This is a genomic window from Enterococcus sp. FSL R5-0957, assembly GCF_038008005.1.
GTDB lineage: Bacteria > Bacillota > Bacilli > Lactobacillales > Enterococcaceae > Enterococcus_B > Enterococcus_B faecium.
The window spans coordinates 1066717-1182059 of sequence record NZ_JBBOYG010000001.1 but is presented as its reverse complement, the minus strand read 5'-3'; the positions used below and the strand labels follow the sequence as shown (position 1 = coordinate 1182059).

Sequence of the window (115343 nt, the reverse complement as noted above, 5' to 3'; positions counted from 1 at the left end):
AACTACCACTCCAATTATAAGTCTTTTTCCCATTATTTTTTACAGTTATATGGTATGCTTTTTAATGGCTTCAAATATAAAAGAGTTTAAAGCGTAACACACTTATGGGGGAGTGGTTTTTGGGGAACGCTTTAAACTCTTCTTTATTATTATCTCACAATATAACCCAAATGTCTTTCCATTTAAAAATCAAAGTAAAACTTTTCAAATATACAGAAGTATAACTATGTGAAACATCCTTTCATTAATCCATAAAAGGATACATAAAAAAGCCACTCATTTGAGTGGCAATGAAGAAAAGCTTTAGCTTGTATAATACTCTTCAAAAAATTCTAACACAGAACGATTCAAATGGCTACATTAATGTACCCTGTAGGACTCGAGCCTACGACCGGACGGTTATGAGCCGTCTGCTCTAACCAACTGAGCTAAGGGTACGGAAAGCCACCACAACTCCTGCAAACAAAAAGAATGGACATAGACTAGATAATAATGGGTTTCATTCTTCATGTTGTGATGGCATATTTATTATTACACATTTAATAGCAAAAAACTAGATTGTACTTATTCTTTGTAAAATATATTATTTTATGCTATTATTTCCAAGTCATAAAAAGAAAAAAGCTTCAGATACTTATCTTTTTGGGGAAAGACTCTAGGGTGAGGGAGTATCTGAAGCTTTTTTCTATGTTTATTATCTCACATAGTTATTTTTTAGTCTATTATTTGCTTAATTTTTTATATTATAATAATTTTATTTGCTCCTTAATTAGTAACGAACTACTCTAAATTGCTAGCAATAATTACGGTATCTAGCTTAAAATAAAAAAACACCTCAAATGAGGTGTTTAAAGTTCAACATTATTTTACAATATTTACTGCTTGAGGGCCACGTTGACCTTCTTCAATATCATAAGTAACTGCTTGGCCTTCATCTAAAGACTTGAAGCCTTCTCCCTGGATCGCTGAGAAATGTGCAAATACGTCATTTCCATCTTCTCCAGTGATAAATCCAAAACCTTTGTCTGAGTTAAACCATTTTACTGTACCGTTATTCATATATATTTCCTCCTAATACGTATATAATACGTGTTTTGTTGCAATTAATATTACTTTGTAAAAGGAGTTTTTATAGTGTGAATATATCGCTCAGATTACGTTTCAAATTAGATTACTTATTTACTATAACATGGATGTAATGCTAACACAAGGATAAATATTCAATATGCGGTTTAATACAAAGAAGTAGGGTTAACATTTAAAAGAGTTAATAGCAGAACAAAAAAAGTTGTCAATATATAAAGCGAACCTATTTAGCTCATCGCAGCACTGCTCGTGGTTTTATTAGAAACAAGGCTACTCTTGAGGATTTGGAAGAATTAAAGAAGCTAATTGAAGATAGAGAAAAACTTGTGATTAATTTGGGAAATAATATCAAGAAAAATAAAACGCGAATTGTAAAATTAAGTTAGAAAAATAAAAAGGCATTTATGGTACACTCAAATTGTATTTCCGACGAAAGAAAACAAAGGAGTGTAACCATAAATGACCTACAAACATCTTACCATAGACGAACTGACAATGATAGAATCATATTATCTTCAACATAATAAGCCGGTTGAAATCGCTAACCGAATGGGACGTGCTATACAAACTATTTATAATGTAGTCAATAAGTTCAAGCAAGGTAAGACTGCTCTTGATTATTGGCACCAGTATAAAGAAAATAAGAAAAAATGTGGTAGAAAAGTCATTCAATTACCTGCTCATGAAGTAGATTACATTAAAGAGAAAGTCACTCTTGGTTGGACGCCTGACGTCATTATCGGGCGAAAAGAAAGACCTGTTTCATGCGGTATGAGAACACTTTATCGTTTATTTTCTAAAGGAATATTTGATATTGACACACTACCGATGAAAGGTAAAAGAAAACCCAATGGCCATCAGGAAAAACGGGGAAAACAACAGTATCAGCGCTCAATCCATGATCGACCTGATAATTATCCTGATTTCAATTCTGAGTTTGGTCACCTTGAAGGTGATACGATCGTTGGCATTCATCATAAAAGTGCCGTCATTACTTTAGTTGAAAGATTATCTAAAGTCATTATCACGATTAAACCCAACGGCCGTAAGGCATTAGATATTGAAACTGCCCTTAATCAATGGTTTTCTCGCTTCCCTAAAAACTTCTTTAAATCTATTACGTTTGACTGTGGAAAAGAATTTTCTAACTGGAAAGCCATTAGTAACCAACATGATATTGATATATATTTTGCGGACCCTGGAACACCTTCTCAACGCCCATTAAACGAGAATTCTAACGGGATTCTGCGTCGTAATGGACTGCCGAAATCAATGGATTTTAGAGAAGTGAATCAGACATTTATTTCCAGTGTCAGCAATCAACGTAATCATATTCCAAGAAAATCATTGAATTACAGAACACCAATCGAAATATTTTTGAGCTATGTACAAGAAGCATTTTATTCTAGCTTAATTTGACAAATCATAGAATATAAAAAGATCAGCCTTCGGGCTTTTCTTTTTAAACACAAAAGAACGTAAGTTCGTACACTTCTATTAAAAATACGGATTTTACATCTATTCCCTCTCTATATGTACCAAAAAAATTTAATTATCGTACTAATGACATAGCACTATGAAAGGACTGATTTTATGCGTGGCGGTGTGAGAAAACGCGGGAAACGTTGGTATTATTATTTTGAAGACATCAATGATGATGGCTCAAGAAAAAAAGTGGAAAAAGTTGGTGGAGATACTAGAGCAGATGCAGAAGCTACTTTACTAAAAATTTTATCAGATATTGACGAAACAGGACAATATTTTTTAGGTACAGATACTCGTGTAAAACAATACCTTGATTTTTGGATGGAGGAATACGTTAAATTAAATTTAAAATACAATACCTATGAAAATTATCGATTTACCATCAAAAATCATATAAATGGTTATTTAGGAAAGAAAAAACTTACGGATCTCTCCCCTGCTCTTTTACAAAATTTCATCAATGCTGAATTTAAAAAGGGTTACTCGAAGAAAACAATGACTATTACTCACTCCGTCCTTAAGAATGCGCTGAATATGGCGGTTTATCTTTGGGGATTAATCAAGCAAAATCCTATGCTGTATGTAAAAATACCAAAATATGAAGCACGACCGACGACTAAAAAAGATTTAAAGATCATTTCTCTTGAGGACTTTGACCACATGCTAGAAATCACTCCTGAAGGCCATCCTTTCTATATTCCTTTGAATATTGGATTTTATACGGGAATGCGCGTTGGCGAAGTTTGTGGTCTGACGTGGGATAATGTCGATTTTTCAAATGGAACAATTACTGTAGAGAAACAAATGGTAAAGAATGATGGCGCATGGGTATATGGTACACCAAAGACAAGCAGTTCCAATCGAACGATTTTTATTGGACAAACCTTGCTAGCAATTCTGAAAAAACATAAGAAACAACAATTAGAAAATCGAATGAAGTATGGAAAGCTCTACATTGATTCAAATGCAGTATGTACGAAGGAAGACGGTGAGCTAGTTACGCCAAGTGTGGTGAAATGGAACACAAGAAGGATATCGAATGCACTCTCCCTCTCTTTTAACTTCCATTCTCTCAGACATACTCATGCTACACTTCTTCTCGAAAATGGCGCAAAAATGAAAGAAATCTCTGAACGATTGGGCCACAGCAGAATTTCAATTACGATGGATACTTACTCGCATGTAACAGATAAGATGAGAAATGAAACGGTCGATATCATGGAAAATCTTAGAAAGAATTCTTGATTTTTGCCACCGAAAAAAACCACCGGTGGCAAACCGGTGGCAAATCCATGTAAACATGGTTTATTTTTTACACTGTTTTCAAACAAACCCTTGCTATTTCTTCGGTTCGTCCTCGTCCATTTTCAGAACAGCCATGAAGGCTTCTTGCGGAACTTCGACTGAGCCGATTTGTTTCATCCGCTTCTTCCCTTCTTTTTGTTTCTCTAAGAGTTTACGTTTACGAGAAACATCTCCACCATAACATTTAGCCAAGACGTTTTTACGCAAGGCTTTGATGTCTGAACGGGCAACGATTTTTTGTCCAATAGCTGCTTGGATTGGCACCTCAAATTGTTGGCGTGGGATTAGTTTTTTCAGTTTTTCAACGATTGCTTTTCCACGTTCATAGGCAAAGTCTCGGTGAACGATAAAGCTTAATGCATCGACTTTTTCTCCATTCAGCAAGATATCCATCTTCACTAACTTGCTTTTTTGATAACCAGACATTTCATAATCCAATGAGGCATAGCCTTTCGTGCTTGATTTCAATTTGTCGAAAAAGTCAAAGACAATTTCAGAAAGCGGAATATTATAGACGACATTTACTCGGTAATCATCTAAATAATCCATCGTAATGAATTCTCCCCGTTTTCGTTGAGAAAGTTCCATTACTGCACCGACAAAATCATTTGGGACCATGATCTGTGCTTTGACGAATGGTTCTTCTACATCCTGGATCGTTACAGGTTCAGGAAAATCTGCCGGGTTATCTACTGTAGCAGTCGTACCATCCGTTTTATTAACATGGTAAATAACGGATGGTGCAGTCGTGATCAATTCTAGATTGAATTCCCGTTCCAAGCGTTCTTGGACGACATCCATATGAAGAAGTCCGAGGAATCCACAGCGGAACCCAAAACCTAATGCTTGAGAGGTTTCTGGTTCGAATTGTAAAGCAGCATCATTCAATTGCAGTTTTTCTAAAGCTTCCCGCAAATCGTTGTAACGAGAAGTATCAATTGGATAAAGACCACAATAAACCATCGGATTCATTTTTCGGTAACCTGGTAAAGCTTCAGCGGCAGGATTGTCTGCTAACGTTACTGTATCCCCTACTCGTGTATCTTGGACAGTTTTGATACTTGCTGTGATATAACCGACATCACCGACCATCAAAAAGTCTCTAGCAACTGCTTTTGGCGAGAAGACCCCGACCTCTGTAACATCAAATGTTTTTCCATTACTCATCAGTTTGATTTTGTCTCCGGGTTTGACCATACCGTCCGTGATTCGGACATTTAGAACAACACCGCGGTAACTATCATAAATAGAGTCAAAGATCAAAGCTTTTAGCGGTGCATCTAAGTCTCCACTTGGTGCAGGAACATATTCCACGATCTGCTCGAGAATATCTTCAATCCCAATCCCTGATTTGGCACTAGCTAATACAGCTTCACTAGCATCAATTCCGATTACGTCTTCGATTTCTTGACGGACACGTTCGGGATCTGCTGCGGGTAGGTCGATTTTATTGATGACTGGCAGGATCTCCAAATCATTGTCTAAGGCTAAATAAACATTGGCCAATGTTTGGGCTTCGATTCCTTGTGCTGCATCGACCACTAAAACGGCACCCTCACAGGCAGCAAGGCTTCGAGAGACTTCATAGGTGAAGTCGACGTGCCCTGGGGTGTCAATCAAGTGAAAGATATATGTTTCTCCATTTTTCGCTGTGTAATTGAGTTCTACAGCATTTAATTTAATCGTGATTCCACGTTCACGTTCCAAATCCATCGAGTCTAACAGCTGATCTTGCATTTCGCGAGACGTCACAGTGTGCGTCATTTCTAAAATACGATCGGCCAATGTAGATTTCCCATGGTCGATATGAGCGATGATCGAAAAATTACGAATCTGCTCTTGGCGTTCTTTCATTTTCTTTATATCCATAGCGTCTCCTCTTTTCATATAATCAGCACTTTCCATTATACCAACGAAAAGCAGTAATTTAAAGAGTTTTTAATTAGTCAGCTATAGAAGTTTTTTTTGTAGAATTTTGCTATACTGTTATCAAGCTAATAAATGGAGATGAAAAAATGGATCAAAAAGATTTTAGAGAAAATCTTGAATTAAAACCGGTCACTCAAGAACATATCGATCAATTCAATGAATTGCTTTCCTATGTGTTCCAAGTGACTGAAGCAGATATCGAGGAAAGCGGGTTTGAGAATAAACGAGCTTTTATCCGTTCCAAAAAACCGATTTTGGAAGTATCGAAAGTGTTCGGATGGTTCCACGAAAATAAACTGATCTCTCAAATCGCTATCTATCCTTGTGAAGTCAATATTCACGGTGCACGTTATAAAATGGGTGGTGTGACTGGAGTTGGAACTTATCCAGAATATGCTAACCATGGATTGATGCAAGATCTAATTATCGTTGCATTGGATAATATGCGCAAGAATAAGCAATGGATCTCTTATTTGTATCCTTACAGTATCCCCTACTATCGGCGTAAAGGATGGGAAATCATGTCTGATAAACTTTCCTTTAAAATCAGAGATACACAGCTACCTAAACAAATCCCAGTAAGTGGTATGGTTGAGCGATTACCAGTTGATAATCCAGACGTATTTTCCGTTTATGACAAATTTGCCCAACAAAACCATGGTGCTTTATTCCGCAGTGATTTTCATTGGGAAGAGTATTGGCGTTTCGAAAATGAAGATGAGCGCACAGCCGCTGTCTACTACGATAGCAACCATGAACCAAGAGGTGTTCTATTCTACTGGGTAGCTGAAGAAATATTTCACGTAAAAGAAATGTTCTATCTTGATCAAGAAGCTCGAAATGGCTTATGGAACTTTATTTCCGCACATTTTTCCATGATCTACTGGGTACATGGAGATATTTATAAAAATGAGCCTTTAGCATTTTTGATTGAAGATAGTCAGATCAAAGAGCAGATCGAACCATATTTTATGGCTCGGATCGTTGATGTAAAAGAATTCCTTCAACGGTTTCCGTTTGTTGGAACAGCTGATGCTTTTCATTTCATCATTGAAGATCCTGTCGCTCCTTGGAATAATGGCGTCTTTGCTTTAACATGGGATGAACAGGGAAAAGTCCGTGTCTTGAATGAACCTATAGGAAACCCTGTTCGATTGAATATCCAAACATTGACTTGCTTGATGATGAATTATCGACGTGCTTCTTATTTGGCAAGAATCGAACGGTTAGAAACAGATGAAGAAACACTGAAGTCACTAGAGCGTATCATTCCAAACATGGAAGCTTACTTTAGCGATTATTTTTGATAAGAAGGATGATGTTTAGATGAAAATTTATTTTGCCGCACCAATGTTTGCTAAAAGTGATTTGTTATATAACCAACAGTTAGTTAAAGAAATCAGAGAGCTCTCTTCTGAGCTTTCGATCTATCTTCCTCAAGAAAATGAAGCAATCAATGACAAAACTGCTTATGCAGACAGTCGAATGATTGCTCTTGCTGACACAGAAAAAGTGTTGGCTAGTGATTTAATGATTGCTTTACTAGATGGGCTGACGATCGATGCCGGGGTAGCATCGGAAATCGGTGTGGCTTATGCGAAAGGCATCCCAGTGATCGGCTTATATACTGATACTCGACAGCAAGGCGGAACCCACCCGAAAAAAATCGCTGCACTACAAGAAACAGCTGAAAATCAATTTCACTACCTGAACTTATATACAATAGGTCTGATCAAATTGAACGGAAAAGTGGTTTCTTCAGAAACTGAGTTGCTTTCAGAAGTAAAAAGATTTTTAGATGGAGGGACTTTCAGTGATTAAAGAAATCAAAAAGGTGCAAATAGCTTTACTTGCTTTTGGCATATTCGTTGTCTGCTATAATTTTTATGAATTTATCACACAAAAATATTCGACTTCTCAAGGAATCACATTTATCGTGGAATCTTTATTAGGGATTGCATTGATTTTCATGCCACAAGTCATTTTGAAAGTTTTCAAACTTAAAATACCAGCAGCAATCGTTTTGTTTTACTGGTTTTTCTTGTTCATCTCTGTCTTTTTAGGCACAGGGATGCATTTGATCAGTATCATCTCTTTTTGGGACAAAATTTTACACGCTGTGAGTCCAATGGTCCTGACAGCTCTTGGCTATGGATTGATTGGTTACTTGATGAAAGATGCTGAGATATCAAAAACCAGTCCTTGGTTGTTCCTCTTATTCGGCTTTGCGTTTGCTGGACTTTGCGGCGTGTTTTGGGAGTTCTGGGAATTCTTATGTGACCAATTCTTAGGCATGAATCTTCAACGCTTTGCTGCTTCTGACGGCACACTGTTTGTCGGACGAGCAGCATTGATGGATACGATGGGCGACTTGCTGACAAATACGATAGGTGCTGCCTTGATGGGATTGTTTGCTTGGTCTCAAAGTAATAAAGATGAGCGTTATTTTGAAAGTTATAAATTAGAAAAAGTAAAAAATATTTAATAAAAGAGATTGTGGCAGAAGCGGGCAGCTTCAAGGAATTTCGACTTATTTTTCGAAGAAGCTACTTCTGGAATTTATTCGGAAAAGGGGGGTGTGACACTAGTTGTGTCACACCCCCTTTTTCTTTCATAGTCTCAATTTGAAGATTAGACGATTTCTTCTAGTTCTTCTGTTTTGAAATGAAGTTGTCCATCAAGTAAAGTAATCGTTACTTTTGATTTAGGCATAACATGCCCTGCAACGATTTCTTTAGCTAGTGGTGTTTCTACTTCCTTAGTGATAAATCGTTTCAGTGGTCTTGCACCATATGCTGGTTCATAAGCATTTTCAGCGATCCACGTTTTGGCTTCATCACTGATCGTCAACAGGATTTCTTGATGTTCCAGACGTTGTGCCAATTGTGCCACCATTTTGTCAACGATACCTTTCACGTTGTCTAGGCTCAATGGTGTAAATAAAATCGTGTCGTCGATTCGGTTCAAGAATTCTGGTTTGAAGTTTCCACGTAATAGCGTGTTGACTTGTTCAGCCACTGCTTCTGGAATCGTTCCATCAGCAGTCACGCCTTCCAGCAGTAACTGTGAACCGATATTGCTGGTCATGATCAGAACCGTATTTTTGAAATCTACTACTCGCCCTTTTGAATCAGTCAAGCGTCCGTCATCTAGGACTTGTAACAAGATATTGAAGACATCGGGATGCGCTTTTTCGATTTCATCCAACAAGACGATTGTATAAGGATTTCGTCTGACAGCTTCCGTTAATTGACCACCTTCTTCGTAACCTACATAGCCTGGAGGAGCTCCGACTAGACGAGACACAGCATGTTTTTCCATATATTCACTCATATCGATCCGTACCATATGATCTTCTGAGTCAAACAAGTTCTCAGCTAACGCTTTCGCTAATTCGGTTTTTCCGACACCAGTTGGTCCTAGGAAAAGGAAAGAACCTAGAGGACGATTTGGGTCTTGCAATCCAGCACGTGAACGAATCACCGCGTCACTGACCGCATCAACTGCTTCATCTTGACCAATCACTCGTTTATGAAGTGTTTCATTCAATTTAATCAGTTTTTCTCGTTCACCTTCTACAAGTTTCGTTACGGGGATACCCGTTAATCTGCCAACGACTTGAGCAATCTCATTTTCGGTAACGGACTCTTGAACCATCTTAATCTCGCTGTCTTTTGCTTTAGCTTCTAATTCCTTCAATTCTTTTTCTAATTGAGGTATCGTACCATGACGCAATACAGCAGCGCGTTCTAAATCATAGTTATTTTCTGCATCTTCTAATTCGTGTTTTGCTTTATCGATTTCAGCACGTTTTGCTGAAACAGAATTGACTTCTTCTTTTTCTGTTTCCCACTGCATCTTCATCGCATTTGCTTCTTCACGAAGTTCAGCTAATTCTTCTTGCAAATTTTTCAAGCGTTTTTTACTTGCATCATCTGATTCTTTTTTCAGTGCAGCTTCTTCGATTTCCAACTGCATCAAACGTCTAGTAACTTGATCTAATTCCGTTGGCATAGAGTTCATTTCTACCCGAATCGTTGCACTGGCTTCATCGATCAAATCGATTGCTTTGTCCGGTAAGAACCGATCAGTAATATAACGGTCAGATAAAGTAGCTGCTGCTACTAATGCGTTGTCATGGATGTTAACACCATGGTGGATCTCAAAACGTTCTTTTAATCCACGCAGAATACTGATCGTATCTTCCACTGTTGGTTCTTTGACTAATACCTTTTGAAAGCGACGTTCCAACGCTTTGTCTTTTTCCATATATTGACGGTACTCATCTAAAGTTGTGGCACCGATCAAATGTAATTCACCGCGAGCAAGCATTGGTTTCAACAGATTTCCGGCATCCATACTTCCTTCTGTTTTTCCTGCCCCTACGATATTGTGGATTTCATCGATGAACAAGAGGATACGTCCATCACTTTTTTTGACTTCTTTCAAGACTGCTTTTAGTCTTTCTTCAAATTCACCACGGAATTTTGCTCCAGCGATCAATGCACCCATATCTAATGAAAAAATCGTTTTATCTTTTAAATTTTCAGGCACATCTTTGCGTACGATACGTTGAGCAAGCCCTTCAACGATTGCCGTTTTCCCTACACCGGGTTCTCCTATCAGAACAGGATTATTTTTTGTTTTTCGTGAAAGAATACGGATGACATCACGGATTTCTTCATCACGACCGATGATTGGATCCATTTTTCCGCTTTTGACTTGCTGTACTAAATCAACGCCGTATTTTTCTAATGCTTTGTATTGTTCTTCTTGGTTTGGTGAGGTCACTCTTTCTCCTCCTCTCATCTCTTCGATGTTTTTACGTAATTCTTTTTCAGATAATCCGTTTTTATTCAAATAAACAGTTAACGGATAATTTTTTAATTTCATCAACGCTAAAATAACGACTTCCGTTGAAAGAAACTCGTCGCCGAAGCTTTCACGTATTTGGTCTGCTTCATTCAATAATCGAAAGAAATTCTGGCTGAGGTTTTGTCCATATTGGACGTTTCCACCAGAAACAACTGGATACTCATCCAGTAGACGATCAATTTCATGTTCAAAAGATTCGACATCCAATCCGGCATCCGTATAGAAATTTCGACCAAAATGATTAGGTTGTAAAAAGATTTTCCATACATGGGCAATGTCGATATCTTGGTGTTTTCGAGTGACCGCAATCTGTTGAGCTTCAGCAATCGCTTCTTGAAGCGTCGTAGTCATTTTCTCAATATTCATACAGGTATACCCTCCTAATTAAAGGTAAGATCACTTATTTCTTTGATCTTTACAAAAACTATTATATCGCTTTAGTCAATTTTGGTCAAAATATACACATATTTTTTTGACTTTTTTTCTCGTCTTATATAAATCTTAAAAAAACAAAATTGATTGTATGTATATAAAAAAGGGCCAAACAAACGTAAAATTATCTTATCCATTATATCTATTTGGCAAGCGTTCTTTTTCAATAAAAGAATAACATTTCAGCTGTTTGGATCTTTTTTCATTGATTATTTATGTTAAATATTTGCTTTTCATAACTATTTTTTTACCACTGTGTTTCTTCCATACGATCTTCTAATTCTCGAATTGCGTGAGACAATTCGTCTATTTCTTCTTTTATTTCGTCAAGTGTCATCCCACTCGCACTATATCCTTTATAGTAGGCAGTCATATAGTCTGTGTCTTCTAGTCTCTGCAGCCGATTTCTGAGATTTCCTAAAAGTTCAAGATCAAATTCATCATATAGTTCGTTCGTGTTCATTTCTGTCCCTCCTTGTTAGGCTAATGCATTCGGACTTGGAAGCTGAGGCCCTTTTCCTTCTCGAGCTAATGCCCAATCGTCATTGTCCCACATTTCCGTTTGTCGGCGTCCGTGAAAATAATCCCATCTTGAGTCGATTTCCATCTCAATGAGCTTTCCTTTGGCTCCTAGTGTGACCCAGTTGTAGCTTCCATTTCGATGAGCAAATTTGATCCATTGAACAGGAAATGTTTGTTCAACGCTGTTTTCGTCCATAAAGCTACGTTTTTGCTGTTCTATGCGCATAAATGTCAACCCTTTCGCATAAGTTGGAACGAGCTTATGAAATATCTTTTCAGCTAAAGATTTGGCCTGTTCGATTGATAACAATTTTCCTTCGGGTGTTTCGGACAGATTCTTAAAACTGACTAAATGATTATCTTCCATGACTTCAATGATTCTTGGTCCATTATAAAGATAGATTCCTTGGTTTTGATAACGGATGATGATGACTTTCTTTTTGTTTCTTTGTTCTATTAATTCATTGACTAATTCATAATTAGTGGGAATTTCTTCTAGTCCCTTTAGTACGTTTGATGTGTTTTTCATGAGGATCGCCCTTCTATTCTTCTTGTGCCAATTTTCCTAACAGATACTCAAATGTTCCTTGCTCATCAGCTGTCAATTTTGATAGAAATTTCTTCTGAGCATTTTCTACAGATTCTACTACTTGAGCGTGAAGTTCTTGTCCTTTTTTTGTTAATTCTAAAAGAAAACTTCTTCGATCTTGTGTACTTTTTTCTTTTGTCACTAACCCCATCTTCGTCAACTTCTGTATTGTTCTGGTGACATTGCTTCCATCCAATCCGGTCAATTTGATTAATTCTTCTTGTTTCAATTGGTGATAATCATGGATTTTCACAATAAAGTAATAATTCGTTGAATTTAATTTGAGCGGAGCTAGTGCTTGGTCTAATTCTTTTTGATAAGTTCGGGTCAATTTGGCTAACCACTTCAAATTGCTTTCGCCTTTGTTTTCCATTCTTCTCCTCCTTTTAGTTGACAAACTATTCTCGCAAGGCATATAATTGCGTGCGCAAGCATATTCTAAAACAAATAATTGAACTTGTCAATTTGTAGGATGCTCAAAAAGATTTTTAGGAGGAAAAAAGATGAGTCAAACAAAAAAAAGATGGATATTAATAGCAATCTATCTTGCTACATTTATGACTGCAGTCGAAACCACGATCGTCATCACAGCTGCTAATGCTATTGCTAATAGTTTTGGTCGTGAAATTCCGATTGCCTTACTGTTTTCTAGTTACTTATTTTCCAGTGCATTGTCAACACCTGTATTCAGCCGTCTGGCGGATCAGTATGGAAAGAAACCGATTTTTATAATTGGATTGCTCTTGTTTATGACAGGTACTTTTCTTTGCGGTATTTCCCAATCATTTTTTATTCTGGTATTTTTTAGGATGGTTCAAGGAATAGGTGCGGGAGGAATCGTGCCCATTACTTTCTCTCTGATTGGTAATTTATTTGATTATGAATCTCGTGGAAGAATAATGGGATTGAATAATTCAGCATGGGGGATTGCTTCGTTAGCTGCTCCTCTTTTAGGTGGGCTATTGGTCGAAAATTTTAGTTGGCACTGGGTGTTTTTTATAAACATTCCTGTTGGCTTAATAACGATTTTGATCTTACTTTTATTCTATGATGAAGAAAAACGTCCGTCTGTCTCTTTTTCTTATCAAGAACTGGGACAATATCTCTTTCTGATTACAGTTTTATTTCTTTTACTAGTTGGTATCCAGATAATACCAGATCATTTTATACTTGGTGGTGGCGTCTTCCTTTTTGGCATCCTTGTTTCTTTCATTTTGCTTTCCTATGAAAACAAAGTAAAGGAACCAGTCTTACCTGTCGAAACATTGAGATCATCTGACTTTCTTTTGTTCAACCTCGTTACTTTTCTCATGAATGGAGCAATGATGGGGTTTCAGGTATATCTTCCGTTATGGATGCAGACGCAACTTTCTTTATCACCTAGCCCTGGTGGTTTAGCGCTTTTACCTTCCTCTATCTTTTTTATTACTGGATCGATGATTGCTGTGCCATTAGGAAAACATTTTGGAACGAAACGTTTATTAACCTTTTGTATGGGGGTGAATGGTTTAGTTTTTCTTATTTTAGGATTTCTACCGCAAATGACTCCTTATTTCGTTTTCCTTATCTTAGCCTCTTTTTCAGGATTTGGTACTGGCACAACGGTTACTACAAGTGTCTTGTCTGCACAAGCTTTAGCTACAGAAAAAAATATCAGTACGGTATCTGGTTTCATCACCCTTTGCAGAAATCTAGGTCAAAGCTTCATGATCACTTTTTTTGGTATCGTATTCCAATTGTTTGGTAAAAGTACTTTTTCAATTGATGGTTATCAGGGAGTATTTTTTTCTGCTTTGTTTGTTGTTCTATTAAGCAACTTAATGGTTCTTTTAAAAAAAGACAGTCAAGAATAAATTCATTGGTAGAGTTGCTTCAAGAAAAAATGTTTTACATGTTCAAGTGACATAGCTTCCTAATGTTTTTCTTTTATTAAAAAAGGGTAGATCTTATAAAAGACCTACCCTTGATTTTCTTTATTCTCTTTTTTTACTTCTATTATTTCTTCTTTGATTACTCTTCGCCGTTCAGCAATCACATACACAAATCCATAGAGAAATGGCAAGATAAAGGAACTGAAACGATACAGTAAAAGCGAAGAAACTGCGTCAACTGTTCCAACAACTGGTCTGAATAATAACAAATAGACAAATTCAAAGGAACCAATACCAGCAGGCGTAGGAATAACCCCTGAAAGCACTACTGCAAAGCTGATAAACGAAATGGTCAGTAGAAAATCTATTTTAGGATGGTTTTCAATCAGAATCAAATAGGGAAGTACATACCAAAATACAAGTTTTAACATATTCCATAGATAAATCCGCAATAGCGCAGTCCTGTCTTGGATAATGGTTTGGACCGTTTCCCTTAAAGAGTAGATCTGCTGATTGCATGTATCCACCCATTTTCGCAAACGCTCACTCTTAAATAACTTATTCGATAAGCTGACAAAAAATATTTGGACATTCAAGCTGACGGACATCGCCAATAAAAAGGCAACAATCACGATCGTCAAAAGGATACCAGCGATGATAAACCAGATCATTGACGGACCATTAGAATAAAAAAGCGAGAATTGGATGACCAAGCCAGCTAATGCATAAGTGATCACTGCCAGTTTGTACATAATCATATGGAGTGCTGTCACCCCTGCTCCCTGGGATAGCTTCATTCCTTTTTTGTTATAAAAATAAATCTCCGAGATCAGCGTTCCTGTACCAAATGAAACGATTCGGTAAAACGCAATATAGCTAGAGGTCAAGAACCCATCTTTCGTTGTAAAATTCGGCGCGAAAGGTTCAGCAATTTCTTTGATTGAGCGCCCTTCAGCGATTTGGTAAACTGTCCCTAATATAACAGCGGCTGCCAAGACAACAACACTGGTAGACAGCAATTCGGCAAAGATATCTGCAAATGATTGATTGATTAAATAATAAATAATGGCAAAAATCACAATCAGCAAAAGCAGATTCAGAATGATTTTAGTTTTCGTTCCTTTAGACGACATCTCCTGCTCCTTAATGGAAAAAATAAATGAGAATCAAATCAACAAGTACACCTGCAGCGAATCCTATAGTAAACTTCTTTTTCCGCGTTTTATGATGGAAAACTTTTCGAGAGATCAATCCTCCCAAACCACCGCCTAACAGGCTGACAAATATCAAATTATTCTCAGGAACACGCCAGCCGCTAGTTCTAGCCTGATGTTTATCATACCCCATCAGACAAAATAAGTAAAAATTCACAATGAAAAGGTAAAACCACAAAGGATTGTGTAACAATACGTCCATTACTCTTCTTCCAACTTTCTGTTAACTACTATTTCTAAGCTTTTTCTTCTTTCTTTGGTGAATAAACTGTTAATCCTTTTGATACAACAGATAATTCAACTGGAAGATCATCTGTCGTGTCTCCATCCGTTCGAGTGCCCACAGATTTTTCCTGCGCTTGGATTTTCATGCGTTTGGCTGTGAAATAAGTAATGCCGGGGATCGTATAGAATTTGCCTCTCATGATTCTAGGCAAATAAAAAATAAATCGGAAAATATCTAAGGAAGGTACGATCGTTACATGGAATTTTCCATCATCCGGGGTCGCTGAGTCGTCAAAATTTGTAAAACCGCCCACGGAGTTAGACATCGTGACTGTCAACAGTTGGGATTTTCCTTTCCAATGCTCCTCGTCTGTTTCTAAATCCAAATGATACTTTTTCTTCTTCAGCAATAACTTAAAAAACTTCTTGATAAAAATCCACGAGCCATAACGCTGTTTTTCTTCTTGACTGATCCAAACTGCTGTATCTGCTAAGATTCCGATTGTCAGTGTAGAGATAATGACTTCATCATTGACTTGACCATAGTCTATTTTCCGTACATTGCCTTCCAGGATCACGTCAGCAGCTTCTTCTTTTTTGAGGGGAATCTCAAGAACACGTGCAAGGTTGTTGACAGTTCCACCTGGAAGTAATCCGACATGGTATTGAGATAATGTTTTTTGGAACGCTTGGACGATATGATGAATCGTGCCGTCTCCACCTATAATTACTAAAGTATCAGCTTCTATGGCTTCTGCTTTCTTGACTAATTCCGCATCATCAATCGATGGGCCAGTTTCAGCTAGTTCTACATATAATTCTGGCAGCTTTTCCATTCTTTACCTCCTATTTACTCTTCAAAAAAGAGGGCGGGACAACCAATTCCATTGTCCTGCCCTTTAGCCTTAGACAGATGACATTCCATCATTGGGACGAACGCCTTGTCATAAGCTGTTCTTTTTCGATTTTAACTCTTTGTGTTCAATTCTGCAATTTTTACAATCACGTCTGTTGCTTTTTCCATTACTTGTAAAGAAACAAATTCGAATCGTCCGTGCATATTTTCTCCTCCGGCAAATAGATTTGGCGTCGGAATACCCATGTAAGAGATTTTTGAACCATCTGTTCCTCCACGAACTGGTTCGATCACTGGAGAGATACCAAGCTCGATCATTGCTTGTTTCGCTAATTCCACGATGCTCATATCTTTTTCAATGATTTCTTTCATGTTGTAATATTGATCATACATATCTACTTTGATTCGTTCTTGATCAAATCGCTGATTCAACTCTTCTTGGATATGTGTGATTTGTGCTTTGCGTGCTTCGAATTTTTCACGATCATGATCGCGAATGATATAACTCATAGAAGCTTCTTCAGGATTCCCATCCAATGCCATCAAATGGAAGAAACCTTCGTATCCTTCCGTTTTTTCTGGAACTTCATCGGCTGGAAGCTGATTATGAAAATCGATTGCTAACTGTAGAGCATTGATCATTGTATCTTTTGCCGTCCCTGGATGTACATTTTTCCCTTGGATCGTAATATTTGCTTGAGCAGCACTAAACGTTTCATACTGCAACTCACCTAAAGGACCACCATCGACTGTATAAGCAAAATCTACATCGAATTGCTCAACATCGAATTTATCAGCTCCGACACCGATTTCTTCATCAGGACCAAAAGCCACTTTGATGGTACCGTGAGGGATAGAAGGATTATTGATCAAGATCTCCATTGCAGTCATGATTTCCGCAATCCCTGATTTGTCATCTGCTCCCAGTAATGTACTGCCATCTGTTGTGATCAATGTGTGGCCTTCATAATTTTTCAAATTTGGAAAATCTTTTGTATTCAATGTATAGCGTTCTTCCGCATCTAGTACGATCGTAGACTCGCCATCATAGTTTTCAATGATTTGTGGATTGACTCCTACTGCATTAAAATCTGCTGTATCCATGTGGGAAATAAATCCAATGGAACGCACTTCATGATCAACATTGCTTGGTAATGTTCCCATAACGAATCCGTTATCTTCATTATAGAAAACATCAGCTAAGCCTAACTCTTCTAATTCTTTTTTCAATTCTTGCGCAAAAGCAACTTGTGTCTGAGTCGATGGAGTCGTTTTGCTTGTTGCATCGGAGCGTGTTTCTGTTTTGACATATCGTAAAAAACGTGGCAAAAGATTTTCGTACATAGTATTCTCTCCTTTTAATTAAATTGAAATGGGTTTGTATTTGTTTCAGAAACGAAAAAGTTAATATCCCAATTTTCTTCTTGTTTCCAAGATTCAAATTTCTCGATAAATCGTTGCTTGCATAACGATTCAATATAATGACCGGGATCAATTGCGATCAACCCAGCGCTTTGCATATCATGAGCCGTATGATAATAGATATCTCCCGTGATATAGACATCTGCTCTTTGGGCGATTGCTTGCGGATAAAATTTTTCACCGCTTCCACCGCAAATCGCAATGCGCTTCACAGAGGATTTTGCATTTTTTGGCTGGACTATTCTAAGTCCATCTAGTTGGAACGCTTCTTTTACTTGTTCTACAAATGCCTCTATAGAAATTTCTTGCGGCAATTCACCTACTCGTCCTAACCCAAACATTTCGACTGGTTCATCTATAGCGAAAAGATCATAAGCAGGTTCCTCATAAGGATGAGCTGACCGCATGGCTTGAATCACTTGTTTTTCGATAGTTTCCGGCAAAATAACCTCAACTTTTGCCTCTTGAACTTGTTCTGTCTTCCCTACTTTCCCAATCGCTGGTTGTGCACCAGCTTCCGGAGTAAATCGACCGTGTCCAATCGAGGTAAAACTTGTACCGGTATAATCACCTTGTGTACCAGCACCAGCTGCAGCTAATACTTCACGCATTTTCTGTGCATGATCCACAGGTACATAAACGGCCAGTTTTTTATAATGAATCTCATGAGTCTTTACTAAATAACTCTCCACTTCAATACCGAGAAGTTCACAAAACCAGTCATTCAGTCCATCCCAAATAATATCCATGTTCGTGTGTGCTGCATAGACGGCAATATCATGTTTCAACAAATCTGCATACATTTTTTCTTGTGGCTGATCAGTAACCAGCCGTTTTACAGGACGAAAAATTGGAGGATGTTTAGCAATCAGCAAATCGATTTTTTTCTTGATTGCTTCTTCGACCACTTCTGGACGAACGTCTAATGTCATCATTACTCGTTGGATTGGCTTATCCAATGTTCCGATATGCAGTCCGACTGGGTCTCCTTCTTCAGCTAGCCACTGAGGACAATAGCTTTCAAACTTTTGGATGAAGGTGCGTCCGCTGATTGTCATGTCTTTAAAACCTCCTCAATCATTTCGATTTCCTGCTCGATTTGTTTTTGACGTGCCTCTTGATTAGCTGCTTGTTTGAGCTGTTCACGGATAGCTTTTCTTTGTTGAAGCTCTCTTGACCATTTTGATTTGAAGATCTCACTTTTCTCTTCAAGCAGAAATGGCCCGAACATCAGCTCCATTTCATTGTAAGTAACTGGTTTTTGTTCTTTTTCGGCTACAATGATTTCATATATTTTTTTATTTTCTTCAAGTATTTTTTCTGATTGGATTTTATACTGATTTTCTTGCAGCCAAGATCGTAATGTACGCTCTCCGATGTTTGGCTGAAGGATCAAACGTTCTTGTCCGCTTAAGCGTTGATTCAACTTGCCAGCTTCTAGGATATCTCGGATCAGTGAACCTCCCATACCCGCAATCGTGACAGCTGTAATACCATCTTGTGGCTGGATAGCATCTAGACCATTTGCAAGGCGTACGGTGATACGGTCTTCTAATCCATCTTTTTTGACTTGCTTACGTGCTGATTCATAAGGACCTTGAACGACTTCGCCAGCAACTGCATATTCGATTTTTCCTCTTAATATCAATTCAACGGGTAAGTAAGCGTGATCTGATCCAATGTCTGCTAAACGAGCGGATTCAGGGACAAAGTCACCCACTGCGGCTAAGCGCTGAGATAAATCTAAATGGTTCATAGCTTCACTCCTTCTAGATAATTATAGCATTTTCCAAATAAAATAAGGAGACTAGGAATAAAAAAATTCCCATATCTCCTTAAAAAATATACCTTTTCGTTCTATAAAACAACATTTTCTTATTTTTGAAAAAATGTTGTTGGTTATTTGTTCAATGAAACATCAATAATCGAATCTCCAGGAACTTGCGGTGGGATAGACATCGTCATGATCGGCATCTCAACTAATGTAAATTGGACTTTGTCACCGATTTTTAATTCATTTATGTCCACGCTTATTTTTTCAGCAGTAGCATTTAAGATCACTCCGTCATTGCTGAATGACGTTCCCATATTCGCTGGATCTTCTTTGGCCATGACATCGACGAGTTTCAACTGAAGCGTTTCTTCTTCTGCTTCTACTTGAGTGATACTTTCAATCGTTCCGACAAATATGCTTTGTCCCTCCGTTTTCGTACTGCTTGTTTTTACTGTTTGACCCGCATCAATCGAATCAACAGAACCTGCGTTGCTATCTGCGCTACCGCAGCCTGCTAAAAGAAAAAATAGACCAACTACAGATATACTAGAAAAAATAGCCCTCATAAAAAATCCTCCGTTTAAGTTTCTGCATTACTTGTTGCGGTGATTGTCTCCGGTCATTTCTGTCCATATAATGATTCGCTGACCTGCTTTTACTACTAGGTCAAATGTCAGTTGGACTTGTCAACTGTTCAACCATTGCGTCGGTTGCGACCAGTCATTTCGATTTCTTTTGTCAAATAACGTATGCGTTCCATTATCCGTTTCGCTTTTAGCGGCTCTTCATCTCCACGTTGAGTGACGGACAAATGCTGTTCCAATTCATCCATTGTAAAATTCGATGAGAAGAAGGTTGGTAACTGTTCCTGCATCCGATATTGAAGGATAACACCGAATACTTCGTCTCGTATCCAACTACTCATCGCATCTGCACCAATATCATCGATCATCAAAATAGGTGAACGTTTCACTGCATCTAACTTTTCTGCCACTTGATCTTTTCCGATTGCCTGTTTCATCTCAACGGCAAATGTCGGAAAATGGACTAGCGTCGTGGTGAATCCAGCAATCGCTAATTCTCTCGCTGTTGCTCCTAATAAATATGTTTTTCCAATACCAAAACTTCCTACTAGATACAGTCCTTTATGATACCCTTTTGGATCAGCAGTATATTTCTCTACAAAATCTAGGGCTTCTAAGCTCGCATATCCTCGTCCATCTGTACGTTCAAAGTTTTCAAAAGAAGCCGATTGAATATCTTTTGGCATATCCATTGCTTTTACTCGGCTTCTGATTTCTTCTTGTCTTTGCCGTGCTAACAATGCTTCCGTTGGTACATAAGTGACATCCACATAATGAAAATTCAACGTCAGCTTCGGCTCATAGCCGGGAGCGATCATCGTTGGATCGTTTTTTTGATATTTACGCTTTTCTTGCACGAATTCATACAATTTAGCGTAACTTTTTTCAATATCCGCTTGTGTCAATTCTTCTTGGTGTGCGCTTAGAAAAGCTTGAACATCCGCATCATTTAAGACTTCAGCGATCATTTCAGCATACTTTTCTTGATAATTGCGTTTGCTGATGATCCTCTTCAATTCTTTGCCTACGTCTTCCATTAGATGTCACCCTCCTTTTTTGCCAGGTATTCTTTAAAACGGCGGTCAATCTCTGCTTTTTTCTCGCTGCTGATCTGTTTTTCATCTTTTGGCTGGTTGACCCAATCAGGAAGCTTTTCCCGTCGAACATTTCGCTTGCCAGTTTGATAATTTGTTTGCTTCTTTTGTTTTGATTGTTTTGCTTGATTACTTATTTGCCGAATGTGCTGGATCGCTTCTTCTGCTGTGGCGATTTTCTTTTGTGCCCATTCATTTGCCACTGTATTTACATAACTGGCATTTAAGCTAGCATTATTCTTGACCACTAGTACATAATTCAGCAAAACATTGATCACGCTACTGGAAAGACCTGATTGAGAAACAAGATCTTGCAGTAACCAGTTTTCTTGTTTAGAAACATATCCGCCTTTTTCTGACTTGATTGCTTCCAGATATTTCATCGGTGGAATGCTCTGTGCTTCTTTTATCAGCTGAAGCGCTGCGTTTGTGAAATGTTCGTTTGACGAGGGTTCATTACTGTTTTCAGAAACCGCAACTGTTTCTTTTGTTTGCTTCACCGGACGTCTCTGCATTGCCAAAATGGCTTTTTGCAGTTCTTTTTCAGATACTTTTTGTTCACTAAAGTCATAAGATTGACTGATCAGTTCGCCAAGTGTCAATTCATCGAAACCGTAAAGCTGATGATACATGTCGACTTGTTTGATGATTGGATCATCAAGACTTGCAATATGTTTTTTTGCCAGCCAATCATTCAAAAACTGCCAATCGAATGTCGAATCTGCTTCAAGTAATGCTACTGATTCAGATTCTTCAAAAGATTTATTCAGTGATTCGATGTTTTCTTGATTAGCAGCGTACACTGCTTCATTGAAGCGATAAACATCTAAAAATTTTTTTGTGATTTTTTGATATCCCTCTGCTGTATGCCTTTTAGGTTCAAACAATTTGGTAAGCTTCTGGAATCGTCGTTCACCAACTTTTTCCAGAAGAAGAAAAGCCAGAACAGAGTCTTTGAAAAATGCTTTAGGAATGAGTGGTTCTAACAGCTCATAAATAAAACGAGGTCCCAGATCACTATCTTCTTTAAAATAAACATCCAGTAAGCCGATTCCTTCTAGCTTTTTTCTTGCATCATAAAATTGCGGGATACCACAGCCTAGACTACTAAGCAGATCTGCATGCATCCCTTCAGGACCTTTGCCACATTCTTGAGAGATTTCTGATAACAGGGTGAAATAGATACTCAAGGCTTCTCCGCCGATTAGTGGCTGATAAAGATACAGCAAGGCGTTCTTGCTGTCTTCTCTCAGCGGAGCCGCTTTTCTTCCTTGGTAAATATTTTTTGGTTGAAGCTCTTTCCAAGCATTTTCCAAGGAAATGCCTCCTTTTTGTTTCTTAATTGTTTTCTTTATTGTTTTCTTTATTGTTCTCTTTATTATTGTCTTTTGCTTTATCCACGATATCTTGCAATTCTTTTAAGAAAACAGACATATCTTTGAACTGGCGATAAACACTTGCAAAACGAATATAAGCGATTTCGTCTAAATCAACTAAATCTTCCATCACATATTCACCAATTAGATTCGTCGATACTTCGTTTTCTCCGAGACTGCGTACGCGGTTTTCGACATGGTTGACGATTTGTTCCATTTGTTCCATAGCTACAGGTCTTTTTTCTGCTGAACGGATGAGTCCTCTTAAAATTTTATCGCGATTGAACTCTTCGCGTTCCCCGTTTTTCTTGATTACTAATAACGGAGCAGCTTCAATTCGTTCAAATGTAGTGAATCGGAACGAACAATTCTCACATTCGCGACGGCGACGGATCGCACGTCCATCATCTGCTTGACGGCTGTCGATTACTCGTGAATTATTATGTTGACATCTGGGACATCTCATTTTGTCTCACCTCTTGCATCGCATTTTTATATAAAGGGTGTGTCTTTCTTTACAACTAGTTGTATTATAACACGAAACAAATCACAAACGCGACTGTCCTACCCAAAAAACACGGATATAAGAACAATTTTTTCTACTTTCATGCGTAATTGTGTCCCCTGTCCTTACCAAATTTCAATTTTCCAATACTGATCACCTTGATTACTGAGAAATAACTTACACAAAAGCTGATTTAGTCATCTAGCACAAAAAACTTGAAGCAGATGAACACCTTCTCATCTGCTTCAAGTCACATCTCGATTTTTTACTATTTTATAACTTCTCTTCGATTCCTGTATAGTGTTTCATTCGCTGTTCCTCGATTTTTTGCTCATCGGGAATGTGGTCACTTTCTGGGAGCGGTGTTTTACTACGATCAGGTGTCGGATTTTTTCGTTCTTGAGTCAAATCTTGCCGCTTCGCTTCTTCTTCTGCCTGCTGGTCTTCTATTTCATCGATTCTTGCTTGGTACTGCTTTTCTTTTTCTTCTGCTGTTTCTGATTGCGTACGACCTTCATCGATTAGATTTTCTTTATTGAGTATCTCGCCGATTTTTTCTTTTGCGTTACCTACGACTTTATCCTTTTGATTTTTTAATGATCCCATCGCTATCCCTCACTTTCTATACTCAGGATAGCAAAATTGACACAGATACTCAAAGAAAGCGATTAGCAAAAAGCCAATTTTCGATTTGTCCCACAAGTTTTTCTTTTGTTCCATTGTTGTCGAACAAAATATCCGCACGCTGCTTTTTTTCTTCGATTGGAAGCTGACTACTAATTCTCTGCTGCGTTTGTTTTAGCGTCAGTTGATTACGTTTCATCAAACGCTGAAGCTGAGTTTCTGGCGTAGTATAAACGACAGCTACTGCATCCATATAGTGGTCATAATGACCTTCGTAGAGCAATGGGATATCTACAATTACTAAAGGATGATTGGAACTTAGAGAGGCGATTTGATCTTTTATCGCTTTTCGGATAAACGGATCTAATAGCTGATCAAGTTTTTGCCGTTTTTCCTTTGATGGAAAAACAATCATCCCAAGTTTCCCTCGATCTAGCTGCCCATCAGACTGCAATACCTCTTGGCCAAACACTGATACAATTTTCCTCAGAGCAAGTGTTCCAGGCTCAACAGTTTCTCTGGCAATCACATCGCCATCGATCAAAGGAAATCCATGAGACTGAAAGACTTTGGCTGCCGTACTTTTACCGGTAGCTATTCCACCCGTCAAACCTAAAACAAATCCTACTTTGCGATTTTTAGCCTTTGACAATTCGGACAATAGTGCGTCCCCCTTTGTGCCACTTTTGTTTTCACGATCGGCGTCCCACAACGTATACATGGTTTGCCAGTTTGCTGATAGACATGCAGTGCTACTTGAAATCCGCCTGATTCTCCTAATGCATTCAAATAACTGCGAATCGTGGTACCTCCGGCTTCTATTGCACGATCCAAAACATCAATGACCGATAGACGTAATTGTTCTACCTCTTTGGGGCGCAGTGTGTTCGCCGGTTGTTCTGGATGGATCTTCGCTTCCCATAATGCTTCATCTACATAAATATTACCTAGACCAGTCACTAGACGTTGGTCTAGCAGCAATGGCTTGATTGCTTTGTGGGACTTTTTCAGTCCATTTGCAAAATCTGCTAATAAGAAGCTATCTGGCAAAGGCTCAGGTCCCAATTTCATGATTCCTCGGTAAGTTGCACTTGCTCCTTTTTCGACGATTGTCATACGACCAAATTTTCGTACATCGTTGTAGCGAAGTTGGCTTCCATCCTCAAAAAAGAAAAGTACATGCGTATGTTTATCGATTGGTGTATTTTCTTTCGTAAATTGATATTTTCCTTCCATTCGCAAGTGTGAGATCAGTTCATAATGATCGAGATGAAAAATTAAAAACTTCCCTCTACGTCCAATGGATTGGATGGTTTCGCCAACAAGAGAAGCCTCAAAGATGGGTGTCTCTGGTTGCTCGATGATCTTGGGCCACAAGACCTGAACTTTTTGAATCGTTTTTCCTACTACTAACCGTTCCAATCCTTTACGAACGGTTTCTACTTCTGGTAATTCTGGCATTTTTTCTTTTCACCTTCATTATATTGCTCTGTCTTAAACAATGTTTATTTTGCTTCGTACCACGTTTTTCCCCAACTGCTGTCAGTGATCAGTGGTACATGAAGAGAAACAGCTTGTTCCATAACTTCCTTCACCAATTTATCTAATGATTCAAGTTCTTTTTCCGGTACCTCGAAGACAAGTTCATCGTGAACTTGTAACAGCATCGTAGCTTGAAGACCTGCTTCTTTTAATCGTTTATCCAATTCGATCATCGCGATTTTCAAAATATCAGCAGCACTTCCTTGGATTGGTGTATTGATAGCTGTTCGTTCCGCAAAAGAACGGATATTGTAATTTCTTGAATTGATGTCTGGCAGATATCGACGGCGGTGATACAGCGTTTCGACGTAGCCTTGGTCTTTTGCTTCGCGTACGATTCTTTCCATATATTCTTTGACACCTGGGTATTTTTCAAAGTACGTATCGATGTATTGCTGTGCTGCTTTTCGGCTGATTCCTAGATTTTGTGAAAGTCCGTAATCAGAGATGCCATACACGATACCAAAATTCACAGCTTTTGCCTGCCTACGCATATTTGGTGTGACATCCTCTGCCTTTTCGATTCCAAATACACGCATCGCTGTGCTGGCATGGATATCTTGACCTTCTAGGAAGGCAGCTTTCAAATGTTCATCATTTGAGATATGCGCAAGTACGCGTAACTCGATTTGTGAATAGTCAGAAGAATAAATCAGCCAGTCTTTTTCTCTAGGAACAAATGCCTGACGTATCTTTCTCCCTTCATCTAATCGAATCGGGATGTTCTGCAAATTAGGATCAACAGAGCTTAATCGTCCTGTTTGGGTCAATGTCTGGACATAACGGGTATGCACTTTCCCATCTGATTGGATCACTTTCAGCAGTCCCTCGACATAGGTAGATTGAATTTTTGCAATTTGACGATAGGTGAGGATATCCTCTACGATTGGTGCTTGTTCACGAAGCTGTTCCAGTACATCTACAGCTGTGGAATATCCAGTTTTTGTTTTTTTGATAACGGGTAATCCCATTTTTTCAAATAAGATCACTCCTAATTGCTTTGGTGAATTCAAATTGAATTCTTCGCCGGCTTCTTCGTAGATTTTTTGTTCGATCTCTCTTAAGCGAGCAGAGAACTCGCCCTTCATTTCTTGTAAGCGAGTCGCATCTACTTTGATCCCGCTTATTTCCATCTCTGCCAAAATGATAGACAATGGCAGTTCCATTTTCCGGAAAAGATCTTCTTGGTTTTTATCTGCCAGTTCTTGGCTCAATTTTGGTGTCAACGCATTGATTGCAGCTACTTTTCGCGCTAAATGAGCAAAAAAGAGTTCCTCTTCTTCTGGTAAACCTTTTTTCGCCCCTTTGCCGTATACAGCTTCATCTGATTGGATATCGTTGTATCCGTGATGAGCAGCTATTCCTTCGATATCTGTGCTTTTTTCATTCGTATCGAGAAGGTATGCACCTAGCAAGACATCAAAATCGATTCCTTTCGTTTTTCCAGTATAGCGGTTTAAAGCAACATAAGTTCGTTTCGCATCATATACTTTTTTCAGCCGAGTCGGATCAGTGATCCAAGAATGGAACGCTCGGTTTTCGAATACAGATAGATCGTTCGTGACATAAATTTTCTTTTCTGTCCCCCACGCTACTCCGACGATTTCCTCTGTATGATAATTGTCGCCCATCATTTCCACGTACAACGCCATATCCGTAGTAAACATTTCCTCTTTGAATTCATGAACGACTTCAAACAAAATATCATCCATTTTTACTTCTTCTTCTACGATATTCAATTTAGAAAGGAACTGATTGAAATCCATTTCTTTATAAAACGGAACGAGTTTATCGAGATTTTTCCCTTCATACTTCAATGAGTCGATAGAGACATCCACAGGCGCTGAAGTATTGATGGTCGCCAATTTTTTCGATAAGAAAGCCTGCTCTTTGTCATTTATTAGATTTTCTTTCATTTTGCTTTGCTTCATTTCATCGATATGTTCATAAATTCCTTCGACTGAGCCATATTGTTTCAATAGCTTGATAGCTGTTTTTTCACCGATTTTAGTCACACCGGGGATATTGTCAGAGGCATCTCCGGCTAGTCCCTTCATGTCAATAATCTGTTTTGGCGTCAACCCATCATATTTTTCCGCTACATGTTCTGGTGTATAGCTTTCGATATCGCTGACACCTTTTACAGTGATATCCACTTTTACTTCTTTACTAGCTAATTGAGTCAAATCCCGATCACCTGAAAGCACGACGACATCAAATTGATCTTTGTCTACTTTTTCTGCCAAAGTACCGATAATATCATCTGCTTCATAATTGGGCAATTCGTAATACTGTACCCCTAGTCCTGTCAACAAATCACGTATATATGGCATTTGTTCTTTGAATTCGCCAGGTGTTTTGGATCTTCCACCTTTGTACTCCGCATACATTTCTGTCCGAAAAGTCGTTTTTCCTGCATCGAACGCAACCAGAACATGAGTCGGTTGCTCTTTTTGCATAACATTTTCAAACATCGTATTGAATGCATAGATTGCATTTGTATGAAGACCGTTTCTATTTTTGAAACGTTCAAGAGAATTGTGAAGCGCAAAGAATGCGCGAAAAGCCACACTGTTCCCATCAACGAGTAATAATTTATTTTTTGTCATCTTCTTAACTCCTTACTGTAAAGTTCTTATTCATTCTAACAAAGAATCCTGCGGAATGCGAAAAGAAAAAGCGGGACCATACCAAATAATTCGGTATAGCCCCCACTGATGAATTTTTTTCTTTTTTAGTTGTTCCGTCCAAAGATTCTCAGAAACGCCAAGAACAAGTTGATAAAGTCCAAATACAGCTTCAATGCCATGAATACAGCAATTCCACTATGTGCTGTTCCGTTTGTCTGGACATAGATATTACGGATGCTTTGGTTATCATAAGCTGTGATCCCTGCAAAGATGACGACTAACAGTAGGGAGATGAACAGCTCAACTGCGCTACTTCTCAAAATGAAGATGTTCAAGACTAGTGCAATGATCACTCCGATTAAAGCTGCCTGTCCTGCTCTTCCAACCCCGCTAAGATCTCTTTTTGTTGTTACTCCGACAACAGACATCCCCATGAACATCAAAGTAGCTGTCAAGAAAGCTTGCGTTACTGTTCCAATATCGTAGTATGCAAGAGTAACCGCTAATGTTATGCCATTCAAAAGAGAGTAGGCAATAAATCCACCGATTGCCAAGCTCGGATTCTTTTGTGCTTTTACGCCTAGAACCATTACTAAAATCAGTTCAACGATCCACAGACCCACAAAGCCTAGTGGAAAATTATTGATAAAAGTTGCTAATTGCAAAGGAAATACCCAAAGAGCCAAGTAAGAAGTGACTGCACTAAGGGCAAGTCCCATACCTAAAAATCCATAAACTTTTGCATAAAAACGATTGATACCTGACATTGATGTACTTGGATTATTCATTCAATTCACCTTCACTTTCGATTGCTATTTCCAATTCAGGAACTTGTGGCGGTTGGACCATAACGACAGCATCCAACACACGATCTTTGTTCGTATTCTCCGCTTCTACAGAAATCGTCACCACATCCTTCATCTTATCTACTTTTATGACCTCAAACTGAAAAGTCAGTGTTTCATAATGGAAAACCGGTTCAATAAAATTGACAGAAAAATTGACAACATGTGATCCTGGTCCAGGAAGATGCTTTGAAATTGCACTTGTGATGATCCCCATCAGCATCACTGATGGAACGATTGGCTGTTGATATTCTGTTTTTTGTGCAAAGTCATGTTGGATATACAAAGGATTTGCATCATTCGTCAACCCCAAATACAGCAAAAGCTGGTTATCTTCAATAGATTCTGTTAAGGATAACGAGTCGCCTTCCTCGATTTCATTTATTGTTTTTCCTAGTTTTCTCGGCTTACCTATGTTCAAGATAGAAACCCTCCAGTTTATTTTTAATCATACATTATTGTACCAAAAGTAGCGTAAAAGGCAAGTTCTGCTCCCTTGATTTAACAGATTCCTATAGTTTACAGAGGTCGTCAAAAAGCTGCCCTGCATCAAGTAATAAGAACAGCCAAGAAAAACAGCTTCTCATGTTTTTGATTTGACTGGACTTATTACCGCAGATGCAAGATTTTGAACACCGTTTATCTGAGGTCGTGAAAAAGCTGTCCTGCATCAAGTAATAAGAACAGCCAAGAAAAACAGCTTCTCATGTTTTTGATTTGACTGGACTTATTACCGCAGATGCAAGATTTTGAACGCCGTTTATCATAAGTTGCAAAAAAGGGAGCTTGGCAAGATTTTTGCCACTCCCCCTCTTTCTATTTTTATAAGGACACTGCAGTAATTGTATTACAGTACATTTTTCGTCGTGCTGCTTAAAAGTTTTTCATACGCTTGTTCAAATTTTTGAACATCTCCAGCACCCATGAAGATTACTACTGCATCATGATAATCTAACAATGGAGATACATTATTTTCTTTGATGACTTCTCCACCTTTTTTGATTTTCGCTCCAAGGTCTTCGATCTTAACGTTTCCTTGTTCTTCCCGAGCCGAACCAAAAATATCGCATAAGTAAACTTTATCAGCTAAATCAAGTGCTTCTGCAAATTCATCCATCAATGCAATCGTACGCGTAAACGTATGGGGTTGGAAAACTGCAATTATTTCTTTATCTGGATATTTTTGGCGTGCGCCATCGATCGTTGCTTTGATCTCTGCAGGGTGATGCGCATAATCATCGACTACGGTCATGTCTGCTACGATCTTTTCACTGAATCGACGTTTTACTCCTGGGAAAGTCAGCATTTCTTCTGCCACTTCTTTCAGATCCAGTTTTTCGAAATAAGCTACTGCAATAACACCTAAAGCATTTAAGATATTGTGTTTACCGAATGCTGGTACAGTGAAGTGCCCAACAAATTCATCCCCATGATAGACATCAAAAGCAGAACCAGAAGTTGTGCGTTCGATCTTTCGTGCTTGGATATCATCGTTTTCTGTGACACCATAATAATAAATCGGCACATCTGCTTTTAATTTGCGTAAATAAGCATCGTCACCATACGCAAAAATAGCTTTTTTCACTTGTCCAGCCATTGTTTGGAAAGCTGTAAATACATCGTCGATACTTGTATAATAATCCGGATGATCAAAATCGATATTGGTCATGATTGCATAGTCTGGTGAATAGGCAAGGAAATGACGGCGATATTCACAGGCCTCAAATGAAAAGAATTCCGCTTGCGGATCACCATGTCCTGTTCCATCTCCAATTAGATAACTTGTTGGACGGACACCACTCAATACATGAGAGAGCAGTCCAGTCGTACTTGTTTTTCCGTGAGAGCCTGTTACAGCGATACTCGTATAGTTTTGGATAAAATGACCAATAAAGTCGTGATAGCGAATCACTTCCAAACCTAATTCTTTTGCTCGCTGGATTTCTTCATGTGAATCAGGAAATGCATTTCCTGCAATGATCGTCATCCCTGGTTTTACATTATCTGCGTTAAATGGCAGAATCGTGATATTTGCTTTTTCTAAATCTCTTTGTGTAAAGAAATATTTTTCAATGTCTGATCCTTGGACATTTAGACCTTGTTCATGTAAAACAAGAGCCAAGGAGCTCATTCCTGAACCTTTGATACCAACAAAATGATACAATTTATTTTGATTTTCCATTTGAATCCTCTTCTCTTATCTAGCGTCCATTCTTTTAGCTATTACATTCAACACGCTCCTCATTATCTTATAAACGATTGAAAATTTCAACCAAATTTATTTGGAAAGGAGGATTCGCTTGCTAAAATGGTCAAGTACGGGAAAAATCCGTTTTTATTGACTCTTTAATTCTGGTGTAAGAAGACCAAACTTCCTCTGATATATCAATGTGAGGAATAAAATCTTTTCCTTTCGGACCATAGCCGTTCTCATCGTCATGGAGTCGTTCCATTTCTCCTAATACTAGCGCATGGAAATATTCCTTAGGCCATTGATGATTCAGTTCTTTTGCTGTAAAGATGATCTCTTCAGAAAAGTGAAGGATTTCCGGCACAAATGGCACAGCATTCGCGAAAATAGTTTGTTCATTTTGCCATACTTTCTCAAAAGTTGCTCGAGTCCTGCGTTGCAGTGTCGGATCATTCATCAATAAGATTTTTTCTGGTACAGCTCCTAAGGAATGAAGAATCTCCAGTGAAAAAGTGGCGTTCTCTCCAGAATTTGTAGACTTCGATTCTATCAGAAAAGCCTTATCGGGCAAATCATAGACTTCTTTTAGATACTGACGACAGATTTCACTTTCACTCATGTCATCTTCAAAATGAAATCCTTGCTTTTCAAAATTCTCATAAAGGATTCTAGTCGCATGCCCCACCCCTCCGACCAAAAACAATTGATCTACTTGGCCATTTAAATACATTTGTGCTGCTTTATCAGCTAAGATAGGAAGACAGTTTCCAGCTAAAATAAGTGTAGGTGCCGTCAGTTCCTCAAAATTTCCCTCTTCAGGTGCGGCTAAAAAATTTAATAGCTGATTCCAGTCTTTTAGATTCCTCTGCTCACTTTTTTCCAAAGGCCTTCCATCCTTTCATCTGATTTTTTGTGCTTCATTAAAGTCTTCTCTTTTTGTCTCAATCCATTTGATTTCCCCATGACATCTTCCACAACGATATTTGCGTACATCGATTCTTCTCTTGCGGCAGATCGTGGCAGAACAATCTTGGCATCGATAATACTCCATCTTTATCTGTTTCTTCGTCAAGGCTGGTGCATAGCGCAACCCTCCTGTTTTTTTCAAAAGATACTTGAAATCCATATCTTTATGCTGATACCCTCTTCCAGCTAGATGAAGATGATAATGGCAAAGTTCATGCTTGATGATTCCTGCAATCGTCTCTTCGTCTGACTCTTCAAATAGCTTCGCATTAAAATCTAAATGATGATCATTTAAATGATAGCGCCCGCCAGTTGTACGTAAGCGTGGATTGAACATTGCTTGGTGCTTGAAAGGAAGCTGGAAGCTTTTTAATGATATCTCTTCTACTAACTGCTGCAGTTCTTCTTGTGTCAATTTTTGTTACTCCTCATTGTTACTCTTCATAAGGGGAAAGCATCGTCAAACTGATTCTGCCTTTTTTCGTATCGACTTGTTCTATCCAAACTGTTACGATATCTCCTACTGACACGACATCTGTAGGATGCTTGACGAATTTTTTGCTGAGTTTCGATATATGGACAAGTCCGTCTTGCTTCACACCGATATCAACAAATGCGCCGAAGTCAATGACATTACGGACCGTTCCAGTCAATTCCATCCCTGGTTTCAAGTCTTCCATACTCAATACATCTGTACGTAATAAGGGCGCTGGCATCTCATCACGCATATCTCGTCCAGGTTGTGTCAGCCCAGCTAAAATATCGGTTAACGTTTCTTCTCCGACTGATAGGCTTTCAGCCAGTTTCTCTACGGATAATCGTGTCAATTTTTCTACTGCTTCTTCTGTACCAAGCTCTTTTTCTGAAAGTTGGACTGAAGTTAATATTTCTTTTGCAATAGAATAACTTTCGGGATGGATACCTGTGTTGTCCAAAATGTTTTTCCCACCAGGGACTCGCAAGAATCCGATTGCTTGTTCATATGCTTTTGGTCCTAAGCGTGGCACTTTTTTCAATTGAGTTCGTGCGGTGAATTCTCCGTTTTCTTCACGATAAATGACAATGTTTTGGGCAGTTGTTTTATTCAATCCTGATATATGCTGCAAGAGCTGCGGGCTTGCTGTATTCACATCCACACCTACTTGGTTAACCGCTGTTTCCACAACAAAATCCAATTGTTCAGCCAAACGTTTTTGAGAAACGTCATGTTGGTACTGGCCTACTCCGACAGCTTTAGGATCGATTTTGACTAATTCAGCTAAAGGATCTTGCAAGCGACGGGCAATAGAAACAGCACTTCTTTCTTCAACTTGTAGATGCGGAAATTCTTTTCGTGCAATTTCGCTAGCGGAGTAAACAGAAGCGCCTGCTTCGTTGACGATAGCGTAATAGGTTTTATGGTCGGCGGATTTCAACTGCTCAGCCACAAAAAGTTCAGATTCCCGACTGGCTGTACCATTTCCGATAGCTACCATATCTACTTGATATTTATTAATTAATTGGATAAAAGCTGGTCCAGCAGCTTCTCTTTTTGCTTGCGCTGCAGGTTTATGAGGATAAATAACTTCGATTGCTAAAACTTTCCCTGTCGCATCTACGACTGCTAGTTTACATCCAGTACGATAGGCCGGATCAAATCCCAGGACAACTTTACCTTTTAGTGGCGGTTGCAACAAAAGATTACGGAGGTTTTCGCCGAAAATAGCGATTGCTTGCTCATCTGCCTTTTCAGTCAATTCATTGCGCAGTTCTCGCTCGATTGCTGGCTGAATAAAGCGTTTATAACTATCCTGATAGGCTTCTCTGACGAATGAAGAAGAAGGAGAGGCAGGATTTTTGACTATTTGGCGATCCAAGTAAGCTAAAATTGCTGCTTCATCTACTTGAAGGAATACTTTCAGAATATCTTCTTTTTCTCCACGATTAGTAGCTAATATTCGATGAGAAACCATTTTATGGACGGGTTCTGCAAAGTCATAATACATTTCATATACGCCTTTTTCATCTGCTTGCTCATCCTTGACATTGCTGACATACATACCTTTGTTATACGTATAAGACCGAATCCAAGTCCGAAATTTTGCATTATCGCTGACTTGTTCAGCAATAATCTCATGAGCACCGTGCAACGCTTCTTCGGCAGAAGAGACTTCTTTTTCTTTGTCAATATATTTTTCTGCTTCAGATTGCACCTCTCCATCTGTAAGCTGCATCAGCCACTTCGCGAGTGGTTCAAGTCCTTTTTCTTTAGCAATCGTTGCTTTTGTCCGTCGTTTTTGTTTGTATGGACGATACAAATCTTCCACTTGTTGCATTTTCACGGCTTGGGTGATTTCTGCTTCTAACTCGGGAGTCAGTTTCCCTTGTTCATCGATTAGCCGAATCACTTCAGTTTTACGTTTTTCTAAGTTTTCAAGATATGCATACCGCTCTTCGATTTCACGAATCTGGACTTCATCAAGACTTCCAGTCATTTCTTTTCGGTAACGCGCGATAAAAGGAACAGTGTTTCCTTCATTTAACAAATTAAGTACAGTAGTCAACTGCTTAGGACGATAGTTTGAAAGCTCTTTTTGTACAAGCTGAATGATCGTCTGGTTCAAATTTTCCGTCATTAAAACGCCTCTTTTCTGCTAAAAATTGCTTCTTTATTCTATCATACTTTTTATCCTGGGTTAAACTACTGAAAGAAACAATATTCTCTATACAAATAAAAAGAGCCGCAACAAAGTCACAGCTCCTTCATTCTTTCCATTAGTCAGATTCCATGCCAAGGTCCTTCGTTGTTCTGATATTCAATATCTTGAAGAATACCTTCCTTGTCAAAAACAACCCCATGCAATGACCCTCCGAATACAGCCCCACCGTCCATTCCGATTTTATGATCCTGAATCCAGAGGTCTGTTGTCTGCATATCTCCATGGAGCATTGGTGTAATCGTATGTCCAAATATAATTGTCTTACCTGTATTGTTTTTCCCTTCATGAAATGGTTCCCTTATCCAAATAAAGTCTCTTAGACTTGTCTTACGCCAGTCTTTCTTTGTCAAATCCACACCGGCATGGACAAAAAGATAATTTTCCCATTCATAATACAAGGGGCGCTGGACTAAAAATTTAATCAGTTCTGAATATCTCGATTGGATCATCATCGAGATTTCAGTTGGGGAGTATTCCTCCGATGCCCCTGGGTGAAGCAGGCTTTCAAACGTTTCTTTTCCACCATTTCTCATATAAGGCGCATACCAGTCCTCCGGTGATTGCAGAAATTGCAAAAAATATTCTTCATGGTTTCCCCGGAGGTAAATGGCTCCTGTTTCTTCGACTAATTGCTTTCCTAATAAAAAACATTCTTTTGTACGAGGACCTCGATCATTGAGATCCCCTAATAAAACAAGCTGATGGATCTTTGGATCATAATAGTGAATAAGTTTTTCAAAAAGCTCATATTTGCCATGGACATCCCCAATAGCATAAAGTAATGATTTCATATAGATCACCATCCTCAACGCTAGTATAGCGCATATTGGAAATGGTCGACAATCAAAACTATTGTTTTCTATTTACTTAAAGCTGTAAACCGCAGTTCTGCTTCTTCTGGAGAGATTCCATGGTCTTGAACATAGCGATTGCGCGGATGTTTCGCACACTCTATGCTACATGCTCCTAAATGTTTTCCTTCATTTTCAATGGAAGCAAGAATCTGACGATTGCACTCAGGATTGCTACAATTGATATATCGTTCACATGGTGTTCCGTCAAACCAGTCGCGACCGACGATTTGTTTATCTACTTGGTTGATATCGACAGCGATCCGTTCATCAAACACATACATCTTGCCGTCCCATAATTCTCCTTGGACTTCAGGATCCTTACCATAAGTAGCAATACCGCCATGCAGCTGTCCGACATCTTTGAATCCTTCACGGACAAGCCAACCAGAAAACTTCTCGCAACGAATGCCACCAGTACAGTAGGTCACTACCCGTTTTTCCATAAATTCTTCTTTGTGCTCGCGGATCCAGTCTGGAAGCTCTCGAAAACTGCGTATATCTGGGCGTACAGCCCCTCGAAAATGTCCCAAGTCATATTCATAATCATTCCGTGCATCAATCACCACTGTCTGTTCATCTAAAATAGCTTCTTTAAATTCTTGCGGTGAAAGATAAGCACCTGTCACTTGGTTTGGATCAATGTCCTCTTCTAGCTTTAAACTTACAAGCTCTGGACGGTATCTTACAAACATCTTCTTAAAGGCATGTCCTTCGCTTGGATCGATCTTGAACATCGTATCAGCAAATCGAGGATCAGCTTTCATTGCTTCCATATAGGCAGTTGTGTTTTCAACGGTTCCAGACACAGTACCATTTATTCCTTCTTCAGCTACTAGAATACGACCTTTAAGATCCAAAGATTTGCAAAAGGCTAAATGATTTTTGGCAAATTCCTCTGGTTCTTCGATTTTTGTATAATTGTAATAAAGCAGTACTTGATAATCCATGTATTTCTTCCTTCCTTCTTTTCGTTCCTAAACAGTATAAAGAAGGCGTTCGCATTTGACGATTTATTTGCTTGTGTATAATTACGCATGGAAAGTTTTTTATTTACATAATATTATTATTTGAATTAAAAAGACTTCGCTTTCCTGTTCCGCACAGAAAAACAAAGTCTTCATTTCTATTATTTACCTGTAACCGCAAAGTAGTTGCCATCGGGATCAGCAAAGTTAAAGACATATTCTTCTCCAAGCTGTACCATATCACCTAATGTGACTGATTGCGTCTGCATTTTTTTATATAGTCCAAAGATATCTTTACTGTAAAACATCAAAGATGGGGCACTAGTAGCTGTGCCAGGTGAATGGGACTCAACAAATGCTCGATCATATAACAGAAATGAGGTTTGACTATCTTCAACTCCTACTTCAATTATAAGCGTCCCATCCATTTCTTGACGATCTTTTTCTGCAAAGCCAACTGCTCTCCAAAACGTTGCATTTTTTTCTACATCGTCCACATAAAGCATGATTTTTATTTCATTCGTAAACATCTGTTTCCTCCTAAACGATCTGTTCTAACATTCTCAACTTTGTCAGTTTACCATAGGAAAATGGGAAAATCTACGAAAGCTCTCAACAGAATCGTCCTACTTAAATACGCTTTTCTTTAATAATAAATAAGTTGGTTGTTTTTGTTATTTACGCTTGCACTTTTCGGAATAAATAATGTGTATTTATATGGAATAAATAAAAAAAAGAGGTCGTGACTAAAAACAAGTCACAACCTCTTGTTACTTAGTATTCTCATCTAAGTTACTTTTCTTATCATTTGACATCCAAAGATTTCTTCATTTCCAAATCGGCCTTTATTTGAGGATAAATATTATCTAGATGATAAAACATCATTGTTACTATCGAACAGATAATCAAGAGCATTGGTACATAAAGATACATCGCTTGAATGGCAAAAATTGCCTTTCCGGATTGTCTGATTTCTCCAGGTTGATACATTCCCCAAGCAAGTAAGGCACCCGCTACACCACCAGAAATTGCCTGTGCAACTTTCCCTAAAAAGCCATTAATTGCAGAAAGCGAACCAGAAACATTCACACCTGTCTTCCAAACACCAAAATCAACTGGATCTGCTTGCATCGAAAAATAAATACTTTCTTTTACTCCGTAACCAATGGCTGAAATAAAGGTACCAACAAGTATCAGTGTTATATTCTTAGCAGCAAACATGATAACTATCAATCCTAATAACTGGATACTTGCGGATAAAAGATATAAATTTCTTTTGCTTAATAGTTTAGCAAGTATAGGAACAAAAAAGTTTGCAAACATAGGAACAATTGACATAATCGTCGCTACGGTAATAGAAAGTGTCTTGCTTCCAATCACTACAGAAAAATAATAAACTGGTGCACTTGATTGAATAAAAAAACTGGTCCACATAAACAGGATATTGACTGCAAAGATCATCCAAGGTTTATTTTGCTTCAAAGACGTAAAGACCCTTTTGAATGAAGGATTTTTTGTTCCATGGACAGGCAATTCTCGAACAGCGGAGAATGTAAAAAAGAATAGTAGACAGCTGATTACGCCAAACATTCCCATGACAATCTTGAAGCCTAATTGTTCATTTCCCTTACCAAAAACAGCAACAAGTGTCAAAACAGATGAACTAACAATCGTTGCACCTAGGAAAGCAAAAAATTTTCGAGAAGTTGATAGTGCCGTTCTTTCTTCTGTATCATTTGTCAAACTTGGCAAAATCGATGCCATTGGTACATTTACTAATGTATATGCAAAAGACAAACCAAGATATGTGACATATGCATACACTAATTTTCCTGAATTAGAAAAATCAGGCACATTGAAACACAAAAAAGCAAAAAGTGCAAAAGGAACTGCTCCAAAAAGAAAATACGGTCGTGATTTTCCCCAGCGTGTATTCGTGTGATCGATCAAGTAGCCAACCAATAAATCTGTCACACCATCTACAAAACGTGTCACTACAAACATCAGGCTGATTGCTGCAGCGTTCAAATTCATGATATCCGTATAAAAATATAAGAGATAGAGCGAAATTACTTGCCAGATAAGATTACATGCGAAGTCAGATACCCCATAACCAATCCGTTGTCGCCATTTTGTCAACCACTTTCTTTTTAATAGACTCATTTGTGTTGTTTCCATAATAAGCCTCCTTTACTATATCTGCCAACAGAGATAACCGCTTTCATTTTTTCTTAAATCACGGATCAATTCATTAACAAGTAAGAACTGATCCATGTATTTTTCCTAATTAACTAACTATTTACCTATCAGATATTTCCCTATTAAATAGGCTGGTGTACAACTCCATGCATGACAATAACTATTTAAAATTGGGCTACCATATGGAGAAAAGGTTAAATCTTCTGGTTTAAAAGCTTCCCAAAATGTATCTGCACCTAATTCAATCATCTTTCCCCAATATTCTTTCATCAATTTTATAGCCTCTTCTTGACAATCGGCTATAAATAAAGCTTCCACCACATGATGATACATATAAGGTGTCGCAATTCCTTGAATTGGAAAATGATATTTAATCGTTTCTAGCATGATTTCCTTATTTGTTTGCTTGTCAAATACTTCGGCTAACACCATCCAAACTTGACTGGCAACATTTATTTCATTGTTTTTTTCAATGACAAACTGTTTTTTCTCATGATTAAATAGAGTTTGGTTTGAAAAGTTTATCATTTTTTCTAGTATTTCTTGATAGTACATTTCATTCGCTTCATTCGATAGTTTCGCGAGTTTTAAAAATCGTTTCAATGTATAGATCATGATTGCTTGTCCAGCAGTTGCTTTATCAAAATCATTCGACCAATCGACAAAGACAGGAAAATCTTCAGTCAGTACCAAACGCCCCTCAATATCAACTTGTTTTAGTGCTAAATCAATTGCCTTTTTAGCAACAAGATAAAGATCTGCTAAGACATTCTTATCTTTGGTATGCGCAACATAATCATATAAGGAAGTAACAAAAAAGAGGCTATAATCAAACAAAAACGTATCATCTGGTGTTAACTTAGGTTCTGTAAAAACATTAGCAGGTATTTTCCCTTCATTTGTCCGCATTCCGCCAAAAAGATACAAGCATCGTTTGACTAAAGACAAATCATTAAAAGTATAGTAATTAGCTAGTGCTTGAAGACGTAGATCGCCTAACCATAATCTTCGATCTCGTTTAGGACCATCTTCAAAGACGGTCTGCATGCAATCTAAAAGTGTTTTTACAGAAACATCGTAGATTGCCTTTAAAGTATTGTCTTCGATCGTCATCGTAGGTACTTGTGCCATTGAAACAGAACTTTTTGCTATAAATTTTGGACTACTAAAACTTGCTTGCCATTTAGGAGAGGTATCGATAACTGTTAGTTCTACATAACGACAGCTGTAGCGCCTAGGTAATTGCAGTGTAGTAGGTAACGTATCAAGATGAAGATATTCTTCTTGAATCCAGGAACGTGACAACCAGGCTTCGTAGTCCTCTGAACGGGCATATAATTCAGAAGGTACTTCTGCAAATTTCAAGCGTAAATACAAAGGTGCATCCATCGGTGAACCAACAGAATCGATATCAATACTAAATTGACCGACATAATGATCCCCTAAATCCAAGATGATGGACTCACCTCTTCCCAGTGAATACTGAGCTAATGTGCAGATGTCCTTTTGACTATCTTGAAGTTTAAACTCATTGGTACGTTGTTGTGCAGGAATTTTTTCAACAATTCGAATTGGTTGAATTTCTGTTTCAATTAGTTTTGGAATATTTTCTTCTGCTTTTTTCAATAATTTCTGATCATAATCCCAAACTACATCGTTATTTATTTGAAAAGTAAATGCCATATTTATTCTCCTCACTTGGTCAATTTTTCAAGCAGTGACATTAGTGTCTTGAAGATCTTCTGTCCCTCGTGTCTCAGATGTTCCATATTTCTTTTGTAACCGCATCATGACAATACCAGCAATTGTTGCTACTAAAACGATCCCAGCAAAGCCAATCATCGAAGATTGAATATGATCTGGCATTACTAAGTAAGGCGTAACAAATGCGAAAAGTCCACAACATAATCGTGAAAAACCATTGATAAATCCTTGCAATGATGCTCTTGTTTCTGCGGGAAATGATTCTTGTGTCCATACTTTATAAATGGCTTCCCCAGCTAAAGGATTACCAAAATTATAAAAAGCAATCGTCGTTGCCAAAGCAATAAAACCTGCGCCCCCACCGATTAAAACCATTCCGAGCATAGCTGCAAATTGAACGAAAGCACCTACAAAAAAAGCTTTATTTCGATATTTCCCACCAGAAATAGAAGTAAAAACAATCGTTGTACCTAAAGCAACAACATTCAAAATGATTCCTAATCCAGTTGCTTGTGTTTGACTAGCTCCAGCATTCGTTAAAGCATACGTTTGGAACTGCCCCCACGTATTTGCTAATAGATTCCAACATACATAAAAAGTAATGATAGCTAAAAAGAATCCTAAATATTTTCGCTTATTTTCTCCAAAAAGAACCGTTTTGAATGAGACTTCATGGTCATGTTCTGTCATTACCTTATTGGCAGCTTGGCGGATATACCCTTCTTCATGGAAAGTTTTGAACTTAGTAGAAAATGTGCGCCATAGCCATGTGATAACGGCAAATCCAAACAAAATAGCAAACACGAGCCGTGCACCTAATACACCTTGAACACCTGAAAGTAGGAAAGAACAAATGTACGAAATAAAAACACCAATCTGCCAAAAAATCTGTGTCGAAGAAACTAATTGCGCAGACGTTGTTTCATCTGGGGCATCATGAGAAACTACCGTTAAACTAATGGGCAAATCAGCACCAGAAGAAATACCCATGATGATTAATCCTGCGAGTAACATCAAAAAACTCGTTGAAAAAATACAAATTGCTGCACCAATACCATAAAAAAGGTTAAGCCAATTAAATGATCGAATCAGACCGAAACCTCTAGTAATATTTCCGGCAAACATGGAACCAAAAGCTATCGCAAAAGTTAAACTTCCTGAAAGAATCCCTACTTGCCCCGTTGTTAACTCTAACCCCTTTTGCCAAACTGGAATCGTTGCTGACAATCCAACGATACAACCTGATCCTAGCATTGATCCGATTCCTGCAGCGGTTGCTAAAGGAGAATACTTTTTGACGACTGAATTGTTTTTTTTATTCAAACTCAAACACTCCATTTCTGTTTTATCAGCTGATCAGCTTACAAGGCAATTGTAAGCGCACTACAACATTTCAGCCATGGTCTAAATACAGCTTTTTTTATCCAAACTACAGAAAAAGACTTTCCTTTTTCAGGAAAATCTTTTTGGAGTCAATGATGCATTAGATGATCTCTCATTTGTTTTGGTGTTCTATCTGTAAACCTGGCAAATAATTTATAGAGGGAAGGTAGCGAGTGAAAGCCAATATCATAGGCAATTTCTTCTATGCTTTTATCCGTTTCTTTCATCAATTCTAGTACTGTATGATATTTCGCAATATTGATCAACTCTTGAAATGTTCGTCCCGTCTCTTTCTTCAATTTATTTCCCATATAATTTGCATTATACCCAAATTCTTTAGCCAATGCTTTTAAGCTAAGATGCCTAAAGTTGGTTTCAATATACCTGATGATTTGGATAATCTCTTCATCTTTTTCTTGATAGTTATCCAAGCTTTCTTCTTCAATCACTCGAGTTAATTCAATAAGCAAAACTGACAACAACAAGTTTGCCTCTCGCATATAATAGCGTTTTTTATAAACATATTCCCAAACTAGTTTATGGAGGATCAGTTGAACTTCTTCATTTTTTCCACAATGAAAATGAAGAAATACGTCGTGTTTCCCTGATTTATTTGATGCGTTCATCAAAAATTCGTTCACTAATCCTGTCGATTTAACCATATTGATAATAATATCGGTCGTAATTGACTCATCTTTCAGTAAGATATTAATCAATAAATCATTTTCAGTTAATGGATCGATACGTTGGACAATGTCTTTATCCAATAAGATGATTTCTCCTTCTTTCAATTCTATCTTTGTTTCATTGACATACTGTGTACAGGTACCAGAAAGCATATAGTTAAATTCAACAAACTCATGTGTATGGTTAGGCATCGCTGAATAGCGATGATGTTTACTAATATAAATATTTCCTTCTTTAAAAAAATTATAGCCAGGCATTTTAGGCACATCAATTTCTCCAAATGGTAAATTTTGATCATTTACATTGTAGCCTTTTATGCGTTGAATTTTTTCAATTTCATTTTCTTGAAGAAAGATTTGTTTTAATTCTTCATACTTCATTTGTTTTCCTCCAACTAAAGTAAAATAAGTAGTGAGTAAGACCAAATAATCTTTTTATTAGTTTTAGGATAGCATAAAAAGTGAATTCTCTACATGAATTATTTATACGCCTACCATGATCTTCTGAGCTATTTATCTGATAAAATAAAAGCTAGTATAGAGAGTTTGATTCTTCACTGATAAGCTTAAAAGGATAGGTAAGTACGCAATTAAGTTTAAATGGTTGAACAAAACTATTAGATTAGGCCGAAAATCATGTAACTTATAGTCTCAACATACGTAAATAAGAAGGACGATTTTGTTCGAACTTTCTTTCACTCCTCACTATACTCCAAAAATAATCAAAACCACCCGTATGAACGGGTGGTTTGTTCTGCGACTGAAAGCCTCTTTTACCGGCCTAAGCCTGAAAGGCTTACCGAATCGGTTCCCTCTTGCTCCACATTTACTCGCTGCTTCTCAAAGAAGCCCTTAGTGTTTCTTCCGGTTTTTTCTCCAGTAAACGGATCAACTTCTTCAAACAATGTAAGCTGATTTGCTACGTGGTCTTCTCTTAATTGATTACGAATATATTCTGCAATTTTTTTCTTGTTTCGTCCTACTGTGTCCACATAATATCCTCTACACCAAAACTTTCTATTTCCATAACGATATTTGAGTTCTGCATGTCTATCAAAAATCATTAGACTACTTTTTCCTTTTAGGTAACCTAAAAATTGAGAGACACTTATTTTTGGTGGGATACTGACTAACATGTGTATATGATCTGGACAAGCATTTGCTTCTAAAATCTCAACGCCCTTTCTTTCGCATAATTCGCGTATAATCTCTCCAATACTTGCTTTGTATTTGCCATAAATGATTTGGTGACGAAATTCCGGAGCGAATACTATATGATACTTACATTTCCAAACAGTGTGTGATAAATTTTCTGTAGCCTTTTTCATAAAAAGGTACCTCCTAAACTTTTTGATGTGGTGGTCGGGAAACCTCATCTTATCAGTTTAGGTGGCTTTTTTTATACCTCGCTAGAAGCTTTCCGGAACCACCTGCATAGCAGGTGGTTTTCAAAACACACAAAAAAATATAGGGCAAAATCATCTATCGATGATTTTGCCCTATAATCTTAGTATATTTCCTAATATGTTTTAACTATGACTATGCATTCACATCGATCACTTTAGAATCATCATTGATGACATCGCGATCTAAATCTTTGATGCGTGCACTTGTCACGATACCAGCTACCATGCTACCGCTGACGTTTACTGCTGTACGTGCCATATCGATCAATGGTTCGACAGAGATAACTAACCCAACGATTGCTACTGGCAAGTTCATTGCCCCTAAAACGATCAGTGAAGCAAATGTTGCACCCCCACCGACTCCAGCTACACCAAAAGAACTGATTGTTACAATTGCCACAAGCATCAAAATAAATTCCAAACTAAAGACATTCACTCCAGCTGCTGGTGCGACGATCGTTGCCAACATAGCTGGATAAACGCCAGCACAGCCGTTTTGTCCAATAGACAAACCAAAACTTGCCGAGAAATTAGCTGTTGCATCATCTACTCCTAAAGCTTTTGTCTGAGTCTCGATATTCAATGGCAAAGCTCCAGCACTTGAACGTGAAGTAAACGCAAAGCTCAATACCGGAAAGGCTTTTTTGAAATAGTTGATTGGATTAACTTTTGCACCAATCAAAATCACTGAGTGGACAATCAAAACAGCAAGCAATGCTACGTAAGAAGCAACGACAAATTTACCTAAATTGACGATAGCTGCAAAATCACTTGTTGCCAAAACGTTTGTCATCAAAGCAAATACTCCATAAGGTGTCAAACGCAAAACAAGCGTCACGATCCGCATAATGATTTTATACAGACTGTCGATTAAATCTGAAAAGAATGCTGCTTCTTTTGGCGCTTTTCTTTTCACGCCTAGATAAGCGATTCCGACAAATGCCGCGAAAATAACGACTCCAATCGTACTTGTTGCACGACTACCTGCTAAATCAGCAAAGACGTTTTTAGGGATAAAGGATAAAATCTGCTGTGGAATCGATAAGTTTTCAACTGTTTCCTGACGTGTTGCCAGTTCAGAGATTCGTGCTGTTTCTGCAGCTCCTTGTGTGAATTTAGCTCCTTGGAGTCCGAACAGCATTGTTGAACCAATTCCGATCAATGCTGCAATAGCTGTTGTTCCAAGTAAAGAAGTCAATACAGTCGCACTAATTTTCCCTAGCTTTTCAGAAACTTTCATTTTTGTGAATGCACCAATGATCGAAATAAACACTAAAGGCATAACTAGCATTTGCAAGAATGATACATATCCTTGACCTACAATCCCGATCCATTCCATGGATTGAGTAACGACTTTGTCGTCTACACCAAAGATCAATTGAAGCAGACCGCCAAAAACGATACCAACTCCTAATGCTGTAAAGACGCGTGTTGAAAATTTTGTATGGCGCTTTTGCATACGATAGAACACATATAATAATGCCGCAAAAACTAGAACCACTAAAACTGTGATGAGTGTTGTCATTTTTCTCCTCCTCATATTATTAATGACAAGTCCATCGAAGGAAGTAAAGGTTCCCGAGAATGATTCTTCAACCATCCTCCTGAAAAAATTTTTTTCAGTGACTTTTATATTTTAGACGATTTTTATCGAAATGACATTCTTTTTGCTTACAATTAGTAATAAAAAAACATACCTATGATAGCTTTAATCTATCGCAGGTATGTTTTTACTGTCTATTCTTGTTTTTCTGATTGAAAATTCAATTTTACCCCAGGCTGATCTAAGGCGATCTCTGTCACCTCATAAGACATTCGGCGTACGATATCGAATAACGGTGCTACTAGCTCGTCCACTTCTTCTTGTGTGACATCATTTTGACCTTCAATTTTCCGATTGAGGATATGATTGATCTGACTCACACTTCCAGATAAAACATATGTATCAAACACTAAACGGAACTCTAAGCGTGCTCCTACGATGCTATGTTCTTTCGGATAGTTTTCGATCGTTTCTTTTAAAGGCGAGAAGCCCACTTTCAAATCTGTTTCTACTTCTTGGTTCGGCAATCTCATATCATAATGAAATGCTTCTACAACTTCTTTTTGTCTTCTGATTTCCATATAATTTTATCACTCCTTTATGAAAATTATAACATATCTCCTTTGAAAGGGGATACTACTTTTTAATGATGCTCTGCAAGGTAAGGATTTCATTCAGATTTCCTACCACATAATCTGCCGGGATCTCACCCAGAAAATGATCGATGTCGTAAAGACAAGTAGCGACTCCTGCATTTTTCCCTGCTTCGATATCTAAACGACGATCGCCGATCATCATCGTGTCTGTTCTTTCTAAATGAAAAGTATCGATCAAATAATTTAAAGATGCTGGATCAGGTTTACGAGGAAAGTCCTGATCGATCCCTACTACTTCCTCAATCAGATGTGCCAATCGATGTTCTTTTAACAGGCCCCATGTTGATTCTGTCAAACGGTGGGTCAGGATGAAATGACGACCGCCGTTGTCTTTTAGCATTTCCAGTACTTGTTTCGTTTCTGGAAATGGACGGGAAACTTCCGTACTTTCTTTTTCATATCGGTGAAATAATTCATTAAACTCTCTGGCATTCAAGTTTGATTCATTGATCAAATAACTAGTAGAATACTTTTTCATTTTGAAGTAGATTTCTTTTTTGTCCATACTGATACCAAAATCTTTTAGTGCTTGCCATGCACCATCTACCATTGCGGGATACGTATCAAACAATGTACCATCAAAGTCCCATATATAATTTTTCATGTTCCTTTTGTTCCATTCCTTTGCTTCTTTTTTCTATCTCTCACTTTTAGATAAAGGTGTTCTTTAAAGTATTTTTTTGTCCAGAATTGTCAAATCATCTGCTAATGTATACTGGATTGGTTGTGCATTTGGGATATCGATCGTATCCATTTGATCTTCAGGAACATCTTCTAAATATTTTGTCAGTGCTCGGATGCTATTACCATGACCCACAACTAGTAAATCTTGCCGATCTTTTAGTTTTGGTGCTAGATGATCTTGCCATAAGGGAATGATCCGATTCACTGTCATTTTCAGACTTTCTCCGTATGGGATCAAATGCGGATCCAAGTGATCATATCTGCGGTCAAATCTATTTTCTGCGGTTAACGGCGGAACTTCCGTATATCCTCTGCGCCATGTTTTTACTTGATCTTTTCCGTATATTTCTTTCATCTTATCTTTGTTTTTACCCACAAGATCCCCATAATGCCGTTCATTTAGACGCCATGTTTTTATTATAGGAAGCCATAACTGACCCATTTCTTCTAGTGCGACTTGTCCGGTAAGAATCGCACGTTTTAAAACAGAGGTATAAACGGCATCGAATTGAAGTCCGGCTTCAAGCATTTTTTGACCGGCTACTGCTGCTTGTTCTTTTCCTTTTTCTGTTAAGGCGACATCTAGCCATCCTGTCCAGTAATTTTCAAAATTTGCTTCGCTTTCGCCATGACGCAATAATACTAATTTCATTCTTTTCTCCCTTAAACATTCGTTTCGAATTTTATACCACATGTTTTGCATGTCACGCGTATTCGTCCTTTTCCTTTAGGTGCACGCTGCTTTTGATGACAATTCGGGCACTCAAAAAAAGTATAACTTTTTCGATCCATTTTAGCTTGCTTTTTGTTTGTTATCTGATGATATTTTTCTTTGACTCTATCAAGATATTTCAAATAACGTTGATTCTCATTTAGTCTGGGGTAGATTTTTTTTGATAGGAAACGAAATATCATCCATCCGAAAAAGACGATGAACAACAATTGTCCGATTCTATAGGGCAACCAACGACTTAGCAAACTAAAGACAAGCGCAGCGATCAATAGACCGCGATTCAACTGATCGAATTTCGCATATCTTCCCTGCATAAGTTTGTGATAGTTCTGCTGAAATCGTATTAGCCTTTCTAACCATGTTTGCATCATATTATCTCCTCCATCATCTAATATTTATTATGACAAAAAAATCCAAAAAGAAAAAGCCTTAATTGGCCTTTTCCATTGCAACTTGATGAAGGACATTCCGATTTCTGGTAAAGTCAATCACAATCACTTTCTTTTTATCTTCTCTGTTGACTACTCGAAATGTGTCCGTCAATGGAAGAAACAGCTTCTTAGATGGTAGCTGTTGCATACGTATAAAACGATGGATCATCGTAATCAATTGAGGAAATTGAATAGACGTGTGAAGCAGACCTGGATATTTTTTCAACAGCTGTGTCGTTTTGATCAGATTCCGTTTTTTACTGATCACTTTTAAAAAGCTTTTTAGAATCTTTTGCTGACGTCTAAAAATAGAAAAAGAATTTTCGTCATCTATTTGATAACGCATTTGTTTTTGCAGTTCTGCTGCAGTCAGATGGATCTTCCCATCGTTTGTATCGATCATTAAACCTTCTGGAAACAGTTCAACCACTGCTCGATCCCAAGATTCAAGAGAAAGCTCGATATAATCTTTTACTGGTAATTCCAATTCTACCTTAAAAAAGTGCAAAACAGCCGACAGCCCTTCTGCTTGATAGATTTCTCCTAATGTTAGCCCCTCTAGATGGAACTCTGGTGAAAAATGCAGCAATGTTTTATTTTCCTGCAATTGAACATATAGAAATGTAGATCGCTCAATCAGAGTATCTTTTAAAACAACTAAAAAATTCATTTTTCTCCCCCTTTTTTCATCATTTTTAAAATAGCATATTTTGAAAAGAAAGTCTGATGCTTAGAGTAGAATTTCATAAAAATTTACTATTTCATAAGTATTCACGAGAAAAATACAAACAAAAAAGCGGAAATAACGCTCATCCGCCTTCTTGTTTATGTTTATTTCCTCTTCAAACGCTTGTCTATAATTCAGACTTTTCTCTATCGTTATTTTCATCTAAAAGTTCTTGCATTCCGATAATTTCTCGATATTGATGAATCTTAGTGATACCAATGACTTTGTCTACATCAATACTAAAACAAATACCATTACCTGGAATATCGATGTTGATGCCTTGACCAATCGCATCCATTACTTTATTCGTCAAACTATCGGGTACTAATGTCAACACAATATCTTTTTCTGGCGAAATGTCCAAACCTAAAAATTTCCCTGAATCATGTACACCAGAACCTCTTCCATGTAAGATCGTTCCGCCTGCTGCACCTGCTTCTTTTGAAAAGTCGATAACATCTTCGCCCATTCCTCCGTCAACGATCGTCACAATCATGTGAAGATTCAATGCTACAAGATCTTTCATTTGCTTTCCCCCAATTTTTGCAACGCCGATTGTAAAATTAAGCTAGACAACTAAAAAAGCCATTTGTGCTACACTCAAAATAGTTCTGACCAAAGAATTATAAGGAGTGAGTACAAATGACCTATACCCATCTTACAACGGATGAACTTGTAATGATAGAGTCTTATTTCAAAATAAATCAATCTGTTGCGAAAACTGCGCATTGCTTGAATCGTTCAAGACAAACGATCCATAAAGTATACCTATTCTTCAAGCAAGGAAAATCAGCCTTAGAATACTATCAACAGTATAAGAAAAACAAATCAAACTGTGGTAGACGCCCGCTTGTTTTACCCGAGGAACAATCAGAATATATTCAAAGAAAGGTTGTTCAAGGATGGACACCCGATGTGATTGTTGGTCGTGCAGCGTTTCCTATTCGTTGTTCTGCTCGTACCATTTATCGTATGTTCAAAAAGGGGCTATTTAATCCTTCTGACTTACCGATGAAAGGCAAGCGTAAACCGAATGGACATCAAGAAAGGCGTGGAAAACAAGCTTTCCGCCGCTCTATTCATGAACGTGAAAAAGATTATAGCCAATTCTCAAATGAGTTTGGTCACCTTGAAGGTGACACTATCGTAGGTCTGAAACATAAAAGTGCTGTAATTACCTTAGTTGAACGATTATCAAAAGTTATCATTACATTGAAACCGTGTGGTAGACAAGCGATTGATATTGAAAAAAAATTAAATCATTGGTTTGAATCTGTACCGAAAAATCTATTCAAATCCATCACTTTTGATTGTGGAAAGGAATTTTCAAATTGGAAACAAATCAGTAATGCCAATGATATTGCCATTTATTTCGCTGATCCAGGAACACCGTCTCAAAGAGGCCTAAACGAGAATTCTAACGGATTGTTACGTAGAGATGGTTTATTGAAATCTATGGATTTCAATTCAGTAGATGAATCTTTTATTCAATCTGTCACATCTAAACGAAATAATATTCCTAGAAAATCACTGGATTATCGAACACCTTTGGAAGTATTTTTGAGTTACGTAAGTATTGATGATTTGTCTAACTTAATTTGACAATTAAGACAATCTTTCTTTTTCGATTCTGTCTTTTTCATCTTTTCGTTTATAAATATATCCTAGTACTAAAGTGGATAATATTGGTGTCAATGCAATCATTGCAACCACACCAAACCCGTCAATGATCGGATCTCTTCCTTCAATTTGTGCAGCGATTGCCACGCTCATTGATAAAATAAATGTCGAACACATCGGGCCCGTTGCTACTCCACCGTTATCAAAAGCCATTGCTAAAAAGATCTTGTCCACTTTTCGTCCTAAAATAAATGCTAGCCCATATCCTGGGATCAAGAAATAATAAAGAGAGAATCCGACGAGCAAACGCCACATAGACAACCCTACTGCTGCGCCAATCCCAATCGAAATCACCATCAGCATGACTTTCGACCGGATCCTTCCTTCACTCAATTCTTCAACCTGTTTGACCATTACATGAATCGCCGGCTCAGCAAACCCTACTAAGAACCCCATTAAAAAGCCAAGGGGAACCAGTATATAATTGTAAGGCAATCCCGCAATAGCACTGCCTAAATGCTGTCCTACCGGTACATAAGCCATATTGACTCCGTGCAGGAAAAGAATCAACCCAATAGTCGTTATCAAGAAACCTTTCATAATGTCAAAGAAACGCTTTTTGCGCATACGAAAACTAATGATATTCATTAAAACAAATAGGATTACGATAGGTGCCACTGCCAAAATGACTTCCATGGTAACGATTTCGATTCCATCTATCACTTGCTGCCAGAAACTCATTGGAAGATCACCCCCAAAATCATCACGGCAAGAATCGGCCCTAACGAAGCAATACCGACCATTCCAAAACTGTCATTTTCATTTTTCTTTTGTTTGATCATGCTAGTCATCCCTCCGGCAAGGGCCAAAGTAAACGGAACAGTTACTGGACCAGTAGTTACTCCGCCCGAATCAAAAGCAATCGGCATAAATTCGGAACTGGTGAAAAATGAGGCGATCAAAACGCCTATGTAGCCTATAGCCATCAATTGATAATAGGATAGCTTGAATACGACCCGAAGTAGCGCAAAGGCTAAAAATACTCCAGTGCCGACGCTGACGATCCCAATCAGCAACACTCTGCCAATCTCTCCGTCAGATATATCATATACTTGTTGTCCCAAAACTTGCACGGAAGGTTCAGCAATCGTGATCACGATCCCGATAGCAAATCCCAAACTGACCAAAACAGTCAAACTTTTCTTTTTGATCATATATTTCCCTACTAGATCTCCGACTTCCATCATAGAATAATCTGCTCCAAACAAAAAGAGCGTCATTCCGATCATCATGATTGCCGCACCAACCAGAAATGAAGCGAGGTCTTCTCCTTCTAACGGTGCAAAAACAAACGTTAAGATGACAATCAGGACAGTCATCGGCAATATAGCAGCAATCACTTCTTTAAAATTTTTTAGCATGTATCCTCCTCCTTTACTCTTTAAGTTTACCTTAAAATGAAAGAGTTTTCGAACACAAACTTAAAACGTTATCATTTAATTTTTCTCAACATAAAATAACACGCGTCCCAAAAGTATCTTTTTACTTGGAAAAATGACTTTGAAGGAACGCGCTTATTGTGTTTTTTTTATTTTACAGAGCCGATCATTCCTTGAACGAATTGCTTTTGCAAAACAAAAAATACGATGGTAGTTGGTAAAGTAGCGATGACTAATCCAGCCATGATCATTCCATAGTCTGGTGTATAGGAAGCACCCATAGCAGATAAAACAAGCGGAACCGTCCGTTTATCAGGAGATTGCAAAGCTACTAAGGGCCATAAATAATTGTTCCAGCTACTCATGAATGTGATGATTGCAGCCGCGGCATAGGTATTTTTAGCCGTCGGCATATACACTCTAAAAAAATACTTAGTTCTTTTAGACCGTCTAATCGAGCGGCTTCTACTAGATCTTTTGGGAAAGATTTAACATTTTGTCGAAAGAAGAAGATCAAAAAAGCAGTGCTAACAGATGGCAGGATGACAACCAAGAAACTGTTGATTCCCAAAACCGTTCCGTTCAATTGTGAAAACATTCGATACAAAGGGATCATCAATGCCGCAAAAGGAACCATCATCGATAGCAGTAGAATATTGAAAATTAGGTCTTTTCGTTTACTTTGATAAATCTCAAATCCATATCCTGCCATTGACGAAATCAGCAATGCAAACACAGTGGTCACCAAAGCGATCATCGCTGAATTCCAAAGGGAACGAGTAAAATTCAGCTCATTGGAAAACAAATTTTGAAAATTGATGATCAAGTTACTGCCAATCTTTATTTTTCCCGATGTGATATCCACGGGTGTATTCGTCATTCCCAAAACCATCCAGACAAAAGGGAAAATGGAAATAAATGATAGGATGCTTAATGCTGTATACTTTAATACTGACCCAATTGTCGAACGAAGTTCTAATGCTTGTTTTTTGACGTTGGGGCGTTCGATTGTTTCTTTTTCTACCATATTTTTCATCGACTTTCTCCTCCTACTTTCGTTTGGATTATCGACAATATCACAATAAAGGAAACAATAACAAAGGAAACTGCTGCCGCATATCCAAAATTAGGCGTGAATTTATAACTCAAATTATAGATGTATTGAGATAGGGTGGTCGTTGCATTTGCTGGTCCCCCGCCAGTAATATTTTGTACTTCATCAAAAAGCTGCAATGTCCCGATCGTCGAAGTAATGGAAGTAAACAAAATGATTGGTTTTAAATTTGGGATCGTCACTTTGATAAACTGCTGCCATTTAGAAGCACCGTCAATAGATGCTGCTTCATAAATCTCCGAATCAATATTTTGCATGCCTGAAAGGAAAAAAATCATATTGTATCCAGTCCAACGCCAAGTGATCGAAAGAATGATCAGAACTCTCGCCCAAATTGGATGAGTCAACCAGCCAATCGGTGTGTCAATCATACCAATGCCCAACAACAAGTTGTTTACAAGGCCAGATTGAGAAAATAGACTTTTCATGATCAGAGAATAACTGACCATCGAAGTGATACATGGAAGAAAGATAGCGGTTCGAAACAACCCTTTATATTTCAACTTTTTATCATTTAAAAGGTTGGAAATAAAAAGTGCTAGAAACAACATGATCGGTACTTGTACAAGTAAATACAGGAATGTATTAAAAAAAGCTTTTTTAAAAATTGCATCTGTCAACATCCGCTGATAATTACCTAACCCGTTAAATGTCATATTGACAGGGGGACCACTTTGAAAAGACGTGATCAAAGCCAAAACCATCGGAATAAAAACCATGATTGATATCAAAATGACTGGCAAGACGCGAATTGTAAAATTAAGTTAGAAAAATAAAAAGGCATTTATGGTACACTCAAATTGTATTTCCGACGAAAGAAAACAAAGGAGTGTAACCATAAATGACCTACAAACATCTTACCATAGACGAACTGACAATGATAGAATCATATTATCTTCAACATAATAAGCCGGTTGAAATCGCTAACCGAATGGGACGTGCTATACAAACTATTTATAGTGTAGTCAATAAGTTCAACCAAGGCAAGACTGCTCTTGATTATTGGCACCAGTATAAAGAAAATAAGAAAAAATGTGGGAGAAAAGTCATTCAATTACCTGCTCATGAAGTAGATTACATTAAAGAGAAAGTCACTCTTGGTTGGACGCCTGACGTCATTATCGGGCGAAAAGAAAGGCCTGTTTCATGCGGTATGAGAACACTTTATCGTTTATTTTCTAAAGGAATATTTGATATTGACACACTACCGATGAAAGGTAAAAGAAAACCCAATGGCCATCAGGAAAAACGGGGAAAACAACAGTATCAGCGCTCAATCCATGATCGACCTGATAATTATCCTGATTTCAATTCTGAGTTTGGTCACCTTGAAGGTGATACGATCGTTGGCATTCATCATAAAAGTGCCGTCATTACTTTAGTTGAAAGATTATCTAAAGTCATTATCACGATTAAACCCAACGGCCGTAAGGCATTAGATATTGAAACTGCCCTTAATCAATGGTTTTCTCGCTTCCCTAAAAACTTCTTTAAATCTATTACGTTTGACTGTGGAAAAGAATTTTCTAACTGGAAAGCCATTAGTAACCAACATGATATTGATATATATTTTGCGGACCCTGGAACACCTTCTCAACGCCCATTAAACGAGAATTCTAACGGGATTCTGCGTCGTAATGGACTGCCGAAATCAATGGATTTTAGAGAAGTGAATCAGACATTTATTTCCAGTGTCAGCAATCAACGTAATCATATTCCAAGAAAATCATTGAATTACAGAACACCAATCGAAATATTTTTGAGCTATGTACAAGAAGCATTTTATTCTAGCTTAATTTGACAAATCATAAAAATAAAAATATCCTTGCATTTTCTCCTAGAAATAAGTATTTTTAAATTACAAGACTATTCTTAAGGCGGGTAAAAAAATGCCAATACGCGTAATTCTTATCGATGATGAACAGACGATTTTAGATGGAATGAAACAGTTGATCAATTGGTCTGAGCACGGGTTTCAATTAATAGGGACTTTTTCCAGCCCATTGAAAGCGCTTGATTTTTCTTTGGTACATGCAATCGATATCGTGGTCACAGATGTAATGATGCCTGAATTAAATAGAATCGAATTATCGCGGCTATTAAAACAGCAACAACCTGAAACACAGATCCTTATCCTCTCTAGCTATGATGAATTTGATATGGTTAAAGATTCTTTTAAAAAAGGCGTCGCTGATTATCTTTTAAAGCCTCGATTGAGTCCTGATTTTTTTCTAAATTCCTTAACTGCCGTTTCACAAAAAATCAAAAAAAAAGCCCAACAAAAGCCCAATCACCAATCGTTATGAGCAGATCTGCGAGAATCTTTCACAGCAGATTGCTGGACAAACTCGTCCATTGCTTGACCCTCTTCTTTTTGAACACACCCTGTTTTTTCTGTTATATACCGAAAAACGGCCATTCAGTTCAAAACAAGGCTCTAAACAAAAACAGTCGATCACCCATTCATTGATGGATAGCGACGATTCGTTTACTATTTATCCTGTTTCTACCTTTTCGGAAGAATCCGGCTATGTAATCAATACTGATTCCAAAGATACACTTAGGAAGTTTGTTCAAAAGTTTCGTCAAGAAGTTTTTCCAGGTGATTTTTTTGTTGTTTCTGATTCTTTTGCAATCCAAGATATCAATGAAATATTCCAAGAGATCAGAAATTGCACCAAAGGACAACGTTTCTATCATAAGGGAAAGAACCTTGCTTATCAGCATGAACTTCTTCCGTTATTAACCAACCACGAGCAGCAAGCAAGTAGTTATTTAACAAAAATCGTTCATAAAGACTACGCTTTAGCTGTCAAAGAACTTGAGAATTTCTTCACGACGATATTGGAACAGCCTATTGATCCAGCTTATTTGAAACATGAGGCAATCAATCGTTTCTATGCATTACTCAACGCTTTGGCTGACGAGCATGTTGGGAATGAAGAACTTTCTTTGCTCAAGATCGCCCTTCCTTCTTTATTAGCCGATGCTGAGTATTTCGAAGATTTTTCTATTCTTGTCAAAGAAACACTTGAGAAACTCACCCACTTTTCTGCAAATGCAAAAAAAGACAATTTAGATATCTTGACTTTGATCTATGAGTTCGTCCAGGAAAATTATGAGAAAGAAATCAATTTACAACTTTTATCCGAAAAATATCATTTTTCATATAGCTATCTCTCAGCCATCTTTACTGAAAAATTTGGTATCAACTTTTCAAAATATCTAAAAAAAGTCCGTATCAGTAAAGCCAAGCTCTTTTTGACGGAAACACGGCTTACTTTGACGGAAATCTGTGAGAAAGTCGGCTATACCGAACTGGGTTATTTCTCCAGAGTTTTTAAAGAAGAGACAGGAATGACACCTTCTCAATACCGTAAAGGAACTTTTTTAAAATGAGAAAAAAAATCAAAGAGCATGAACTCTTTACCAAACTTCTGTTCATTTTGTTCATCGGTCTTTTTCTGCAAGCCATCGTCATCTCTTTGTTTATTTATCATCGATCAAGGGATGCCTATATCCAGCTGTTCAATCAATCGAATGATGTGGTACTAAAAAAGATCCAATCTGAATTTGAAAGCTTGAATGATACAATCGAGAATACATTAGCCGCTTTTGATTCTAATCCAGCTGTCGAAAGCTATTTTTCCAATGATCCAGCCCAACATATGGAACAGCTTCAGCAACTAAGAACAATCCAAAAAATGAATGACTCTCTTTCAAAAATCCATCCAATGATCGATTACGATGTATTGATCTTTGGAGAAAATGGAAGAACTTTTGTCGGAAACGACATGCTCACTGCCGTATCTGCCGATTCTTTTTTTCAATCTGCGATTGCTCAGAGAGTGAATGAACGTGCTGCTGATACACAAATGCTTTTTGCACACCACGGATTGACTCTTCGCGATAAGAAAGCACCCAGCGTCTTCTTTGTCAAAAAACTGAAAAATACATTGAATCACGTTTACGGATATGCTGTTTTATCGATCTCATCCAAGCAACTAGCGAATCTTTTTCAATCTGTAGTAAATCCTGAGATATCGAAGATCTCCTTCATGAACGAAGAACAGACGATCATCGCATCAAATGAAGAAAATACAATTGGGAGCCGATCAATGATTTTCAAAAAACTAACAGTAGGTGAAACAACGATTTCAAATGGACAGCAGTTGACCCGTCTTCCTTTGTACCGCCAGGATTGTACATTACTCAGTCAAGTCGATCTTCATTCTTTGTCTAACCAAATGGGCGTGATTTTTCCGATTATTTTGTATAATATCGTGACACTTGCTTTTGCTGGCTCATTGGTATTTATGTATTTGGATCGACACACAAAATCGATCTACCGCTTGATTGATTCGCTAAAACGGCTAGAGGAAGATGGCTTAAAAGCTACTGTTCCTGTACAAGGAAGCCATGAAGTCCAATTGCTAGGGAATACGATCAATCAATTGCTAAGTAATGCTCAGCATCATTATGAACAGACGATCCAAGACGAAAAGAAGAAACGTTCGCTTGAAATCCAAACTATGCAAGCACAGATACAGCCCCATTTTATTTATAATACGCTGACTAGCTTGAAATTTTTGATTTGGCAGAAAAAAACAGATGAAGCAGTTCAAGGAATCGACAGTTTCATTACTTTACTAAGAAGTACGATTGGGAAAAAAGAAGAAGTGATTCCAGTCAAGGAAGAAATCAAAAGCGTACAAAGTTACATCGATCTTTTGAGTATGCGATATGGCGAAAGAATCTCGGCTAAAATAATGATTCCTGATGAACTGCAGTCATTATCTATGCCGAATATGATCCTTCAACCAATTATCGAAAACGCCTATCTTCATGCTTTTCACAATAAAACGCAAGGATTCATCACGGTGTACGGCAAAACAAAAAATCAGCTTCTTTTATTCGAAGTGATTGATAACGGCGATGGCTTCGATACTGAAAATACCAAACAAAAAAATGATCATTTTTCAGGAATCGGCATCAGCCATGTAGATGAGCGGATACGCCTAATGTATGGCGATGCATATGGCTTAACGATCCAATCAGTGATTGGGACAGGAACGACTGTAACGATTTGTCTACCGCTTCTTCCTAAAAATCAATCAGAATATCAAAAATAAAGAATAGCCAAGCGCTGATTTTTTTATTTTAAGTTAAATAAATCAATCAGTATTCTTGACTTTCATCTACGCGTCTCTTCTACTGTCAGCACTGGATAACAGCCCAATATTTGACTTTCTCCTCCGAGCATCTTGATTTCTTGGAGCGCATTCTCTACTAATGTCATTGGGCGGTCCAACAACAAATCGATCACGAAAAAATATTCTCCCAAGCTAGTTTTCAATGGTCGGGATTCAATCTTACTTAAGTTGATTTCCCGCCAGCCAAAAGCTGCCAGCATTTTATGAAGCATCCCTGGCCGATTAGCAGGTAGTGTCAAGATGACACTCATTTTTACTGGAGCTGACTGCTGGCTGGTCATCTTTCGGTCACCTATGATCCAAAAACGTGTCTGATTCAACTCATTATCTTGGATATTCTCAGCTAAGATCTCCAATCCAACATGCTGTGCTGTTTCTAATGAAGCAATCGCTGCTGCGTCTTCTTTCGGATGTTCTGCTACATACATTGCTGCAGCAGTTGTTGATTCTGTTGCTACTAAAGGAACATTAGGATAATGCGTTTCTAAAAACTGTTGTGATTGTGCTAGTGCTTGTGGATGTGAAAGGATTTTTGTAATCTTTGTTGCTGGATTGCCTAAAAGCTGCTGCTTGATAGGAAGAACGATTTCACTTTTAACTTCGACTTCTGGATGTTTGGAAAGAAGATCGATTGTGTGATGAACAGATCCTTCCAATGAATTCTCTACAGGAACGACAGCCAGATCGACTTGTTTGCGAAACAAAGCGCGCAAACAAGCAGGGATGGAAGCATACGCAGTCAATTGTTCTGTAGGAAATAGCTGACAAGCCGCCTGATAAGTGAATGAACTTTCTGGCCCTAGATAGCTGACGTTCATATGCTTTTGATCCTTTCTATAATGGTATCGATGATCTTTTCTGGTGTTTGATTGGTCGTGTTGATTCGATGTGTCGCACTTTCTTCATACCAAGAAAGTCGTTGTGCCAATAATGCTTTTATTTCTTCTCTTGTTTTTCCAAGAGCTAAAGGTCGAATAGACGTTTCATCTTGTTGGATACGATCAACTAGACAGTCCGCTTCTGCCTCTAAGTAAAGAACAATCGGCTGTGTTTTTAAAAAACGCCGATTTTCTGCACTTTGGACAATCCCTCCACCAGTCGCGATAATTTTATCTTCATTTGACAGCTTTCTTAAAATATCTGACTCCACTTTTCGAAAGCTTTTTTCACCGTAATAGTGAAAATATTCGGCAATCGACAATTGGATATGTTCCTCAATCTTTGTATCTAAATCTACATACTCTTTTTGTAAACGTTGAGCTAACCCTTTACCGATTGTTGTTTTTCCAGCGCCCATGAAACCAATCAGCAAAATGCTAGCCATGAGCTTCTCCTCCTGACACAAGTTCTGCTAAATCGTCAAAAAATGCCGGATAAGAGATTGAAACAGCTTCAGCTCCTTCTAGTTCGCAAGGTCCATCAGCTATCAAAGCAGCTACTTGCAGCATCATACCGATTCGATGATCGCCTCTGCTGGACACTTTTGCGCCCTGCAGAGGTGTCGGCCCATGGATGATCAGACCGTCTGCTGTCGCTTTTATCTTTGCTCCCATTTTCTGTAATTCTTCTGCCACCGCATCAATTCTGTTGGTTTCTTTTACTTTTAATTCTTCTGCGTCTTTGATGATCGTGATTCCTTCTGCTTGAGTAGCCACTAAAGCTAGAATGGGCAATTCATCAATCAGACGTGGAATGATTTCTCCACCAATCGTTGCTTTCTTCAAATGACTCGTCTTGACACTTAAATCAGCCGATTGGTTCTGTTCATTGTGATTCGTCTGGGTAATCGCTGCGCCCATCTCCTCCAGCACATCTAAGATACCGGTTCTTGTTGGATTGACCCCGACATTTTTTAATAACAGTTGGCTTTCCGGAACAAGAAGCCCTGCTGCTAGAAAGAAAGCAGCCGATGAAATATCGCCTGGAACAGTTATCTGTTGACCAGTTAATTTTTGTGGTCCTGTTACCGTGATTGTTTTACCTTCTACTGAGATCCTTCCGCCAAATTGACGAATCATTTCTTCCGTATGGTTACGGGAACGTTCTTTTTCAACGATTACGGATGCGCCTTCTGCTTGTAATGCCGCAAACAGCAAAGCAGATTTGACTTGCGCACTGGCTACAGGCATATTGTATCGGATAGGTGATAAAGAGTTGGTTCCTGTCACAGTGATTGGTAGATACTGCTCATTCTCTTTTCCTTGCAAGTCAGCGTCCATCTCGCGTAAAGGTTCCATCACTCGCCCCATTGGACGTTTAGACAACGAAGCATCCCCGAACAGAGTAGTCGTAAAAGGCTGTCCAGCCAAAATACCCATCAATAAACGTATGGTCGTACCGGAGTTTCCCATGTCGATTGATTCGGTTGGTTGGACAAATGAGTGGCTACCGCGACCATGAATCTTGATCATCTCTTCCTCTTCTTCGATTTCAACGCCTAATTGCTGGAAGGCATGTAAAGTACTCAGACAATCTTCTGCGCGCAAAAAATTTTGTATAGTCGTCGTTCCTTCCGCAATTGCCCCAAACATGATGCTGCGATGAGAAATTGATTTGTCTGCTGGTATCCTAACAGTTCCTCTTAATCCATGTATTTGTTGTAATAATTGCATTTATCCAGCCTCCTATTTGATCCAGCAATGATAACTGGTATTAGACATAATGATTCTTTTTGCTTGTAACAAATCCTGTTGGTTTTTAAAACTGATTTGCAGTATTCCTAAAATATCTTCCCTGGTCTCTTGGATCTTCAAATTAATCAAAGAAACTCCCGCTTTTCCGATCAGTCCAGTTACTTCTGCAATCACGCCAGGTTCATCTGGCACATCGATAAATAAATCAAAAAAGGCAGGAATCGCGCCTTGCTTATGGATAGGCAACTGGTCTCGACTTTCTTTTGCCCGATTGAAAAAAGAAAAGATTTCCGATTGGTTCTCAGTCATGATCCATTCTGCTATTTGTGCCATTTCTTGCTGCCAATCCGCCAATCGTTCCAATAATATCTGCTTATTGCTCAACAAAATATCTGTCCACATAACAGGATCCGAGGAAGCGATCCTAGTGATATCTCGAAAGCCTCCTGCTGCCAGTTGTTTGGCTCGCGGATACTCTTGATTGAATTGTTCTGCCTGATTGACTAAGCCAGCTGCCAGAATATGTGGAAAATGACTTAGCATTCCTGTTATACGGTCATGTTCTCTTGCTGTAAGAGTTACATATTTTGCTTTGGTTCCGCAAAATAGTTCTTGCAGTTTTTCAACATCTTTTTTCGTCTTTTCCAAAGGTGTAAAGATGTAATAGGCATTTTCAAATAGTTTAGCATCTACTGCCTGTATACCTGATTTATGAGAACCAGCCATTGGATGTCCACCGACAAACCGAAGATTTTTCTGCTCAGCGGATGTCACGACTTGCTGCTTCGTACTGCTGACATCCGTAATGATGACGTTGATCAGACAAGTTGATTCTTTCAAGGACATCAAGATAAGCTAAGGTTGTACGGACGGGAACGGCTAATAAGATAACGTCTGCTTGTTCTGCACCTGTTTCAAAATCACTTGCAACGTAATCAACGATCTGCTGTTCTACTGCTTGCTCGCGGGTTTTTGACTGACTATCCCAACCAACTACTATCAGTTCTGGATTGGTCTGACGAATACAAAGTGCCATAGAAGCACCAATCAGTCCAAGCCCCACGATAAAAACATGTTGTGCCATCTTATTTGCCCCCTTTTTAATAATGTTTCAAGTAGTCACGGTACTCCTTCACTGCAACTTTCAACTCAACAAGCGAATCACTTGGGAATTTTGACAATAGCTCTGTCGCTACCACAGTGGCTACAACATTTTCCGCAACGACGCTAGCTGCAGGAACTGCTGTACTATCCGAACGTTCTACACTTGCTTTGTAAGGTTCTTTTGTATCGATATCAACACTTTGAAGTGGCTTGTACAATGTAGGGATGGGTTTCATGACCCCGCGAATGACAAGTGGTTCGCCATTGGTCATTCCGCCTTCGAAGCCGCCTAGATTATTGGTACGTCGGAAATAGCCTCTTTCTTCTTCCCATAGAATCTCATCCATCACTTGTGAGCCTGGTAATGAACCAGAAGTGAATCCGACCCCAAATTCTACGCCTTTAAAAGCATTGATACTAACCACAGCTTGTGCGATTTTGGCATCTAGCTTCGTGTCCCATTGTACGTAGCTTCCTAATCCAGCTGGAACACCTCCAACGAGCACTTCTACAATTCCTCCGATCGTATCTCCATTTTTCTTTGTCTGATCGATCAAATCTTTTATTCTTTGCTCAACTGCTGGATCAACAACTCGTACTTCTGACGCTTCAGAAATTTCTTTGATTTCTTGAATCGAGATATTTCCAGGTATTTCTGCTTGGATTCCACCAAGACAAATCACGTGTCCTGCTACGATGATGTCAAGTTCTTCCAGAATTTTCTTGGCAATTGCGCCGATTGCTACACGCATGGTCGTCTCTCTTGCAGAGGACCGTTCAAGCACATTCCGAAGATCTCGATGATGGTATTTCATACCGCCTACCAAATCCGCGTGTCCTGGACGCGGACGTGCAACTCGCCGCAGTGATTGGTCTTTTTCAGGCACTTCTGCTACAGACATGACAGTTGTCCAATTTTTCCAATCTTTATTTTCTACCACTAAAGTGACAGGTGAACCAATTGTTTTGCCGTGACGGATGCCAGACGTGATCCGAACACGATCTTTTTCGATCTTCATCCTTCCTCCTCTGCCGTAACCAGCTTGTCTGCGAGCGAGTTCGTGATTGATTTCTTCTTCTGACAGAGGTAATCCTGCTGGTAGTCCTTCAATAATCGCTGTTAATTCTGGTCCATGGGATTCTCCCGCAGTCATATAACGCATCTTACAGTCCTCCTAAGTAATCTTTGAATGTCTCTGTGGGAACAGGAACGATTTTTGCTTGCCCAATCTTTTCTAGCAAGATGATATTCAATTGGCTTCCTCTTGCTTTCTTATCATGGGTTATCGCGTGGAATAATTCATCTGGATGACTTAGATCGTACGTAATCGGCAGATGGAATTTTTGAAGTATCCTTTCTAAAGCAGCTGTCGATCCAGTTGGAGACAAGCCGATTTTTTCTGCATGAGAAGTGATGGCTACCATTCCAATAGCTACTCCTTCTCCATGACTGACTACCCCATATCCTGCTGTATTTTCAATTGCATGGCCAATTGTATGACCAAAATTTAAAATAAGTCGATTTTCTTGGTCAAAGACATCTTCTTCCACTACTTTTCGTTTGATTTCCAACGTAGCAGTAATGATTGGAACAGCATGTTCCAGAAGATCTTTTTCGTCTTTCAGCTCGTTCAGCTGTTTCCAAAGCGTTGCATCTGCTATAGCTGCTGATTTGATGATTTCAGCGATTCCTTCTCGTAAACGACGTACCGGCAAAGTTTTTAGAACCTCAGGATCAATCAATACACCAGCTGGCTGGCTAAATGTTCCGACAAGGTTTTTCGCTTTGTTTGTATTGACTGCTGTCTTCCCGCCAATACTAGAATCTACTTGTGCAAGTAGCGTAGTCGGAATTTGAACGAAATGGATCCCACGCATGAATGTCGAGGCCACGAATGCGGCTAGATCACCCACCATTCCTCCACCAAGTGCAAGTATCCCATCGCTGCGGGTAAAATCATTATCTGCTAAAAAATCGTATAACTCAGCTGCTTGTTCTAAAGATTTACTGGTCTCACCCGCCGGTACGATTGAAAGGACTGGTTCAAAATTAGCTTGTCTCAATTGGAACATGATTTTTTCTGCATATAGTGGAGCAACGTTTGTATCAGTGATCACAGCTACTTTTTGAGGTCTCCAAATCGTTTGAAGCCATGATCCAGCCTGTTCTAGTGCGCCTTTTTCAATATGAATATCGTATTTTTGGTTATCAACATGTACAGTAAGCATTCGTTTCACTTCTTTCTTTTAAAAAGCTGGAATTAATCGAGTGTCTGAATCTTTTCCATTGCTTCTTTCATGATCGCAACTTCTTTCATCATGCGTGAGTAAGTCTTTTCATTCAACGATTGGGGACCGTCTGACCAAGCATTTGCAGGATCAGGGTGGATCTCTACGATCATGCCATCTGCTCCGCTTGCCACACCCGCACGAGCCATTGGTGGTACAAGTTCCCAAATTCCTGTACCATGACTTGGATCAACAATCACAGGGAAATGAGTTAATTTTTTCATCAATGGGACAGCACTTAAATCAAACGTATTACGTGTCGCTGTTTCGTAAGTCCGAATCCCACGTTCGATAAAAATGACAGGAGATTTGTCTTCGACTGCAATGTATTCTGCAGCATTAAGCCATTCATTGATCGTACCGGAAATTCCACGTTTCAATCCAACAGGTTTACCTGTTTTACCGACAGCAGATAGCAGTTTAAAATTTTGCATATTACGTGCGCCAATCTGTAGGATATCGCTGTACTCAGCCACCATGTCGATATGCCCTTCATCCATCACTTCAGTAATCACTTTCATTCCAAATTCATCAGCCGCTTGACGGATGTATTTCAATCCTTCTTCTTCTAAACCTTGGAAAGCATATGGAGAAGTACGTGGTTTGAAGGCACCACCTCGCAGAATTTTTGCGCCCCCGGCTTTGGCCATTCGCGCACATTCTCTGATTTGGTCTAATCCTTCGATAGAACAAGGACCAGCCATCGTCACGAAACTGCCGTCACCAATTTTTACTCCGTCTACATCCACGACTGTATTGCCAGGATGGAATTCTCGAGAAGTCAATTTGTATGTGTTTAAAATACGCACAGCATTTTCTACTCCTTCATAGCGTGTAAATGCTCCTTCTTGTAAACTTCGCGTATCACCTTTTAGTCCAATCACTACTCGTTCTGTTCCTTGATCGATTGAGACTTTGAATCCTTCTTTTTCGATATGATCGACGACTTTTTTTATTTGTTCTTCCGTTGCTTCTTTTTTCATAATTACTATCATTGTTTTTCCCGCTTTCTTTTGTTTACTTATCTATCTTGGCTGATTTTCTCTACTTTTTCAAGGTGGTTTTACATTAATTCCTACTAAATGACCGTGTCCTGTTGTTCTCATTTTCGCTCCTTCTTTCCTACTTATGACCCAGATAATCAACAAAAAAAGATGTCCCTGTAGGAAATTGCCTCTACAGTGAACATCTTCAACGAGCCTTAAAAAGCGCTGCAAAAATATAAAATAGCCACTATAGATGAATTTCTCTACGTGGCTGTAAGTCGTGTTTAAAAATCTTTAGCCATCATAGATACAAACCTGGTTTGTTTGTACCCACGAATTCATGAATACAAACCTATCTAAAATAGCTAAAGTAATACGTATTCAGTTTTGTAAGTTTTCTAAATTTCATAAAAAATCGCTCCAAACTGATGTAAGAATTGTACCTAGTATAGACATAAAAAAATCGACTGTCAATCATTTTTATGAAACTTTTTTTAATTTTCTGATAGTTAACTTTGTTTTTCAGAAAAATAACAATTGGTTTTATTGAAGAAAATAGTCATGAACAAAAGTATCTGAGAACTTTTTTACTCTCTTGTTCATGACATATAGAATAAAGCAGCTTTGTCTTGTACACTCCGTTTTTCAAATAATAATCTAAAGATTGCTACTGAATAATAAAGCCGATTTCATGGTCCTCTTCGCTGCTGATTCGGTAAGGTGACTCAATATCCGCTCCCCAGCTATTGATACCCCCGACTCCTCTTACTTTTGCAAAAATCGTAAGAACCGTTCGTCTTTCTGGCGGTAGTTCTTCTATATGTGTTGCCTGTTCCAGTTCTTCTGCTTTGAATGGTAAAGCGGAAAAAGCAAATGGCGTATCCTGCTGTTCAAATCGCAACGAAAAATCTTCTTGATCTTTATCCGTATTATCCAACGTTTGATTTCTTGTTAGTTCTACCCATTTCGTTTCCATATGCATGCCGCATTCTTGGGGAACAAGGTATGGGGAAACGGGGAGTCCTGCCACTTTATAAATACCTTCGACACCACCAGCCATCCGATCCGGATATGTTTCCCCTGATAGGCCTTCATACTCAAAAAATTTTGCTTTCGTTGGCATAATGAACCTTAAACCCAATGCGGGTAATTCCGGTAATCCTTTTTGTCCATAATAATGCATATTGACAAGCATTTTACCCTCTCCAGCGATTTGGTAGGAAATTGTCACTTGGGTTTTTGGTACTGTGTTGATTTCCAGTGTAAAAATGATTTCAACCGTTTCAGCGTATTCATTACTTGAATATTGATTATTTACTGGAGCAATCGGCAAATCGATCTTTTTATTGTCCACCAGTACTTCTATTTCTTTGACTTTTGGATACAATCCGGCTCCTAACCACATACCGGATTTAAATCCAAATCCGCTACCTCTGTCATTATCGGTCGTTGCTCGCCAAAAAACTGGAAGTGTTTCCCGGTATAGCCATTCTTTTCCGTTTTTATTGAGCGATTCCAGTCCGCCTCTTGTATAAGAAAAAATATAATGCGTATTCCCCGATTTGACACCTAATGTACAGTCGCCGAAGACGATTGCAACTTTTTCCGTATCCATATGACTTTTATTTACTGTATTTTTCATAATAATATCTTACCTCCTGCATGGCGGGTTTTTCTTGTGCATCTGCAAAAACGATCCCATTCCCTGAGAATTCATAGTCACTTGGTTTATCGTCAAAGTCACCGCCATAGCGCATCACTTCTCTACCAGTGATTGGATCAGTCACTTGGATCGCCTGATCTTTAAAATCCCATATATAGCCTCCTTGGTACATTTCATAACGATCAAGCAACGTCATGTAAGAATCCATTCCACCTAACGAATTCCCCATGTCATGCATGTATTCACATAAGATGAACGGTTTTTCCGCTTTATTTTCAAGGTAGTCAATAATCTCTTCTGGTGGCGCATACATGCAGCTTTTTACATCTGAAATCGAATCTTCGAATGCTGGATTTGGAAAATTCCCTTCATAATGGACAAGTCGATCGGGGTCTACTTTTTTGAAGTAATCGTTCATTTGTCGAATGTTTTCTTCCGCATAAGATTCATTTCCAAGGGACCAAAAAAGAATACTTGGATGGTTTTTTAATGTTTCGAAATTCGTTTTTGCTCGATCAAGAACAGCCGCCTGCCACTGAGGTACTGCACCTGGTACGTTGTAAGAAGGCTCAAATGCGCCCATTTTTTGCCATGAGCCATGGGATTCGAGGTTCGTTTCCGCCATCACATGGATTCCTGCTTGGTCGCATAAATAATACCAAGTGATCTGGTTGGGGTAATGAGATGTCCGTACGCCGTTGATCTTTGCATTTTTTATGATAGCCAAATCTTTTTCCATATCTTCTATAGTGATGGCGCGTCCTTTTTTCGGATGCCACTCATGTCGATTTCCCCCGTTGATAATCATCCGTTTTCCATTGAAGTATATGATTTTATCTTTGATTTCGATTTTACGAAAACCGAAGGAATAGTCAATATATTCTGTTACTCTTTTTTCTTCGTCTATCGTCTCCAATTCAAGCTTATATAAATTGGGCTGAAAATGCCCCCACAGTGCCACATTTTCAAATCCATCGATGCGAATCGTCATTTGCTCTTTTAACGGATATTGCTGTTGATAGATTTCCTTCCCATCAGGATCTAGTATCGCTACATTCAGCTGACTGTTTTTGGCTACTTGCTCAAAAGACAAATCTACTTCAAGTTTGCCATTTTGACATTTGTCATCTAAGCGAGGTTTGATCCAAAGATCTTCTAAATGGTTTTGTCCTCGAGCAACTAAGAAGACATCTCTGAAGATCCCAAAAAATCGGAAAAAGTCCTGATCTTCCAAGAATGCAGCTGTACTTCTTTTGTAAACCTCCACAGCTAGAATATTTTCTTCTTCCAAATAAGGTGTTAAATCAAATTCAGACGGAGTGAACGAATCTTCGGCATACCCGATAAAATGACCATTCAACCAAATAAACATTGCTTGTTCTACACCAGCAAAATGAATCGAGATTTGTTTTCCCTCTAGACCTTCTTCTAATCGAAAAGTCATCAAATACGAACCAACCGGATTGTCTTTAGCAGCTGAAAAGATCCCTTCCGCCTCTTTCTCAGGGCTTGTCGTGAAAGGGGGACGGCGAAATACATGTCCCTCCCACGGATACATCGTATTGATGTAATGGATCTTGTCATAATTTGCTAATTCAATATGACTAGGAACAGTGATTTCATCAAAAGAACAGGCATCAAAATCTTTTTTATAAAATGTTTTTGGACGTGCCGAAGGATTTGGCGAATAACAAAAACGCCATGATCCATTTAAAGACTGTTTAAGGGAGGATGTGGTTTCTACTTCTTCCCTTGTTGCATAGCAAACATGATCGCTATGTGCATTTGATTGGTTCGCTCTAAAAACTTGTGGATCATCTAACCATTTTATATTTGCTTTCATACTTTTTTCCTTCTCTCTCATAACTTTTTGAAATGAAGCAGTTCTGTTTGGAAATCACCTTGAAAATCGGGGAAGTAAAGTCCAACTGTCATCAATTCGGCCCCCGAAAATATCCGCTTCGAGGTCTGTTCCTGATAAAGTGCCTCATCATCTAACCCCATCAGATATACTTCATGGAACGCTGGTTGAGCTGAAGCTAGTATCCTCCCTAAAAACACAATAGCTTCATCTTGTTTAGGAGACACAAACATCCATGCGGCAATATTTTCTTCAAAAGGACTCGCCAAACGATAATAATGGCCATACTGGATCACCGGACGAATCGTTTGATAGGATATAATTTGGTCTTTTACTTGCTTTTTTTCTTCAGGAGACAGCTTTGTCAAATCCAGTTCATAACCAAAAACAGCGCTCATAGCTGTTTCTCCTCTTGTTTTCAACGAAGTAGATCTGTCGGTCTGATGATTTGGTACGGCTGATACATGAGCTGTGATGGACGAAATCGGATAAGCAAGACTTGTTCCATATTGGATTTTCATACGCTCCACTGCATCCGTGTTATCACTTGTCCATGACTGCGGCATATAATAAATAAACCCGGCATCAAACCGTCCACCTCCACCAGAACAGCCTTCCCATAAGATTTCCGGATAATCAGTTGTCAAATGTTCAAGTAGTTCATAAAGCCCGAGCATATAACGATGCGCTACTTCTCCTTGTCTCTGTGGGTCAAGGGTAATCGAATAGACATCTGAAAGCGAACGGTTCATATCCCATTTGATGTAGTCAAGAGGAATCGTATCTAAAATCTTTCTCATTTGTTTCTCAATCGTCTGTCGAACATCTAACCTTGTAAAATCCAGTACATGTTGTGATCTGGAAGCAGAAGGCATTCTACCTGGCTCCTGCATAAGAAAATCAGGATGTGTTCGATACAGTTCAGAATCAACCGAGATCATTTCAGGTTCAAACCATAAACCAAATTTCAATCCTTTGCTATGAGCATAATCTGCTATTTCACGTAATCCATTTGTCAACTTGCCTTCATACTCGAACCAGTCTCCTAATGAAGAATTGTCCGCATCTCTTTTTCCAAACCAGCCATCATCTAATACGAACATTTCGATGCCTAGCTTCTTTGCTTCATCAATGATCGCCTTGATTTTTTCACTATTGAAGTCAAAGTAAGTGGCTTCCGAGTTATTGACCAGAATCGGCCGTTCAGCAAATTGATGACGACCTCTTGCGATTCTTTCACGTAGCAACTCATGGTGGATCTGACTCATTTTGTTCAATCCCTGATTTGAGTAAGAAAGGATCATTTCAGGTGTTTGAAAAGACTGGCCTGCATTCAATTCCCACGAAAAACGATGGCTGTTGATCCCACCGACGACTCTCAATTGATTGATTTGATCTTTTTCAAGTTCGAAAGAATGGTTGCCGGAATAAACAAATTGAAGTCCGATCGCTTCTCCAGTATTTTCTGTCGTATGATGGTGAACTAAAGCAATAAAGTTATTCATATGGTGACTGCTCGTTCCTCGACGGCTTTCAAATACTTTTGTTCCAGATAAAACAGATTGCCGTGAAATCTGTCTTTCATTGACATGTGCTCCTGGCAAAGCAATGACTTCATCAAATCGCCTAGTATGGGCAAAGTCTAGCTGGAAACTAGCTGCTTTTTCTAGTTTGATTGTTTTTCCGGTTTCATTTCTTATCTTTACAGATCGTGTGATCACTGCTCTATCAGTAAATATGGTATAGAACAAATCGAAATAAATCGCTGTTTCTCTATCCTTAAGTGAAATCACCAACGTTTGTGCCTCTGACTTGTCCATCACATAAGTTTGAGGCAAGCCTTCGATCTCTGGCTTCCCATCTGTAATATAATGGCTGTCATATCTCAGATCCAGTAAGTCTGACCCATTCTTGCGCTGAATGATCGATGCGGGCGTTCGAAAGTCCATGCTGCCATGAGAAGAGTATTCTTGCGGTAGTGTATCTTTCGACAGAGACCGGTCAGGATTTAAGGGAACATTTCCTGAAAATCCACGATCTCTTCGGGGATAATTTTTATTGTCTTTGTACTGCTTGACTGGTTTGCCAAAATAAATATGCGCCAATACATTGCTTTCTTCTATCTTTATCAGATAAGAAAGAAAGGTATTTCGTAAATGGAAGACTCGGCTCTTTTCATCAAATAAGATGAAATTTTTATCTGTTTTTCTATGCGTAATATCCATCATTTCACTCCCATCAAAACGGAAACCGTTTACTTTTTTTATAATTCCTGTATACTGTTTACTAAACAATTTTGTCAATAAAAATTTTTTATTTTTTTGAGGAGTGTGTAAAAATGGTTGGAATTAGAGATGTCGCACGAAAGGCAAATGTCTCTCCTGCTACAGTTTCCCGCGTGTTGAATAACGATCAGACGATCCATGTGGCTCAGGCTACTCGGCAACGGATAGTAGAGGCAGCTGCTGCGTTGGATTATGACATCAGTACTCGTAAATATATCAAAAAGAGAATGCCTTCGATTGGTGTGATCTCTACGATCGGCAAAGCGAGCGAAGAACAGGATATCTATTACAAACATTTGCGAGTAGGGATGGAAGAAGAAGCTCGACGTCTGCATTTAGGGATGAATCGAATCTATAATCTATCTGATAATCCTAAACAATGGGAAGATCTAGATCAGTTAGGTGCGGTGATCGTTGTTGGGACTGTTACGAAAGAATCGATTACCGCCTTGTTAAAACAAAACATGCAAATAGTCGTCGTGGATAACCCTGACATCCAGCAAGAGGTCGATATGGTGTATGCAGATCTTGAACGGATGACTAAAACCGTACTGGAATTGTTCTTAGAAAATGGTCATAAAAGAATAGCCTATATCGGGGGATATAAAGTCGATATGGATGAATTCGGTGGGAAGCAGATTTCTATAAATGAAAAGAGGATGCGTGCCTATCAGCATTTTATGATCGATCATCACTTAGAAAAATATATGTCTTATCGTCTAGGTGGCTGGACAGAAAAACAAGGTGAGGTACTTGCGACTGATCTATTAGAAAATGAATCCCCTCTTCCTACTGCCATTCTTGTCGGGAGCGATCCAATGGCAATCGGTGTCTATCAGGCATTGAAGCAAAAAAACATCCAAATTGGAGAAGAGATTGTTGTAGCAAGCTTCGATAATATCGAGACAATTGCAAATCTCTCGCCTGGCTTGACCAGTGTTCAAATCAATGCAAAATCAATTGGGCAAGCAGCTGTTCGAATGGCATTGGAGCGAATTGACGGTATACGTGATGAACCGATCATTTTGACTTATCCTGCGCGATTGATTGTTCGGGATAGTTTTATCCCAAGAACAAAAAGATATTGAAAAAGAGGTTGTGAAAAAGCCGCTTAGTTTCTTCATACTCAAAACTAAACGGAAGGATCACAGCCTCTTACTTATACTTATTCACAAAATCCAATGTCTGCTGGTAACAATTTTGCGATTCTTTTAACGTGTAATCAAATTGGTATTCATGAGTAATCTCTTTTTTTGTATCTGTATAAAACAAGGATTGCACGGGTACTTTTAATTCTGTCAATCAGTTTTCTAATGCTTGACCTTGTTTTTGGAATGAGTAAGCATTTCCGTCAGTTATATACGTTGGCGGAAATTCCTTAGAAACATGGTCAGCCACACTGGCTTCTTTCAATTGCTCACTCGTTTTCCAATCTTTTGTTCCAATCAACGACCACGCAACGGTTTTGACGAAAAACTTCATAAATCGATCATCCGAATGCTGCTGTGCTGTTAGCTTCAAATCAACAGGTCCGCAATAAGAAATGGTTCCTTTCAGACTATCTTTTGGAAGTAGCTGTTTGATTTTCATTTGTTTAGCATACGCGTCATTCGTTTGTATAGCTGCATATTGCAATGCGATTTGTGAACCTGCACTATCTCCACCAAAAAATAATTGTTCCATGTCTAGCAATTTGTCGTCTTTTTCTTCAGCTAATAAATCTTTAATCAGTTCATTCACTTGAAGAACTTGATTAGGGTATTCTGAATCAGGCGCTAATTCATAATTCATCGCAACCACTGCGATGTTGGCGTCTGAAACTAATTTTGTCGCAAATTCTTTGACACCCGATTTATCTCCGCCGACGAATCCTCCACCATGTACCCAAAATAGAACAGGAACAGGCCCCTTGCTGTTTTTTGGATAGTAGATGTCATAAGTATTCTCTTTATACTTGGACTCATACGTCAAATCTGTTTTTTTCGCCACGTTTTTTTCTGCTTGATCGAACGTTTTTTTATCAGTGATTTGAACAGTATTTGAAAACATATGGTTGATCAAGAATGCTCCAGGTCTGGGGGAAAGCTGGAAGGCAAGAAAGATTGCAAACGCGATCCCAAGAATGATTCCGAAGAACCATCCGATAAATTTAAGAATTTTCTTTTTCATAAGGCTCCCTCAGTAGTTAGTATTAAGCATTCTGATTATACCATAGTGTTATTTCCTATCAAGCTCTCCTAGATGATTTAATGATTTTCCCCAAACTTCTTCTGCAATGCTTTTGACAAAAAAAATTTTTTCCATTGTTCTTCAAACAAAACATTTTCTTCTTCTGTTGAAGCAAATCCACATTGAGGACTTAAGCACAAACGATCCAAAGGCAGATATCGTGTCGCTTCGTAGATCCGGTCAATCACTTGCTGGTGCTCTTCCATTTCGCCATTTTTCGTTACAGTCAAAATCTAAGACAACTAATTTATCTTCAGAGACTTTCTCTAAAAGAACAAAGCTCCCAGCACGTCCACTATCGTATTCTAAATAGTAGGCACGGACATTTTCTTGAGTAAAATAATGGGTCTGCTACGTCGTTATAACCCCCTGATGCCGCCCAAATCGAATAATAATTTCCGCGTCAAATATGTATATTTAGTGTTGAATCATTTGAGAATATGAAAATAAAAATCTTTTTGATCAATCAGTTAATCAAATTGAAATAACGAAAAATCTGAGACAGAATGACGTTCATTCTGACCCAGATTTGATTTTGCACAACTCATCAGTCCTTATTGGCAAATCGCCAAAATAATGTAGACTAACTAAAAAGACTAAGAAACAATAACAAAAGTTAACGCTCCTTAGTCTTTCTTTAGCACGTCTATTTATTAAAGATTTTAGGGCCTTTTCTCATGTTTTTACGATCATTCTTAGGTGTTTCCATTTGTTTGGATCGGCCTCCACCTTGTTTCTTTTTGATCAATTCTTTCATTTTTTCTTTTTGGTCCATTTTTATTCTCCTTTAACGAATGAAGCGACTAATTCGATATGATGGGTTTGCGGGAAAAGATCTACAGGCTGAACTTTCTTCACGGCGTAACCTGCTTCTGCAAATAACTTAGCATCTCTTGCAAAAGTTGCTGGATTACAAGAGATATAGACGATTCGTTCTGGTGACATTTCGATTGCTGATTCAATAAAATGATGATCTAATCCTTTACGTGGAGGGTCTACTACGATCACAGATGGTTTGACCCCTTTTTCTTGCCATTTTTTCATGACTTTTTCTGCTTTCCCGACTTCATAATGAACATTTTCGATTTTATTATTTAAGGCATTGAACTGTGCATCTTCAATTGCTTCTGGAATAACTTCCATCCCATATACCTTATCTACTCTGTCAGCTAGAGACAATCCGATTGTACCTATTCCTGAATAAGCATCGATCACAATGTCTTTTTTATCCAACTCGGCAAATTCGATGGCTGTTTGGTACAAATACTCTGCTTGTTGAGTATTTACTTGATAAAATGACTTCGCTGAGATTCGATAGGTTTTTCCTAATAGCTGATCTTCGATATAGTCTCTGCCATATAAAACTTTTTCTTTGTCTCCTAAAATCACATTTGTTTTTTCTTCATTGATATTTTGGATGACCGAAACCACTTCTGGCAATTCTTCATGAATGGCTTCAGCAATTTCCTTGGATTTAAAAAATTTTTCTTTACGAGTAACTAAAACGACCATCATTTCATGGGAATAATGACCACGACGGATAATGATGTGACGAAGCTGTCCTTCATTTTTTTCTTCATTATATCCTCGTACTTGGAACCGTTGCAAGATATCTCTGACTACTTTGATTGCCTGATCGATGACAGGATCTTGGATATAAAAATCTTCGATAGGGACTAGATCATGGCTATTCTTTTTGTAAAAACCAGTGGCTAACTGTCCATCGATACGGCGAACAGGGATCTGTGCTTTATTACGGTAGCCAAATGGTTCTGCCATTCCGACCGTTGGAAGTACAGGAACTTCTGGCATCTTAGCAATCTTCGCCATTACATGCTCTACTTGTTTTTGTTTGAAGACAAGCTGTTGTTCATACTTCAAATGGGCTAAAGGTGCGATACCTGTGCGAAGTAATGCATTGTTTTCTACAGGCTGACGATCAGGTGATTGTGTAATAAATGTTTCGACTTTTCCATATCCAAACTTATTGCCTGCTTTTACTACTAGTATTTCTACTTCTTCTCCAGGGAGTGCATTTTCGATAAATAATGGATAACCATCGATTTTTGCTACCCCCATTCCTTCATAACTCAAGTCGACGATTTCGACTGTATATCGTTCGTTTTTCTTTACTATTTGCTGTTCTGTCATATTTTGCTCCTTTAAGCCTATTTTTCAATCCTACTGAACTCTACTATAAATCAGCTAATTACACAACTAAAACCGGCACTGACCTTACTACGTTCAGCACCGGCTTTTGATTAATTCTTTTGATTAGGTGTTTCGTCTGCTATTTTTCCGTCACCGTCGATATCTTCATCCGTTAAACGTTCGACTTCTTTTACAAATTCTTTGCTAACAACCTCTAATTCTTCTTCATCTGTGCCTGTGATTGCTTCATCAGGAATCTGATCGGTATTGGCAAAGAACTCAATATGCTGATGAAGATTTTGGAAATGCATCGGTGCTTCCCCACCATATTCACCATCTAAGTTGATCATTACTGGTCGATTGATATCATCTTCTGTTTCGACGAACAAACTGCTTGTTTTGGTATAGATTACTCTTGGATCATCGACATGACGACCGCCATTCAGCATGAGTGCCGCAATATGCAAGATCTCAAAGATATTTGCTGTCTTCACAATGATTAAAGAAAACTTCCCATCATCCAATTTGGCATCTGGCGCGATCTGTTCGAATCCTCCAACAGAGTTCGTCAGCCCTAGGAAAAACATCGAAGCATTTCCGATATATTCCCCTTCATCATACTTCAAGCGCATTTTGATGGGCTTTACTCGAGGGAGCATCTCTGCTCCTTTTGCAAGATAAGCAAGATAACCAAAAATACTCTTTAGTTCTGATGGAACTTCATAAGTCAATTCTGTCAAATAGCCACCTGCAGCGATATTGATGAAGTAACTGTTATCAGAAAGGCCGATGTCCATTTTTACGGTTTGATGCTTTTTGATCACTTCTGCTGCTGCTTTAATATTATCTCTAGGAATTTTTAATGCTCGAGCATAGTCGTTCGTTGTACCAGCTGGGATGATGGCCATTTTAGGACGGTGTTCAAGCGGAGCGATTCCATTAACCACTTCGTTGATTGTGCCATCGCCACCAGCTGCCACTACTAGATCAAAACCTAGTTCTGCGACTCTACGTGCTTCATTCTTGGCTGAATCTGGTTCTGGTGTAGTTGCATAGGCGCTGGCTTCAAATCCTGCTTCTTCTAATGACTGTAGGATATCCGCCAAATTTTTTTTCAATAATTCTTTTCCCGAGGTGGGGTTATAAATTACGCGTGCTTTTTTCATTTTCAGCCTCTATCGTTTCGCTAATTCATCTTTAAGTAGCTTATTCACGACACCAGGATTTGCTTGTCCTTTAGTTGCTTTCATGATTTGACCGACTAGGAAGCCAACCGCACGATCTTTTCCATTTTTGAAATCATCGACAGATTGTTGGTTGTTATCCAAAATTTCATTAATGATTGGAAGCAGTTTGTTCGGATCAGATAATTGCACCCAACCATTTTTTTCAACTACTTCTTGGGCTTTTCCGCCATTTGTGATCAATTCACGGAAGACTTTTTTGGCGATTTTTGAGCTGATCGTTCCATCGGCGATCAAACGAATCATTCCTGCTAAGTTCTCAGGTGTCAATTTTGTCTCAGCTAATTCCAGTTTCTCACTGTTCAAGTAAGCAGAAACTTCACCCATCAACCAGTTAGATGCTTGCTTGGCATCTGCACCATTTTCCAAAACAGCTTCAAAGAAATCAGACATTTCTTTTGTAAGTGTCAATACCATTGCGTCATACTCTGGAAGACCAAACTCACGGATATAGCGTTCGCGACGAGAAGCTGGCATCTCAGGCAAACTAGCTTTTACTTTTTGAATCCATTCGTCATCGATCACGAATTTCGGGATATCAGGCTCTGGGAAGTAACGATAATCACTAGACCCTTCTTTGACACGCATCAAAACTGTTTTATTCGTTGTTTCGTCAAAACGGCGTGTTTCTTGTTGGATTTCTCCTCCTGAAAGAAGAACTTTTGCTTGACGTTTTTCTTCAAAAGCTAAACCTTTTTTCACGAAAGATAAAGAGTTCAAGTTTTTCAATTCTGCTTTCGTACCGAACTCTTCTTGTCCATAAGGGCGAAGAGAAATATTGGCATCACAGCGCATAGAGCCTTCTTCCATTTTCACATCGCTGACTTCTGTAAATTGGATAATTGAACGCAATGCTTCTAGATAAGCGTATGCTTCTTCTGGTGAACGCATATCAGCTTCAGAAACGATTTCGATCAAAGGCGTGCCTTGTCGGTTCAAATCAACGTAAGAATAACCGCCAATACCATGCATGTTTTTTCCAGCATCTTCTTCTAAATGGACACGTTCGATCCGAATTTTTTTCTTTTTACCTTCTACTTCGATTTCGATCCATCCGTCATGACCGATTGGTTGATCAAATTGGGAAATTTGATATGCTTTTGGATTATCTGGGTAAAAATAATTTTTCCGGTCAAAATGAGTATCTTTAGAGATTTCACAGTTTAATGCCAAAGCTGCTTTCATCCCGAATTCCAGCGCAGCTTTATTCATTACTGGCAGCACGCCTGGATAACCCCAGTCGATCACGTTTGTATTGCTGTTTGGTTCTGCACCAAAATGAGCTGGCGCTGGAGAGAAAATTTTTGAGTTGGTTTTTAACTCGACGTGGACTTCTAGTCCAATGACTGTTTCAAAATTCATTCGTCTTTCCCTCCTAAAATAGCTGGTTGTTGTGTGTGGAATTCTGTTGCTTGTTCAAACGCATATGCCGCTTGATACATCGTTTTTTCATCAAAATAATCACCGATGATCTGCAATCCAACTGGTAATCCTTCTGATAAACCTGCCGGTACAGACATACCTGGAAGTCCAGCCAAGTTGACAGGGATCGTTAAGATGTCACTCATGTACATTGTGATTGGATCGTTAATGTTCTCACCGATTCCGAATGCAACTGTTGGTGAAGATGGCCCGATGATCAAGTCATAATCTGCAAAGACTTTTTCAAAATCTCGTTTGATCAATGTACGGACTTGTCCTGCTTTTTTGAAGTAAGCGTCATAATAACCCGCACTTAAGGAGAATGTACCTAACATGATACGGCGTTTTACTTCTTCACCGAATCCTTCTGAACGTGAGTTGACATATACATCATCTAATGATTTCACATTTTCAGAGCGATAACCGTAGCGGATACCATCGAATCGTTGCAAGTTGGAACTTGCTTCTGATGAGGCAATGATATAATAAACAGCCACACCGTATTTTGAATGAGGCAAGCTGACTTCTTCCACAACAGCACCTAATGAACGGAATGTTTCTGCTGCTTTCAATACAGCTTCTTTTACGCCAGGGGCCACACCTTCGCCTAAGTATTCTTTAGGTAAAGCAATCTTCATTCCTTTGATGTCGCCTGTCAGTCCCTCTGCAAAATCAGGAACTGAAACGCCTGAAGAAGTACCGTCTTTTTCGTCATAACCGCTGATAGCTGTCAATGCTAATGCATTATCTTTCACCGTACGGGTCATTGGTCCAATTTGGTCAAGAGATGAAGCAAAGGCAATCAAACCAAAACGTGAGACACGGCCATAAGTAGGTTTCATCCCTACGATGCCGTTAAAAGCTGCTGGTTGACGGATACTTCCCCCAGTATCACTACCTAAAGAAACTGGAATTTGTCCAGCTGCAACTGCTGCTGCAGAACCACCAGAAGAGCCACCAGGTACTTTTGTTGGGTCCCAAGCATTTTTTGTTTTCTTGAAATAAGAAGTTTCTGTACTTCCACCCATAGCAAATTCATCCATGTTTAGCTTACCAACAGGGATCATATCTGCTTGATAGATTTTATCCATGACCGTTGCATCATAAATTGGTTCAAAATTGTAAAGGATCTTAGATGCAGCGGTTGTCAAGATATCTTTTGTTACGATATTATCCTTGATACCAATTGGAATACCAGCAAGGACGTTGCTTTCATCAATCCCTTTTTCATCTAAAGCTTTTGCCTGTTCCAATGCTTTTTCTTCGTTCAATGTAATGAATGCTTCGACCTCAGGCTCTGTTTCTTTGATTCGTTCAAATGTTGCTTTTGTCAAATCTTGTACAGTGATTTCTTTCGATACAAGCATATGATGCAGTTCTTCTAGAGAACGATTGTGTAATTCTGTCATTATGCGCCAGCCTCCCCATTATCGATGATTGCGGGTACTTTGATAAAGCCGTCTTCTGTTTCCGGCACATTTTTCAATAATTCATCGCGGTTCCATCCAGCTTGCGCCCGATCTTGTCGCATCACGTTTACTGTTTCAACCACATTCGACGTAAATGGAACACCTTCCGTATCTACTTCTTCCAGCATTTCAACCATATCGATGATTTTACCTAATTGGTCGGTAAAACTTGCAAGTTCTTCATCTGCGAATGCAAGTTTTGCTAATTTGGCAACGTGTTTCACTTGTTCTTCACTAATCGCCATACTACCCCTTCTTTCTAAACGAGTTAAAAACTTTGCTCTCTATTTTAACACAAGAGTGCCGTGTCTGAAATTGTTTATTGAAATTTGTCTGAAAAAACTCATTTTTCATTCTTCTACTGAGCGACTTTTAGCCAATACATCTGCCATTTGATCTTCTGTCCAAACTTCGATTCCTAATTCTTGTGCTTTGGTCAGCTTGCTGCCAGCATCTTCTCCTGCTACCACGATATCCGTTTTTTTCGATACGCTACCAGTCACTTTCCCGCCAAGATTTTCGATCGTCTCTTTTGCTTCTTCACGAGTAAATCGTGTTAGTTTACCAGTAAGGACTACTGTTTTTTCTTTAAAAGGAGACTCGACTTCTTGCAATTGGGCATTTCGAAGCCCTTTGTATTCGAAATTGACGCCTGCTTGTTTTAATTCATTCATCAATTCATGGACTTCTTCGTTACTGAAATAAGTGACTACACTGTCGGCAATGATATCACCGATCGTATCAAGCGCAATAATCGACTCATAATCACTTTTACTCAATGTTTCTAGATCACCGAAATGTTCTGCTAAAATTTTTGCTGCTTTCGCTCCGACATGTCGGATTCCTAACCCGAAAATCAACCGCTCGACCGAATTATCTTTGCTGTTGTCGATTGCTGTCAAAATATTATTTGCTGATTTTTCTTTTATTTTGTCCAACGTCAATAACTCTTCTTCTGTCAATTTGTAAAGATCAGCAACATCTGCTACTAGTTTTTTATCATACATCTGTTCAAGTACGCGCGGCCCCAACCCATCGATATTCATCGCATTTCTTGAAACAAAGTGGTTCAAACCTTCTTTCATTTGAGCAGGGCATTTAGGATTGATGCACCGTAAGGCTACTTCTTCATCCAAATGGACAAGTTCACTTCCACAAACTGGACAATGTGTAGGCAATTGGTATTCTTCGCTGTCTTTAGGTCGTTTATCTAACACGACTTGCGAAACTTCTGGGATGATGTCTCCCGCTTTATAAATCAGAACTGTATCTTTCAAGCGGATATCCTTCAACTTAATATAATCACCGTTATGCAGGCTGGCACGGCTTACTGTCGTTCCTGCTACTCGGACTGGTGTCATGATAGCTGTTGGCGTTACTACCCCTGTTCGACCGACTGTCCATTCGATGTTTTCGATTAGCGTTTCAACTTCTTCTGGCGGAAACTTGTAAGCTGCTGCCCATCTCGGTGCTTTGACAGTAAAACCAAGTTGATCTTGTAGCGAGAATTCATTCACTTTGATGACGATTCCATCGATTTCATAGGGCAAATCCACACGTTTGTCATGATATTCTTCAATGTATGACCACACTTCATCAATCGAATGACATAGACGTTTTTCCCGATTCGTGTGGAATCCAATTTTTTCTAGCTCTTCTAGCGCATCATACTGGTTTTTTGCTTGCATAGGACCGAAATCAGCTACTGTGTATAAAAAAGTGTCCAGATTTCTTTTCGCTGTGATTTTAGAATCTAACTGACGCAAAGAACCAGCTGCGGCGTTCCGAGGATTCGCAAAGATATCTTTTCCCTCTGCTTCTCTGTCTTGGTTCAATTGGACAAATGACCGTTTTGGCATGAAACATTCGCCTCTTACTTCGATGTTCATTGGTTCTTTTAATTTGATTGGGACCGACCGGACAGTTTTTAGGTTTTCAGTGATGTTTTCTCCTACAGTTCCATCCCCGCGAGTCGCACCTCTCACGAAATTTCCATCTTCATAACGCAAAGAAACGGAAAGTCCATCTATTTTTAGTTCACAGCAATAGTCAACTACACGTCCCACTGCTTTTTGTACACGTTGATCAAAAGCTATCAGTTCTTCTTTGCTGAAAACGTCGTTCAAACTGTAAAGCGGAATATCATGAGTGACTTTTTCAAAACCTTCTAATACTTTTCCGCCTACTCGTTGAGTGGGAGAATCAGACGTGATCAAATCAGGATATTGTTCCTCGATTGCTACTAATTCTGCGTATTCTTTATCATAAACATAGTCTTCCACTGTTGGTTTATCTTCTACGTAGTATTCGCGAGACCATTGGTTCAGTCTTGTACGAAGTTCTTCTGCTCGTTTAGCAGCTTCGTCAATCGTCATTTCATGTTCCATCATTTACCCTCCACTACTAAGCTTTTTCAATTGGCGCAAAGGCAGCCAAAAGACGTTTTACTCCTTGACTTGGGAAAGCCACATCTAGTTCTAGATCCTTCGACGTCCCGCTTACTCGGACGACTGTTCCTAGACCCCATTTTTTGTGTTTGACTTTATCTCCAGGTTTCCAGCTGTTATTTTCCCCTCCAGTAGCACTTTTAGAGGGAACAACCGCTGTCTCTGGCTGTTTATAGCTATATGCTGTTTTTTTAGCGAATACAGGTGTTTTTTTAGGCGTAGGACGCATGCCTTCGATTTCCAGTAACTCCTGATCGATTTCTTCTACAAAACGAGAAGGTCGGTTATATTGCGTCCGTCCATATAATGTTCTGGAGAAAGCATTTGTTAAATACAACGCTTCTTCTGCTCGCGTGATCCCCACATATGCGAGACGGCGTTCTTCTTCCAGTTCGCTTTCTTCCATCAATGCTCGAGATAAAGGAAAAACCCCCTCTTCTAGACCAATCAGGAATACAACTGGGAATTCTAATCCTTTGGCTGCATGCAAAGTCATCAATGTCACTTGGGAAGCATCTTCTTCTAAATTGTCAATGTCGGAAACAAGTGCCAGATCATTCAAGAAGACCGTTAGTTTTTCTTCTGGTGCATCAGCGTCTTCTTCATTTTGCTGTTCGAATTGTTTGTCGAATTCTTGTGTGACCGTTAAAAATTCCTCCAAGTTTTCGATGCGTGCTTGTGCTTCTAATGTATTTTGGATTTTTAAGTCTTCTAGATATCCGCTACGATCCAAAACCTCTTTCGTCAATTCTGTCACTGTCAAGTATGGGATCATCTGAGTGACTTCTTGGATCATCTCTCCAAATGCACCTAATTGCTGTCCTGCTTTTCCACCGATATTTGCCAAATCCACATTTTGCGCTGCTTCAAGCAGTGGCCATTCATGAAGAGAAGCAAAACTGCGTAATTTTTCGATAGATCCTGGTCCGATGCCTCGTTTGGGCGAATTAACGATACGCTCAAAACTGATTGAATCTTGAGGATTTGCCAGCACATTCAAATACGCTAAAATATCTTTGATTTCTTTACGATCGTAGAACTTGTGCCCTCCAACCATTTTATAAGGAATATTTGCTTTCAACAGAGTTTCTTCCATTACACGAGATTGTGCGTTCGTCCGGTACAAGATGGCAAAGTCGCCGTAATTCCGATGATTGCTTCGAATCTCTTCTTGCATCCGGTCTACGATAAAACGGGTTTCGTCTCGTTCATTATCTGCACGGTAGTAAGTGATCTTGTTTCCTTCTTTGTTTTCTGTCCATAAGTTTTTTGGTTTTCGATTGCTATTGTTTTCAATGACTTGGTTTGCTGCGCTAAGGATGTTTTTCGTGGAGCGATAGTTTTGTTCTAGCAAAATTACTGCAGCATCTGGATAATCTTTTTCAAAATCCAAGATGTTCTGCATATCTGCACCGCGCCAGCCGTAAATACTTTGATCTGCATCTCCCACGACGCACAGGTTCCTAAATCTACCTGCCAATAAATTGACTAGCGTATACTGTGCGTGATTTGTATCTTGGTACTCATCTACATGAATATAATGGAATTTGTTTTGATAATATGTGAGTGAATCAGGATGTTCTTCAAATAACCGAATCGTATTCATGATCAGGTCGTCAAAGTCCATACATTGATTATATTGAAGCTCTTTTTGGTAAGCAGCATAACATTTTGCCGCAATCTCTTCGTAATAACTACCTTGCATTTTTGTAAAATCCTGAGGGGTCTGCAGACTGTTTTTTGCTTGAGAGATTGTTCCTAATATACTTCGAGGATCATATTTTTTCGGATCAATGTTCAGTTCTTTTAGTATCCGTTTCATCAAGGTCAGCTGTTCAGAAGAATCGATGATTGTAAAGTTCCGGTTATACCCGATAAAATCAACATCTCTTCTTAAAATACGCACACACATCGAGTGAAAAGTCGATACCCAGACATCTTCGCCTCCAGATGCGAGAATCGCATTGACACGTTCTTTCATTTCTTTTGCAGCCTTATTGGTAAAAGTAATCGCTAGGATGTTCCAAGGATTGACTTCTTTTTCCTCAATCAAATAGGCAATGCGGTGTGTCAGCACTCTCGTCTTTCCACTTCCTGCACCTGCCATTAGCAGTAATGGTCCGTCAGTGTGAAGAACAGCTTCTTTCTGACGGGGGTTCATCCCGTTTAATAATTCAGCTTTGGATGACATTAACAACATCCTTTCTTTTATCAATCTTGTTAATTATAGCATTTTCTTGGCTTTCATTAAACTAGCTAGTTCAAAATCATTTGTTTCTTTTTATGGATTTTTCCTTGTCAATTCGTTGATTTCGCGCTAAATTAAAAGAAAGCGAGGCGTTTGAATGGAAAAAAAAGGAAAAATCAAGAAATTAGATAAGACTCAGATGTATTTTATTCTAAAAGGAATATTTGTTGGACTGCTGACAGGAATCGTCGTTAGCCTGTTTCGATTATCTATCGAAAAGCTAAGCGATTTAGTTCGAAGTATCTATGAAATGAGTTGGGAACAGCCGATTTACTTAATTGGCCTAGCTATTTGCTGCATCCTTGCAGCATTTTTCGTGGGTTATCTGGTCAAAAATGAACCGGATATCAAGGGAAGCGGGATTCCACAAGTAGAGGGACAGCTTCGCGGGGAATTATCAATGAACTGGTTCTCTGTTTTATGGAAAAAGTTCATTGGCGGTGTACTTTCAGTTGGTGCGGGCCTTTTTCTAGGTAGAGAAGGACCTTCTATACAGCTTGGCGCATCCATTGGACAAGGAGCTGGACAATTGTTTCGGAGTCCATCTTCAGAAGAAAAGATTTTAATTTCTAGCGGTGCAAGTAGCGGACTTGCAGCAGCATTCAATGCTCCTATCGCAGGATTACTCTTTGTTTTAGAAGAAATCCATCACTCCTTTTCTCCACTTGTTTGGCTGACATCATTTGCTTCAGCAATCACTGCTAACTTCGTCTCTCTTTACTTTTTCGGCTTGAGACCTGTTTTATATCTAGGTGACCTTCCTTCTTTGCCGTTGAAATATTATGGTTCCTTAGTGATCTTAGGAGTACTTCTAGGCGTCTTAGGTTTTATTTATCAGAAGGTCTTGCTGGCTTTGCCAAAATTTTACAACCGATTGCCTTTACCAGCTTATTTTCACGGGTTCGTTCCTTTCTTGCTGATTTTGCCAATTGGTTATTTATGGCCTAATACTATAGGCGGAGGCAATCAAATCGTTTTAGCTTTTGGACATGCTTCCTTGCCAATCATTATGATTATCGGTTTGTTTGTTCTTCGATTCGTTTTTTCCATGATTTCTTACGGTGGTGGTCTTCCAGGGGGGATTTTCCTTCCGATATTGACATTGGGGGCTTTAATCGGTAGCTTTTATGGAAACATTATGGTTGATTTCGGAATGGATCCAATCTACATCAAGGATTTTGTCGTTATTGCCATGGCTGGTTATTTCACAGCGATTGGAAAAGCACCGCTGACAGCAATTATTTTAGTGACAGAAATGGTTGGCTCTCTTAATCATCTGATGCCTTTAGGATTGGCTGCTCTTGTTGCTTATATCGTCAATGACCTTCTCGGCGGTAATCCAATTTACGAATCATTATTGGAACGTCTACTTGGAAATACTCAGACCGCCTCACTAAAAGGTGCAAGGACAACTTTTGATTTTCCAGTAACGGCAGAGAGTTCTTTAGACGGTTTAATGGTACGAGACTTCAATTGGCCTAAAAATATGCTGCTAATCTCTATACGCAGAGGAAATCAGGAAATCTTGACTCACGGTGATACGATCATGAATGTAGGAGATATTTTGGTTATCTTGACTGATGAAGCAAACTTGCCAAGAATCAAGCAGGAAATCGAGGCTAAATCTTCTATCACAAATTTGAAGCAATCATTTTAACGAACATGGAAAAACTATTTTACAACAACTATTCATCTACACTACTTGATTCTATATGATTCTATAAAAAAAGAAGAGGCTGGGAAAACCCAGCCTCTTCTTTTTTATTTCTATGCTTCTGCTGCTGCAGGAGCTTTTCTCAATAACCCATAAATCACACCAGATACGACTGCTCCGATAGCAATAAACACCAAATACATGACCGGGTGACTCAGTAAGAATACAACGAAAATCCCGCCGTGAGGAGCCAGTAATTTGATCCCGAAAGCTCCGACTAATCCGCCAGTTAAAGCAGAACCAATAATAAAACTTGGAATGGCACGAATCGGGTCAGCAGCTGCAAATGGAATCGATCCTTCCGTGACAAACGATAGTCCCATCACGATGTTCGTCAAACCAGCATCTTGATCTGTTTTGCTGAATTTATTCTTAAACAAACGTGTAGCAACGAAAATTGCCAATGGAGGTACCATTCCTCCAGCCATAACAGAAGCCATCACGACACTTCCGCCAGTTGCAACAGTCGTAGCTAAAGTTGCTGTACCAAACACATAAGCGGCTTTGTTGATTGGACCGCCCAAGTCTGCAGCCATCATTCCAGCTAATAATGCACCAAGTAAAGCAGCATTCGAACCACTCATACTTGTCAAGAAACCGTTCAATGCATCATTGATTGCTTTCATAGGAACATTGACCAGCAACATCAAGAAACCAGTAATCAGTAATCCAAACACTGGATAAAAGAGGATCGTTTTGATTCCATCCAATGATTTTGGTAAGTTCTTGAATAATTTACGTAAAAATACGATGACATAACCAGCTAAGAATCCACCAATCAGTGCACCTAAGAATCCTGCACCGCCTGTATTAGCTAATGCACCAGCAGCAAATCCAACGATCAAACCAGGGCGGTCACCGATACTTGAAGCAATAAATCCTGCTAATACCGGCAGCATGAAACCAAATGCAGCTTGTCCGATTTGGTTGAACCAGCTAGCAGCTTGATTGTAATTCCCTAGATTTGATAATTGATCATGTGGCACGCCAATAAATTGGTCGATCATGAAAGAAAGTGCAATAGCGATTCCTCCACCAATAACGAAAGGTAACATGTGTGATACGCCGTTCATCAAATCTTTGTAGATTCTTTGTCCGATAGTACCATCCGCATTTCCTTCTTCTGAACTGCTTTCTTTTCCATCACCATGGAATACTGGTGCAGTACCACTAAGGGCTAGATTGATCAACTCTTCTGGTTTACGGATACCATCACTGACAGGACGATTGATCAGTTCTTTTCCGTCAAAGCGATTCATCTCTACTTTTTTGTCTGCTGCAACGATTACACCTTCTGCACGGGCGATGTCTTCAGCAGTCAATCGGTTTTTGATTCCTTCTGAACCGTTCGTTTCGACTTTGATCTCCACACCCATTTCTTTCGCTTTTTTCTTCAAAGCATCTTCTGCCATGTAAGTGTGAGCGATCCCTGTTGGACAAGCTGTAACGGCAACAACGAATTTTCTTTCTGGATGAGCAGAAGCTTCTGCAGCTTGTGTTTCTTGTTCTGCTTTTTCTTCTGCTTCTTTTTGCTCTTCAGCTGTTTGGAACAAATCTTGGACTTCTTCTGGTGTATTTGCTTCTTTTAATTTTCCTACGAAATCTGCATCAATCAGCAATCGAGATAGTGCTGCTAATGCTTGCAAATGTGTGTCGTTTGCGCCTTCTGGAGCTGCGATCATGAAAAACAGATAAGTTGGCTGTCCATCTAAGGCTTCATAATCTACTCCTTTTTGGCTTTTTGCGAATAAAACTGTTGCTTCTTTAACTGCACTATTTTTCGCGTGAGGCATGGCGATTCCATCACCAAGACCTGTAGAAGTTTGTGCTTCACGGGCTAGAATTCCTTCTTTATATGTGTCGATATCGGAAATCCGGCCGGCATCAAACATTTTTTGGACCATTTCATCGATTGCGCCTTTTTTATCAGTCGCTTGCAAATCCATGATCATCGCTTCTTTGACCATTAAATCCTTGATATTCATGATTATCCTCCTTGAAACTAATCAATTTTTGTGATTTCAACTTCTGGTAGCAACTCATCAATCAATTCGCGAGCTGCCAAGTCATCAGAAAAAGCTGTTGCGCTTCCGCAAGCAACTCCCCATTTAAAGGCTTCGATTGGATCTTTCGTACGGCTGTAAGCCCCAATAAAGCCGGCAATCATTGAATCCCCTGCACCTACTGAATTTTTCAATGGGCGAACTAATACATTCGTTTTATAAGTTCCTTGTTCCGTGAAGAGCAAAGCACCGTCTCCAGCCATTGAGATCAGCACATTCTGTGCCCCTTCAGCTAGCAATTTTTTACCATACGGAATGATTTCTTCTACAGATTGGAAGGTTGTATTGTAAAGCTCAGCTAATTCGTGATTGTTTGGTTTGATCAACAATGGTTTCTTAACAAGTGCATTTTTTAGGTCATCACCTGTTGTATCAATCACGAAATCTGCACCTTTTTCTCGAATGATATCAATCAGTTCTTGATAAAATCCTTTTCGCAGGCTAGCCGGCGCGCTTCCTGACAATACGACGATATCTCCTTGTCCTACTGTTCCTAATGCTTGCTTCAACTCATCGATTTCTTCATCTGAAATAGATGGGCCCAAACCGTTAATTTCAGTTTCAGTATCTGATTTTAGTTTGATATTGATTCTTGTATCTTCTTTTACGGTTGTGAACAAAGACTGGATTTGTTCTTTTTCAAGCCACTTCGAAATAAATTCGCCAGTGAACCCTCCTAAAAACCCTAGTGCTGTAGATTGAGAATCGATCCGTTTCAAAATACGGGAAACATTGATCCCTTTTCCTCCAGGTAACTTGAAGTCTTCCTTCATTCGGTTCAAATCGCCTAGTTTTAACCCATCTACGCGTACGATATAATCAATTGATGGATTAAGTGTTACTGTGTAAATCATTGTATTGCCTCCTTAATTGTTGTCTTTTCACGGAATTCATTAACGAATTCTAATGGACAACGCTCGGTTATAATCGTGGCTGCTTCCAAAGGTGCAACAGAGGTGAAGGACAACTGGTTGAATTTGGTATGATCAATCAATACAAATGTCTCTTCGGAATTTTTCATGGCTAAACGTTTAACAGCTGCCTCTTCTGGATCCGGAGTCGTGAATCCTTGTTCAAGATGGGCACCGTTCATTCCCATAAATGCTTTATTAAAATGAAAATTTTTTAGTTGTTCTATCGCATTAGATCCTAAAACAGCATTAGTTGCCAGCTTTATCGTTCCACCTAAAATAATGGTAGCAAGCTCCAAATCAACTAAATTTGCCGCATGTTGAACGGAATTTGTCACTACTGTGATCTGTTTTCCTTGCAGAAAAGGAATCATTTCTAACGTAGTAGAGCCAGCGTCTAAATAAATGACATCTTCGTCATTAATGGTTTCAGCTGCCGATTTGGCGATTTGCTGTTTTTCGTGAACGTTTTTGAGTGATTTTTCACTCATATTCTGCTCAAAATTCAATAATTGCTCTTTCTTAGCTCCGCCATGAACTCTTTCTAGAAACCCACTATTCTCCAGCTCTTGTAAATCACGTCTTATCGTTGATTCAGAAGCATTCAAAAGGTTTACAAGATCTTGTGATTTCACGATTTTCTGCTGTTCAAGCAAGTCTAGGATTTTTTGTCTGCGTTCCTCTGTAAGCATTTTCACGATCACCTCAATACAAATAATAGCATATTTTTTTTCTACTCGCAATATAAATCAGTCAAAAACGTTCATAAAAATTATAAATCAGTCAAAAAAAAAATAAAAAACCAGTCAAAAAGACTGGTTTTTTATTTTTTTATCTATCATCAAGCCGTTTTATCGTTTTTTATTTTCGCTTCTTGTTTTTTTCATATAAACAGAAGCAGGTTTTCTTTCCTTATGAAGAAGATAATAATAAAGTCCCATCCCGCCAAACATGACCAAAAAACCGATGACTGATCGAATAGGAAAATTAGGAACAAAAAAGAGACAGACGGATAATAATGATGCCGGAACCATTATTCGATAATAGAGTTGTTTATCCATTTTCTTCACCTCATATTTTTTGTAAAGTAATCAATTGTTCTAATTCTCGGTAATCTAAAAATTGCACACGCAGATGCTGCTCACCTTTCTTGACATCGAATTGGATACTTCGCCGCTTTTTCTTTATTCGTTTGAAGGTAACATCAGAGAGTCTATGTTTGATTTCCTTTAACGGTAATTCTGACAGGGATTCTGAAGGAACATAGATTCTTAAGGATAAAAGATACTCTTGATATTTTTCATCTGTTACCTCTACTTCTAGATATTCCCTAATATAATAACAATAAGCTTCGATTCCATTATCCAAAGCAACAGTCGGATCGATAACTTTATAGCACATCATGCGCGAGCGATTCTCGTCAACCCAAGGAAAATACGCCTGAGCATTTAGTGTTCCGCGAACACGCCTTTCTTTATAATCTCCTTGTTGAATATCATAACTTTTTATTACAAAAAATGAAGCATTCTTTTTAGGAACAGGTTGCATTTGTGCATTCTGATACTGGACAGATTGGATCGTATGGTCAGTGTAAATGTATTCAACGAATGGCGGTTTCAATAAACCGACACCATTGTCCCAAGCAAGATGATCAAACCCAAGCTGGTCCCTAAAATAGGATTGAAACATTTGATTGTTTGGCTTTTGCCAGTTAAAGGGGTCTCGATAAAGCTGGATACATATGACTTCGTTTTCTAATTCCTTCACTTTTTCTACTTGTTGGATGTCGAGAAAAATCGGTTTAGGGATGATTTGATGATAATAGCGACTATAATACATTTCCCAACACGAAGTGAAACATAAACCTTGGTAAAAAAGATCGTATCCTGGAAATTGGTTGCAATCGACTACTACTTCCCCGTTTTGTTGTTTCATTTTAGGTAAATGTTCGATTTCATCCTTTTTCTCAAACAATAGCCGTTGAGAGATCTGTTTTGTATTGTGATAGATAAACTCGCTATAAGCTCGCATATAGGCGAACACCCCATGAGCAATCATTTTTTTCTGAATGAAGTCTCGAATCAAAAATTGCTTTTCTTTGAAAACAGAGATAGACAATACATTTTTTATCAACAATTTATTATCTTCCAAGCGAAAACTACATTCGTTCTCGTCATTTCCTACAACTAACCAACTTTCGTCTCTTACCGATGCTAGCATTATTTTTTCTTGAAGCTTTCGAAGATCATACGGATCCGCTTGTTGTCTGAAAGAGCGGATAAATGTTGGCTGGATCAACAGACGTGTCAAAATAGCCCAATCGCTTATTTCCTGTTTTTTTTCTTCTTCATTTAAGTCTGTGAGCTGGATAGTCATCAATAATTTATCTTCGCCAATCATTTTCTCACCTCTTTCAAATCTTTTTATAATTTAATTATAACCAATGATAAAGAAAAACTAAAACTTTATGTCTTAGAAACCAATTTGGACGATTACATGATAGACTAAGTAAAAAGAAACAAAGAGGTGTTTACAATGGGGTTGAAATTTGAACGTACAGATAATTTAGATAAACTTTTCGAATCATTTGCTGTCGATCCGGAAAAAACAGTTGCACCAAAAGAAGAGATCGATCGATTTCTAAAACCACAGCCACAAAATGAAAAGAAAAAAGACAAGAAACAAAAGTAAGTTAAGCTCAAAAAAAGACTTACCAGCCAAACTTTTATGAAAGAGTTTGACTGGTAAGTCTTTTTTATTCTTTTTATGATTCAATTGCTTGTTCGATTGCTGCCCACGCTTCTTCTTTTCCCTGTTTTGTAACGGAAGAAAAGAGAATAAACGTGTCATTGCGATCAAAATCCAACGCTTTTTTGATTTCGCTCTCATGCTTGTTCCATTTACCACGAGGGATCTTATCTGCCTTAGTGGCAACAACAATTACAGGGATATCATAATACTTCAAAAATTGATACATCTGGATATCTTCTTGAGAAGGCTTATGACGCAAATCTACTAAAGAAACGACCGCACGTAGCTGGTCTCTAGTCGTTAAATATGTCTCGATCATCTTTCCCCATTTTGCTCGCTCAGTTTTGGATACTTTTGCATACCCATATCCCGGAACATCGACAAAATGTAATGCGTTCTCGATCAAATAAAAATTCAATGTCTGGGTCTTTCCTGGCTTACCGGAAGTACGGGCTAAATTCTTTCGATCAATCAATGTGTTGATAAAAGAAGATTTCCCTACATTTGATCGTCCTGCCAGAGCTATTTCTGGCAATTGTGTATCTGGATATTGTTTTGGTGCCACTGCACTTATGATAATTTCAGCTTGATGGACTTTCATGGTCTCTCTCCTTAACAAGGTGATGAATAAAGCAAGCGGCTGTCGCAAAAGCCAAAATGACTTTTACGGCAGCCTCTTTTCATCAACCCGCTTTTTTCTCTGAATCTTTATAGATTACTGTTGGCTCACCAGACAATTCAGCTGCTTCTTTTGTGATAATCACTTTTTCGATGTTTTCATTTGAAGGGATATCAAACATCACATCCATCATGATTTCTTCAATGATGGAACGAAGTCCTCGAGCACCGGTATTGCGTTCGATTGCTTTTTTCGCAATGGCTCTCAACGCTTCAGGTTCGAATTCAAGTTCGGTATTATCTAGAGAAAGAAGTTTTTGATATTGTTTGACTAGCGCATTTTTCGGCTCAGTCAAGATCCGTACCAGATCATCTGTTGTCAATTTCTCTAAAACTGCCATAACAGGTAATCGTCCGATAAACTCAGGGATCAATCCGAATTTTAGTAAATCTTCAGGAATGATATGCTGCATGACACTTTCGTCTTCAGAAAGTTTTTGGTTTTGTGTACCAAATCCAATCGTCTTTTCGCCCATACGATTCTTCACAATCGTTTCGATGCCATCAAATGCACCACCTACGATGAACAATATGTTCGTCGTATCAATCTGAATAAATTCTTGATGTGGATGTTTACGTCCTCCCTGAGGTGGCACGCTTGCAACAGTTCCTTCTAGAATTTTCAGCAAGGCTTGTTGGACACCTTCGCCGGAAACGTCACGAGTAATAGATACATTTTCGCTTTTACGCGCAATTTTATCGATCTCATCAATATAGATGATCCCTTTTTCTGCACGTTCCACATTGTAATCAGCAGATTGAAGCAATTTAAGCAAAATGTTTTCTACATCTTCCCCCACATAACCAGCTTCTGTCAAACTTGTCGCATCTGCGATTGCAAAAGGTACATTCAATGTTTTTGCTAATGTTTGTGCTAAAAATGTTTTACCAGACCCTGTAGGTCCGATCAAGCAGATATTGCTTTTTTGCAGTTCAACATCATCTGTGTTTTCTTGTGCTTGCTGATTGACACGTTTATAGTGATTGTATACGGCAACAGCTAACGAGCGTTTTGCGCGATCTTGTCCAATCACGTAGTTATTCAATACTTCAAGAATTTCTAGTGGTTTAGGGACTTCAGTGAATTCGCGTACAGCTTCTTCATAAAATTCTTCATCAATGATTTCTTTACATAGGTCGATACATTCATTACAGATGTAGACCCCTGGACCAGCTACGATCTTTTTCACTTCTTCTTGGGTTTTCCCGCAAAAAGAACAGCGTACGGTCTCATTGCTACTTGGATTGTCATACATGGTCTTCACCCCTTAACTTGCAAAAAGTATACAAGAAACTATCAAAGACTTTACAGTCTTTTACTATCATAACATAGTTTAGTAAAAAGAAAAAGTGTTTAACAAAGGATCAACTGACCTATACCTTTGCATTTTTTACTCTTAACAAAAAATAAGGAACTGTGACAAAATCGTGTCACAGTTCCTTATTTCGAATAAAAAATTTTCTAGAAGTAGCTTCTTCAGAAATGATTTATTACTTGATTTCTATTCTTTCGCTTCTGTCGCTGTACCTGTGATCAATTCGATTGCTTTTTTCATTGTCACATCATGTTCCAGCATATCTTCTGTCAACACGCGTTTGATTTGTTCGATTGGCATGTTGTATGTTTCTGATAATTCTTGGATTTCTGCATTGATTTCTTCTTCTGTTGCTTGAAGATTTTCAGCAGCTGCAATTGCTTCGATCACAAGATTTGTTCTTGTGCGCATTTCTGCTTCACCTTCGAATTGTTTATGCAAGTCTTCTTCTGTAGAACCAGTTAATTGATAGTACATTTCAGGAGAGATACCTTGACGTTGCATGTTGTTCAAGAATTCGTCCATTGAACGATGTACTTCATCATGAACCATCACGTGTGGCAATTCAACGATTTCTGCGTTTTCAACAGCCATACGGATCGCTGCTTCATCTTTTGCATCGTCCGCTGCTTTTTCTTTTGTTTCTACTAATTCTTTGCGATATTTTTCTTTCAATTCGTCTAATGTTGATACTTCGTCATCAACATCTTTTGCGAATTCGTCATCTAATTCAGGCACTTCTTTTGCTTTTACTTCATGGATTGTCACTTTGAAGACTGCTTCTTTTCCAGCAAGATCTTCTGCTTGATAATCTTCTGGGAAAGTTACATTTACATCTAGACTTTCACCTGATTTATGACCAAATAATTGATCTTCAAAACCTGGAATGAATGAGCCTGAACCTAATTCAAGTGAGTAATTTTCGCCTTTTCCGCCATCAAACGCTTCGCCATCTACAAAGCCTTCGAAGTCGATTACTACTGTATCGCCATTTTCAGCTGCAGCATCTTCTTTGATAACTAATTCAGCTTGTGCTTCTTGTTCACGTTTGATACGTGCATCCACGTCTGCATCTGTTACTTCACGGTCTTGTTTTTCAACAACTAGATTTTTATATTGTCCTAATTTTACTTCTGGTTTCACTGTTACTTCAGCAGTGATTACCCAGTCTTGACCTTTTTCCATGCTTTCAACATCGATTTTTGGTTGAGAAACAGGATCGATGCCAGCTTCTTTGACAGCAGCTTCATAAGCTTCTGGTAATACAGCATTCAATGCATCTTCATATAAAGCTTCTTCACCGTACATACGGTTGAATACTTGACGAGAAACTTTCCCTTTACGGAATCCAGGTACGTTCAAGCTTTTTTTCACTTTATTAAACGCAGTTGTTAATCCTTTTTGGATTTCGTCTTGCGCAATCGTAAATTTTAAAACACCATCATTCGTGCCTTTTTTTTCAAATGTTGCAGTCATTTAATTCCCTCCGAGTTTAGAAATTCATTTTATACATCAAAAACGTTTCATGCATACCTTTAAATAGTACACTAACCCTTTCAAATTGTAAACATATTGAATGGATAGAATCCTTGTTTTTCATAACATTTTTATCTTTTTCACTCGCCGATTGTAAAATTAAGCTAGACAACTAAAAAAGTCATTTGTGCTACACTCAAAATAGTTCCGTCCAAAGAATTATAAGGAGTGAGTACAAATGACCTATACCCATCTTACAACGGATGAACTTGTAATGATAGAGTCTTATTTCAAAATAAATCAATCTGTTGCGAAAACTGCGCATTGCTTGAATCGTTCAAGACAAACGATCCATAAAGTATACCTGTTCTTCAAGCAAGGAAAATCAGCCTTAGAGTACTATCAACAGTATAAGAAAAACAAATCAAACTGTGGTAGACGCCCGCTTGTTTTACCTGAGGAACAATCAGAATATATTCAAAGAAAGGTTGTTCAAGGATGGACACCCGATGTGATTGTTGGTCGTGCAGCGTTTCCTATTCGTTGTTCTGCTCGTACCATTTATCGTATGTTCAAAAAGGGGCTATTTAATCCTTCTGACTTACCGATGAAAGGCAAGCGTAAACCAAATGGACATCAAGAAAGACGTGGAAAACAAGCTTTCCGTCGCTCTATTCATGAACGTGAAAAAGATTATAGCCAATTCTCAAATGAGTTTGGTCACCTTGAAGGTGACACTATCGTAGGTTTGAAACATAAAAGTGCTGTAATTACCTTAGTTGAGCGATTATCAAAAGTTATCATCACATTGAAACCGTGTGGTAGACAAGCGATTGATATTGAAAACAAATTAAATCATTGGTTTGAATCTGTACCGAAAAATCTATTCAAATCCATCACTTTTGATTGTGGAAAGGAATTTTCAAATTGGAAACAGATCAGTAATGCCAATGATATTGCCATTTATTTCGCTGATCCAGGAACGCCGTCTCAAAGAGGCCTAAACGAGAATTCTAACGGATTGTTACGTAGAGATGGTTTATTGAAATCTATGGATTTCAATTCAGTAGATGAATCTTTTATTCAATCTGTCGCATCGAAACGAAATAATATTCCTAGAAAATCACTGAATTATCGAACACCTTTGGAAGTATTTTTGAGTTACGTAAGTATTGATGATTTGTCTAACTTAATTTGACAATTAAGAACTGATAAAATCTAATGGAAGAAGATCATTTGCTGCAAAATTTTTTCTCTTTTTTTTAAAAAATCTTGTTTTTCATCTTCTGTACCTTCATACATCGTTTTTCCTGTACACGCCTCTACAGTCAGTTGAAACCAGCGCTTCGGGTCTTCGATGTATGTATCATAGACAGGATAAACAATTGCAGATTGCAACGTGAATTCTTCTTTTAACACGGAACTAAGCAGCGCATCTTCATTACCGTAACGATCTGAAAACACACATAATCGCTGGTAACTTGCCTGCTGCTGCGGCTTTGGTAGATCTTTTGGTATGACTTTGACTAACTTTTCTTCAATCGTCAAATAGAAAACAGAATGGCATTCGTTCAATTGCCTAAGTGTCTCCAGTAATTTTGCCCTTGCTAAAATATGGACCTCTGGCGATACAATAAGTTTACTCGCTGTTTGGATAAACTCATGATAAGGAAGCTGTTCGATCTCATCAATAGACGCAAGCTGACGTGCAGGTTCCAACGAAGGAAGTTCCTCCGATTTATTGTGGAGTGCCTTGATCTTCTGCCTCTCCATTTGTCCGGATAATTCTTCTGCAAATTGGATTTTTTCAATGACCCGCTGCTCGAAAGCTTCATAAAAATCTGTACTTGCCATCAATTTTCTAGCATATAAAAAATCTTGTGTACTGATTAACAAGTCAAAATAAAATTCAGCAAACTCCTCATTTTGAAGATACTGTTTTTCATGCAAGAGTGCTTGCTTCAATGCTTCTTTTTTCTCGTCCAACTCGTAAAGACAAAAAACAAGCAGGCTATTAGCCTCAAAGCTTTCTTTCAACTCGTAAGCTCGTTGAAATAATTCTTTTGCCTGCTGATATTGCTGGTTTGCTAGTGCTTGTTGTGCTACTCGCATTAAATTCTCATACTTTTCTGGAAAATCAATCGGCTTCACGCAGTGTCCTCCTCTTGCTCATGTTCAGCTCATGTTCAATAGTAGCAAAACAAAAAAAGCATGACAATTAAAAATAACTGAAACACCCTCTAAAAGCTAGATTTTAGATCTGACTTTTAGAAGGTGCTTTCAACTGTTACTGCTTTTTATTGCTCATCAGCTGTTGACTTCCTGGTTGAATGCTTTGATCAGATTGATCGTAACAACACTTGTATTAGTGAAAAAATCGCCCAGATGTTGCTTTTTCTGATTAAAGATTGCTGGAAGATACCCTAACATCAGCAAAGGAAATTTTAGAATGAACCGGCAAGCACCTTCTCTAACTAAAACGGTTGACCAGCTAAGTTCTTCTTCATCAAAGCTGATGACTCGAATACCAAAGATCATTTTCCCAATCGTTTGGCCATGATTGAATTTCGTCAATAAAATAAAATACGCTAGATAAATAAGTAAAGCTGTGAATCCGTAGAGACTCAGATAAGAATCTGAAAAATTAAGCCAACCTAGATTTTTGGCAATACCAAGTGTTAAACGCGTAATAGCTCCGATACACAAAAGATCGACCAAGAAAGCAAACATTCGGATAAAAAAACCTGCATAGAAATACTTAGGAAAATCATTTGCTTTCGGCGGTTCATTTCTTGTGTCCGTATACTTTTTCCATTTACGTTGTTTCTTTTTGATTTCTTCGGGCGTCAAAGGCTCTCTTTCAAAAGAGCTCAGTACCTTTTGGGAAAAGTTGGAGTCAGGTCCTACAGCAGGCTGCTGTTGCTTATCTTTTTCTTGTTCCTTATTTTCATTTGAAAGCTCTGACATGCTTACTCACCTCCGTAATAATACATTGCTTTTGGTGATTCCGCTGTCCCTAGATTCTCAAGAACGGATAAGATCTGACTAGTCTCAGAAGGCTTCAATCCCTGGAATTCTGCTAGTTTACTTCCTAACCATGTACTAGCAAACCCAGATGGCGTGGAAGAATATTCTACTAGTTCCGCATCTTCAAGTTGATGTTCCTTTCGCATAGCTTTTAAAGCATCTTCAGGAAATCCCAATTCATCGACTAAACCTACTTCTTTTGCTTGGACACCATCATAAATCCTTCCATCAGCAATTTTTTTGACTTCTTCTTCAGATTTATTCCGTCCCTCGCTGACGATTGCTACAAAACGACTATATGCGCTGTCGATATATGCTTGAAGCACCGCTTCTTCTTCTTTTGTCTCTGGTCGCGTTCCTGAACCCATATCTTTCAACGCTCCGCTTTTAACTGTTGTATCTTCCACACCCAGTTTTTCTAGAAGTCCTGAATAATTCAATCCTGACATGATCACACCAATTGAGCCGGTCACTGTTTCTTCTGTTGCAAAGATTTTATCTGCTTGAGCAGAAATATAGTAGCCACCGCTAGCTGCCATGTTTTTCATGCTGACATACATTGGGATATCATGTTCTTTACGAATCGTATCCAATTTCTTAGCGATTTCCGCACTTTCGTAGACACCGCCACCAGGAGAATTTACTTCTAAAAAGATACCTTTGACTGTTGGATCTTCTTCAATCGCCTTCAGTTGTTCCATAAAATTTTTATGATTGTAACCTTCAGAAGCAAATAAACCTGAAGACCCTCCCGCAGCAATCGTTCCATCTACTGATAATTTTACGATTTTTTGCGTACTGTCTCCCTCTTCCAGCACATTTGGAGCTAGTTCTTCATCCCCATATAACCAACTGTTCAATCCCTCAATTTGATCGTTTTCCTGAGGCTTAGTCAAACTAGCTGAAACTAACGAAACCACAAATAATCCTGCAGCAATCAGAACTGCTGCCCAACGTCTTTTATTCATTCTTTCTCCTTTCTAATACAAGTTTTTTATGACGATCACAGTTTTTGACTGCTCAGAAGTGTCGAACCGCTCTGCTTTTTCTTCCCGCGCATACCCGGAAAACGACTCTTTTGTCAATTCATCTTCTACCGTAAACTCACGAGCTTGAGCAACTTCCAAGGCATCAGGTGCGATTTCTTGGATGCTATCCCAGCCAGTATCTAAAAATATTTTCGTATCATCTGATACACCAGCTGATGCTTCGAATTTGGACAATTGTTTTTTTAACATTCCCAGTGTCATGATCTCAATTTTTGAATCCATTTTTACTCCTCCTCTATCCGATTACTTTCTATTGTACCGAACTCCTGAAAAAGATGATAGATAAAAACCCATTATTTTTTGACATAAAAAGAGCATTTGACAAAGCATTTGATATATACCAATTTATTTTTTATTCTTTTTTTTGTTGACAAGAACATTCGCAAAAGGTTATGATTTTAAATGTTTCCAGATAAAAAACAAAAAGGAGGATAGTTATACCTTTTAGGATAGCGCCAGGTCTGTGTAAACAGATGACGAGGAGAGGGTTTATCGAAAGATTCGGCGGATGGCCCTAGGGACTGCACTCTACAGAAAATCCACAAAAAGTATCTGCAAAGATAAAACAAAAGGATTTTCCTGCAGCTGGAAGCATTCATACGAATTCATTATAGAAAGTAGGATGTTTTTTATGTGCGGAATTGTTGGAATGATTGGATTAAAAAATGTAACACCAGGATTGATTGACGGTCTAGAAAAATTAGAATACCGTGGTTATGATTCAGCTGGTATCTTTGTCTCAGATGGCACAACTGATTATCTGGTCAAAGCACAAGGCAGAATTCAAAATTTGAAAAACAAAATAAATATTGATACTACAGGAAATATAGGTATTGGTCATACACGTTGGGCAACTCACGGGCAACCTTCTGAAGAAAACGCCCATCCACATACTTCCCAAAGTGGACGCTTCGTGCTCGTTCACAACGGCGTAATCGAAAACTTTGAAGAACTTAAAATTGCTTATTTAGCAAATGACCACTTTATTGGTGAGACCGATACTGAGATTATCGCCCATCTAATTGAAACTTTCGCGAAGGATACTACAACGCAAGAGGCGTTTTTGAAAGCTTTGCGGGTCATCAAAGGTTCTTACGCTTTCGCTTTGATTGATCGGACAGCACCTGATGTTATTTACGTCGCTAAAAATAAAAGTCCACTATTAATCGGACTCGGCGATGGATTCAATGTGATTGCCAGCGATGCAATGGCTATGCTTGCTCATACGAAGGAATTCGTTGAGATTGAAGATAAAGAGATGGTTACCGTCACATCAGAAAAAGTTATTATTCAAAATTTTGCAGGTGACATCGTAGAACGTTCTTCATTCGAAGCACAAGTAGATGCTTCAGATATCGAGAAAGGTACCTATCCTTTTTATATGCTGAAAGAAATCGACGAACAGCCTATTATCATGCGTCGTATCGCTCAAAAATACGTAACAGAAGACAATCGTGTCTCTCTTGATCAAAAGCTGGTCGATATATTGTCTGATAGCGATCGAATCTATATCGTTGCTTGCGGAACTAGTTACCATGCGGGGTTAGCAGGTAAACAGACTTTGGAAAAATTGACACAGATCCCTGTTGAGGTTCATTTAGCCAGTGAATTTGGCTATAACACACCTCTTCTTTCAAAAAAACCATTCTTTATTTTCTTGAGTCAAAGTGGCGAAACAGCAGATAGCCGCCAAGTTCTGGTAAAAATCAACCGTCTCGGCTACCCTTCACTTACGATTACAAATGTTGCTGGTTCTACTCTTTCGCGGGAAGCATCCTTTACACTGCTATTGCATGCTGGACCCGAAATCGCAGTAGCATCAACGAAAGCTTATACTGCACAAATAGCTGTACTAACTTTATTAGCCAAAGCTATCGGTGATAAAAAAGAATTTGAAACTTCTCTTGTATTCGATATCACTCATGAATTGAGTTTAGTTGCTAATGCGATGGAATCGGTCATCGCCCAAAAAGATTATTTAGAAGAGTTGGCAGAAGTATATCTCAGCGATACAAGAAATGCCTTTTACATTGGACGTGGCGCTGACTACAACGTTTCTCTTGAAGCTGCTTTGAAATTGAAAGAAATCAGTTATATCCAGGCAGAAGGTTTTGCCGCTGGCGAATTGAAACATGGAACGATTGCTTTGATCGAAGAAGGAACACCAGTGATCGGAATCATCAGTGAAGAAGTGACTGGTGCGCATACTCGAGGAAACCTGAAAGAAGTCGAAAGCCGTGGCGCTAAAACACTAGTTATTGTCTCAGAGGGATTAGAAAAGGAAAGTGACCAGCTGGTGCTACCAACTGTCCACCCTTATCTAACTACTCTAACCACAGTCGTACCGACGCAATTACTTGCATATTACGCAACGCTATTACGGGGATTCGACGTTGACAAACCACGTAATTTAGCGAAATCAGTGACAGTAGAATAATAAAAGAACAAGGACCAGTGTCAGATGTCTGACACTGGTCCTTGTTCTTTTATTTTTTATGAAAATATCTCTTAATCCAGTCCGATTTCTTCTTTGACTACTGCCGCGATTTTATCGACATAGTAATTAACTTTCTCATCAGTAGGCGCTTCTGCCATCACTCGGAGTAATGGTTCTGTACCGGAAGGACGAACTAGGATTCTTCCTTCTGATCCCATTTCAGCTTCTGCCTCTTCAATCACTTTTTTGATTGCCGGAACATCCATCGCACCGTTTTTATCACTTACGCGGATATTCACTAATTTTTGCGGATAGATTGTTACCTCTGCTGCAAGCTCTGATAATTTCTTACCTGTCTGTTTCATGATATTCAGTAACTGAATTCCTGAAAGCATCCCATCACCAGTTGTGTTAAAATCTAAGAAAATCATGTGCCCAGACTGCTCGCCGCCAAAGTTATAATCGTTTTTGCGCATTTCTTCTACAACGTAACGATCACCAACTTGTGTAACGACATCGTTCAAACCGATTCCTTCCACCGCTTTGTGGAATCCTAAGTTACTCATGACAGTCGTAACGATCGTATCTTTTTTCAATCGATTTTTTTCTGCCAAGTATTTAGCACAGATAAACATGATTTTATCACCGTCGACAATGTTTCCAAGTTCATCCACCGCAATAATACGATCGCCATCGCCATCGAAAGCTAGTCCAGCATCTGCTCCTTTTTCAACGACCATCTCAGCTAAACGTTCTGGATGGGTAGAGCCTACGCCATCATTGATATTTAACCCGTCTGGATTTGTGCCCATGGTATAAAAATCTGTTTCAAGATCGGCAAACAAACGATTAACACTTGTTGAAGTTGCTCCGTTTGCTGCATCGACACAAATGGTCAAACCGGAAAGGTCACCGTTGATCGTTTGTACAAGGAATTGAGAATATTTCAATAAGCCTTCTGGAAATTCCTCTACAGTTCCCAATCCTTCAGCTGATGGACGAGGCAATTCATCCACTTCAGCATCTAATAATGCTTCAATTTCTAGCTCTTGGTCATCTACTAGTTTAAAACCATCTGCACCGAAAAATTTGATTCCATTATCTTGTGCTGGATTATGAGAAGCAGAAATCATGACCCCTGCGCTTGCTTTTTGCAAACGTGTCAGATAAGCAACACCTGGTGTAGAGATCACACCTAGCTGGAACACTTCGATACCCACCGATAAAAGTCCTGAAATCAGCGCTTCTTCTAACATTTGACCTGAGATTCTTGTATCCCGCCCTACTAACACGCGTGGGCGTTTTCCTTCTTCTTCATGCTGGCTTAGGACATAACCTCCGCACCGTCCCAGCTTAAATGCAAGTTCTGGCGTAAGTTCCTTGTTGGCTTCACCGCGTACGCCGTCTGTTCCAAAATATTTACCCATAGTTGTAAAATTACTCCTTTAACTTAATTTTCTGAGGAATTTGTTCTGCTCATTTGTGTTGATTCGCTTGTTTCTGATGTTTCTTCTGTACTTGTGGTCGAGCTGCTTGTCCCAGATTCCGAACTGGAAGAAATGGTTGTTGTCGATGGTTCCGTTCCTGAATCAGCAGATGAAATACTTCTACTCGTACTTGTATTTTCTTGTGTCCGACTGCTCGTCGAAGCAGAGCTACTGCTTGACGTTTGCAACACGGGTGTAATCTCCACACTAACTGATTCGGGCTTGATACTTAACCCCTCTTCTACTGGTATTTCAATTTTACGAGTTGTTCGATGATTGATACCTGAGACATTGATCGGTACAGCAATACTGTCACCGATCGATGCAAGCAAATCGCTAGAGCCGCTTACTTCTGCTTCCAGTTTTGAAAAACTGAAATCATAGCTTTCTACCCCGGCAGCTGGTGTTCCTTGCTGTATCCCATAAAGTCGTACCGACTTGCTTGGCTTGATCGAATCAGCTCTCACTGTTACTTGCACTGGATCAGAGACGATACTTAATACTTCCCCTGCTGCATTCAGCGCCTGTATTGGGACCTCACTATTAATCCCATCATCTGTGACCATCGAAGCGTCCACATCAGCTACTACTCGTTTGATTTCTGCCAATGTTTTGTCACCTGTAGTGATAGAGACTTTTTTAGGACTAACGGAAGTATCATCAAGTTCATATCCAGATGGTGTGAACGTTGAAGGAATCAACGTTTCCACATCGAAATCTTTTATTACCTTTTTCTCAACCGTTACTGTAATAGTCGATGGTTCGATCTTTGCTGTGACAGCACTGCTCAAATTTTGAATTTTTAGCGGAACCTCATGTGTTCCTTCGCCCAGCTTAGTGATATCTGCTGTGACGCGGAACATCCGTGTATCTTCGTTTGCCTCTGCATTCAACTGAACTCGGTTTGCACTGGAAAGTTTGACAGTCACTGCATTTTCATATCCATGGATATAGTAGCGCTTTGAATCATAAGAAATCTTGATCGGCACCCCAGTAACTGTTTGATTATACGCTTCATTTCCAGAAAGCGTATTTGGAACGGACTGGCCATTTGCATTGAAGTACAGCGCAATACTGAACAGCAATGCAATAAAACTGTAAAGAATGCTTGTCCGTTTCTCTTTTGAGATCATTTGCGATCCCCTCCCTTAGTCATACCGTCTAGGAAAGATTGAATCACGTTTTTCTTGTTTTTTGTTTTCTCTTCAGCAATCAGTTCTCTACGCAAGATTGCCAAATATTCTTGCTGGGATAAGCCAGCCATCAGTTCATTATCTAACGTGATGCTGACGTCCCCGGTTTCTTCAGAGACAACGATGGTAATCGCGTCGCTGACTTCGCTTATACCGACAGCTGCCCGGTGTCGAGTCCCGAATTCTTTAGGGATCAACATACTTTCTGATAGAGGAAGATAGGCGCTTGCTACTGCGATCTTTCCTTCTTTTACAATAACTGCACCGTCATGCAGCGGTGTATTAGGAATAAAGATATTGATCAGCAGCTCCCCAGTGATATCTGCATCTAAAGCAATCCCTGTCTCAATATACTCATCTAATCCAGTATGACGTTCGATAGTAATTAGCGCACCGATTTTTCGCTTGGACATATATTGGATGGCTTTGTCAAAAGACAAGATCATCTTCTCATCTTCCTGCTGTTCGCTTTTTGATTGTTTGAAAAGCGAACTGCGTCCAAGATGTTCCAGTCCTCTCCGGATTTCCGGCTGAAAAATCACGATAGCAGCTATCACCCCGTACGTAATGACTTGGTTCATCAGCCAAGACAAGGTGTGCAGACCACTGATTTCCGCTACGATTCGGATAACAATAAAAATAGCTACACCTTTCAGAAGCTGAATCGCTTTTGTGCCTCGCAGCAGTTGGATCAGTTTGTATACAAGATACCAGACAACCAGAATATCAAGTATGTTCACCAAAAAATTCAGAGAGAACAAGTCACCGGAAAACATTTGCTGCCAATAGTCCAAATTAAAAAGTTCCCCGATTTGAAATGACATAAAAAGCCTCTCTTCTCTTTTGAGATTTCCTCTCTAGTATATCATATGTTTTAATTTTAGAGGCTGATCTGCTCGTATTTTTCTTGAGAAAAACGCATAATTTTCAAGAAAATTGCAAGTATGCGTTTTATTTTTCTCTGCAATAAATATTTTTAAACTTCAGAGAAATATTCATTATATTTTTTCTGTTATTTTTCCTTTTTTTCTTTTGTAGCTTGTTCCATTTTTTTACGTCGTTCTGCTCTGGCAGCTCTTCTAGCAGCTCTTCTTTCTTCTGCTTCAAGGTCCGTCGTTTTTTCTTTTCTAGTCTTAACGGGTACATCGATAGATTCCTCTGGTTCAAGTCGTTTCTTGATTTTTTCTAATTCTCCCGTCAGTGCAGCATAGTTGTAAAAACGAGTTTTAGCATCTTTGACAGTCTTTTCAAATAAAGCTTTCGCAAGACTTGGATTAGCATTTTCTAGCGAGGAAAAACGAACTTGTTTCCTCATGAAATTAGGCATAGTAGAAAAATCAGGTTTTTTGTAGTCCAAAGTCATTGGGTTCTTGTTTTTTTCGACCATTGCAGGGTTATATCGATATAATGACCAATAGCCAGAAGAAACAGCTTCTTTTGCTTCTTTAAGCGATTCTTTCATTCCACCAAGCAAACCATGTGTGATACAAGGCGTATAGGCAATGATTAAAGAAGGTCCAGGATACTTTTCTGCTTCTTCAAATGCCTTTATCGTCTGCATTTGATTGGCACCTGAAGCAATTTGCGCCACATAAACATTTCCATATGTCATCGCCATCATTCCTAGATCTTTCTTTGAAGCATACTTTCCACTAGCCGAAAATTTAGCGATTGCCGAAGCTGGTGTTGCTTTTGAGGTTTGACCGCCAGTATTGGAATAGACTTCGTTATCCAAAACAAGAATATTCACGTCTGCTCCGCTGGCAAGTACATGATCGATCCCGCCAAAACCAATGTCGTAAGCCCATCCGTCTCCACCAATCATCCATTGGCTGTTTTTTACGAATAGATCCTTTCTCTTGTATATATCCCCCAGTTCAGGGACAATTGATCGTTCGCTTTCGATAGCAGCTTGCAGTTTTGCTGCTCTTTGCTGCGTTCCTTCACTCTCAAACATGTGTACCAACCAGTCTTCCATCAATTCTCGTAGTTCTTCTGATACTTTTGGCAATACTTCTTTGATTGAACTTGCCAAAGCCTCGCGACGAGTCTGTGCCGCTAGAAGCATACCATAACCAAATTCAGCATTATCTTCCAATAAAGAATTTGACCATGCAGGCCCTTGACCACATTCATTTGTCGTATAAGGAGAAGCAGGAGAAGCACCGCCCCAAATAGAAGAACAGCCTGTCGCATTCGCGATCATCATTCGATCACCGAACATTTGTGTCAATAATTTTACATAAGGTGTTTCGCCACAGCCTGAGCAAGCGCCCGAGAATTCAAGAAGCGGTTGATTGAATTGTGTAGACAAGACAGTATTCTTTCCTTTGACTGGATTTGCTTTTTGTCTTAATGTCATTGCAAAAGCCCAATTCACAGCTTGTTCTTTCTGTTCTTCATAAGGCTTCATCACTAAAGCTTTTTCTTTTGCGGGACAAGCCTCTACACACAGACCACAACCTGTACAGTCTTCCACTGAAACTTGGATACGGTATTTTACGCCGTCTGCGCCTCGCATTTCTCTCACGATAAATCCTTCTGGCGCTTCTTCCATTTCCTCTTCATCTGCTAAAAATGGACGGATGGCAGCATGAGGACAAACAAAGGCACATTCATTACACATCGTACAGCGATCACTAATCCACTCAGGTACTTCTAAAGCGACGCCCCGCTTTTCCATAGAAGCCGTTCCTAAAGGCATCTCTCCTGTTGTCATTCCATTTGCTACAAGTGTACCAACAGAGAGTCGATTTCCTTCCTGTGCATTCACTGGTTCAAGTATTTCTTGTACATAACCAGTGTTCCTTTTATTGATTTTTTCAGGCATCTCCAACGTTCTCCAATGGTCTGGGATCGCGACTTGATGAAGCAGTTCGGTTGTCCGATCGATTGCTTGTATGTTTTTTTCTACGATAGCCATTGATTTATGTCCATAGCTTTTCAGGGCTTCTTCTTTTAGCAGCGGAATCACCTCATCAAAAGGAATGATGTCAGCTAATTTAAAAAAAGCCGTTTCCATTGCCGTATTGATCCGGCGTCCCAAACCGACTTCTTGGGCCAATCTCATGGCATTGATCATATAGAATCTAATGTTATTTTCAGCCAAGTAACGTTTTAATTTTAAGGGCAGATGCGTTTCTAATTGTTCGTCGCTCCAAAGAGTATTCAATAAAAAAATGCCACCTGGCTTCAATCCTTTGACCAAGTCATAGCTATGCAGGTAAGCTGGTGTGTGACAGGCAACAAGGTCCGCATGCTCGACAAGATACGCAGAACGTATCGGCGTATCTCCAAAACGAAGATGAGAGACAGTTAGACCGCCAGATTTTTTCGAATCATAATAAAAATAGCCTTGCGCATATTTATCGGTGTGATCTCCAATAATCTTGATAGCTGATTTATTTGCTCCGACTGTTCCGTCAGATCCAAACCCCCAAAACTTGGCCTGGAATGTTTGCGGTTCTGTCAAATCCAGACTTTCCTTTGGTTCCAAAGATTGATAAGTCACATCATCCACGATCCCTATGGTAAACCGTTTTTTGCGTATGCTTGGGTCTTTTTTCAATTCATCAAAAACTGCTGAGATTTGGTCGGGAGTCACATCTTTAGAACCCAATCCGTAGCGACCACCAATAACAGCCGGGCGAAGTTCAGAATCATATAACGCACTTTGAACGTCTAATAAGAGAGGTTCTCCACCTGCCCCTGGTTCTTTACTTCGATCAAGAACAGCAATTGTTTTTACTGTATGAGGCAACTTTTGCACGAATGTTTCCACTGGAAAAGGACGATAAAGATGGATATTCAAAAAACCTGTTTTCCGTCCGTTTGCATTCAAGTAATCAATCGTTTGTTCAATCGTCTGTGCAACTGATCCCATAGAAACAATGACTTCTTCCGCATCGTCTGCTCCGTAATAAGTCACCAAGTCATAAGAAGTTCCTCGTAATCGGTTGATCTCTTTCATATATTTTTGAACGATTTCAGGTAATTTATCATAATAGGGGTTGATTGTTTCCCGTTGTTGAAAATGGATGTCTGGATTCTGGTTCGTACCACTAACAGTCGGATGATTGGGATTCATCCCTCGTTTACGAAATGAAGCTAATTTCTCCTGATTGATCAGAGGAGCTAATTCTTCATATTCCAAAACTTCGATTTTTTGAATCTCGTGACTCGTACGGAATCCATCAAAGAAATTCAAAAAAGGTACTTCTCCTTCAATAGAAGCAAGATGGGTAACAGGTGCTAAATCCATCACTTCTTGTACACTGCTTTCAGCTAACATAGCAAATCCTGTTTGTCTTGCAGCCATCACGTCTCCGTGATCTCCGAAAATATTCAACGCATTTGTCGTCACTGCCCGACTAGCAACGTGGAAAACACTTGGCAGTAGTTCCCCAGCAATCTTGTACATATTCGGTATCATCAAAAGCAGCCCTTGAGAAGCGGTATATGTAGTTGTCAGTGCACCAGTTTTCAATGATCCATGGACCACACCAGCTGCTCCTGCTTCGGATTGCATTTCTACTACTTTTACTGGTTGACCGAATACATTTTCTTTTCCTGCTGCTGACCATTGATCTACTAATTCGGCCATGGTCGAACTGGGTGTTATTGGATATATTGCAGCAATCTCGGTAAATGCATAAGAAATATATGCGGCTGCCGTATTGCCATCCATTGTTTTCATTTTTCGCATGATTCATCATCCTTGTTCATATTCTCTCTTATTATCTGTTCCATTATAACGTAAAACATGCCATTTTTTTCTTTTATTTATAAAAATATTTCACATATGTCTATTTGAATTGGTCATCTAATTTTTAGACAAACAGTCTAAATCGTTGCCTTTTTTTGTCAGACATGTATAAACTATAAGCGAAAGAGGTGTTTTAACATGGATATATCAGTGATTGATGCAACGAAAACAAATACACAAAAAGGAATCCTTTATGGTTCATCGAATGCTCCTAAAAAAATGGTCGAATTCATCAACTTAGCTTGTCCGTATTGCCGACAATGGTTTGAAGAATCTTATGATCTATTAGAAGAAGCAGTCCAAAGCGGGCAATTGCAGCGAGTGATCAAATTGTTCGATAAAGAAAAAGAAAGCTTGCAGCGAGGAAACGTGATGCACCGGTATCTCACAATCAGCGATGGTCAAAAAGCGATCAAAGAGATCAAACAAATATTCGATACTCAAGACGAGTGGAAACATCTTTCTCTCCAAGAAGTAGCGGATTTTGCAGTAGATAAACTAAAGCTGACAGAACAAAAAGACGAACAGCTGAGCCAAGCTGTCATCAACGAAGCTGAGCAAGCACATATTCGATTTGTTCCGACTGTCATCTTGGGTAAAGAAATCTTTGATGAATCTATTTCAATAGAGGAATTAAAAGAATTGATCCAAACAAAATAAAAAATAAGGAGCGTGGGACAAAAGTAAAGAACACTTTTGTCTCACGCTCTAAACACGTATAAACGGCGGAAGCAGAAGCAACTCCTTCTTATTTCTTGGAGTTAAACGCTTCTGTCCCAGCCTCCTTATTCCGAATAAATGGTGTCCAAAAGCTTGCATCTGCCAGAGTATCTCATTTCTTATGACAAGCTGAGCAAATTATCTCCACCAAATAATTTATTCATATTTTTGACTTGCGCATACTAACTAATTCTTAAATTTTCATACAAAATTTCTCAATTTCCCTTAACGAGTAATATTTATGTACGGTGATTCTCACTAGTATCCCAATCACTTTTTAAGTTATCCCGATTTCAATTCTACTTCAAAAATAGTTGCTTTTATGTATGCTGTTAGTTGATTAGATGGTCGTTTGTTGAGCTAGGTCGTTTATTTTAAACAAGTTGTTTCTTTAGCTTATACCTATCTCGTCTACCAAATGCAAGATGGCAAACACAAATGCATACGCATCTATATTTGCCACTTTGATTCGTATAAAGCTAACAACTCTTAACTCCTCTCATCTAATAGTTGCTCTCTTTTTTATTCAGATTCATTTTTGCTGATCACAGCCTAGTATTTCAATGGTTTTGAACACTAAACCAAATTGTTCCATTACAACATTCACTGGCTGATGAAATGGATTAGTAGATTTCGATTATTCAAAGCGATTTTCTATTGGTGGATCGTGTTCCCAACTAATAAGACGGATTCCAAACCTATCGTACAGATCTTCTAAACCACTTATAAATTTTGCACCTATTTCAGGTGTTTTATTGCGTGGATATTCTATTGTTACGCCATTAAATGGATACCAATTAGGATTAGGCTCTCTTTCTTTCTGTACATCTCCCATAAAATAGTTAGCACTTTCTGGTACATAAGATATTCTTCGACCATCCTCTAATTCATCTAATAAGATATTTCGTGATCGTCTATCACTTGCTAAATGTAGACGCCACGTACGATACCATGCCATGCTACCTGCATCTGCAGAAAATCCATCAAATAATGCAACAATTGTATCTTCTATCACAATCCTTTCCCCATCTACTTCATATTCTAATCTAAAATCAAACTCCCCTCGGGTAATTTCTGGCCTTGGTGGCTTAGGACCCAATATTATTCTACTTAAAACCGCATTCGTTCCCAGATGAAACACAGCTATAACAACAATAATGATTAATATTTTGTTTCTATTTGATAAATTTCTCATTATTCGCACATCACCTCTACATTCTCACATACTAGTTCGTAATACTCCTTTAATATCAAAATATCTAATGGTCGTAATAATATTCGCTATGAATTCCTACTACTCGTATAAGAAAGGCCAAATCATCAGCTTTTACTTGCTGATGATTTGGCTTGTTTCTATTTATCGTAATTGTTTTCTAATCACCAAAATTGTTAACAATCGGTTCAGATATTTCCCAGTTGATTAAGGTAATTCCGTATTGTGTCAAAACTTCTTGCGCTTCTCCGAAATTAAGTACAGTTCTTATGTATCCACTTTCTCCTAATATAAAGTCTACCTCTCTTCTAAAACCTTCCTCGAGATTTCTAAGAGCTATATGTGGTTTTAATGACATTGATTGTACATTTTCCCCCATATAATATTGCGCACTTCCTCGACTAAAATAGATTCCTAGATCGTCCCCAAAAGGTAGATCTTCTCTATCACTAGCTAATCTACTTCTTCATCTTCGTTCTCTTTTCATAGAACCTGCGCTGAACTCACATCCGTTAAACTCAGCTATGACAGTATCTTCAATTATGTTAAGCTGTCCATCTAGTTCGTATTCAATCCTAAATGGAAATTCTCCATAGGTGATTTCCGGTTCGGGTATTTTAGGCGAGATTAATGCAAAGAAAGGAAATATTAAGCTTGGTAACATCAAAAACACTCCTCCTATAATCACAATTCCCGATGCAATCCAAAATATAATTTGTACAATTCTCATTGATCCATTGTATTCCATTTTATTCCCCCTATTACTATTCATATCCGCCTATCTATATCGATCTTCCAATGCAGAGATAATTGCTTCCATACCTTGATTTTTTACTGAGTTACCTATGCGAGATATCATTCTCCACTAAGGTGCATCATATTGTCTATCTAACATGATTAATTCTCCAATAGGTGTATACTCCTCCAAAAACAACATTTAATGCATCTCCTTCGACAACATAAGCTACCATGTTTGCTGTATATGTGTTTGAGTCTAAGTCATAAGCAGATAAATTTACTGTCGCTGGATTAAATATAATCGCATTCGTATTTATAGCTACTGAATTTGCTGCTTCAGCACCACCTTTTGAATGTCCGATCATTGTGATTTCAATAGTAGGATTTACGTGGACAGCCCTCACCGTTTACCCTGACCATTATAGAAATCTCTTACTTTTTTGAACTACGCAACAAAGGATACAATGCTCCTAACTTCACTGTCTCCATTTTTGTCCACTAAGGAATATAAAAAATAGGCATTAGTTCATTTAATTCGGTCACAACACATTACCTTTTAAATCATTATACTGTATCTCATACATTATTATCAATAAACTATTATAAAAATGCAAAAAATGCTTTATCAATCTATTTTGTAATTGATCATAATATCATTGAAATCATACCCTGTATCGATTTTTCCTATGAATCTCGTCTCTTTGTGATTGACGAAAAAGAGGCAAGACAGACACTGGAATGGTAATTTTACCCACTATTTTGCTCCAACTATTTGTAATCGTACCCACTTTTGAAATACCAAGATGATCATTTTAATTGATATGCTGATTCCCAAGCAAAACCCCAAGAAATTAAATGCTCTATCGCATCTAGCTTCTTGGGTTTTGCTTATATAAATTCCAACATTTAAATTTTTTATGCTGTTCGGTCTCAGAAATGCCGTTTTTGCTTATATCACAATATCAAGATGTCAAATTATTCGTGTTGCCGATGACTTTGATTAATTTTTTTCAAATTGTTTATTAAGATTAATGCTGTCTTTTTGCAGATACTAATGTTCGAACTTTTTAACATTATCATATGATCCTGCAAGTTTTAACTTCTTACCATTAGATGTTATCAAAGTTATAATTAACCTTGCCTTTTTCCCATTAGGATCTTTTATTTTATGAATTTTCTGCAGGTAATCTCTCCTAATGGCAACTATTTTTACCTCATCAGTGCTGATAAACCATTGATCATCCACATACATACTGCCTGTTATGTTGTGTTTTTCCATTTCTTCCGAGAACGAAAAGTTTAAGGCTCGTTCTTGCTTCCAAAGTTGAATGAGTCCATGGATTGGACTTAGTGTGAGAATTGAGAACAACAATAAGAATCCATATCCTCCCGCAAACATCCCTAAGGCTATACTGTCTCTCCATCCATAAGTAGGATTAGAAGAGAAAAGAGTCACCGTTTGTAATAATATGAAAAGGAATAATCCAGCACAAACACCAAAGATAACAACTCCAAACATTGAATTTTTATACAATGACCATTTATTTATAGGCTTTTCTTTCATTTTACTTCCCCCTACTGTTCTGTTCACACGGAATGAATTCAAAGTTCATAAGCCCTCCTCTTTGAACATATGAATACGACTTGCTAACTATACTTTAAAAAAGCTTGTTTTAAGCGGTTATAGGCGAGTTGTAATCTCTATTCATCTCATTAGCAAATAACTTGCCGAAAAGTCTACTGAAATTAAAGCAGATAGTGGAAGAATTATTTAGCCAGGATAGACACTATTTGTGAAACACATGTCTTTACTTTTGAAATTCTATGATGAAAAGCCTTGGAATACAGTAGCTCTTAATTGGTAATACTTTTTCCATTATAAATAACCTCTTTTCATTTTATATTTATCCCCTCTAAAAATAATATCTAATCTAATATTTTAAACTTATATTTCCCTCGCTGTGCTAATAGAGCATTACTAAATAAATAGAAACTAGAAAAAAGCATTACGCCTGCCAGAATAAACCAATTATTTGAAACTATAAACGCCACCATAGAAGAAACAGAAAACAGTATAAGCATTATAAAAATTATCAACAACCTTGATCCTTCTTTTATAGATTCAGGAAACAGTATAATTTTAGTACTAGACAAATTGTTTACACCGATTAGTGTTAAAATATCTTTATTCTTCTTGCTAACATAACCCTTTATGCACAAAAGAACGGCTATACTTAAAGTAACAAACAAATAACGTATTCCAATAGAAAAATCACTATAAATACTCTCTAGGACAGAACCGACAATTGAAGAAGTCACTACCGCAAATGCTGGACCTATCCAAGCAACATTAGAATGTTCTTTCTCTCTTTTCCTTTGTAAATCTTTGTTGAGTATTAATCTATTTATTTCTTCTGCAGGCAAGTTAATTTTCATAACCTTATGGGGGACTATCCAATTGAAAATTGGAAAAAGGTAGCCTCCCCAAAAAGTATAGTGATCTGTGTCAATCAGATAATAACCTGATTTTGATTCCAGAATAACATATCTCAAAGCCGAACGAAAATTTTTCATGAATATCCATATTCTCGCTGTTTCCACGCCTAATTCCCCCAATTCCAATTAAATGGATTTATAGCATCACCAATTATGTTAACTGCCTGACCACCTCATTAATAAAATTGGCACCACTATCCCATGCTTCAACAATGCTATATATCTATCAAACAAAAAATGGAAAACTAAATACTCGCGCACATAAATTTTACATTCTGTTTTTTATAAGACTAATAATAATCATTGAAAAAATTTCTTATCGGTGGCGCATATTCCCAATTGATTAATGTGATCCCATATTCTGCAAGTATTTTACGAGCTTCTTCTAAGTCATAGTGAGAAAAATGCATAAAACCTGCAATACGATCACGGACTGTGAGCTGTGGCTTGCTTCCACCATCATTCATAAAATATCCAGCAGAGCCACTACTTAAACTGATTGTTACATCTTCACTTTCTATTATTAAGAATTCATAATGAAATGCTTTCAACTCTCCACTATTATTTAAAAGTTTTATACTCCAACTTCGTCTAGGTTGAGTTGTCACATTCCCTCTAAAACTTCCTATAAATTCTGCAATCACCGTATCTTCAATCAAAATTCTTTCCTCATCTATTTCATATTCAAGACTAAACGGAAATTCTCCATATGTAATCTCTGGCAATGGTGGTGCTGTAGTTCTCCAAATAAATACAATAACTGTGAATAGAAAAAATCCAACGATCGATATAAATGTTATGAGACCTGCTCGAAGTAAAACCCGATATAATAAAAATGCTGTATTTCGCTTTACTATATCTAGAAAAATAAAAAGTACTGCAATCATAATGATAGTAAAAGTTGTAAAAAAGCACACTTTTTGCCCTCCCTTTACAAACATCGATTCTCAAATTCTAAACCAAATCTTGATAGTTCAAGTTCAGGTATAACGTATACCAACCATACATCCCAATCACTATTTATGAACTTATGATTATCACTGAATAAGTCACTCCATCCCCTTGTTAAAACTTCTACATTAATTACACCTGGTTGTTTTCGACTAGCTAATCCAATGAACTTATCAACCATCCTTGTCCACCAACCACGAGAATCTTGACCAGAAGTAAGAAAACCAGTTCTCAAGGTTGATCGAGCAGTTCCTTCCAGTTTTTAATTAATCTCCAGTTATAGATAAATACTTGATCCTATCTATATCAGGACTTCTATATTAAGCAAA

97 protein-coding genes, 1 tRNA gene and 8 pseudogenes are annotated in these 115343 nt (G+C 38.5%); 17 read left to right on the top strand and 89 right to left on the bottom strand.

The window, feature by feature from the left end; translation table 11 throughout:
* Positions 1–364 precede the first annotated feature (364 nt).
* Together MKX69_RS05645 and MKX69_RS05640 are read right to left on the bottom strand one after the other, a co-directional pair.
* Positions 365–438 (bottom strand) — tRNA-Ile (locus MKX69_RS05645).
* 423 nt (positions 439–861) lie between these two features.
* Positions 862–1059: a cold-shock protein gene (locus MKX69_RS05640; protein ID WP_002293041.1), complete on the bottom strand. Its 198-nt coding sequence runs from the start codon at positions 1057–1059 to the stop codon at positions 862–864.
* Between the two features lie 486 nt (positions 1060–1545).
* Between MKX69_RS05640 and MKX69_RS05635 the strand changes: the two genes are divergently transcribed.
* Positions 1546–2505, top strand: coding sequence for an IS30-like element IS6770 family transposase (locus tag MKX69_RS05635; RefSeq protein ID WP_002293280.1), 960 nt, complete (start codon positions 1546–1548; stop codon positions 2503–2505).
* A 174-nt stretch (positions 2506–2679) separates the two neighbouring features.
* Positions 2680–3816 carry a tyrosine-type recombinase/integrase gene (locus tag MKX69_RS05630; protein WP_341009229.1) on the top strand — a complete coding sequence of 379 codons (1137 nt, stop codon included), beginning with the start codon at positions 2680–2682 and terminating at the stop codon, positions 3814–3816.
* Between the two features lie 93 nt (positions 3817–3909).
* On the opposite strand, the gene lepA is transcribed toward MKX69_RS05630, so the two are convergent.
* A complete protein-coding gene (lepA, locus tag MKX69_RS05625; protein ID WP_002288355.1) occupies positions 3910–5745 on the bottom strand; it encodes a translation elongation factor 4 in 1836 nt (611 codons plus the stop codon).
* 146 nt (positions 5746–5891) lie between these two features.
* Here lepA and MKX69_RS05620 point away from each other — a divergent pair, with 146 nt between their 5' ends.
* Genes MKX69_RS05620 through MKX69_RS05610 form a run of 3 tightly spaced genes read left to right on the top strand, consistent with a single transcriptional unit; the run spans position 5892 to position 8290 of the window.
* A complete protein-coding gene (locus tag MKX69_RS05620; protein WP_002324028.1) occupies positions 5892–7112 on the top strand; it encodes a GNAT family N-acetyltransferase in 1221 nt (406 codons plus the stop codon).
* Between the two features lie 19 nt (positions 7113–7131).
* Positions 7132–7626 (top strand): nucleoside 2-deoxyribosyltransferase, encoded by a 495-nt coding sequence (locus tag MKX69_RS05615; RefSeq protein WP_002301556.1) that lies wholly within the window; start codon positions 7132–7134, stop codon positions 7624–7626.
* Positions 7604–8290, top strand: a complete 687-nt coding sequence (locus MKX69_RS05610; RefSeq protein ID WP_002376436.1) for a hypothetical protein — start codon at positions 7604–7606, stop codon at positions 8288–8290. Before MKX69_RS05615 ends, MKX69_RS05610 begins: the two co-directional genes overlap by 23 nt.
* Before the next feature lie 146 nt (positions 8291–8436).
* Here the strand turns inward: MKX69_RS05610 and clpB are convergent, their stop codons facing one another.
* The 4 genes from clpB to MKX69_RS05590 form a co-directional block, all read right to left on the bottom strand.
* Positions 8437–11046 (bottom strand): ATP-dependent chaperone ClpB, encoded by a 2610-nt coding sequence (gene clpB / locus MKX69_RS05605; protein WP_002338769.1) that lies wholly within the window; start codon positions 11044–11046, stop codon positions 8437–8439.
* Between the two features lie 313 nt (positions 11047–11359).
* Positions 11360–11575: a hypothetical protein gene (locus MKX69_RS05600; protein WP_002319148.1), complete on the bottom strand. Its 216-nt coding sequence runs from the start codon at positions 11573–11575 to the stop codon at positions 11360–11362.
* A 15-nt stretch (positions 11576–11590) separates the two neighbouring features.
* On the bottom strand, positions 11591–12163 hold the full coding sequence (locus tag MKX69_RS05595) for a YcdB/YcdC domain-containing protein (RefSeq protein ID WP_341009223.1): 573 nt from the start codon (positions 12161–12163) through the stop codon (positions 11591–11593).
* Positions 12164–12176: 13 nt separating this feature from the next.
* Positions 12177–12596 (bottom strand): MarR family winged helix-turn-helix transcriptional regulator, encoded by a 420-nt coding sequence (locus MKX69_RS05590; protein ID WP_002319145.1) that lies wholly within the window; start codon positions 12594–12596, stop codon positions 12177–12179.
* Between the two features lie 130 nt (positions 12597–12726).
* Here MKX69_RS05590 and MKX69_RS05585 point away from each other — a divergent pair, with 130 nt between their 5' ends.
* A complete protein-coding gene (locus MKX69_RS05585) occupies positions 12727–14076 on the top strand; it encodes an MFS transporter (RefSeq protein ID WP_341009221.1) in 1350 nt (449 codons plus the stop codon).
* A 104-nt stretch (positions 14077–14180) separates the two neighbouring features.
* On the opposite strand, the gene MKX69_RS05580 is transcribed toward MKX69_RS05585, so the two are convergent.
* From MKX69_RS05580 to MKX69_RS05410, 35 genes and pseudogenes are all read right to left on the bottom strand, one after another.
* On the bottom strand, positions 14181–15227 hold the full coding sequence (locus tag MKX69_RS05580; protein WP_002288347.1) for a lysylphosphatidylglycerol synthase transmembrane domain-containing protein: 1047 nt from the start codon (positions 15225–15227) through the stop codon (positions 14181–14183).
* Between the two features lie 10 nt (positions 15228–15237).
* Positions 15238–15510: a DUF1294 domain-containing protein gene (locus MKX69_RS05575; RefSeq protein WP_002288344.1), complete on the bottom strand. Its 273-nt coding sequence runs from the start codon at positions 15508–15510 to the stop codon at positions 15238–15240.
* A 34-nt stretch (positions 15511–15544) separates the two neighbouring features.
* Positions 15545–16366, bottom strand: a pseudogene (locus tag MKX69_RS05570) (diacylglycerol/lipid kinase family protein); the annotation flags it as partial.
* A 134-nt stretch (positions 16367–16500) separates the two neighbouring features.
* Positions 16501–17733, bottom strand: a complete 1233-nt coding sequence (gene pepT / locus MKX69_RS05565) for a peptidase T (protein ID WP_002288340.1) — start codon at positions 17731–17733, stop codon at positions 16501–16503.
* 14 nt (positions 17734–17747) lie between these two features.
* Positions 17748–18869: a Nif3-like dinuclear metal center hexameric protein gene (locus MKX69_RS05560; protein ID WP_002288338.1), complete on the bottom strand. Its 1122-nt coding sequence runs from the start codon at positions 18867–18869 to the stop codon at positions 17748–17750.
* Entirely contained in the window at positions 18866–19567 is a 702-nt protein-coding gene (locus MKX69_RS05555) for a tRNA (adenine(22)-N(1))-methyltransferase (RefSeq protein ID WP_341009216.1), read from the bottom strand. The genes MKX69_RS05560 and MKX69_RS05555 overlap by 4 nt, the downstream gene beginning before the upstream one ends.
* 143 nt (positions 19568–19710) lie before the next feature.
* Entirely contained in the window at positions 19711–20151 is a 441-nt protein-coding gene (locus MKX69_RS05550; protein WP_341009214.1) for a hypothetical protein, read from the bottom strand.
* Positions 20152–20279: 128 nt separating this feature from the next.
* Complete coding sequence (dnaI, locus tag MKX69_RS05545; protein ID WP_002288331.1) at positions 20280–21206, bottom strand: primosomal protein DnaI; 927 nt, start codon at positions 21204–21206, stop codon at positions 20280–20282.
* The gene (locus tag MKX69_RS05540) at positions 21206–22579 is read right to left on the bottom strand and encodes a replication initiation and membrane attachment family protein (protein WP_341009211.1); all 1374 of its coding nucleotides are present in this window, start codon (positions 22577–22579) and stop codon (positions 21206–21208) included. Before MKX69_RS05540 ends, dnaI begins: the two co-directional genes overlap by 1 nt.
* A gap of 22 nt (positions 22580–22601) precedes the next feature.
* Positions 22602–23105, bottom strand: a complete 504-nt coding sequence (gene nrdR, locus MKX69_RS05535; protein WP_341009209.1) for a transcriptional regulator NrdR — start codon at positions 23103–23105, stop codon at positions 22602–22604.
* Between the two features lie 312 nt (positions 23106–23417).
* Positions 23418–23750 (bottom strand): hypothetical protein, encoded by a 333-nt coding sequence (locus MKX69_RS05530; protein WP_002319136.1) that lies wholly within the window; start codon positions 23748–23750, stop codon positions 23418–23420.
* Between the two features lie 49 nt (positions 23751–23799).
* The gene (gene coaE, locus MKX69_RS05525; protein WP_341009206.1) at positions 23800–24429 is read right to left on the bottom strand and encodes a dephospho-CoA kinase; all 630 of its coding nucleotides are present in this window, start codon (positions 24427–24429) and stop codon (positions 23800–23802) included.
* Complete coding sequence (gene mutM, locus MKX69_RS05520) at positions 24393–25229, bottom strand: DNA-formamidopyrimidine glycosylase (RefSeq protein WP_002325743.1); 837 nt, start codon at positions 25227–25229, stop codon at positions 24393–24395. Before mutM ends, coaE begins: the two co-directional genes overlap by 37 nt.
* A 44-nt stretch (positions 25230–25273) precedes the next feature.
* Complete coding sequence (polA, locus tag MKX69_RS05515; RefSeq protein WP_341009204.1) at positions 25274–27919, bottom strand: DNA polymerase I; 2646 nt, start codon at positions 27917–27919, stop codon at positions 25274–25276.
* A gap of 125 nt (positions 27920–28044) precedes the next feature.
* Positions 28045–28728, bottom strand: a complete 684-nt coding sequence (locus MKX69_RS05510) for a Bax inhibitor-1/YccA family protein (RefSeq protein ID WP_002326970.1) — start codon at positions 28726–28728, stop codon at positions 28045–28047.
* Complete coding sequence (locus MKX69_RS05505; protein ID WP_341009200.1) at positions 28721–29206, bottom strand: MaoC/PaaZ C-terminal domain-containing protein; 486 nt, start codon at positions 29204–29206, stop codon at positions 28721–28723. The genes MKX69_RS05510 and MKX69_RS05505 overlap by 8 nt, the downstream gene beginning before the upstream one ends.
* Before the next feature lie 426 nt (positions 29207–29632).
* On the bottom strand, positions 29633–30967 hold the full coding sequence (gene murC, locus MKX69_RS05500; RefSeq protein ID WP_061343740.1) for a UDP-N-acetylmuramate--L-alanine ligase: 1335 nt from the start codon (positions 30965–30967) through the stop codon (positions 29633–29635).
* Between the two features lie 130 nt (positions 30968–31097).
* Positions 31098–31859 carry a YdcF family protein gene (locus MKX69_RS05495; protein ID WP_341009196.1) on the bottom strand — a complete coding sequence of 254 codons (762 nt, stop codon included), beginning with the start codon at positions 31857–31859 and terminating at the stop codon, positions 31098–31100.
* Between the two features lie 15 nt (positions 31860–31874).
* Positions 31875–32357, bottom strand: coding sequence for a SprT family protein (locus MKX69_RS05490; protein ID WP_002296402.1), 483 nt, complete (start codon positions 32355–32357; stop codon positions 31875–31877).
* Positions 32358–32376: 19 nt separating this feature from the next.
* The gene (locus MKX69_RS05485; protein WP_341009193.1) at positions 32377–34557 is read right to left on the bottom strand and encodes a Tex family protein; all 2181 of its coding nucleotides are present in this window, start codon (positions 34555–34557) and stop codon (positions 32377–32379) included.
* 143 nt (positions 34558–34700) lie between these two features.
* On the bottom strand, positions 34701–35432 hold the full coding sequence (locus tag MKX69_RS05480) for a metallophosphoesterase (RefSeq protein WP_341009191.1): 732 nt from the start codon (positions 35430–35432) through the stop codon (positions 34701–34703).
* Between the two features lie 68 nt (positions 35433–35500).
* Complete coding sequence (gene trhO / locus MKX69_RS05475) at positions 35501–36442, bottom strand: oxygen-dependent tRNA uridine(34) hydroxylase TrhO (RefSeq protein ID WP_341009189.1); 942 nt, start codon at positions 36440–36442, stop codon at positions 35501–35503.
* A gap of 179 nt (positions 36443–36621) precedes the next feature.
* Positions 36622–36990 carry a lactoylglutathione lyase gene (locus MKX69_RS05470; RefSeq protein WP_002296407.1) on the bottom strand — a complete coding sequence of 123 codons (369 nt, stop codon included), beginning with the start codon at positions 36988–36990 and terminating at the stop codon, positions 36622–36624.
* A 274-nt stretch (positions 36991–37264) separates the two neighbouring features.
* A complete protein-coding gene (locus tag MKX69_RS05465; RefSeq protein WP_341009187.1) occupies positions 37265–38638 on the bottom strand; it encodes an MFS transporter in 1374 nt (457 codons plus the stop codon).
* A gap of 117 nt (positions 38639–38755) precedes the next feature.
* Complete coding sequence (locus MKX69_RS05460) at positions 38756–40342, bottom strand: alpha-L-rhamnosidase-related protein (protein ID WP_341009185.1); 1587 nt, start codon at positions 40340–40342, stop codon at positions 38756–38758.
* Between the two features lie 27 nt (positions 40343–40369).
* Entirely contained in the window at positions 40370–41701 is a 1332-nt protein-coding gene (locus MKX69_RS05455; RefSeq protein ID WP_181212532.1) for an MFS transporter, read from the bottom strand.
* A gap of 134 nt (positions 41702–41835) precedes the next feature.
* Complete coding sequence (locus tag MKX69_RS05450) at positions 41836–42813, bottom strand: AraC family transcriptional regulator (RefSeq protein ID WP_181212531.1); 978 nt, start codon at positions 42811–42813, stop codon at positions 41836–41838.
* Positions 42814–43301: 488 nt separating this feature from the next.
* A pseudogene (gene tnpA, locus MKX69_RS05445) lies at positions 43302–43760 on the bottom strand (IS200/IS605 family transposase); the annotation flags it as partial.
* A gap of 211 nt (positions 43761–43971) precedes the next feature.
* Positions 43972–45363 carry an L-cystine transporter gene (locus tag MKX69_RS05440; protein ID WP_341009181.1) on the bottom strand — a complete coding sequence of 464 codons (1392 nt, stop codon included), beginning with the start codon at positions 45361–45363 and terminating at the stop codon, positions 43972–43974.
* Between the two features lie 212 nt (positions 45364–45575).
* Positions 45576–45962 (bottom strand): DUF1149 family protein, encoded by a 387-nt coding sequence (locus tag MKX69_RS05435; RefSeq protein WP_002291995.1) that lies wholly within the window; start codon positions 45960–45962, stop codon positions 45576–45578.
* A 55-nt stretch (positions 45963–46017) separates the two neighbouring features.
* Entirely contained in the window at positions 46018–46641 is a 624-nt protein-coding gene (locus MKX69_RS05430) for an HAD-IA family hydrolase (protein WP_002295196.1), read from the bottom strand.
* A 63-nt stretch (positions 46642–46704) separates the two neighbouring features.
* Positions 46705–47373 (bottom strand): 2,3-bisphosphoglycerate-dependent phosphoglycerate mutase, encoded by a 669-nt coding sequence (locus MKX69_RS05425; RefSeq protein WP_341009177.1) that lies wholly within the window; start codon positions 47371–47373, stop codon positions 46705–46707.
* 11 nt (positions 47374–47384) lie between these two features.
* Complete coding sequence (locus tag MKX69_RS05420; RefSeq protein ID WP_002324957.1) at positions 47385–47825, bottom strand: hypothetical protein; 441 nt, start codon at positions 47823–47825, stop codon at positions 47385–47387.
* 58 nt (positions 47826–47883) lie between these two features.
* Positions 47884–48555, bottom strand: coding sequence for a transcriptional regulator (locus MKX69_RS05415; protein WP_002295199.1), 672 nt, complete (start codon positions 48553–48555; stop codon positions 47884–47886).
* A 184-nt stretch (positions 48556–48739) separates the two neighbouring features.
* Positions 48740–49138, bottom strand: a complete 399-nt coding sequence (locus MKX69_RS05410; protein WP_010724186.1) for a P-II family nitrogen regulator — start codon at positions 49136–49138, stop codon at positions 48740–48742.
* Positions 49139–49254: 116 nt separating this feature from the next.
* Between MKX69_RS05410 and MKX69_RS05405 the strand changes: the two genes are divergently transcribed.
* The gene (locus tag MKX69_RS05405; RefSeq protein ID WP_002330482.1) at positions 49255–50214 is read left to right on the top strand and encodes an IS30 family transposase; all 960 of its coding nucleotides are present in this window, start codon (positions 49255–49257) and stop codon (positions 50212–50214) included.
* Positions 50215–50217: 3 nt separating this feature from the next.
* Here MKX69_RS05405 and MKX69_RS05400 read toward each other — a convergent pair whose 3' ends face one another.
* The 4 genes and pseudogenes from MKX69_RS05400 to MKX69_RS05385 form a co-directional block, all read right to left on the bottom strand.
* Complete coding sequence (locus MKX69_RS05400) at positions 50218–50973, bottom strand: DUF1538 domain-containing protein (protein WP_341009173.1); 756 nt, start codon at positions 50971–50973, stop codon at positions 50218–50220.
* Positions 50970–51653 carry a DUF1538 domain-containing protein gene (locus tag MKX69_RS05395; protein ID WP_341009171.1) on the bottom strand — a complete coding sequence of 228 codons (684 nt, stop codon included), beginning with the start codon at positions 51651–51653 and terminating at the stop codon, positions 50970–50972. Before MKX69_RS05395 ends, MKX69_RS05400 begins: the two co-directional genes overlap by 4 nt.
* A 167-nt stretch (positions 51654–51820) precedes the next feature.
* Positions 51821–52707: pseudogene (locus MKX69_RS05390) on the bottom strand (carbohydrate ABC transporter permease).
* Positions 52704–53537, bottom strand: coding sequence for a carbohydrate ABC transporter permease (locus MKX69_RS05385; protein ID WP_341010502.1), 834 nt, complete (start codon positions 53535–53537; stop codon positions 52704–52706). The pseudogene MKX69_RS05390 and the gene MKX69_RS05385 overlap by 4 nt, the downstream one beginning before the upstream one ends.
* Before the next feature lie 89 nt (positions 53538–53626).
* Between MKX69_RS05385 and MKX69_RS05380 the strand changes: the two genes are divergently transcribed.
* From MKX69_RS05380 to MKX69_RS05365, 4 genes and pseudogenes are all read left to right on the top strand, one after another.
* Complete coding sequence (locus MKX69_RS05380; protein ID WP_002362389.1) at positions 53627–54586, top strand: IS30-like element IS6770 family transposase; 960 nt, start codon at positions 53627–53629, stop codon at positions 54584–54586.
* 88 nt (positions 54587–54674) lie between these two features.
* A pseudogene (locus tag MKX69_RS05375) lies at positions 54675–55255 on the top strand (response regulator).
* Positions 55255–56184: a helix-turn-helix domain-containing protein gene (locus MKX69_RS05370; RefSeq protein WP_002324001.1), complete on the top strand. Its 930-nt coding sequence runs from the start codon at positions 55255–55257 to the stop codon at positions 56182–56184. Before MKX69_RS05375 ends, MKX69_RS05370 begins: the two are co-directional and overlap by 1 nt.
* The gene (locus MKX69_RS05365) at positions 56181–57917 is read left to right on the top strand and encodes a cache domain-containing sensor histidine kinase (protein ID WP_002326952.1); all 1737 of its coding nucleotides are present in this window, start codon (positions 56181–56183) and stop codon (positions 57915–57917) included. The genes MKX69_RS05370 and MKX69_RS05365 overlap by 4 nt, the downstream gene beginning before the upstream one ends.
* Before the next feature lie 62 nt (positions 57918–57979).
* Here the strand turns inward: MKX69_RS05365 and pheA are convergent, their stop codons facing one another.
* The 10 genes and pseudogenes from pheA to MKX69_RS05315 all read right to left on the bottom strand — a co-directional run bounded on the left by pheA (position 57980) and on the right by MKX69_RS05315 (position 70759).
* Complete coding sequence (pheA, locus tag MKX69_RS05360) at positions 57980–58816, bottom strand: prephenate dehydratase (RefSeq protein ID WP_002338342.1); 837 nt, start codon at positions 58814–58816, stop codon at positions 57980–57982.
* The gene (locus MKX69_RS05355) at positions 58813–59322 is read right to left on the bottom strand and encodes a shikimate kinase (RefSeq protein WP_002295213.1); all 510 of its coding nucleotides are present in this window, start codon (positions 59320–59322) and stop codon (positions 58813–58815) included. Before MKX69_RS05355 ends, pheA begins: the two co-directional genes overlap by 4 nt.
* Positions 59315–60610 (bottom strand): 3-phosphoshikimate 1-carboxyvinyltransferase, encoded by a 1296-nt coding sequence (gene aroA / locus MKX69_RS05350; protein WP_341009167.1) that lies wholly within the window; start codon positions 60608–60610, stop codon positions 59315–59317. Before aroA ends, MKX69_RS05355 begins: the two co-directional genes overlap by 8 nt.
* 12 nt (positions 60611–60622) lie before the next feature.
* Positions 60623–61715, bottom strand: a pseudogene (locus tag MKX69_RS05345) (prephenate dehydrogenase).
* A gap of 16 nt (positions 61716–61731) precedes the next feature.
* Positions 61732–62898: a chorismate synthase gene (gene aroC / locus MKX69_RS05340; protein ID WP_341009165.1), complete on the bottom strand. Its 1167-nt coding sequence runs from the start codon at positions 62896–62898 to the stop codon at positions 61732–61734.
* A 1-nt stretch (position 62899) separates the two neighbouring features.
* Entirely contained in the window at positions 62900–63964 is a 1065-nt protein-coding gene (aroB, locus tag MKX69_RS05335; RefSeq protein WP_341009163.1) for a 3-dehydroquinate synthase, read from the bottom strand.
* Between the two features lie 32 nt (positions 63965–63996).
* Positions 63997–65019 (bottom strand): 3-deoxy-7-phosphoheptulonate synthase, encoded by a 1023-nt coding sequence (aroF, locus tag MKX69_RS05330; RefSeq protein ID WP_002289144.1) that lies wholly within the window; start codon positions 65017–65019, stop codon positions 63997–63999.
* A 658-nt stretch (positions 65020–65677) separates the two neighbouring features.
* Positions 65678–66652: a beta-galactosidase small subunit gene (locus MKX69_RS05325; RefSeq protein ID WP_002324972.1), complete on the bottom strand. Its 975-nt coding sequence runs from the start codon at positions 66650–66652 to the stop codon at positions 65678–65680.
* Positions 66633–68516 (bottom strand): glycoside hydrolase family 2 TIM barrel-domain containing protein, encoded by a 1884-nt coding sequence (locus MKX69_RS05320; protein WP_341009161.1) that lies wholly within the window; start codon positions 68514–68516, stop codon positions 66633–66635. Before MKX69_RS05320 ends, MKX69_RS05325 begins: the two co-directional genes overlap by 20 nt.
* A gap of 17 nt (positions 68517–68533) precedes the next feature.
* Positions 68534–70759, bottom strand: coding sequence for an alpha-galactosidase (locus MKX69_RS05315; RefSeq protein WP_341009159.1), 2226 nt, complete (start codon positions 70757–70759; stop codon positions 68534–68536).
* 113 nt (positions 70760–70872) lie between these two features.
* Here MKX69_RS05315 and MKX69_RS05310 point away from each other — a divergent pair, with 113 nt between their 5' ends.
* A complete protein-coding gene (locus tag MKX69_RS05310) occupies positions 70873–71907 on the top strand; it encodes a LacI family DNA-binding transcriptional regulator (protein WP_341009157.1) in 1035 nt (344 codons plus the stop codon).
* A gap of 67 nt (positions 71908–71974) precedes the next feature.
* Here the strand turns inward: MKX69_RS05310 and MKX69_RS05305 are convergent.
* The 10 genes and pseudogenes from MKX69_RS05305 to pcrA all read right to left on the bottom strand — a co-directional run bounded on the left by MKX69_RS05305 (position 71975) and on the right by pcrA (position 83972).
* A pseudogene (locus MKX69_RS05305) lies at positions 71975–72988 on the bottom strand (alpha/beta hydrolase).
* A gap of 77 nt (positions 72989–73065) precedes the next feature.
* Positions 73066–73254, bottom strand: coding sequence for a methionine synthase (locus MKX69_RS05300; protein WP_341010500.1), 189 nt, complete (start codon positions 73252–73254; stop codon positions 73066–73068).
* Between the two features lie 440 nt (positions 73255–73694).
* The gene (locus MKX69_RS05295; protein ID WP_002295229.1) at positions 73695–73823 is read right to left on the bottom strand and encodes a 30S ribosomal protein S9; all 129 of its coding nucleotides are present in this window, start codon (positions 73821–73823) and stop codon (positions 73695–73697) included.
* Positions 73824–73825: 2 nt separating this feature from the next.
* Positions 73826–75199 carry a 23S rRNA (uracil(1939)-C(5))-methyltransferase RlmD gene (gene rlmD, locus MKX69_RS05290; RefSeq protein ID WP_002323988.1) on the bottom strand — a complete coding sequence of 458 codons (1374 nt, stop codon included), beginning with the start codon at positions 75197–75199 and terminating at the stop codon, positions 73826–73828.
* 110 nt (positions 75200–75309) lie between these two features.
* Positions 75310–76365: a diacylglycerol kinase gene (locus tag MKX69_RS05285; protein ID WP_002317640.1), complete on the bottom strand. Its 1056-nt coding sequence runs from the start codon at positions 76363–76365 to the stop codon at positions 75310–75312.
* Positions 76366–76374: 9 nt separating this feature from the next.
* Positions 76375–77805 carry an Asp-tRNA(Asn)/Glu-tRNA(Gln) amidotransferase subunit GatB gene (gene gatB, locus MKX69_RS05280; protein WP_086294110.1) on the bottom strand — a complete coding sequence of 477 codons (1431 nt, stop codon included), beginning with the start codon at positions 77803–77805 and terminating at the stop codon, positions 76375–76377.
* On the bottom strand, positions 77802–79274 hold the full coding sequence (gene gatA / locus MKX69_RS05275) for an Asp-tRNA(Asn)/Glu-tRNA(Gln) amidotransferase subunit GatA (protein WP_002326945.1): 1473 nt from the start codon (positions 79272–79274) through the stop codon (positions 77802–77804). The genes gatB and gatA overlap by 4 nt, the downstream gene beginning before the upstream one ends.
* Positions 79274–79579, bottom strand: coding sequence for an Asp-tRNA(Asn)/Glu-tRNA(Gln) amidotransferase subunit GatC (gene gatC, locus MKX69_RS05270; RefSeq protein ID WP_002288477.1), 306 nt, complete (start codon positions 79577–79579; stop codon positions 79274–79276). The genes gatA and gatC overlap by 1 nt, the downstream gene beginning before the upstream one ends.
* A gap of 105 nt (positions 79580–79684) precedes the next feature.
* Entirely contained in the window at positions 79685–81721 is a 2037-nt protein-coding gene (gene ligA / locus MKX69_RS05265; RefSeq protein WP_341009151.1) for an NAD-dependent DNA ligase LigA, read from the bottom strand.
* A gap of 16 nt (positions 81722–81737) precedes the next feature.
* Complete coding sequence (pcrA, locus tag MKX69_RS05260) at positions 81738–83972, bottom strand: DNA helicase PcrA (protein WP_002323985.1); 2235 nt, start codon at positions 83970–83972, stop codon at positions 81738–81740.
* 154 nt (positions 83973–84126) lie between these two features.
* On the opposite strand from pcrA, the gene MKX69_RS05255 reads away from it, so the two are divergent.
* Entirely contained in the window at positions 84127–85686 is a 1560-nt protein-coding gene (locus MKX69_RS05255) for a ClC family H(+)/Cl(-) exchange transporter (RefSeq protein WP_341009148.1), read from the top strand.
* A 110-nt stretch (positions 85687–85796) separates the two neighbouring features.
* Here the strand turns inward: MKX69_RS05255 and MKX69_RS05250 are convergent, their stop codons facing one another.
* From MKX69_RS05250 to MKX69_RS05230, 5 genes are all read right to left on the bottom strand, one after another.
* Positions 85797–87728 carry a PTS fructose transporter subunit IIABC gene (locus tag MKX69_RS05250; RefSeq protein WP_002331438.1) on the bottom strand — a complete coding sequence of 644 codons (1932 nt, stop codon included), beginning with the start codon at positions 87726–87728 and terminating at the stop codon, positions 85797–85799.
* 17 nt (positions 87729–87745) lie between these two features.
* Complete coding sequence (pfkB, locus tag MKX69_RS05245) at positions 87746–88660, bottom strand: 1-phosphofructokinase (protein ID WP_002288484.1); 915 nt, start codon at positions 88658–88660, stop codon at positions 87746–87748.
* On the bottom strand, positions 88657–89409 hold the full coding sequence (locus MKX69_RS05240; RefSeq protein ID WP_002288485.1) for a DeoR/GlpR family DNA-binding transcription regulator: 753 nt from the start codon (positions 89407–89409) through the stop codon (positions 88657–88659). The genes pfkB and MKX69_RS05240 overlap by 4 nt, the downstream gene beginning before the upstream one ends.
* A gap of 159 nt (positions 89410–89568) precedes the next feature.
* Positions 89569–89778 carry a hypothetical protein gene (locus tag MKX69_RS05235; protein WP_002294422.1) on the bottom strand — a complete coding sequence of 70 codons (210 nt, stop codon included), beginning with the start codon at positions 89776–89778 and terminating at the stop codon, positions 89569–89571.
* Positions 89779–89788: 10 nt separating this feature from the next.
* The gene (locus tag MKX69_RS05230; protein ID WP_341009145.1) at positions 89789–91117 is read right to left on the bottom strand and encodes a hypothetical protein; all 1329 of its coding nucleotides are present in this window, start codon (positions 91115–91117) and stop codon (positions 89789–89791) included.
* A gap of 135 nt (positions 91118–91252) precedes the next feature.
* On the opposite strand from MKX69_RS05230, the gene MKX69_RS05225 reads away from it, so the two are divergent.
* The gene (locus MKX69_RS05225; protein WP_002288488.1) at positions 91253–91408 is read left to right on the top strand and encodes an SPJ_0845 family protein; all 156 of its coding nucleotides are present in this window, start codon (positions 91253–91255) and stop codon (positions 91406–91408) included.
* Between the two features lie 73 nt (positions 91409–91481).
* Here the strand turns inward: MKX69_RS05225 and yihA are convergent, their stop codons facing one another.
* The 3 genes from yihA to tig all read right to left on the bottom strand — a co-directional run bounded on the left by yihA (position 91482) and on the right by tig (position 94938).
* Entirely contained in the window at positions 91482–92069 is a 588-nt protein-coding gene (gene yihA / locus MKX69_RS05220; protein ID WP_002288491.1) for a ribosome biogenesis GTP-binding protein YihA/YsxC, read from the bottom strand.
* An 82-nt stretch (positions 92070–92151) separates the two neighbouring features.
* On the bottom strand, positions 92152–93402 hold the full coding sequence (gene clpX / locus MKX69_RS05215) for an ATP-dependent Clp protease ATP-binding subunit ClpX (protein WP_341009142.1): 1251 nt from the start codon (positions 93400–93402) through the stop codon (positions 92152–92154).
* Positions 93403–93648: 246 nt separating this feature from the next.
* The gene (tig, locus tag MKX69_RS05210) at positions 93649–94938 is read right to left on the bottom strand and encodes a trigger factor (RefSeq protein ID WP_341009140.1); all 1290 of its coding nucleotides are present in this window, start codon (positions 94936–94938) and stop codon (positions 93649–93651) included.
* Positions 94939–95176: 238 nt separating this feature from the next.
* Between tig and MKX69_RS05205 the strand changes: the two genes are divergently transcribed.
* On the top strand, positions 95177–96136 hold the full coding sequence (locus tag MKX69_RS05205; RefSeq protein ID WP_000222573.1) for an IS30 family transposase: 960 nt from the start codon (positions 95177–95179) through the stop codon (positions 96134–96136).
* Positions 96137–96156: 20 nt separating this feature from the next.
* On the opposite strand, the gene MKX69_RS05200 is transcribed toward MKX69_RS05205, so the two are convergent.
* From MKX69_RS05200 to MKX69_RS05185, 4 genes are all read right to left on the bottom strand, one after another.
* Positions 96157–97089 (bottom strand): hypothetical protein, encoded by a 933-nt coding sequence (locus MKX69_RS05200; protein ID WP_341009138.1) that lies wholly within the window; start codon positions 97087–97089, stop codon positions 96157–96159.
* A gap of 156 nt (positions 97090–97245) precedes the next feature.
* A complete protein-coding gene (locus MKX69_RS05195; RefSeq protein ID WP_002294427.1) occupies positions 97246–97905 on the bottom strand; it encodes an RDD family protein in 660 nt (219 codons plus the stop codon).
* Between the two features lie 2 nt (positions 97906–97907).
* On the bottom strand, positions 97908–98933 hold the full coding sequence (sppA, locus tag MKX69_RS05190; protein ID WP_341009135.1) for a signal peptide peptidase SppA: 1026 nt from the start codon (positions 98931–98933) through the stop codon (positions 97908–97910).
* Between the two features lie 12 nt (positions 98934–98945).
* On the bottom strand, positions 98946–99236 hold the full coding sequence (locus MKX69_RS05185) for a hypothetical protein (protein ID WP_341009133.1): 291 nt from the start codon (positions 99234–99236) through the stop codon (positions 98946–98948).
* A 409-nt stretch (positions 99237–99645) separates the two neighbouring features.
* Here MKX69_RS05185 and glmS point away from each other — a divergent pair, with 409 nt between their 5' ends.
* Positions 99646–101451 carry a glutamine--fructose-6-phosphate transaminase (isomerizing) gene (glmS, locus tag MKX69_RS05180; RefSeq protein WP_341009131.1) on the top strand — a complete coding sequence of 602 codons (1806 nt, stop codon included), beginning with the start codon at positions 99646–99648 and terminating at the stop codon, positions 101449–101451.
* A 71-nt stretch (positions 101452–101522) separates the two neighbouring features.
* On the opposite strand, the gene glmM is transcribed toward glmS, so the two are convergent.
* From glmM to nifJ, 4 genes are all read right to left on the bottom strand, one after another.
* Entirely contained in the window at positions 101523–102878 is a 1356-nt protein-coding gene (glmM, locus tag MKX69_RS05175) for a phosphoglucosamine mutase (RefSeq protein WP_341009129.1), read from the bottom strand.
* A 23-nt stretch (positions 102879–102901) separates the two neighbouring features.
* Positions 102902–104071: a CdaR family protein gene (locus MKX69_RS05170; RefSeq protein ID WP_002287822.1), complete on the bottom strand. Its 1170-nt coding sequence runs from the start codon at positions 104069–104071 to the stop codon at positions 102902–102904.
* Entirely contained in the window at positions 104068–104955 is an 888-nt protein-coding gene (gene cdaA / locus MKX69_RS05165; RefSeq protein ID WP_341009126.1) for a diadenylate cyclase CdaA, read from the bottom strand. The genes MKX69_RS05170 and cdaA overlap by 4 nt, the downstream gene beginning before the upstream one ends.
* A gap of 188 nt (positions 104956–105143) precedes the next feature.
* Positions 105144–108836, bottom strand: a complete 3693-nt coding sequence (gene nifJ / locus MKX69_RS05160; protein WP_341009125.1) for a pyruvate:ferredoxin (flavodoxin) oxidoreductase — start codon at positions 108834–108836, stop codon at positions 105144–105146.
* A 198-nt stretch (positions 108837–109034) separates the two neighbouring features.
* On the opposite strand from nifJ, the gene MKX69_RS05155 reads away from it, so the two are divergent.
* Positions 109035–109556 (top strand): DsbA family protein, encoded by a 522-nt coding sequence (locus MKX69_RS05155; protein ID WP_002306480.1) that lies wholly within the window; start codon positions 109035–109037, stop codon positions 109554–109556.
* A gap of 697 nt (positions 109557–110253) precedes the next feature.
* On the opposite strand, the gene MKX69_RS05150 is transcribed toward MKX69_RS05155, so the two are convergent.
* The 7 genes and pseudogenes from MKX69_RS05150 to MKX69_RS05120 form a co-directional block, all read right to left on the bottom strand.
* Positions 110254–110811: a hypothetical protein gene (locus MKX69_RS05150; RefSeq protein ID WP_341009123.1), complete on the bottom strand. Its 558-nt coding sequence runs from the start codon at positions 110809–110811 to the stop codon at positions 110254–110256.
* A 178-nt stretch (positions 110812–110989) separates the two neighbouring features.
* A pseudogene (locus MKX69_RS05145) lies at positions 110990–111601 on the bottom strand (hypothetical protein).
* 112 nt (positions 111602–111713) lie between these two features.
* Complete coding sequence (locus MKX69_RS05140; protein ID WP_105223546.1) at positions 111714–111971, bottom strand: hypothetical protein; 258 nt, start codon at positions 111969–111971, stop codon at positions 111714–111716.
* A 647-nt stretch (positions 111972–112618) separates the two neighbouring features.
* Positions 112619–112846, bottom strand: coding sequence for a hypothetical protein (locus tag MKX69_RS05135; protein ID WP_341010497.1), 228 nt, complete (start codon positions 112844–112846; stop codon positions 112619–112621).
* Between the two features lie 36 nt (positions 112847–112882).
* A pseudogene (locus MKX69_RS05130) lies at positions 112883–113131 on the bottom strand (hypothetical protein); the annotation flags it as partial.
* A gap of 362 nt (positions 113132–113493) precedes the next feature.
* The gene (locus MKX69_RS05125; RefSeq protein WP_341009120.1) at positions 113494–114168 is read right to left on the bottom strand and encodes a DUF443 domain-containing protein; all 675 of its coding nucleotides are present in this window, start codon (positions 114166–114168) and stop codon (positions 113494–113496) included.
* A gap of 185 nt (positions 114169–114353) precedes the next feature.
* Positions 114354–115004, bottom strand: a complete 651-nt coding sequence (locus tag MKX69_RS05120) for a hypothetical protein (RefSeq protein WP_341009118.1) — start codon at positions 115002–115004, stop codon at positions 114354–114356.
* Between the last annotated feature and the right edge of the window lie 339 nt (positions 115005–115343).

What these genes read in the sequence shown, in the direction of transcription:
- MKX69_RS05640 (WP_002293041.1), bottom strand. Translation starts at nt 1,059, where the DNA reads ATGAATAACGGTACAGTAAAATGGTTTAACTCAGACAAAGGTTTTGGA.
- MKX69_RS05635 (WP_002293280.1), top strand. Translation starts at nt 1,546, where the DNA reads ATGACCTACAAACATCTTACCATAGACGAACTGACAATGATAGAATCA.
- MKX69_RS05630 (WP_341009229.1), top strand. Translation starts at nt 2,680, where the DNA reads ATGCGTGGCGGTGTGAGAAAACGCGGGAAACGTTGGTATTATTATTTT.
- lepA (WP_002288355.1), bottom strand. Translation starts at nt 5,745, where the DNA reads ATGGATATAAAGAAAATGAAAGAACGCCAAGAGCAGATTCGTAATTTT.
- MKX69_RS05620 (WP_002324028.1), top strand. Translation starts at nt 5,892, where the DNA reads ATGGATCAAAAAGATTTTAGAGAAAATCTTGAATTAAAACCGGTCACT.
- MKX69_RS05615 (WP_002301556.1), top strand. Translation starts at nt 7,132, where the DNA reads ATGAAAATTTATTTTGCCGCACCAATGTTTGCTAAAAGTGATTTGTTA.
- MKX69_RS05610 (WP_002376436.1), top strand. Translation starts at nt 7,604, where the DNA reads ATGGAGGGACTTTCAGTGATTAAAGAAATCAAAAAGGTGCAAATAGCT.
- clpB (WP_002338769.1), bottom strand. Translation starts at nt 11,046, where the DNA reads ATGAATATTGAGAAAATGACTACGACGCTTCAAGAAGCGATTGCTGAA.
- MKX69_RS05600 (WP_002319148.1), bottom strand. Translation starts at nt 11,575, where the DNA reads ATGAACACGAACGAACTATATGATGAATTTGATCTTGAACTTTTAGGA.
- MKX69_RS05595 (WP_341009223.1), bottom strand. Translation starts at nt 12,163, where the DNA reads ATGAAAAACACATCAAACGTACTAAAGGGACTAGAAGAAATTCCCACT.
- MKX69_RS05590 (WP_002319145.1), bottom strand. Translation starts at nt 12,596, where the DNA reads ATGGAAAACAAAGGCGAAAGCAATTTGAAGTGGTTAGCCAAATTGACC.
- MKX69_RS05585 (WP_341009221.1), top strand. Translation starts at nt 12,727, where the DNA reads ATGAGTCAAACAAAAAAAAGATGGATATTAATAGCAATCTATCTTGCT.
- MKX69_RS05580 (WP_002288347.1), bottom strand. Translation starts at nt 15,227, where the DNA reads ATGTCGTCTAAAGGAACGAAAACTAAAATCATTCTGAATCTGCTTTTG.
- MKX69_RS05575 (WP_002288344.1), bottom strand. Translation starts at nt 15,510, where the DNA reads ATGGACGTATTGTTACACAATCCTTTGTGGTTTTACCTTTTCATTGTG.
- pepT (WP_002288340.1), bottom strand. Translation starts at nt 17,733, where the DNA reads ATGTACGAAAATCTTTTGCCACGTTTTTTACGATATGTCAAAACAGAA.
- MKX69_RS05560 (WP_002288338.1), bottom strand. Translation starts at nt 18,869, where the DNA reads ATGACAATCAGCGGACGCACCTTCATCCAAAAGTTTGAAAGCTATTGT.
- MKX69_RS05555 (WP_341009216.1), bottom strand. Translation starts at nt 19,567, where the DNA reads ATGAACCATTTAGATTTATCTCAGCGCTTAGCCGCAGTGGGTGACTTT.
- MKX69_RS05550 (WP_341009214.1), bottom strand. Translation starts at nt 20,151, where the DNA reads ATGAGGGCTATTTTTTCTAGTATATCTGTAGTTGGTCTATTTTTTCTT.
- dnaI (WP_002288331.1), bottom strand. Translation starts at nt 21,206, where the DNA reads ATGGAAGACGTAGGCAAAGAATTGAAGAGGATCATCAGCAAACGCAAT.
- nrdR (WP_341009209.1), bottom strand. Translation starts at nt 23,105, where the DNA reads ATGAGATGTCCCAGATGTCAACATAATAATTCACGAGTAATCGACAGC.
- MKX69_RS05530 (WP_002319136.1), bottom strand. Translation starts at nt 23,750, where the DNA reads ATGGGATCATTAAAAAATCAAAAGGATAAAGTCGTAGGTAACGCAAAA.
- mutM (WP_002325743.1), bottom strand. Translation starts at nt 25,229, where the DNA reads ATGCCAGAATTACCAGAAGTAGAAACCGTTCGTAAAGGATTGGAACGG.
- polA (WP_341009204.1), bottom strand. Translation starts at nt 27,919, where the DNA reads ATGACAAAAAATAAATTATTACTCGTTGATGGGAACAGTGTGGCTTTT.
- MKX69_RS05510 (WP_002326970.1), bottom strand. Translation starts at nt 28,728, where the DNA reads ATGAATAATCCAAGTACATCAATGTCAGGTATCAATCGTTTTTATGCA.
- murC (WP_061343740.1), bottom strand. Translation starts at nt 30,967, where the DNA reads ATGGAAAATCAAAATAAATTGTATCATTTTGTTGGTATCAAAGGTTCA.
- MKX69_RS05485 (WP_341009193.1), bottom strand. Translation starts at nt 34,557, where the DNA reads ATGACGGAAAATTTGAACCAGACGATCATTCAGCTTGTACAAAAAGAG.
- MKX69_RS05480 (WP_341009191.1), bottom strand. Translation starts at nt 35,432, where the DNA reads ATGAAATCATTACTTTATGCTATTGGGGATGTCCATGGCAAATATGAG.
- trhO (WP_341009189.1), bottom strand. Translation starts at nt 36,442, where the DNA reads ATGGATTATCAAGTACTGCTTTATTACAATTATACAAAAATCGAAGAA.
- MKX69_RS05470 (WP_002296407.1), bottom strand. Translation starts at nt 36,990, where the DNA reads ATGTTTACGAATGAAATAAAAATCATGCTTTATGTGGACGATGTAGAA.
- MKX69_RS05465 (WP_341009187.1), bottom strand. Translation starts at nt 38,638, where the DNA reads ATGGAAACAACACAAATGAGTCTATTAAAAAGAAAGTGGTTGACAAAA.
- MKX69_RS05460 (WP_341009185.1), bottom strand. Translation starts at nt 40,342, where the DNA reads ATGGCATTTACTTTTCAAATAAATAACGATGTAGTTTGGGATTATGAT.
- MKX69_RS05455 (WP_181212532.1), bottom strand. Translation starts at nt 41,701, where the DNA reads ATGGAGTGTTTGAGTTTGAATAAAAAAAACAATTCAGTCGTCAAAAAG.
- MKX69_RS05450 (WP_181212531.1), bottom strand. Translation starts at nt 42,813, where the DNA reads ATGAAGTATGAAGAATTAAAACAAATCTTTCTTCAAGAAAATGAAATT.
- MKX69_RS05440 (WP_341009181.1), bottom strand. Translation starts at nt 45,363, where the DNA reads ATGACAACACTCATCACAGTTTTAGTGGTTCTAGTTTTTGCGGCATTA.
- MKX69_RS05435 (WP_002291995.1), bottom strand. Translation starts at nt 45,962, where the DNA reads ATGGAAATCAGAAGACAAAAAGAAGTTGTAGAAGCATTTCATTATGAT.
- MKX69_RS05430 (WP_002295196.1), bottom strand. Translation starts at nt 46,641, where the DNA reads ATGAAAAATTATATATGGGACTTTGATGGTACATTGTTTGATACGTAT.
- MKX69_RS05425 (WP_341009177.1), bottom strand. Translation starts at nt 47,373, where the DNA reads ATGAAATTAGTATTATTGCGTCATGGCGAAAGCGAAGCAAATTTTGAA.
- MKX69_RS05420 (WP_002324957.1), bottom strand. Translation starts at nt 47,825, where the DNA reads ATGATGCAAACATGGTTAGAAAGGCTAATACGATTTCAGCAGAACTAT.
- MKX69_RS05415 (WP_002295199.1), bottom strand. Translation starts at nt 48,555, where the DNA reads ATGAATTTTTTAGTTGTTTTAAAAGATACTCTGATTGAGCGATCTACA.
- MKX69_RS05410 (WP_010724186.1), bottom strand. Translation starts at nt 49,138, where the DNA reads ATGAAAGATCTTGTAGCATTGAATCTTCACATGATTGTGACGATCGTT.
- MKX69_RS05405 (WP_002330482.1), top strand. Translation starts at nt 49,255, where the DNA reads ATGACCTATACCCATCTTACAACGGATGAACTTGTAATGATAGAGTCT.
- MKX69_RS05400 (WP_341009173.1), bottom strand. Translation starts at nt 50,973, where the DNA reads ATGAGTTTCTGGCAGCAAGTGATAGATGGAATCGAAATCGTTACCATG.
- MKX69_RS05395 (WP_341009171.1), bottom strand. Translation starts at nt 51,653, where the DNA reads ATGCTAAAAAATTTTAAAGAAGTGATTGCTGCTATATTGCCGATGACT.
- MKX69_RS05380 (WP_002362389.1), top strand. Translation starts at nt 53,627, where the DNA reads ATGACCTACAAACATCTTACCATAGACGAACTGACAATGATAGAATCA.
- MKX69_RS05370 (WP_002324001.1), top strand. Translation starts at nt 55,255, where the DNA reads ATGGATAGCGACGATTCGTTTACTATTTATCCTGTTTCTACCTTTTCG.
- MKX69_RS05365 (WP_002326952.1), top strand. Translation starts at nt 56,181, where the DNA reads ATGAGAAAAAAAATCAAAGAGCATGAACTCTTTACCAAACTTCTGTTC.
- pheA (WP_002338342.1), bottom strand. Translation starts at nt 58,816, where the DNA reads ATGAACGTCAGCTATCTAGGGCCAGAAAGTTCATTCACTTATCAGGCG.
- MKX69_RS05355 (WP_002295213.1), bottom strand. Translation starts at nt 59,322, where the DNA reads ATGGCTAGCATTTTGCTGATTGGTTTCATGGGCGCTGGAAAAACAACA.
- aroA (WP_341009167.1), bottom strand. Translation starts at nt 60,610, where the DNA reads ATGCAATTATTACAACAAATACATGGATTAAGAGGAACTGTTAGGATA.
- aroC (WP_341009165.1), bottom strand. Translation starts at nt 62,898, where the DNA reads ATGCGTTATATGACTGCGGGAGAATCCCATGGACCAGAATTAACAGCG.
- aroB (WP_341009163.1), bottom strand. Translation starts at nt 63,964, where the DNA reads ATGCTTACTGTACATGTTGATAACCAAAAATACGATATTCATATTGAA.
- aroF (WP_002289144.1), bottom strand. Translation starts at nt 65,019, where the DNA reads ATGATAGTAATTATGAAAAAAGAAGCAACGGAAGAACAAATAAAAAAA.
- MKX69_RS05325 (WP_002324972.1), bottom strand. Translation starts at nt 66,652, where the DNA reads ATGAAAAATACAGTAAATAAAAGTCATATGGATACGGAAAAAGTTGCA.
- MKX69_RS05320 (WP_341009161.1), bottom strand. Translation starts at nt 68,516, where the DNA reads ATGAAAGCAAATATAAAATGGTTAGATGATCCACAAGTTTTTAGAGCG.
- MKX69_RS05315 (WP_341009159.1), bottom strand. Translation starts at nt 70,759, where the DNA reads ATGGATATTACGCATAGAAAAACAGATAAAAATTTCATCTTATTTGAT.
- MKX69_RS05310 (WP_341009157.1), top strand. Translation starts at nt 70,873, where the DNA reads ATGGTTGGAATTAGAGATGTCGCACGAAAGGCAAATGTCTCTCCTGCT.
- MKX69_RS05300 (WP_341010500.1), bottom strand. Translation starts at nt 73,254, where the DNA reads ATGGAAGAGCACCAGCAAGTGATTGACCGGATCTACGAAGCGACACGA.
- MKX69_RS05295 (WP_002295229.1), bottom strand. Translation starts at nt 73,823, where the DNA reads ATGGACCAAAAAGAAAAAATGAAAGAATTGATCAAAAAGAAACAAGGT.
- rlmD (WP_002323988.1), bottom strand. Translation starts at nt 75,199, where the DNA reads ATGACAGAACAGCAAATAGTAAAGAAAAACGAACGATATACAGTCGAA.
- MKX69_RS05285 (WP_002317640.1), bottom strand. Translation starts at nt 76,365, where the DNA reads ATGAAAAAAGCACGCGTAATTTATAACCCCACCTCGGGAAAAGAATTA.
- gatB (WP_086294110.1), bottom strand. Translation starts at nt 77,805, where the DNA reads ATGAATTTTGAAACAGTCATTGGACTAGAAGTCCACGTCGAGTTAAAA.
- gatA (WP_002326945.1), bottom strand. Translation starts at nt 79,274, where the DNA reads ATGACAGAATTACACAATCGTTCTCTAGAAGAACTGCATCATATGCTT.
- gatC (WP_002288477.1), bottom strand. Translation starts at nt 79,579, where the DNA reads ATGGCGATTAGTGAAGAACAAGTGAAACACGTTGCCAAATTAGCAAAA.
- ligA (WP_341009151.1), bottom strand. Translation starts at nt 81,721, where the DNA reads ATGGAACATGAAATGACGATTGACGAAGCTGCTAAACGAGCAGAAGAA.
- pcrA (WP_002323985.1), bottom strand. Translation starts at nt 83,972, where the DNA reads ATGTCATCCAAAGCTGAATTATTAAACGGGATGAACCCCCGTCAGAAA.
- MKX69_RS05255 (WP_341009148.1), top strand. Translation starts at nt 84,127, where the DNA reads ATGGAAAAAAAAGGAAAAATCAAGAAATTAGATAAGACTCAGATGTAT.
- MKX69_RS05250 (WP_002331438.1), bottom strand. Translation starts at nt 87,728, where the DNA reads ATGAATATCAAGGATTTAATGGTCAAAGAAGCGATGATCATGGATTTG.
- pfkB (WP_002288484.1), bottom strand. Translation starts at nt 88,660, where the DNA reads ATGATTTACACAGTAACACTTAATCCATCAATTGATTATATCGTACGC.
- MKX69_RS05240 (WP_002288485.1), bottom strand. Translation starts at nt 89,409, where the DNA reads ATGCTTACAGAGGAACGCAGACAAAAAATCCTAGACTTGCTTGAACAG.
- MKX69_RS05235 (WP_002294422.1), bottom strand. Translation starts at nt 89,778, where the DNA reads ATGGATAAACAACTCTATTATCGAATAATGGTTCCGGCATCATTATTA.
- MKX69_RS05230 (WP_341009145.1), bottom strand. Translation starts at nt 91,117, where the DNA reads ATGATTGGCGAAGATAAATTATTGATGACTATCCAGCTCACAGACTTA.
- MKX69_RS05225 (WP_002288488.1), top strand. Translation starts at nt 91,253, where the DNA reads ATGGGGTTGAAATTTGAACGTACAGATAATTTAGATAAACTTTTCGAA.
- yihA (WP_002288491.1), bottom strand. Translation starts at nt 92,069, where the DNA reads ATGAAAGTCCATCAAGCTGAAATTATCATAAGTGCAGTGGCACCAAAA.
- clpX (WP_341009142.1), bottom strand. Translation starts at nt 93,402, where the DNA reads ATGTATGACAATCCAAGTAGCAATGAGACCGTACGCTGTTCTTTTTGC.
- tig (WP_341009140.1), bottom strand. Translation starts at nt 94,938, where the DNA reads ATGACTGCAACATTTGAAAAAAAAGGCACGAATGATGGTGTTTTAAAA.
- MKX69_RS05205 (WP_000222573.1), top strand. Translation starts at nt 95,177, where the DNA reads ATGACCTATACCCATCTTACAACGGATGAACTTGTAATGATAGAGTCT.
- MKX69_RS05195 (WP_002294427.1), bottom strand. Translation starts at nt 97,905, where the DNA reads ATGTCAGAGCTTTCAAATGAAAATAAGGAACAAGAAAAAGATAAGCAA.
- sppA (WP_341009135.1), bottom strand. Translation starts at nt 98,933, where the DNA reads ATGAATAAAAGACGTTGGGCAGCAGTTCTGATTGCTGCAGGATTATTT.
- MKX69_RS05185 (WP_341009133.1), bottom strand. Translation starts at nt 99,236, where the DNA reads ATGGATTCAAAAATTGAGATCATGACACTGGGAATGTTAAAAAAACAA.
- glmS (WP_341009131.1), top strand. Translation starts at nt 99,646, where the DNA reads ATGTGCGGAATTGTTGGAATGATTGGATTAAAAAATGTAACACCAGGA.
- glmM (WP_341009129.1), bottom strand. Translation starts at nt 102,878, where the DNA reads ATGGGTAAATATTTTGGAACAGACGGCGTACGCGGTGAAGCCAACAAG.
- MKX69_RS05170 (WP_002287822.1), bottom strand. Translation starts at nt 104,071, where the DNA reads ATGATCTCAAAAGAGAAACGGACAAGCATTCTTTACAGTTTTATTGCA.
- cdaA (WP_341009126.1), bottom strand. Translation starts at nt 104,955, where the DNA reads ATGTCATTTCAAATCGGGGAACTTTTTAATTTGGACTATTGGCAGCAA.
- nifJ (WP_341009125.1), bottom strand. Translation starts at nt 108,836, where the DNA reads ATGCGAAAAATGAAAACAATGGATGGCAATACGGCAGCCGCATATATT.
- MKX69_RS05155 (WP_002306480.1), top strand. Translation starts at nt 109,035, where the DNA reads ATGGATATATCAGTGATTGATGCAACGAAAACAAATACACAAAAAGGA.
- MKX69_RS05150 (WP_341009123.1), bottom strand. Translation starts at nt 110,811, where the DNA reads ATGAGAAATTTATCAAATAGAAACAAAATATTAATCATTATTGTTGTT.
- MKX69_RS05135 (WP_341010497.1), bottom strand. Translation starts at nt 112,846, where the DNA reads ATGGAAAAACACAACATAACAGGCAGTATGTATGTGGATGATCAATGG.
- MKX69_RS05120 (WP_341009118.1), bottom strand. Translation starts at nt 115,004, where the DNA reads ATGTTTGTAAAGGGAGGGCAAAAAGTGTGCTTTTTTACAACTTTTACT.